Annotated in this window: 105 protein-coding genes (2 of these 105 cut by a window edge); 51 read left to right on the forward strand and 54 right to left on the reverse strand. The window is 59.5% G+C overall.

Annotation, left to right across the window (positions count from 1 at the left end; genetic code table 11):
* From ACO08A_RS22500 to ACO08A_RS22510, 3 genes are all read left to right on the forward strand, one after another.
* Positions 1-153, forward strand: the 3' end of a protein-coding gene (locus ACO08A_RS22500; RefSeq protein WP_421983595.1) for a phytochelatin synthase family protein. 564 nt of this gene lie to the left of the window's left edge; only the last 153 of its 717 coding nucleotides appear in the window; its start codon lies off the left edge, out of view; its stop codon occupies positions 151-153.
* A gap of 319 nt (positions 154-472) precedes the next feature.
* Entirely contained in the window at positions 473-808 is a 336-nt protein-coding gene (locus ACO08A_RS22505; RefSeq protein WP_422038165.1) for an STAS domain-containing protein, read from the forward strand.
* A gap of 29 nt (positions 809-837) precedes the next feature.
* The gene (locus ACO08A_RS22510) at positions 838-2,469 is read left to right on the forward strand and encodes a Na/Pi cotransporter family protein (RefSeq protein ID WP_422038166.1); all 1,632 of its coding nucleotides are present in this window, start codon (positions 838-840) and stop codon (positions 2,467-2,469) included.
* A 69-nt stretch (positions 2,470-2,538) separates the two neighbouring features.
* Here the strand turns inward: ACO08A_RS22510 and ACO08A_RS22515 are convergent, their stop codons facing one another.
* From ACO08A_RS22515 to ACO08A_RS22525, 3 genes are all read right to left on the reverse strand, one after another.
* Positions 2,539-3,528, reverse strand: a complete 990-nt coding sequence (locus ACO08A_RS22515) for an ABC transporter substrate binding protein (protein WP_422038167.1) — start codon at positions 3,526-3,528, stop codon at positions 2,539-2,541.
* Positions 3,529-4,115: 587 nt separating this feature from the next.
* Entirely contained in the window at positions 4,116-5,345 is a 1,230-nt protein-coding gene (locus ACO08A_RS22520) for an MFS transporter (protein ID WP_422038168.1), read from the reverse strand.
* A 138-nt stretch (positions 5,346-5,483) separates the two neighbouring features.
* Entirely contained in the window at positions 5,484-6,350 is an 867-nt protein-coding gene (locus ACO08A_RS22525) for an SDR family oxidoreductase (protein WP_422038169.1), read from the reverse strand.
* Between the two features lie 113 nt (positions 6,351-6,463).
* On the opposite strand from ACO08A_RS22525, the gene ACO08A_RS22530 reads away from it, so the two are divergent.
* Positions 6,464-6,934, forward strand: a complete 471-nt coding sequence (locus tag ACO08A_RS22530) for a winged helix-turn-helix transcriptional regulator (RefSeq protein ID WP_422038170.1) — start codon at positions 6,464-6,466, stop codon at positions 6,932-6,934.
* Here the strand turns inward: ACO08A_RS22530 and ACO08A_RS22535 are convergent.
* Positions 6,904-7,782, reverse strand: coding sequence for a hypothetical protein (locus ACO08A_RS22535; protein ID WP_422038171.1), 879 nt, complete (start codon positions 7,780-7,782; stop codon positions 6,904-6,906). The genes ACO08A_RS22530 and ACO08A_RS22535 overlap by 31 nt on opposite strands.
* A 9-nt stretch (positions 7,783-7,791) precedes the next feature.
* The gene (locus ACO08A_RS22540; RefSeq protein WP_422038172.1) at positions 7,792-8,610 is read right to left on the reverse strand and encodes a helix-turn-helix domain-containing protein; all 819 of its coding nucleotides are present in this window, start codon (positions 8,608-8,610) and stop codon (positions 7,792-7,794) included.
* A 97-nt stretch (positions 8,611-8,707) separates the two neighbouring features.
* Here ACO08A_RS22540 and ACO08A_RS22545 point away from each other — a divergent pair, with 97 nt between their 5' ends.
* Entirely contained in the window at positions 8,708-9,094 is a 387-nt protein-coding gene (locus ACO08A_RS22545) for an MAPEG family protein (RefSeq protein ID WP_422038173.1), read from the forward strand.
* A gap of 61 nt (positions 9,095-9,155) precedes the next feature.
* Here ACO08A_RS22545 and msrB read toward each other — a convergent pair whose 3' ends face one another.
* Together msrB and ACO08A_RS22555 are read right to left on the reverse strand one after the other, a co-directional pair.
* Positions 9,156-9,614 carry a peptide-methionine (R)-S-oxide reductase MsrB gene (msrB, locus tag ACO08A_RS22550; RefSeq protein WP_421983586.1) on the reverse strand — a complete coding sequence of 153 codons (459 nt, stop codon included), beginning with the start codon at positions 9,612-9,614 and terminating at the stop codon, positions 9,156-9,158.
* Between the two features lie 81 nt (positions 9,615-9,695).
* Positions 9,696-10,673 (reverse strand): GGDEF domain-containing protein, encoded by a 978-nt coding sequence (locus tag ACO08A_RS22555; protein ID WP_422038174.1) that lies wholly within the window; start codon positions 10,671-10,673, stop codon positions 9,696-9,698.
* Positions 10,674-11,100: 427 nt separating this feature from the next.
* On the opposite strand from ACO08A_RS22555, the gene ACO08A_RS22560 reads away from it, so the two are divergent.
* From ACO08A_RS22560 to ACO08A_RS22595, 8 genes are all read left to right on the forward strand, one after another.
* Entirely contained in the window at positions 11,101-13,497 is a 2,397-nt protein-coding gene (locus tag ACO08A_RS22560; protein ID WP_422038175.1) for a putative monovalent cation/H+ antiporter subunit A, read from the forward strand.
* Positions 13,497-13,916 carry a Na(+)/H(+) antiporter subunit B gene (locus ACO08A_RS22565; RefSeq protein WP_306145290.1) on the forward strand — a complete coding sequence of 140 codons (420 nt, stop codon included), beginning with the start codon at positions 13,497-13,499 and terminating at the stop codon, positions 13,914-13,916. Before ACO08A_RS22560 ends, ACO08A_RS22565 begins: the two co-directional genes overlap by 1 nt.
* Entirely contained in the window at positions 13,916-14,293 is a 378-nt protein-coding gene (locus ACO08A_RS22570; protein WP_319382643.1) for a Na+/H+ antiporter subunit C, read from the forward strand. The genes ACO08A_RS22565 and ACO08A_RS22570 overlap by 1 nt, the downstream gene beginning before the upstream one ends.
* A 5-nt stretch (positions 14,294-14,298) precedes the next feature.
* Positions 14,299-15,906, forward strand: coding sequence for a Na+/H+ antiporter subunit D (locus tag ACO08A_RS22575; RefSeq protein ID WP_422038176.1), 1,608 nt, complete (start codon positions 14,299-14,301; stop codon positions 15,904-15,906).
* Positions 15,903-16,379: a Na+/H+ antiporter subunit E gene (locus ACO08A_RS22580; RefSeq protein ID WP_422038177.1), complete on the forward strand. Its 477-nt coding sequence runs from the start codon at positions 15,903-15,905 to the stop codon at positions 16,377-16,379. The genes ACO08A_RS22575 and ACO08A_RS22580 overlap by 4 nt, the downstream gene beginning before the upstream one ends.
* Positions 16,376-16,732, forward strand: coding sequence for a cation:proton antiporter (locus tag ACO08A_RS22585; protein WP_319382641.1), 357 nt, complete (start codon positions 16,376-16,378; stop codon positions 16,730-16,732). Before ACO08A_RS22580 ends, ACO08A_RS22585 begins: the two co-directional genes overlap by 4 nt.
* The gene (gene mnhG, locus ACO08A_RS22590; protein WP_422038178.1) at positions 16,729-17,073 is read left to right on the forward strand and encodes a monovalent cation/H(+) antiporter subunit G; all 345 of its coding nucleotides are present in this window, start codon (positions 16,729-16,731) and stop codon (positions 17,071-17,073) included. The genes ACO08A_RS22585 and mnhG overlap by 4 nt, the downstream gene beginning before the upstream one ends.
* A 319-nt stretch (positions 17,074-17,392) precedes the next feature.
* Positions 17,393-17,809 carry a MucR family transcriptional regulator gene (locus tag ACO08A_RS22595; RefSeq protein WP_306145296.1) on the forward strand — a complete coding sequence of 139 codons (417 nt, stop codon included), beginning with the start codon at positions 17,393-17,395 and terminating at the stop codon, positions 17,807-17,809.
* Positions 17,810-17,879: 70 nt separating this feature from the next.
* Here ACO08A_RS22595 and ACO08A_RS22600 read toward each other — a convergent pair whose 3' ends face one another.
* Both ACO08A_RS22600 and ACO08A_RS22605 read right to left on the reverse strand, forming a co-directional pair.
* The gene (locus ACO08A_RS22600; RefSeq protein ID WP_421983581.1) at positions 17,880-18,311 is read right to left on the reverse strand and encodes a SufE family protein; all 432 of its coding nucleotides are present in this window, start codon (positions 18,309-18,311) and stop codon (positions 17,880-17,882) included.
* Positions 18,312-18,580: 269 nt separating this feature from the next.
* Entirely contained in the window at positions 18,581-19,033 is a 453-nt protein-coding gene (locus ACO08A_RS22605) for a DUF5330 domain-containing protein (RefSeq protein WP_422038179.1), read from the reverse strand.
* 420 nt (positions 19,034-19,453) lie between these two features.
* Here ACO08A_RS22605 and ACO08A_RS22610 point away from each other — a divergent pair, with 420 nt between their 5' ends.
* From ACO08A_RS22610 to ACO08A_RS22620, 3 genes are all read left to right on the forward strand, one after another.
* A complete protein-coding gene (locus ACO08A_RS22610) occupies positions 19,454-21,097 on the forward strand; it encodes a hypothetical protein (protein ID WP_422038180.1) in 1,644 nt (547 codons plus the stop codon).
* A 59-nt stretch (positions 21,098-21,156) separates the two neighbouring features.
* A complete protein-coding gene (locus tag ACO08A_RS22615; RefSeq protein ID WP_422038181.1) occupies positions 21,157-21,855 on the forward strand; it encodes a peptidoglycan-binding domain-containing protein in 699 nt (232 codons plus the stop codon).
* 83 nt (positions 21,856-21,938) lie between these two features.
* Positions 21,939-22,319 (forward strand): DUF1491 family protein, encoded by a 381-nt coding sequence (locus ACO08A_RS22620; protein WP_422038182.1) that lies wholly within the window; start codon positions 21,939-21,941, stop codon positions 22,317-22,319.
* Positions 22,320-22,350: 31 nt separating this feature from the next.
* Here the strand turns inward: ACO08A_RS22620 and ACO08A_RS22625 are convergent, their stop codons facing one another.
* Positions 22,351-23,196 carry a DUF2336 domain-containing protein gene (locus ACO08A_RS22625; RefSeq protein ID WP_422038183.1) on the reverse strand — a complete coding sequence of 282 codons (846 nt, stop codon included), beginning with the start codon at positions 23,194-23,196 and terminating at the stop codon, positions 22,351-22,353.
* 27 nt (positions 23,197-23,223) lie between these two features.
* Between ACO08A_RS22625 and ACO08A_RS22630 the strand changes: the two genes are divergently transcribed.
* The 3 genes from ACO08A_RS22630 (at position 23,224) to ACO08A_RS22640 (ending at position 26,578) form a co-directional block, all read left to right on the forward strand.
* Positions 23,224-23,574: a hypothetical protein gene (locus ACO08A_RS22630; protein ID WP_422038184.1), complete on the forward strand. Its 351-nt coding sequence runs from the start codon at positions 23,224-23,226 to the stop codon at positions 23,572-23,574.
* Positions 23,575-23,979: 405 nt separating this feature from the next.
* On the forward strand, positions 23,980-24,843 hold the full coding sequence (locus tag ACO08A_RS22635) for a hypothetical protein (RefSeq protein WP_422038185.1): 864 nt from the start codon (positions 23,980-23,982) through the stop codon (positions 24,841-24,843).
* A gap of 163 nt (positions 24,844-25,006) precedes the next feature.
* Positions 25,007-26,578 carry a tetratricopeptide repeat-containing sulfotransferase family protein gene (locus ACO08A_RS22640; RefSeq protein WP_422038186.1) on the forward strand — a complete coding sequence of 524 codons (1,572 nt, stop codon included), beginning with the start codon at positions 25,007-25,009 and terminating at the stop codon, positions 26,576-26,578.
* A gap of 17 nt (positions 26,579-26,595) precedes the next feature.
* On the opposite strand, the gene ACO08A_RS22645 is transcribed toward ACO08A_RS22640, so the two are convergent.
* Genes ACO08A_RS22645 through ACO08A_RS22655 form a run of 3 tightly spaced genes read right to left on the reverse strand, consistent with a single transcriptional unit; the run spans position 26,596 to position 30,049 of the window.
* Positions 26,596-27,162, reverse strand: a complete 567-nt coding sequence (locus ACO08A_RS22645; protein WP_422038187.1) for a DUF1254 domain-containing protein — start codon at positions 27,160-27,162, stop codon at positions 26,596-26,598.
* Positions 27,159-27,848, reverse strand: a complete 690-nt coding sequence (locus ACO08A_RS22650; protein ID WP_422038188.1) for a DUF1214 domain-containing protein — start codon at positions 27,846-27,848, stop codon at positions 27,159-27,161. The genes ACO08A_RS22645 and ACO08A_RS22650 overlap by 4 nt, the downstream gene beginning before the upstream one ends.
* The gene (locus tag ACO08A_RS22655; protein ID WP_422038189.1) at positions 27,845-30,049 is read right to left on the reverse strand and encodes a transglycosylase domain-containing protein; all 2,205 of its coding nucleotides are present in this window, start codon (positions 30,047-30,049) and stop codon (positions 27,845-27,847) included. Before ACO08A_RS22655 ends, ACO08A_RS22650 begins: the two co-directional genes overlap by 4 nt.
* A 214-nt stretch (positions 30,050-30,263) precedes the next feature.
* On the opposite strand from ACO08A_RS22655, the gene ACO08A_RS22660 reads away from it, so the two are divergent.
* On the forward strand, positions 30,264-30,761 hold the full coding sequence (locus ACO08A_RS22660) for a YcgN family cysteine cluster protein (RefSeq protein WP_422038190.1): 498 nt from the start codon (positions 30,264-30,266) through the stop codon (positions 30,759-30,761).
* 9 nt (positions 30,762-30,770) lie between these two features.
* On the opposite strand, the gene ACO08A_RS22665 is transcribed toward ACO08A_RS22660, so the two are convergent.
* The gene (locus ACO08A_RS22665; RefSeq protein ID WP_422038191.1) at positions 30,771-31,388 is read right to left on the reverse strand and encodes a TetR/AcrR family transcriptional regulator; all 618 of its coding nucleotides are present in this window, start codon (positions 31,386-31,388) and stop codon (positions 30,771-30,773) included.
* Between the two features lie 113 nt (positions 31,389-31,501).
* On the opposite strand from ACO08A_RS22665, the gene ACO08A_RS22670 reads away from it, so the two are divergent.
* Positions 31,502-32,083 carry an NAD(P)H-dependent oxidoreductase gene (locus tag ACO08A_RS22670; protein ID WP_422038192.1) on the forward strand — a complete coding sequence of 194 codons (582 nt, stop codon included), beginning with the start codon at positions 31,502-31,504 and terminating at the stop codon, positions 32,081-32,083.
* A gap of 20 nt (positions 32,084-32,103) precedes the next feature.
* On the opposite strand, the gene ACO08A_RS22675 is transcribed toward ACO08A_RS22670, so the two are convergent.
* The 4 genes from ACO08A_RS22675 to ACO08A_RS22690 form a co-directional block, all read right to left on the reverse strand.
* Complete coding sequence (locus tag ACO08A_RS22675; RefSeq protein ID WP_422038193.1) at positions 32,104-33,567, reverse strand: transglycosylase SLT domain-containing protein; 1,464 nt, start codon at positions 33,565-33,567, stop codon at positions 32,104-32,106.
* Positions 33,568-33,666: 99 nt separating this feature from the next.
* Positions 33,667-34,182, reverse strand: a complete 516-nt coding sequence (locus ACO08A_RS22680; protein ID WP_422038194.1) for a DUF3833 family protein — start codon at positions 34,180-34,182, stop codon at positions 33,667-33,669.
* A 63-nt stretch (positions 34,183-34,245) separates the two neighbouring features.
* Positions 34,246-35,250: a P1 family peptidase gene (locus ACO08A_RS22685; protein ID WP_422038195.1), complete on the reverse strand. Its 1,005-nt coding sequence runs from the start codon at positions 35,248-35,250 to the stop codon at positions 34,246-34,248.
* Positions 35,251-35,565: 315 nt separating this feature from the next.
* Positions 35,566-36,084, reverse strand: coding sequence for a flavin reductase (locus ACO08A_RS22690; protein WP_422038196.1), 519 nt, complete (start codon positions 36,082-36,084; stop codon positions 35,566-35,568).
* 214 nt (positions 36,085-36,298) lie between these two features.
* Here ACO08A_RS22690 and ACO08A_RS22695 point away from each other — a divergent pair, with 214 nt between their 5' ends.
* Complete coding sequence (locus tag ACO08A_RS22695) at positions 36,299-37,402, forward strand: branched-chain amino acid ABC transporter substrate-binding protein (RefSeq protein WP_422038197.1); 1,104 nt, start codon at positions 36,299-36,301, stop codon at positions 37,400-37,402.
* 85 nt (positions 37,403-37,487) lie between these two features.
* On the opposite strand, the gene ACO08A_RS22700 is transcribed toward ACO08A_RS22695, so the two are convergent.
* Positions 37,488-38,102, reverse strand: coding sequence for a YceI family protein (locus ACO08A_RS22700; protein WP_422038198.1), 615 nt, complete (start codon positions 38,100-38,102; stop codon positions 37,488-37,490).
* Positions 38,103-38,425: 323 nt separating this feature from the next.
* Here ACO08A_RS22700 and ACO08A_RS22705 point away from each other — a divergent pair, with 323 nt between their 5' ends.
* The 3 genes from ACO08A_RS22705 (at position 38,426) to ACO08A_RS22715 (ending at position 40,442) form a co-directional block, all read left to right on the forward strand.
* Positions 38,426-38,947, forward strand: a complete 522-nt coding sequence (locus tag ACO08A_RS22705; RefSeq protein WP_422038199.1) for a L,D-transpeptidase — start codon at positions 38,426-38,428, stop codon at positions 38,945-38,947.
* A 540-nt stretch (positions 38,948-39,487) separates the two neighbouring features.
* The gene (locus ACO08A_RS22710; protein WP_422038200.1) at positions 39,488-40,105 is read left to right on the forward strand and encodes a sulfite oxidase heme-binding subunit YedZ; all 618 of its coding nucleotides are present in this window, start codon (positions 39,488-39,490) and stop codon (positions 40,103-40,105) included.
* Between the two features lie 31 nt (positions 40,106-40,136).
* A complete protein-coding gene (locus ACO08A_RS22715) occupies positions 40,137-40,442 on the forward strand; it encodes a PepSY domain-containing protein (RefSeq protein ID WP_422038201.1) in 306 nt (101 codons plus the stop codon).
* A gap of 34 nt (positions 40,443-40,476) precedes the next feature.
* Here the strand turns inward: ACO08A_RS22715 and ACO08A_RS22720 are convergent, their stop codons facing one another.
* Together ACO08A_RS22720 and ACO08A_RS22725 are read right to left on the reverse strand one after the other, a co-directional pair.
* Positions 40,477-41,682, reverse strand: coding sequence for a vWA domain-containing protein (locus tag ACO08A_RS22720; RefSeq protein WP_422038202.1), 1,206 nt, complete (start codon positions 41,680-41,682; stop codon positions 40,477-40,479).
* A gap of 11 nt (positions 41,683-41,693) precedes the next feature.
* Positions 41,694-42,632, reverse strand: a complete 939-nt coding sequence (locus tag ACO08A_RS22725) for an AAA family ATPase (protein ID WP_422038203.1) — start codon at positions 42,630-42,632, stop codon at positions 41,694-41,696.
* A gap of 548 nt (positions 42,633-43,180) precedes the next feature.
* On the opposite strand from ACO08A_RS22725, the gene ACO08A_RS22730 reads away from it, so the two are divergent.
* Positions 43,181-43,528, forward strand: a complete 348-nt coding sequence (locus tag ACO08A_RS22730) for a c-type cytochrome (RefSeq protein ID WP_422038204.1) — start codon at positions 43,181-43,183, stop codon at positions 43,526-43,528.
* Positions 43,529-43,676: 148 nt separating this feature from the next.
* Complete coding sequence (locus ACO08A_RS22735) at positions 43,677-43,949, forward strand: usg protein (protein ID WP_422038205.1); 273 nt, start codon at positions 43,677-43,679, stop codon at positions 43,947-43,949.
* Between the two features lie 12 nt (positions 43,950-43,961).
* Here the strand turns inward: ACO08A_RS22735 and ACO08A_RS22740 are convergent, their stop codons facing one another.
* Both ACO08A_RS22740 and ACO08A_RS22745 read right to left on the reverse strand, forming a co-directional pair.
* Entirely contained in the window at positions 43,962-44,762 is an 801-nt protein-coding gene (locus ACO08A_RS22740; RefSeq protein WP_422038206.1) for a tRNA1(Val) (adenine(37)-N6)-methyltransferase, read from the reverse strand.
* 1 nt (position 44,763) lies between these two features.
* Complete coding sequence (locus ACO08A_RS22745; RefSeq protein ID WP_422041795.1) at positions 44,764-45,000, reverse strand: DUF2007 domain-containing protein; 237 nt, start codon at positions 44,998-45,000, stop codon at positions 44,764-44,766.
* 175 nt (positions 45,001-45,175) lie between these two features.
* On the opposite strand from ACO08A_RS22745, the gene ACO08A_RS22750 reads away from it, so the two are divergent.
* A complete protein-coding gene (locus ACO08A_RS22750; RefSeq protein WP_422038207.1) occupies positions 45,176-46,195 on the forward strand; it encodes a polyprenyl synthetase family protein in 1,020 nt (339 codons plus the stop codon).
* Between the two features lie 71 nt (positions 46,196-46,266).
* On the opposite strand, the gene ACO08A_RS22755 is transcribed toward ACO08A_RS22750, so the two are convergent.
* Together ACO08A_RS22755 and ACO08A_RS22760 are read right to left on the reverse strand one after the other, a co-directional pair.
* Positions 46,267-47,148 carry a 4-(cytidine 5'-diphospho)-2-C-methyl-D-erythritol kinase gene (locus tag ACO08A_RS22755; RefSeq protein ID WP_422038208.1) on the reverse strand — a complete coding sequence of 294 codons (882 nt, stop codon included), beginning with the start codon at positions 47,146-47,148 and terminating at the stop codon, positions 46,267-46,269.
* Positions 47,149-47,159: 11 nt separating this feature from the next.
* Positions 47,160-48,944: a tetratricopeptide repeat protein gene (locus ACO08A_RS22760; RefSeq protein ID WP_422038209.1), complete on the reverse strand. Its 1,785-nt coding sequence runs from the start codon at positions 48,942-48,944 to the stop codon at positions 47,160-47,162.
* Positions 48,945-49,222: 278 nt separating this feature from the next.
* Here ACO08A_RS22760 and ppdK point away from each other — a divergent pair, with 278 nt between their 5' ends.
* Entirely contained in the window at positions 49,223-51,895 is a 2,673-nt protein-coding gene (gene ppdK / locus ACO08A_RS22765) for a pyruvate, phosphate dikinase (protein ID WP_422038210.1), read from the forward strand.
* 45 nt (positions 51,896-51,940) lie between these two features.
* Positions 51,941-52,882 carry an ArgK/MeaB family GTPase gene (locus ACO08A_RS22770; protein WP_422038211.1) on the forward strand — a complete coding sequence of 314 codons (942 nt, stop codon included), beginning with the start codon at positions 51,941-51,943 and terminating at the stop codon, positions 52,880-52,882.
* 37 nt (positions 52,883-52,919) lie between these two features.
* On the opposite strand, the gene ACO08A_RS22775 is transcribed toward ACO08A_RS22770, so the two are convergent.
* From ACO08A_RS22775 to map, 3 genes are all read right to left on the reverse strand, one after another.
* Positions 52,920-55,184 carry a bifunctional diguanylate cyclase/phosphodiesterase gene (locus ACO08A_RS22775; RefSeq protein ID WP_422038212.1) on the reverse strand — a complete coding sequence of 755 codons (2,265 nt, stop codon included), beginning with the start codon at positions 55,182-55,184 and terminating at the stop codon, positions 52,920-52,922.
* Positions 55,185-55,552: 368 nt separating this feature from the next.
* A complete protein-coding gene (radC, locus tag ACO08A_RS22780) occupies positions 55,553-56,254 on the reverse strand; it encodes a RadC family protein (protein ID WP_422038213.1) in 702 nt (233 codons plus the stop codon).
* 180 nt (positions 56,255-56,434) lie between these two features.
* Positions 56,435-57,265, reverse strand: a complete 831-nt coding sequence (map, locus tag ACO08A_RS22785) for a type I methionyl aminopeptidase (RefSeq protein WP_319382603.1) — start codon at positions 57,263-57,265, stop codon at positions 56,435-56,437.
* 932 nt (positions 57,266-58,197) lie between these two features.
* On the opposite strand from map, the gene ACO08A_RS22790 reads away from it, so the two are divergent.
* The 3 genes from ACO08A_RS22790 to ACO08A_RS22800 all read left to right on the forward strand — a co-directional run bounded on the left by ACO08A_RS22790 (position 58,198) and on the right by ACO08A_RS22800 (position 72,102).
* Positions 58,198-58,767, forward strand: coding sequence for a hypothetical protein (locus ACO08A_RS22790; RefSeq protein ID WP_422038215.1), 570 nt, complete (start codon positions 58,198-58,200; stop codon positions 58,765-58,767).
* 2,303 nt (positions 58,768-61,070) lie between these two features.
* Entirely contained in the window at positions 61,071-61,865 is a 795-nt protein-coding gene (locus ACO08A_RS22795; RefSeq protein ID WP_422038216.1) for an ABC transporter ATP-binding protein, read from the forward strand.
* A 790-nt stretch (positions 61,866-62,655) separates the two neighbouring features.
* Positions 62,656-72,102 carry a DUF5801 repeats-in-toxin domain-containing protein gene (locus ACO08A_RS22800; protein ID WP_422038217.1) on the forward strand — a complete coding sequence of 3,149 codons (9,447 nt, stop codon included), beginning with the start codon at positions 62,656-62,658 and terminating at the stop codon, positions 72,100-72,102.
* Positions 72,103-72,199: 97 nt separating this feature from the next.
* Here ACO08A_RS22800 and ACO08A_RS22805 read toward each other — a convergent pair whose 3' ends face one another.
* The 5 genes from ACO08A_RS22805 to ACO08A_RS22825 all read right to left on the reverse strand — a co-directional run bounded on the left by ACO08A_RS22805 (position 72,200) and on the right by ACO08A_RS22825 (position 79,102).
* Entirely contained in the window at positions 72,200-72,943 is a 744-nt protein-coding gene (locus ACO08A_RS22805) for a hypothetical protein (protein WP_422038218.1), read from the reverse strand.
* A gap of 152 nt (positions 72,944-73,095) precedes the next feature.
* Positions 73,096-74,043 carry a transglutaminase-like cysteine peptidase gene (locus ACO08A_RS22810; protein WP_422038219.1) on the reverse strand — a complete coding sequence of 316 codons (948 nt, stop codon included), beginning with the start codon at positions 74,041-74,043 and terminating at the stop codon, positions 73,096-73,098.
* Between the two features lie 29 nt (positions 74,044-74,072).
* A complete protein-coding gene (locus tag ACO08A_RS22815) occupies positions 74,073-75,386 on the reverse strand; it encodes an HlyD family type I secretion periplasmic adaptor subunit (RefSeq protein ID WP_422038220.1) in 1,314 nt (437 codons plus the stop codon).
* On the reverse strand, positions 75,383-77,587 hold the full coding sequence (locus tag ACO08A_RS22820) for a type I secretion system permease/ATPase (protein ID WP_422038221.1): 2,205 nt from the start codon (positions 77,585-77,587) through the stop codon (positions 75,383-75,385). The genes ACO08A_RS22815 and ACO08A_RS22820 overlap by 4 nt, the downstream gene beginning before the upstream one ends.
* Before the next feature lie 174 nt (positions 77,588-77,761).
* Complete coding sequence (locus ACO08A_RS22825; protein ID WP_422038222.1) at positions 77,762-79,102, reverse strand: TolC family outer membrane protein; 1,341 nt, start codon at positions 79,100-79,102, stop codon at positions 77,762-77,764.
* Positions 79,103-79,756: 654 nt separating this feature from the next.
* Here ACO08A_RS22825 and ACO08A_RS22830 point away from each other — a divergent pair.
* Both ACO08A_RS22830 and sfsA read left to right on the forward strand, forming a co-directional pair.
* Positions 79,757-81,181 carry a TrkH family potassium uptake protein gene (locus ACO08A_RS22830; protein ID WP_422041796.1) on the forward strand — a complete coding sequence of 475 codons (1,425 nt, stop codon included), beginning with the start codon at positions 79,757-79,759 and terminating at the stop codon, positions 81,179-81,181.
* 41 nt (positions 81,182-81,222) lie between these two features.
* The gene (gene sfsA, locus ACO08A_RS22835) at positions 81,223-81,927 is read left to right on the forward strand and encodes a DNA/RNA nuclease SfsA (RefSeq protein ID WP_422038223.1); all 705 of its coding nucleotides are present in this window, start codon (positions 81,223-81,225) and stop codon (positions 81,925-81,927) included.
* Between the two features lie 58 nt (positions 81,928-81,985).
* Here the strand turns inward: sfsA and gpt are convergent, their stop codons facing one another.
* The 4 genes from gpt to ACO08A_RS22855 form a co-directional block, all read right to left on the reverse strand.
* Positions 81,986-82,495, reverse strand: coding sequence for a xanthine phosphoribosyltransferase (gene gpt / locus ACO08A_RS22840; protein WP_422038224.1), 510 nt, complete (start codon positions 82,493-82,495; stop codon positions 81,986-81,988).
* 15 nt (positions 82,496-82,510) lie between these two features.
* Entirely contained in the window at positions 82,511-83,257 is a 747-nt protein-coding gene (locus tag ACO08A_RS22845; protein WP_422038226.1) for a competence/damage-inducible protein A, read from the reverse strand.
* Between the two features lie 73 nt (positions 83,258-83,330).
* Positions 83,331-84,533, reverse strand: coding sequence for an FAD-dependent monooxygenase (locus tag ACO08A_RS22850; RefSeq protein WP_422038227.1), 1,203 nt, complete (start codon positions 84,531-84,533; stop codon positions 83,331-83,333).
* Between the two features lie 14 nt (positions 84,534-84,547).
* Positions 84,548-84,793, reverse strand: coding sequence for a zinc-finger domain-containing protein (locus tag ACO08A_RS22855; RefSeq protein WP_422038228.1), 246 nt, complete (start codon positions 84,791-84,793; stop codon positions 84,548-84,550).
* Between the two features lie 216 nt (positions 84,794-85,009).
* Between ACO08A_RS22855 and ACO08A_RS22860 the strand changes: the two genes are divergently transcribed.
* Complete coding sequence (locus tag ACO08A_RS22860) at positions 85,010-85,765, forward strand: alpha/beta fold hydrolase (RefSeq protein ID WP_422038229.1); 756 nt, start codon at positions 85,010-85,012, stop codon at positions 85,763-85,765.
* 52 nt (positions 85,766-85,817) lie between these two features.
* The gene (locus ACO08A_RS22865) at positions 85,818-86,702 is read left to right on the forward strand and encodes an alpha/beta fold hydrolase (RefSeq protein WP_422038230.1); all 885 of its coding nucleotides are present in this window, start codon (positions 85,818-85,820) and stop codon (positions 86,700-86,702) included.
* 110 nt (positions 86,703-86,812) lie between these two features.
* On the opposite strand, the gene ACO08A_RS22870 is transcribed toward ACO08A_RS22865, so the two are convergent.
* On the reverse strand, positions 86,813-87,610 hold the full coding sequence (locus ACO08A_RS22870; RefSeq protein WP_422038231.1) for an enoyl-CoA hydratase-related protein: 798 nt from the start codon (positions 87,608-87,610) through the stop codon (positions 86,813-86,815).
* A 168-nt stretch (positions 87,611-87,778) separates the two neighbouring features.
* Between ACO08A_RS22870 and cysE the strand changes: the two genes are divergently transcribed.
* Positions 87,779-88,600: a serine O-acetyltransferase gene (gene cysE / locus ACO08A_RS22875; protein ID WP_421983525.1), complete on the forward strand. Its 822-nt coding sequence runs from the start codon at positions 87,779-87,781 to the stop codon at positions 88,598-88,600.
* 118 nt (positions 88,601-88,718) lie between these two features.
* On the forward strand, positions 88,719-88,934 hold the full coding sequence (locus ACO08A_RS22880; RefSeq protein ID WP_319382584.1) for a DUF3126 family protein: 216 nt from the start codon (positions 88,719-88,721) through the stop codon (positions 88,932-88,934).
* Between the two features lie 72 nt (positions 88,935-89,006).
* Here the strand turns inward: ACO08A_RS22880 and ACO08A_RS22885 are convergent, their stop codons facing one another.
* The gene (locus ACO08A_RS22885; RefSeq protein WP_422038232.1) at positions 89,007-89,720 is read right to left on the reverse strand and encodes a hypothetical protein; all 714 of its coding nucleotides are present in this window, start codon (positions 89,718-89,720) and stop codon (positions 89,007-89,009) included.
* 213 nt (positions 89,721-89,933) lie between these two features.
* Between ACO08A_RS22885 and ACO08A_RS22890 the strand changes: the two genes are divergently transcribed.
* Positions 89,934-90,260, forward strand: a complete 327-nt coding sequence (locus ACO08A_RS22890; protein ID WP_319382582.1) for a DUF6949 family protein — start codon at positions 89,934-89,936, stop codon at positions 90,258-90,260.
* Positions 90,261-90,264: 4 nt separating this feature from the next.
* Positions 90,265-90,792, forward strand: a complete 528-nt coding sequence (locus ACO08A_RS22895) for a gamma carbonic anhydrase family protein (RefSeq protein WP_422038233.1) — start codon at positions 90,265-90,267, stop codon at positions 90,790-90,792.
* Between the two features lie 148 nt (positions 90,793-90,940).
* Here ACO08A_RS22895 and ACO08A_RS22900 read toward each other — a convergent pair whose 3' ends face one another.
* Positions 90,941-91,555, reverse strand: a complete 615-nt coding sequence (locus ACO08A_RS22900; protein WP_422038234.1) for a transglutaminase-like cysteine peptidase — start codon at positions 91,553-91,555, stop codon at positions 90,941-90,943.
* 549 nt (positions 91,556-92,104) lie between these two features.
* On the opposite strand from ACO08A_RS22900, the gene ACO08A_RS22905 reads away from it, so the two are divergent.
* Positions 92,105-92,290 (forward strand): hypothetical protein, encoded by a 186-nt coding sequence (locus tag ACO08A_RS22905; protein WP_422038235.1) that lies wholly within the window; start codon positions 92,105-92,107, stop codon positions 92,288-92,290.
* A 160-nt stretch (positions 92,291-92,450) separates the two neighbouring features.
* Here ACO08A_RS22905 and ACO08A_RS22910 read toward each other — a convergent pair whose 3' ends face one another.
* A complete protein-coding gene (locus tag ACO08A_RS22910; protein WP_306146225.1) occupies positions 92,451-93,080 on the reverse strand; it encodes a PilZ domain-containing protein in 630 nt (209 codons plus the stop codon).
* Positions 93,081-93,415: 335 nt separating this feature from the next.
* A complete protein-coding gene (locus ACO08A_RS22915; protein WP_421983518.1) occupies positions 93,416-94,048 on the reverse strand; it encodes a PAS domain-containing protein in 633 nt (210 codons plus the stop codon).
* Between the two features lie 547 nt (positions 94,049-94,595).
* Between ACO08A_RS22915 and ACO08A_RS22920 the strand changes: the two genes are divergently transcribed.
* Together ACO08A_RS22920 and ACO08A_RS22925 are read left to right on the forward strand one after the other, a co-directional pair.
* Entirely contained in the window at positions 94,596-95,381 is a 786-nt protein-coding gene (locus ACO08A_RS22920) for a rhomboid family intramembrane serine protease (protein ID WP_422038236.1), read from the forward strand.
* Between the two features lie 111 nt (positions 95,382-95,492).
* The gene (locus ACO08A_RS22925) at positions 95,493-95,924 is read left to right on the forward strand and encodes a CBS domain-containing protein (RefSeq protein WP_422038237.1); all 432 of its coding nucleotides are present in this window, start codon (positions 95,493-95,495) and stop codon (positions 95,922-95,924) included.
* Between the two features lie 201 nt (positions 95,925-96,125).
* Here the strand turns inward: ACO08A_RS22925 and ACO08A_RS22930 are convergent, their stop codons facing one another.
* The 10 genes from ACO08A_RS22930 to folE all read right to left on the reverse strand — a co-directional run bounded on the left by ACO08A_RS22930 (position 96,126) and on the right by folE (position 104,228).
* Positions 96,126-96,392, reverse strand: a complete 267-nt coding sequence (locus tag ACO08A_RS22930) for a hypothetical protein (RefSeq protein WP_422038238.1) — start codon at positions 96,390-96,392, stop codon at positions 96,126-96,128.
* A gap of 62 nt (positions 96,393-96,454) precedes the next feature.
* A complete protein-coding gene (locus ACO08A_RS22935; protein WP_422038239.1) occupies positions 96,455-97,168 on the reverse strand; it encodes a NapC/NirT family cytochrome c in 714 nt (237 codons plus the stop codon).
* 30 nt (positions 97,169-97,198) lie between these two features.
* Positions 97,199-97,651 (reverse strand): nitrate reductase cytochrome c-type subunit, encoded by a 453-nt coding sequence (locus ACO08A_RS22940; protein ID WP_421983513.1) that lies wholly within the window; start codon positions 97,649-97,651, stop codon positions 97,199-97,201.
* 5 nt (positions 97,652-97,656) lie between these two features.
* A complete protein-coding gene (gene napH / locus ACO08A_RS22945; protein ID WP_422038240.1) occupies positions 97,657-98,580 on the reverse strand; it encodes a quinol dehydrogenase ferredoxin subunit NapH in 924 nt (307 codons plus the stop codon).
* On the reverse strand, positions 98,577-99,389 hold the full coding sequence (gene napG, locus ACO08A_RS22950; protein WP_421983511.1) for a ferredoxin-type protein NapG: 813 nt from the start codon (positions 99,387-99,389) through the stop codon (positions 98,577-98,579). Before napG ends, napH begins: the two co-directional genes overlap by 4 nt.
* A 26-nt stretch (positions 99,390-99,415) precedes the next feature.
* Entirely contained in the window at positions 99,416-101,908 is a 2,493-nt protein-coding gene (napA, locus tag ACO08A_RS22955) for a nitrate reductase catalytic subunit NapA (protein WP_422038241.1), read from the reverse strand.
* Positions 101,895-102,197: a chaperone NapD gene (locus ACO08A_RS22960; protein WP_422038242.1), complete on the reverse strand. Its 303-nt coding sequence runs from the start codon at positions 102,195-102,197 to the stop codon at positions 101,895-101,897. Before ACO08A_RS22960 ends, napA begins: the two co-directional genes overlap by 14 nt.
* Positions 102,194-102,715 (reverse strand): ferredoxin-type protein NapF, encoded by a 522-nt coding sequence (napF, locus tag ACO08A_RS22965; RefSeq protein ID WP_422038243.1) that lies wholly within the window; start codon positions 102,713-102,715, stop codon positions 102,194-102,196. The genes ACO08A_RS22960 and napF overlap by 4 nt, the downstream gene beginning before the upstream one ends.
* Positions 102,716-103,084: 369 nt before the next feature.
* Positions 103,085-103,546, reverse strand: coding sequence for a phosphoribosyl-AMP cyclohydrolase (gene hisI, locus ACO08A_RS22970; RefSeq protein WP_422038244.1), 462 nt, complete (start codon positions 103,544-103,546; stop codon positions 103,085-103,087).
* 49 nt (positions 103,547-103,595) lie between these two features.
* Positions 103,596-104,228 carry a GTP cyclohydrolase I FolE gene (gene folE / locus ACO08A_RS22975; protein WP_319382565.1) on the reverse strand — a complete coding sequence of 211 codons (633 nt, stop codon included), beginning with the start codon at positions 104,226-104,228 and terminating at the stop codon, positions 103,596-103,598.
* A gap of 288 nt (positions 104,229-104,516) precedes the next feature.
* Between folE and ACO08A_RS22980 the strand changes: the two genes are divergently transcribed.
* The 4 genes from ACO08A_RS22980 (at position 104,517) to ACO08A_RS22995 (ending at position 107,230) form a co-directional block, all read left to right on the forward strand.
* Positions 104,517-104,969, forward strand: coding sequence for an iron-sulfur cluster assembly scaffold protein (locus tag ACO08A_RS22980; protein ID WP_422038245.1), 453 nt, complete (start codon positions 104,517-104,519; stop codon positions 104,967-104,969).
* A gap of 29 nt (positions 104,970-104,998) precedes the next feature.
* The gene (yidD, locus tag ACO08A_RS22985) at positions 104,999-105,358 is read left to right on the forward strand and encodes a membrane protein insertion efficiency factor YidD (protein ID WP_422038246.1); all 360 of its coding nucleotides are present in this window, start codon (positions 104,999-105,001) and stop codon (positions 105,356-105,358) included.
* A gap of 97 nt (positions 105,359-105,455) precedes the next feature.
* Complete coding sequence (locus tag ACO08A_RS22990; RefSeq protein WP_422038247.1) at positions 105,456-105,950, forward strand: hypothetical protein; 495 nt, start codon at positions 105,456-105,458, stop codon at positions 105,948-105,950.
* Positions 105,951-105,967: 17 nt separating this feature from the next.
* The gene (locus ACO08A_RS22995; protein WP_422038248.1) at positions 105,968-107,230 is read left to right on the forward strand and encodes a B12-binding domain-containing radical SAM protein; all 1,263 of its coding nucleotides are present in this window, start codon (positions 105,968-105,970) and stop codon (positions 107,228-107,230) included.
* Here the strand turns inward: ACO08A_RS22995 and ACO08A_RS23000 are convergent.
* Complete coding sequence (locus tag ACO08A_RS23000; RefSeq protein ID WP_422038249.1) at positions 107,196-108,125, reverse strand: DMT family transporter; 930 nt, start codon at positions 108,123-108,125, stop codon at positions 107,196-107,198. The two genes, ACO08A_RS22995 and ACO08A_RS23000, sit on opposite strands and share 35 nt — an antisense overlap.
* 130 nt (positions 108,126-108,255) lie before the next feature.
* On the opposite strand from ACO08A_RS23000, the gene ACO08A_RS23005 reads away from it, so the two are divergent.
* The 3 genes from ACO08A_RS23005 (at position 108,256) to ACO08A_RS23015 (ending at position 111,818) form a co-directional block, all read left to right on the forward strand.
* The gene (locus ACO08A_RS23005) at positions 108,256-108,702 is read left to right on the forward strand and encodes an Lrp/AsnC family transcriptional regulator (RefSeq protein WP_422038250.1); all 447 of its coding nucleotides are present in this window, start codon (positions 108,256-108,258) and stop codon (positions 108,700-108,702) included.
* A 152-nt stretch (positions 108,703-108,854) separates the two neighbouring features.
* Positions 108,855-110,825: a threonine--tRNA ligase gene (thrS, locus tag ACO08A_RS23010; protein ID WP_422038251.1), complete on the forward strand. Its 1,971-nt coding sequence runs from the start codon at positions 108,855-108,857 to the stop codon at positions 110,823-110,825.
* Between the two features lie 144 nt (positions 110,826-110,969).
* Complete coding sequence (locus tag ACO08A_RS23015; protein ID WP_421983502.1) at positions 110,970-111,818, forward strand: lysophospholipid acyltransferase family protein; 849 nt, start codon at positions 110,970-110,972, stop codon at positions 111,816-111,818.
* Between the two features lie 60 nt (positions 111,819-111,878).
* Here the strand turns inward: ACO08A_RS23015 and ACO08A_RS23020 are convergent, their stop codons facing one another.
* Positions 111,879-112,814, reverse strand: partial view of a hypothetical protein gene (locus ACO08A_RS23020; RefSeq protein WP_422038252.1) — the 3' portion only. Its footprint extends 93 nt past the window's final position; only the last 936 of its 1,029 coding nucleotides appear in the window; the start codon falls outside the window, past its right edge; its stop codon occupies positions 111,879-111,881.

The following is a 112,814-nucleotide window of genomic DNA, read 5'->3' on the forward strand; positions in this document are numbered from 1 at the left end:
GACGAAGACACCGACCGCTTCCTCATTCTTGACGTTTCCCGCTACAAGTACCCTCCCGTCTGGGTCGAGGCAGCGATCCTGTTCGACGCAATGAATACGGTCGATAGCGACAATGCCGGCAAGACGCGCGGCTATGTCAGCGTTGGCCGCTGAACGAGGTCACCGGGGAAGCGGCAACGGCAAACGGGAAAGCCTGCGCGCCCGTGCGCGCGCAGGGCACATGGTGCCGCCGAAGGCATGAGCCTTGGCAATAATGAGGGGGGTGACAATTCCACGAAGAGATCTTACCTTAGGGTAGCTTGGTTTAACGATTTCGAGGCCAGGCGGCTTTTGAGAATGAAATTGTTTGCGTAAGTTTTAAAAAACCAGATCGCTGGCGAAGCCTGTTTTGAGAGCTCCGTGCAGCGCTTCTTATAAAAAACAGTACCGACTCTCCTGGTTCAATATTAGAATTTTCCGGAGACATATTGCCGTGATTATTGAGATTTACAGGGAAAATACCCTTTGCATCATACGTCCTGCGGGACGGATTGATCTTGCGACAGTGGACGAGTTCGAAAGCTCCTTGCGGGACCAGATCGAAACGGCCCCAGCCAAGTTGCTCATTGACATGGGAAAGGTGACCTATCTGGCGGGAGCCGGGCTGGGTGTTCTCCTGGCAACGGCCATGACCCTGAAAGGGCACGCCAGTCAGATGGGCGTCTTCGGTGTGTCCGGACGTGTTGGCGAGTTGTTCGAGGTGTCCGGTTTCGGGTCGGTTCTGGACGTTCATCCCGACGAGTCGAGCGCGCGGGGAGAGGTCCACTGATTGCAAGTCACGTACAGACAGCCGCGACGATGTTTGCGGGGCTGGGTCTGTTTTTCTTCGCGATGCACTTTCTGTGCGTCAACCTGAAACGTCTTGCCGACCAGAAATTGAAACGGCGCATCGCCAGGCTGACAGCAACGGCACCCGCGGGGCTGTCGGTCGGGATGCTGATGATTGTCCTGACCCAAAGCGGGACGGCCGCCGTGTTTCTTCTGGTCGGCCTGGTTCGGGCGGGCATGATGACACTCCGGCAGGTCCAGCCGGTCATTCTCGGCCTCAATGTCGGTGCCGGGCTCATCGTCCTGTTCCTGACCCTGGACATCCGTGTCGCCGTGTCGCTTCTGATCGGTGTCTCCGGCATTCTCTATGCGTTCGGTGCACGGCACAGGGAACATGTCGCGGGAGCTGCCATCGGTGTCGGACTGCTGTTCCTGGGTTTCCAGATCATGCGCGATGCCGCCACGCAGATCGAAACGCAGGCCTGGTTCTTGCACTTTGTCGAAGTGACGGCGGGAGCGCCGCTCATGGCGTTTCTCGCCGGCATGGTCCTGACCATTTTCGCCCAGTCATCGATTGCCGTCACAGCGGTGATGATCGTCTTCCTGCAGTCCGGCCTGTTCGAATTGCAGGACGGGATCATGTTCGTGTTCGGTGCCAATATCGGCAGTTCGGTGCTGATGCTGCTGCTGTCGGTCAACCTTTCCGGCGTGCAGCGGCAGGTCGCCCTCTACAAGCTCGGTTTCAACGCGATTTCGGCCATGATCCTTTTGCCGGTGATGTACGTGGAAGCCGTGACCGGGTGGCCGCTGATTGTTGCGCTGGTCTCTCATTTGAGCACCGACGCGGGCACACAGGTCGCGCTGGCCTATGTCTTGTTCAATGCATTGCCCGTGCCCATTCTCCTCATGATGCTGGGGCCGACGGCGGATCTTCTCCAAAAAGTCAGTCCCGAGACCCGGGCGGAAAGCGGCGCCAAGCCGAAACACTTGCTGCAACCCTGTCAGGAGCCTCCATCTGTCGCTCAGAGGCTGGCCGAACTGGAGATTGTCCAGCTCCTGCGGCAGTGTTCCGAGGCGTTTTCAGCCATGCGGTCGAACCGCGGCCTGAAGGACCTTCACGCCAACCTGGAAGCGGCCGCTGCCCTTCACCGGGTTATCGAGGAAGCGCTCAAGGACATTGCATCGGACCGGTCCCTGTCGCCTTCTGAACACGGGCGGGTCGATCTGCTGGTGCGTATTCTCTATCTGACGCAAGGCATGCGGGATGCGCTCGACGGTCTCGGCGCCGAAGTCATTTGTCTGCGCAAGACACGCCCGGACCTGTGGTTTGCGGATTCCGCCGTCGAAGGCCTCGACGCCATCCTGGGCGTGCTGATATCGGTCGCCCGGGATCGAAACCGCGACACCCTTGAGGTTCTGAGTCGGCTGACATCGGCAAAGGGCAACGGCATCAATGCGATCAAGGTCGCCTATCTGGGGGAAGACCACCTCCTTACGGACGAGGACCGGGGGAGGCTCCTGAATACCATGAACCTTTGCGAACGCCTGATCTGGCTCTTCGGAGAGGTCGGCCGGACGTATGGAAGACTGGGGCACAGCCAGGTTGAAGTTCTGCCTTCCGTTTTCGAAAGGCAGTCCAATTCGGCGCGGATTCTTGCCTAGGCACCCGTGGGCAAGTGTCGGAAGGTGCCCGTGCATGCTACCGGACCTGTCGGGGATCGGGTCGCGAACCTATTTGTAAACGACCGCGTTCCGGGAGTTTTCCAGCTTGAGCTTTGAGGCCGCCTTGTTGCCGCTATTGATGTAGAGCGTTGCCTCCGCAGCGCTGATCTCGTCGATCGGCAGATTGTGCGGCGGGACCTTCTCAAGCAGGATCTTTGCTGCCATTTCGGCAGCGGTCCTGCCGCGTTCCTCGTATTCGCTGCCGAAAACGAGCGTTATGCCGTCTCCGACATAGGCGCTCGAGGATCCCATGCTGACGAGGTCCTCCGGTATGATCTGCGGCAGGGCCTCGGAATGGGCGACAAACGAGGACGAAGAGGTCACGTATATGGCATCGACGTCTTCAAGTTCGGGCTTCAGCGCGGCGATCTGAATGTCCTTTTCCTTCGCGTCCGGGGCGAAGCGCAGCCGCTTGATGGAAATCCCGCGTTTTTCCGCAGCGCTTGAAAGCCGGTCTGCCTCTGCGACCGCATTGCTCTCCCTCGGATCGAAGAGGACGGCGATCGTCCTGACCGGATAAACGCCGGAGAGCAGTTGAAGATTGACCTCCGGCGACAACGAGTGCTTTGCTCCGGTCATTCCCCGGGGTGGCCGGTCCAGCGCCGGTGCGAGGCCGACACCGACCGGGTCGGTGACAATGTTGAAGACGCGCGGAACGTTGTCGACGTGGAAATTCTGAACGGTCATCGTCACGGTCGTTCCGAAGGTGTAGATCAAATCCATCGACTTGATATCGTCCAGCCGGTCCCTGAGGAAACCTGCCAGCCTGGTCTGATCGCGGCCCGCGTCGAAATGTTCGATATCTGCATCGACACCAAGCTTTTCGAGATGAGCGATGAAACTGTGTTCTGCCGGTGTCAGGCCGCGCCATGTGAGCATCAGGATGGATCTGGTCTGATCCGATGCCATCAGGGAGGAGGGGGCAAGGATCAGGAGCGCGAGCAGGACAAGGCGTGTTATCAAGACGGCGGCTCTGTCGGCGATGTTGTTGTCGTTCATCTTTGCGATGGGATATTCCCGTTCATGATAAGCACCAGAGCGCCGGCATCAATGCCCATTTATCTTTTCTTTGACAGCATAAACTCGGAAACGATTGCAACTTAATTCTGCGCGGTGCGTCTACCGGCCGAAAACCTCACAATTGCGTTGCCAGGATAATCGGTGTCGGGGGCTCGCGACGCAGAAGTGTCGACGTTGCCGCGTCTGCGCCCGCCCGCGAACCGCGGCACTGACGCCTCGGCAGACTATCGGGGAGTGTTGCGGTAAACGAAGACGGCGGCCCGGACGCACAAGCGGGCGAGCATGCCCGCAGACGACGCGAGCGTCATCTGAACCGCAGCTCCGCGGGCGAGGCCCGTACCCCAATTGACGTCCTGAATTGTTGCCAGCGCAAAAAAACAGAAAGCCGTTACGACCGCGTACACCATGAGAGACCATCTTGTTGGCAGAAAAAATATGGTCAGTGCAACGATCACATGCGCGGTTTGAAAATACATATGCGGGCTCCGGATCCGGTTGAATGCCGGGATCAAACCGAATGCGCGTGCAGACCATTCCCAGGTGCTTTGCAGAAAAGGCGCAATCGCTCAGGAAACGGCGACGCGCGGCCTGCCGCGGAACAGGATGAACACCATGATCGCCATGTTGAGGAAGTTCCAGGCGATGCCGTTCATGAACGCGGCCTGATAGGAGCCTGTCAGGTCGTAGATCAGTCCGGACAGCCATCCGCCGAGCGCCATGCCGAGAATTGTCGACATCATCACCAGACCGACACGGCGGCCGGCCTCGCGCGCAGGAAGATATTCGCGCACGATTACCGCGTAGCTCGGCACGATGCCGCCCTGTGACAGCCCGAAGATCAGGGAGACCAGATAGAGCGATGCGAGGCCATTGAACGGTATATAGAGAAACAGCGCCGCGCATTGCAGGACGGAACCGATCAGGAGTGTCCTGATGCCGCCGATCCTGTCCGCCAGAACACCCGATATCAGCCTGCTGACGACGCCCATGCCCGTCATGAGGGCGATCATGTCGGCACCGGGGGCGATCCCGTAACCGAGATCGACGCAATAAGCGACGATATGCACCTGGGGCATGGACATGGCCACGCAGCAGCTCAGGCCGGCAATGACCAGAAGCGCCTGAAGGGCCGTCGGGGACAGGCCGGTCGATTGGCTGCCGAAAGCCAATGCGGACGGGCCGGCCGCCAGGGCCGATTCCGGCGGTTTCCGCCGCAGGATCAGGGCGAGCGGCACCATCGTGACCAGACAGATGATGCCGATGACCAGATAGGTTTCGCGCCAGTCCGAGGTTTGCAGGTTCCATTGTATGAAGGATGGCCAGAGAACGCCGGCCAGGTAGTTGCCGGAGGCGGCGCAGGCGACCGCGAGCCCGCGGCGTTTCAGAAACCAGTGCGAGATATCGGCGACAAGCGGTCCGAAGGTTGCCGCCGTGCCCAGGCCGATCAAAACGCCTTGTGCCAGCGTGAACAGCAGGACGTTCGGGCTGATGGCCGCGAGCGAGAACCCGGCGGCCAGAAAAATCGCCGAGGCGATCACGGGCGGAACGATCCCGTAGCGATCGACAAAGCGCCCGAGAATGTAGTTGCCGATGGCGAACCCGGCCATCGTGGCCGTGTAGGGCAGGGAGGCACCGGCCCGGTCAACGCCGAAATCCGCCTGCACATCCGGCAGCACGATGACAACGACCCACATCCCGGCACCGCCGATGGTGCTGAGCAGGATCGAAATTGCAAGGCGGAACCACGCGTATGGGCCATCCTGCACATAGGGATCGGCTGTATCCGGACTGGACATATCGGACTTTCAAGAAGTGTCTTCGATCCTGCCTAGCAGGTTCGCCGAACCCGGGCCAACAAATATCCTTGAAGTGATTGAGAAGCATCTTGAATGGATGCCGGAGGCCAAATGCCTCCGGCGGACGCACGCGCGTGATCAGGAGCCCGGTTTCGAAGCGCTGAGAATTTCGGTGACGTAGTCCGGCAGGGTCCGGGTCGGGCGAGCGATGATCTCCCGCAGCGCGGACGAGCTGTTGTAGAGTTCGCCTTGTGCCGTTCTGGCGCTTGCGTCAGCGATGGCCCTGGCGAACCCGTCGGGCAGACCCGCCCCTCTCAAGATGCCGGCATAGTCTTCTTCTGGCAGGTTTTGAAACGGAATCCGGCGGCCGGTCTGCCTTGAGATCTCGTTTGCCAGATCCTGCAGCGTGATGGCCTCGTCGCCCGCAAGTTCCACGGCGCGGGTTGAAAGATCGTCTCCGGCGATCGTGCGTGCTGCGGCTTCCGCATAATCATCGCGTCCGGCGATGGATGTCTTTCCGTCTGCGCTCGATCCGACAACAGCTCCGTGCTCCAGTGCGGCGGCGATCGTCCCCGCGAAGTTCTCAAGGTACCAGCCGTTGCGCAGGCAGACATGGGCAATGCCGCTTTTTTCAAGCAGCCTTTCCGTTTCGACATGCTCAGCGCCCAGGATGAGCTGCGTCCCGGGAACGTTGAGAAGGCTCGTGTAGGTAATGAATTTCACACATGCGGATTTCGCGGCCTCGATGACGGCAGCGTGTTGCGGCACGCGCCGGCCGAGTTCAGAGCCGGAAATGAGCAGGAGCCGGTCGACGCCCTCCAGGGCTTCCGGCAAGCTTGCCGGATCATCGTAGTCGAAGCGGACCACGCTCACCTGCGCAGTGGCAAGATCCTGCACCTTCTCCGGCGTGCGCACCAGGGCGCGGATCGGCTCGTTCCCAAGATCCTTCAAAAACCGCAGAACACTTCTGCCGAGCTGACCATTTGCACCTGTGACTGCAATCATCTCAAAATTCCTCGATCTGGATTGACGACATTTGTCGGATGCAGCCGATGTAGACTCTGTACTTACTTTTTGTTAGTACGCACCAAAAGGTTAGTTTTGAGAAACTTTGAAAAATGGCCGAAAACAGTCGATCAGATGCCGGGGGAGAAACCTCCGAAACACCGCCCGGACACGCGTCAGGGGTTGCTCTGTCCGAAATGATGCGGCGCGGGGAGCTGTTCAACCAGAACTGCCCGTCCCGGGAGATCCTCAAACACCTGACCAGCCGCTGGGGTGTACTGGTTCTGATTGCGTTGCTGGAGCGTGACCAGAGGTTTTCCGAGCTACGCCGCACCGTGGGTGGTGTCAGCGAGAAGATGCTGGCGCAGACCTTGCAGACGCTCGAAGCCGACGGGTTCGTCGACCGGTTTTCGCGCCCGGTCGTTCCGCCGCACGTGGATTACAGTCTGACGCCCATCGGCCGGGAAGTCGCCCTGCAGGTGCGGCAGATCGCGGACTGGATCGAGGTCAATATCGGGCGGATCCTGTCATCCAGGGCCGACAAATCGTCCGGTCAGGGCGACGGGCACACCCGGCCGGTCTGACCGTTGCGCAATGCCATTTCCACGCAGCGGCCATTGGACCGCTTCCTTGACTTGATCTCTGAGGGAAACTGTACCCGGTGAAGTTCCCCGGCGCGTCCGTTCTCGATGCCGACAACCCTCAGGGTCCGGCGGTCGTTCGAGGGAACCGCGATGTCGGGACGTCCGTCCGCGTTGAAATCGATGTCTGCAGACAGGTCCTGCTCGCGCGCGCCGATCCTGTGATTGGAAAAACCGGGGAGGGATGCAATGGGGACAAGGGCAGCACCGCGCCATTCCACGAAATAAAGCGTTCCCCCGATATGTGGCGTCTCGACATAGGCAATCTGCGGCTTGCCGCGCCCTGCATAATCCGCGATCCCGGCAATGTTGAGCCACCGGTTGGTTCTGCCGATCGGGTCCGTCGCCGCCAGTTCGACAAGCTTGCCGTCGCGCAGCCCGTAGATGGCGACGCTGCCACCGGCATTTGCGAACGAGCGGATGGTGATCACCTCGAAGCGCCCGTCGCCGTCCAGATCAGTGATCCTCGGCGTCCGGTCTTCGAAGACTTCGCTCTCCGGCAGGTGTAAGTCGAACATACGTCCGTCGCGCGTGGCAACGTGCAGCGAGCCGGCCTCGATATCGTCGCCCAGGATCGCGTGCCTGTAGCGGCGCGTCGGAGTGCCGTACCAGGCGGCAACCGCATCCTCTGTCCCGGCCCGGTAGATGGCATAGCTGCCGTCCGGCAGACCTCCGGCGGGGCGCTTTTCCGTACCGCTCCAGACATCATCGGCCACGTCAGACGCGCCTGCAGGCTGACCCAGCAGGAACAGGCAGGCGATGATGCAGGAGACTTGGGAAAGGGTTTTCAAGAAACGCTCCTATTCGGCGGCATCCAGGTTGCGCGGTGGTTTGGCCGCGGACAGAAGGCATTTTTCCGTCGCACTGTCCATCGGAACCATGAGTTCGATCGTCATGCCTTCGACCACGGCATCCTGGACCGAGGCGAGCTGTCCGAGCATGGAGGTCAGGCGAAGCCTGCTTCCGTCCGGACCGAGCACCTCGACCGGCACGAAAACCGGCACGTCCTCCCGGAAGGTCTCGTCCAGTCCGTCAAGCAAGCCGCTTGCATGGGCTTGCTGTAGCAAATCGGCGAGTTCGGGATCGTCTGCAGCTTCCCTGTAAAGACGCGCGGCGAATATGGGCGCCGCTTCCGTCCAGTTCAGCACGCGTTCGCGAAAGTCCGGCGACAGGAAAATGCGGAACATGTTCGGCGGTTCGTTCTGGTCGCCGATCACGCCGGCCAGAAACAGCTTGCCGGGCAGGTTGTGCCGAAGAATGGTCCAGCGCTTGTCGAGAACGAAGGCGGGGAAGGGCCAGTTTGCCAGGAGGCGGGTCTCAATGAGATCGAGTGCGTCCTGAACGTCCGCGGATTCCTCGGCCCTGCACTTGTAGGGGCTGGCAAAACCGGCCGTGTCATAAAGCACATGCGCCCGCGTCACCGGGAGACCAAGTTCCCGTTCAATTCGCTGGATCATGTAACGGCTTGGCTGTGCCCGGCCGGTTTCAAGAAAGGAAATGTGGCGCTGGGTCGAGCCGATGCGGCCGGCCAGATCCGACTGGCTCATTCCACGCTCGCTGCGAATGGATTTCAGGGAAGTGCCGAAGGCAGAGCCGTGCGCGTTCATGTTCGGGTCCATGGACAGTGTCTATTCCCTGCGGGGGAATTGCTGATGCTGCCGGAAAAACTAGGCTCCGGGCGACGTTCAATCAACACACGAACGCTGGAGCAACCTGATGATCACGTGGATACTTGCCGTTCTGGCCCTCTATTTCATCCAGATTTATGCAACCGCGCTTTTCCACCTGCCTTCGGTCAGCCTGTTGAAGCTTGCCGGCGGGCGCGATGAACTGCCGGACAAGGGCAGGCTGGGGCTGCGTGCCGACAAGGCGCTGGTGAACATGAAAGAAAATCTGCCGTTTTTTCTCGTTCCCGCAGTGCTTGCCTACGTCGTGCCGACCACCGACATGGCAATGGCCGTCCTTGGCGCGCAACTGTTCTTCTGGGGCCGCCTGGTCTACCTCCCGGCCTATGTGACCGGCATTCCGGGCCCGCGCTCAATCGCCTACATGATCGCGCTGGTGGGCAACATCATCACTGTTGCGGCGTTGTTCGGCATGTGATCGAGCCCCAGCGCAAGCGGCTGATATCGGGCCGGATACCCGGTCCCGGTCAGGGGCCGCTTCAGTCGCCGTTTTCCGCCTTTGCAGGTCTTCCGCCACCATGAACGAAGTTCATAGCGTGACCATTCAGGCAGTATCTGAGGCCGGTCGGATGGGGTCCGTCCGGGAAGACATGTCCCAGATGTGCATCGCACTGATTGCACCGTATTTCGGTGCGCACCATTCCATGCGACTTGTCTTCAAGTTCCCGGATCGCCTCGGGGTGCACGGATTCGAAGAAACTCGGCCAGCCACAGCCGGCGTCGAACTTGGTATCCGACATGAAGAGCGGCGCATCGCAGCAGATGCAGTCGTACCGCCCGACCAGCTTGTTGTCCCAGTAGGGACCGGAAAACGGACGTTCGGTGCCCGACTGGCGCGTGACATAGAATTGCTCTGCCGTCAGCTGGTTCATCCATTCAGCGGTCGTTTTCCTCACCTTGGGCGCTTTTTCTTCCGTTCTGGTGATGTCGTCGCTCATAATGAACTTCCCGATTTTCCTTCGTTTCGCGTTTAGATAGGAGGCTGTGCCAAAAGCTCAAGAAACATGAGTTTCCCGAAATCAACGGGTCAGCGTCTTGACGAGTGTCTTGACCCTGTTGCCGCCCTCCTGCCTTGCCTCGAATACACAATTTTCAGCCGCCGACAAAATGAACTCATGGCTTTCGGAAATGCCGTTCTGTTCCGCGACGGTGCAGACCGCTCCCACGGACGCGGTCATGACGCCGCCGGCGGCAGCATTGACCGGGTTCGGGATTGCCAGGTCCTCGATCGCGACCTGGATATAGGCGCTGATCGTTTCCGCTCCCATCCCATGGGTTCGGGGGAGCAGAAGCGAAAACTCGCTTGTCGCGGTGCGGGCGGCAATATCGGCCGGCCTGCGCGCGGTTTCCCTGAGCGTTCGCGCCACCTTGACAAGGCAGTCGTCCGCGGCCTGCGTTCCGGCGTCTTCTACGAAGGCGTCGAAACGGTCCAACGTCACCCTTATCAGGCTGGTGTGCGTCTTTTCCCGAAGTGCAAGCGCCCACTCGCGCCTGAGCGTGTCTTCAAACGCGTTTCGATTGTAGAGCCCCGTCAGCGGATCGCTCTGGGAGGCGGCCTCAAGCAAGCCCTCCAGCTCCCGACGTCTCGCGACATCCTTGAAAAAGATGACAAATGCGGCCGCTGCGCCCCCGGCGTCTTCCAGGATGTGGGTTGCGACGTCCGCCCAAACCGCGGACCCGGTCGCAGAACGCAGCTGCATTTCCGCTTCGGGCAACTGTCCGAAGGGGTCACCGTTGCCCGACAATATCCGGTGAAGGGCGCTGGCATCCCGGGTGGCCGTCTCGACATGCACAAGGTCGCCAACGTGGCCAGACAGCAGATCCACGGGCCAGCCGAAAAGTTCTTCCGTGGCAGGCGAGGCAAACAGGACAGACCCGTCCAGGGACACCACGAGAACGGCGTCGCTGCCGAGTTTCAAGATCTTTTCAAAATCCAGGGTTTGCGCGTGCTGCTGTTCAGTCCCGAGAGAATTCTTGTTTTTTGGTTCCAACGCCATAACTGCCTCGCTCAGCAACGGGTCGACAATCAGCCGCCCTTGGCCTTGCTCGCCTAAAAGGGAACGTTATTTGGTCTTTGAAATCAAGTGGCGACGCCGACTTCCTCCCTTTAGGTAAATCTGCGGTGGGGCCGTCGGAGACCGGAGAACGCGGGAATGCAACCCAGGATAAAGTCTTCTTCTCTGCTTGACGTGGATGAAACCCTTGTCCGCTCCCGGAAATGGGCGAAAATCACAACCGAGGTCGTGCTGCGCGCGAACAAATCGACAAGAGGGCAGAAAAATCGTGTCGGAAATGCTTGAAGACGCACAATCGTGAACCTAAGACATGTCATAAGTCTTCCGGCCCGCTATGATTTAGCGACAGGGTGTTGATTCGAACCGATCAACACAGGCCGTTTTATTGAAAACGTGACGAAAGATCAGCATGACGCCTGCAGTGATCGACGATACTACTTTGTACGCCGTACTCGCACCTTTTGCCGCTGCGGTCGTTGCGCCTTTCCTGACCCGCTGGCTCAAGCACAATGCCGCATGGCCGCTTGCGCTTGTTCCGGCGCTCATCTTCCTGCATTTCGTCGGGTTCATCGGTCCCGTCTCGCAAGGGGAGACATTCGTTGCCGCAAAGGCTTGGGCGCCAAGCTACGGCGTCAATTTCTCGGTCTATGTCGATGGTCTTTCAACGCTGTTCGGTCTGCTGATTTCCGGTATCGGCACCTTCATCATTCTCTATGCCGGGGGCTACCTCAAGGGACACCCGCAACAGGGAAGGTTCTTTTCGTTCCTGTTCCTGTTCATGGGCGCGATGCTCGGACTGGTTCTCGGCAACAACCTGATTTCGCTCTTCATTTTCTGGGAACTCACGTCGATCACGTCGTTCCTTCTGATCGGCTTCGACCATTTGCGGGCGGCGTCCAGGCGGGCGGCGATCCAGGCCCTGGTGGTCACGGGCGGCGGCGGGCTGGCGCTGCTGGCAGGCTTCATCCTGATCATTTCGGCAACGGGCGAGATCGAGATGTCGGAACTGCTGGCGTCTCAGGACATCATCAAGGATTCCGGGCTTTACCTGCCGATTTTCCTGCTGGTGCTGGGCGGTGCGTTCACGAAGTCAGCACAGTTCCCGTTCCATTTCTGGCTTCCGAACGCGATGGAGGCACCTACACCGGTTTCCGCCTATCTGCACTCCGCAACGATGGTGAAGGCGGGCGTCTATCTGCTGATGCGCATGCATCCGCTTCTGGGCGACACGGTGCTCTGGACCACGGTTCTGCCGCTGTTCGGTGGCATTACGCTGCTTGTCGGCACGATTCTCGCCGTGCGCCAGACGGACCTGAAGCTGATGCTGGCCTATACCACGGTCGCCTCGCTCGGGCTCCTGGTGATGCTGACCGGTACGAGCTACGAAAAAGCGCTGGAAGGCGCCGTTCTCTATCTGCTCGCGCATTCCCTTTTCAAGGGGGCACTGTTCATGGTCGCCGGGACCATCGACCATGAGGCCGGCACACGAGACGTGACCAAGCTGGGCGGTTTGCGAACCTTGATGCCGATCACTTTCGCAGCAGCTTGTCTCGCTTCGCTTTCCATGGCCGGTCTGCCGCCCTTCATCGGGTTTATCGCCAAGGAAATTCTCTATTACGGCACGTCCGACATTTCTGCACTCGGGCAGCTCGGTATCATTGTCACGCTCGTTGCCGTTGTCGGCAACGCGCTGATGCTGGTCATCGCCGCTGCGGTTGCGATCAAACCGTTCCTGGGCGCCGAGGTGAAGACGCCGAAACACGCGCATGAAGGGCCTGTCCTGCTCATCGCCGGGCCTGTCGTTCTGTCCGTGACCGGTGTCATTCTGGCGCTGGTTGCGCACACGACCGGCGTGCTGTTCATCGGACCGACCCTGTCGTCGCTTCTTGGCGAGTTCACGCAGATCGACCTGCACCTGATCCCGACGAAGATCAACGCGCCCGTCATCCTGTCCTTCATCACGGTTGGCCTTGGGGTCCTGCTGTTCACCCAGCTCGACAGGATGCGCAGCATGATCGCGTCCGCGCTGGAAGCGATCGGCTGGGGGCCGGACAAGGGGTTCGACCAGGCGGTCAGCGGCATCGTCTCGATGGCAACCGCCGTCACCCGGCTGCTGCAAACTGGAAAGATGCAAACCTACATGCTACTGACGTTCGTCTTCACGGCGCTCGCCGTGTTGCTGCCGGGTTATCTGACAGGCAGCTTTCCGGCGCTGCCCAAGCTTCCGGAATACCGGTTCTATGAGTGGGGCATCCTGCTGATCGCCGTGCTCGGACTGATCGCGGTTCTGATCGCGAAAACGCGCCTGACGGCGATCGTTTCACTGGGCGTCCAGGGATTTGCGGTTGCGCTCATCTTCATGATGTTCGGCGCGCCGGACCTGTCCTTCACCCAGTTCATGGTGGAAACGCTGTCGGTGGTCATTCTCGCGCTGGTGATGACACGTCTCAATCTGTCACCGCGCGATCACCGGTCTCTGGCGTCAAGCGTCGTTACCGGCGTGGTGGCCGTGGCCGTCGGTCTCGGTCTCATGCTTACGCTGCTTGCGATCACGCAGCAGCCGTTCGACAGCCGGCTGTCGGAGTTCTTTACCGAATTCAGCCGCTCCATCGCACATGGACGGAACATCGTGAACGTGATCCTCGTCGATTTCCGCGGCTTTGATACGCTTGGTGAAATCGCGGTCGTGGTCCTGGCGGGCCTGTGCGTGCTGGCGCTGATCCGCATCAAGACTCGGACGCCCGAGGACACGGCGGACAAGACATCCGCGGCTCCGGCCGAAAATCAAACTGCGGAGGTGCGCTGATGCGGACGGTCATCTTCCGGACAATCGCGCCATACCTGGCCGCCCTGATGGTCCTGTTTTCGATCTTCGTGCTGTTGCGCGGGCACAATGAACCCGGCGGCGGCTTCATCGGCGGCCTGATTGCGGCGTCCGCCCTCGCGATCTTCGGGATCGCCTGTGGCGTGGCATCGGTTCGGCGCGCCATCGTGTTTCACCCGATGAGCATTTCGGGCTTCGGACTGTTCATCGGTGCGCTTGCGGGTGTCCTGTCCTTCTTCAAGAACCAGGCTTTCATGACCAGCCAGTGGCTGATCTTCGACCTTTTCGACGTTGAAATCGCCCTCTCGACACCGCTTGTCTTCGATATCGGCGTTTACCTGGTTGTCGTCGGCGCGATCGGTTCGATTGCCCTTGCGCTGGAAGAAAGGGAGGCCGACTGATGGAGACCGGTGTTGCCATTCTGATCGGACTGTTTTTCACCGTTGCCGTCTACCTGATGCTGTCGAAGCATCTGGTCAGGATCCTGCTCGGGATCGCGATCCTCGGGAACTCGGTCAACATGCTGATCTTCACGAACGGCCGTCTGACGCGGGAAATCCCGCCGCTCATTCCCTCTCACCTTTACACCCCGGAGACCGCGACCGCGAACCCGCTGCCACAGGCGCTGGTGCTGACGGCAATCGTGATCTCCTTCTCGTTTTTCGCGTTCCTGCTCGTCCTGGCCTTCCGGGCCTATCAGGAACTGGGAACCGACGAAGTGAACAAGATGCGCGTCGCCGAACCTGACAACGACCCAACTCCGCCACAAGGGTACTAAGCTTTATGGCCGGTTCTTCTGTTCCCGTCGACTATTCCGACGCAATGATCGTCACGCCGATTGCTGCGGGTGACTGGCTGATCGTCGCGCCATCGCTGATCACGATGGTCGGCGGTGCCCTGTGCCTGATGCTCCGCAAGAATACCGAGCTTCAGCCGAAGCTCGGGGTCGCATTGCTCGGTCTCCTGGTTCTTGCGAGCCTGGGGCTTCTTATCCGCGTGCTCGACCATGGGGTGATCACCATGGTCATGGGCAACTGGCTGCCGCCGTTCGGTATTGCGGTCACGGCCGATCCGCTCGGAGCGACCCTGACCTTCATCGGTTCGGTCGTAGCATTCTGTGCCGGCATATTCGGGATGAAGACCGTCAGCAGTTCCGGCCGCCGCTATGGTTTCTATCCGTTTCTGCTGCTGCTCATGACCGGTGTCTGCGGATCGTTTCTCACCGCCGACGTCTTCAACCTCTATGTATGGTTCGAGGTTCTGCTGATCTCGTCCTACGGATTGCTCATCCTCGGAAACGATCGCATTCAGCTTGACGGCGCTGTGAAATACGGCGTGCTCAATCTTGTCGGCACGAACCTGTTCCTGATCGCCACGGGCCTTCTCTACGGCATATTCGGCACGCTCAACATGGCGGATATCGCGGTAAAGGTCGACAGTCTCGACAACCCGGCATCGGGCACGCTTGCGACGGTCGCAGCCCTCTATTTTCTGGCCTTTGCCATGAAAGCGGCCGCCTTTCCAGTCAATTTCTGGCTGCCTGCCTCGTACCACACGCCAAATATCGTCGTGTCGGCGGTGTTTGCGGGACTGCTCACCAAGGTCGGGGTCTACGCCCTGATCCGGATCTTCGTGCTTATCTTGCCCGCCTCGCTCGACTACATGGCGGACGTCATCGGCATTGTCGCGATTGCGACCCTGATCACAGGTGCGCTCGGCGCCCTGGCGCAAAGCGAGATCCGGCGTCTTCTGGGGTACCTTGTCATCGCCGGCATCGGCTCCATGCTGGCGGGTCTCGCCGTCGCTTCGAGCGACACGCAGGCGACGCTCGCGATCTCGGGCGCGATCTTCTATGCGGTCCACTCAATCATCGTCATGACGGCGCTCTACATGGCCGCCGGGATCATGGGCATGATGGGCGGTTCGTTCAATCTCCGGCAGCTCGGAGGCCTCTACCACAAGAGTGTCGCCTTTGCCGGCGTGTTCCTGGTCCTGGCCTTCGCCGTCTCCGGTCTGCCGCCGTTTTCCGGGTTCTGGCCGAAGGTGATGCTTGTCGATGCCGCTTTCCAGAGCGACAGGTTCTGGCTGGGCGCCGCAATCCTCGTGAGCGGCTTCCTGACGACGCTCGCCATGGGACGTGTCTGGATCTATGCCTTCTGGCGGGGTGGGCCGGAAGGCACCGCCGATGGGCAGAGCGTGGCGGTCGCCGGGTCGCCGGATGAGCAGCAGCTCGGCAGCGGTGCGGTCTGGTTGCCACTGGGTGTTCTTACCGCACTTGTGGTCTATTTTGGATTGCAGCCCGAGTGGATGATCGAGCTGGCGACGCAGGGTGCGAGCAGCGTTGTCGATCCGTTCGGCTACATCCGGTCAGTTCTTGGAGAGCAGGGATGACGAGCCTTTTTCTCACGAATATCCTCATGGCCCTTGCCTGGGGGGCCGTCACGGGCAGTTTTTCGGAGATAAACCTGGCCTTCGGGTTTGTGCTGGGCTCCGGCGCGCTTTACCTGATCCGCGAGCAGGTCGGCACATCCGCCTACTTCCGCAGGATCGGGAAGGCGGTCGGTCTCGCGGCGACATTCGTCTACGAACTTGTCCTGTCGGCATGGCGGGTGGCGATGATCGTGTTGCGGCCGAAAATCGAATTGCAGCCGGGCATCATCGCGTTGCCGCTCACCGTCGACACGGACTTTGAAATCACGATGCTCGCCAACCTCATCACGCTGACTCCGGGCACGCTGTCCGTCGATGTTTCAGAGGATCGCAAGACACTTTTCATCCACTGCATCGACGTTCCGGACCCGCAGGCGACGATTGACGACATCAAGGACGGATTTGAACGCAAGATCATGGAGGCGTTCCGATGACCCCGTTTGAGCTCTTTGCATCCCAGTTCCTTGACGTTGCGGTCAAGATCTCGCTCGGGATCCTGACGATCTCCTTCATCGTGATCGTTTACCGAACGGTCAAGGGGCCCGGATTGCCGGACCGGGTGGTGGCACTGGACATGCTCGTTGCCGTGGGGATCGGCTTCATTGCAGCCATCGGCGTGTCGACGGGCATCTACCTCTACATCGATATTGCCATCACGCTGGGGCTCGTCGGGTTTCTCGCGACTGTCGCGTTTGCCCGGTTCATTCTCAACAGGGGCCTTGCCGGCGACGAAACGATCATGGACGAGGTGGAGGAAAGCATCAAACGCAGGGAGGCAGGACAGTGAGCGCCATCGTTGAGATTGTTTGTGGTCTGATGCTCATAACCGGTGCTTGTTTTGCCTTTGTGGCCTCTCTCGGTCTGGTGAGGCTCAAGGATGTGTACATGCGCACGCATGCTGCGTCCAAGGCGGGCACGCTCGGGTCAGGGCTCATGCTGCTCGCGCTTGCCGTCGAAGCGGGCGACCTTTCCGTCGTTACGCGCGCTATCGCGGGAGTTGTGTTTTTCCTGCTGACAGCCCCAATTTCGGCTCATTTGCTGGCAAAAGCTGCTTATGCGGCAGGCTATCGCCCCTGTGCCGACACCAAAATCGATGCCTTGGCGGAAACTGTTCGTCCAAAGGATTAATTTTGCGCGGACAACTGTCCTGCGAACACAAAGGAATGTCGTAAGGGAATACTATTGCTCACTTGTCGACTTTGGTGTTTTGGCAATAGACGGTATTTATAGAATTCGACTTTTATTGCCGTGATTTGTTTTTTATTTGATTTTCGGGGTTGTGCCAGATCGAGCGCGGCTATATAAGGCTGTGACCAACACCTGCTAAGTAGAATCGCTTTAGATTAGATATTCCGCAAGTAACGTCATTTTTTAAGCGTTTTCGGAACAAATTACTTGCAGGTCTATACCGATGGAAAATTCGAGTTTGGAAGAGAACGGGTGAAAAATGACTGATAATCCGGTGGATGCTAATCTGATTGATCTTACGGCTGACATCGTCTCCGCTTACGTGAGCAACAATACGGTTGCTTCGACCGATTTGCCGAGCCTGATCAACGAAGTTCACAGCGCACTGCAGAAAACAGCGTCCGCTTCCAGTGAACCGGAGCCGGAGCCGCTGAAGCCGGCTGTTCCCGTCAAGAAGTCCGTCATGCCGGACTACATCATCTGCCTCGAAGACGGCAAGAAGTTCAAGTCGCTGAAGCGTCACCTGCGCACACACTACAACATGACCCCGGAAGAATACCGTGACAAGTGGGACCTGGGTGCCGACTATCCGATGGTTGCGCCGAACTATGCGGCGGCACGGTCGGAACTGGCGAAAAAAATGGGCCTCGGCCAGCAGCGCAAGCGTTCCAAGTAACGTTTGCGATCCGCGCCTGGCCAAGCCAGATGTTTTGAGAGCTGCCTTCGGGCAGCTCTTTTTTTTTTTGCTATGCGGCTGCGAGCGCGTTCTGGGCATCCGACCGGATACGCCCGACCATGGATCTCAGGCCGTTTGAGCGTTGCGGTGTGAGGTGCTCCTGCAATCCCAGCTGCGCAAAAATGCCCTCGACGTCCGTGTCGAGGATTTCCTGTGCAGTCTTGTTGCCGAACAGGGACGTCACAATGGCGACCAGGCCCTGGACGATCAGGGCGTCGCTGTCCCCCCTGAAAGTCAGCACGGGTTCTCCACCCGCGCCGTCGCTTACATTCGTGATCAGCCAGACCTGCGACACGCAGCCGCGCACCTTGTTGGCATCGGTCCGTTCCGCCTCGCTCAGCGGCGGCAGCTCCTTGCCCAGATCAATCAGATATTTGTAACGGTCTTCCCAGTCGTCCAGAAAATCGAACGTTTCAAGGATTTCAGCGATGTCGGTGGCCATGGCACTCGTCTTTGCAGGTCTGTTGCGCCTTCATATAGCTTGCGCGACGGAAAGTGCAAATAGCGGACGAAGTGACCTTGTGCAGGGGGGGAAGACACACGGGCGGGAAAAGAAAAATACGCCGCAGATGGAATGGGCAGCTATCCATCTGCGGCGCAGCGGTACGAGCCGCTGAAGTTTAGCCGTCGTTGCTGCGTTTCGCAGCAGCGCTCAAGCGGGGCGCAAAGGGCCGTTGAACCGGACGACACCTCCGGACAACGGCAATGCACTCAGGTATCGCGACCTGAGACGGGTTTGGGCCGCGGAATTGGCCCGGTGACAGGCCCTGTTCGGGAGCCTGGATTTCTGGAAGGAATGATCGCGGAGTGCCCGTTGCCGGCCGTGCCAGACAGCGTGACGGCGGCAGGAGAGGTGGAGCCCGTCACGAGACCGTCCTCGATTGCCTGGCCCTGCTCATCCTTTTCGAAATACTGGTAGACGATCAGCGCGCCATCGCGTGCACGGCTTCCGATCGCGGTCAACGCGTTGCCGCCGGTTTCGCAGGCTTGCGGATTTCGATTGCAGAAACCGCCAATGTCCGAGACCGTCGCCTGCGCTGCAAGAAACGCGGAAACCGGGTCGACTTCGACGGTCTTTTCGGGTGTGCTGGTCTGGTTCGATCCGAGCGGAATCAGCACCAGCACCAAGGTGAGCCAGAAGGCCGTCCTCAGAAGAAACAACATTTTGCTACCCATGTCAGTTCGAGTTCAGACGCCGATGCGTTGCCGGCGCTTTTGTTATGGTCGAACCGTAGCAGGGACAGAAGAATGTCAGGTTGAATGAGCCGGGGCAATTTTCGTAAAATAAAACATGCATTTAAGGCAAGTTTTCTGAGAAATTGATTCAAATTTTACCGATCGGGCTCCATGTCCTTGATCAGTGTCGCTTTTTTGCTTTTTTTCGAGCGTTCGCAGTTATCCTTTATCGTTCATTAAGTGCTGCAGCCGACAATGGCCACCAGGAAGGCGAAAGCGGAAGTTTTCGTGGGATTCGTGTGGTAGTATCGAGTGCGTAACCCTCTGAAAAACATAATCAAAATTTGGGATCTGTGGTCCGCGCGTGTCGATGCGATGATTCATCCTGCGGCTGCAGCCGACAGTTTTTTGGCACCGCTCCACCGTTCCCTGCTCATGAGCTGCCTGCTGAGCGGCACGGTCGCATTGTTCATCCTGCCGTTGCACCTGGCGCTGGCAGGACCTCCACACGTTGCAACGCTTCTTGTGCTCGCCTGGATGCTGTGCCAGTGGCCGATCGCACACTATCTGTCCCGTACAGGCGCCATGAACACCACGATCGCTCTCTCATCCGGTCTGTTTGCCAGCTTTGTGGCCGCGGTGTGCCTGATGACGGGTGGCGAAAGCTCTTTTGCCCTTCTCTGGCTTCTGATCCCGCCGGTGGAGGCGGCCTTCGCCACAAACCGGAAGGTCACCCTCGGTGTGTCGCTCTACTGCTGCGCACTGTTTGCCGCCGTTACCCTGTTGTCGGCGAGCGTTTCGCAGAATGTCACCTTGCCGCCGGAAGCAGGCGTGTTGGCTTCCCTTGCCGCCTTCCTCTACACCGGAATGCTGGCATCCCGGATTTCGCTCGACAGGCACCGCGCCAGCTCAGAGCTTCTGAAATCCGACACCAGATTGGAACGGGTCTCAAATTCTGTCTGCGAGGTCCTGCTCGAGCTCGACAAGACCGGCAGGCTCTCGGTGCTGGGAGGACCGGTCCGCCGGATGTTCGGTCTCGAGGCGTCGGTCTCGGACGAGGACTGGATTTTCCGGCGCATGAACGTCGCAGATCGCCCGCACTACCTGACAAGTCTGGCGGATGTCAGGGAAAGCGGAGCGGAAGCCCGGCTGGATGTGCGCCTGCGTCTCGGTTCCGGCAAACCCGGAGACCGCGGGTACGCCGAATTTGCCTTGTTCAGACTGCGTCTGCGGTCCGCCCGCGCGGATGAGGCCGCTATGGCCGGTGGATCCGTTGTCCTGGCGTTGCAGGAAATCGAAAGCCGGAGCGCCGAACACGCACCGAAGCAGGGGGCGCTTCCGCCCGCCGGCAGCGCCTGCTGGACCCTGATCGAGGAGGCCGGGTCTTCCGCACGCGATCAGGTTACCGAAATCGTCGATCTCGCCTCGCTTGTCGAAAGCGAAGGCAAGTCGCTGTCGCAGGGCAGCCTGCATCAGACCGTCCGGCGCATAAGGTCAGCAGGTGATCGGAGCGCACGCTCCCTGAACGCACTGCTGGATCTGGTGCCTGCCGTGGAGGGGCGTTTGCCGGACGCGTACTGCAAGGTTGATGTGGCCGACTGCCTGACCCACAGCAGCAATCTCATCGGCCCGCTTGCAGATCGCCTGAAGGTCTCGCTGGACCTGGCAGAGACCGCAGATCTTCCGGCCGTCTTCGTGGAAAAAAAGAAGTTCCGGCAGTCTTTGCATCTCATCCTTTCCGAAGTCGTGGAAACAGCCGGGGCCGGCGCGCTCGTCCACGCGGAGGCGGTCACCGGACCGACTTGCATTGAACTGGTGATCACGGCCTGCAATCGTCAATCCAGCCTCAACTGGACTGCAGAGAATTCCATGACGGTGTTCGAAAACGCGGCGAGATTGCTGGAGGAAGCCGGCGCGGACCTGAGTCTGCGGTCGTCGCTCGGAGCCGGTGATCGCGTTGTCATCGTCATCCCGGTCAGAGCCGAGAAAGGCAGGCCGGGGCAAGCCGGAAGCGCAGCTGAACAGTCAGCGCCCTGGGCTGAATCGGCGTAGGCGGCACGATGGCAAGAGCAAGAAAACAGAACAATCCTCCAAAGCCTCAGGAAACCCTGATGGCAAAGGCCGGTCACATTGCGCTCGACAATCCGGTCGCCGCCGGTGGCGCAGTCGTCATGGGGCTGACGTCCTGCCTGATCATCGCCAACGCGATCGGACTGCAGCCGGGCCGACACCCGGCGCCGCTCTTCAGCACGAGAGAGCGCGCGGAAGAGCCCGTCCTGCCGGAATCGAATGGCCGCAGAAACGATCTGCAGGTTCAGGAGATCTCCACGCTGGTGCTCGACCTGCAGATCTCGCTTCGCAGGATCGGTCTTTACGAAGGGCCTCTGGACGGGCTGAGCGGCCCGGCGACCGAGCGGGCCATTCGTGCGTTTGAACGCCGGGCAGGGCAAGCGGAAACCGGCAAGGCAAACGAAGCTCTCCTGGCCCTCATCCTGTTGCACGGCGACGCGCCTCAAAGTTCGTTTGTCCCGGTGCCGCGCCCGAAACCGGGGGCAAATACGGCCCCTCCGAGCAACGTCGAGCCGTCCGGAATTGCCGAAGTGGAGACCGATCCGCATCTCCAAAAAATCCAAAAGGCGCTTTCGGATCTGGGTTATGGCCCGCTCAAGGCTGACGGCGTCATGGGAGCCAACACGACGGCTGCCATCAAGCGCTTCGAATTGGACCGCGGTCTGCCGTTGACCGGCGAACCCGGTTCAGAGACCATCGAGCGGCTCGAGATGGTCAGCGGCCTCAGCCTGTCCGGATAATTGAAGCTATCACCGATCTGGCGTAAACCGGGGCCGCATCCGGCACTGGCCGGCAACATCAACGTGGAGACCGGTTTCCTGCCATGAGGGTCACGTCTGAGTTCTTCGTGAGTGCGCTGGTCCGCAGGCTGTTCGCGGAAGGCGGTTTTGCGGCCGTTTCCAGGCGCGGAGCGGAAGAGGCCGGCGCGGTCTTTGTCAGCGTCGACAGGCTTGATCAGACATTCGATCTCTACGGGCCCGCACCCCAGGCCTTTTTCAGCGAGCAACCGCAGGGGCGTCTTTTCGAGCGGATTCTGTCAGGCGTTGCCGCTGAGGCAGTTTCCGAGCGATTGCATCGTGAATCCCGGATGGATCCGGACTACTGGCTCGTCGAGATCGAGGCGCGTGACGGGGCCGTTGACCTACCCCTGGCCGCCGAAGAAGACAATCAGCCTCCTCCAGGCGCCGGCCTCTTCAAGTTCTAGGGTCCTGACCCTAGGCCGCCAGACGCTGCGACTAGGACGCGGATTTCTTTCTGACATCGACGCCGCGTTTTGCGAACGTCTTCTTGTGGGCCGGTTTCCTGCCGGCCGCTTCCTGGTACTGCGAGGAGTGGCGCAGAGACGGTTTCTGATCGCCCTGATCGTGCAGCAGCCACTGACCGACAAGCGCCTCCGCAGCCCCGTGGCTCAAGGTCCGGTGCATGCGCAATAAACCCCGCATGTCATGAAGGGGCGTGTCTTCCCCCAACATCCTTATCAGGATCGTCGTCGTCTGAAACTCGGGCAGGCCCAGGGCCTTCAAGGCAATCGTCAGTCCCTCTGCCTGATCCTGCTGCAGCAGCAGATCGCAGCTGGACTTCGACAATCCCAGGCCCTGGCTGAGTAGGGTTGCGAAGCGGCGCTTGTTCTGAAGAAGCGCTTCGTTGACGAGTGCCTCCTGAATGCGGAGACGGTTCACTTCTGGACGTTGCGGCATGGTTCCACCCGGTGTTTGCGCCTGTTTGACGAGGCTGGTCATTTCAGCGGCGGCGATCGCCTGCTTTTTCAACGGAGCTGGCAGATGAAGGAACTGGCCCATCAGGCCATTGGGACTGAGCGCGTCCTGTCCGGCCAGTTCGAGCCCGAGTGCGGCGATGATCTCGCTTCTCCGGCACAGCTTGGCCTTGTGGGTCGCGCTCAGGGTTATGTCTTCGCGCTCAAGCAGAATGCGGATCGCGCTGGCTTCGGCGTGATCGCACAGGGCCGAAATCACCGATTCGCGAAGCGAGGGACGTGACGCCACAGCCGTTCGCAGGGTTTCGGGGCCGTTTTCCGCAGCCGAGACCAGAAGATCCACAGGAAGGCGCGGACTGTAACGCATCGCCGGTGCAGCCGTGGCAGGGTCAACGTGCCCAGCCAGCAGCTCCTGCAAGTCATCGGGTATCTCGGGATGACCGGCCAGCAGCGAGGAGATCTGGCGGCTGTCGTCAACGTTTGCGCCTGGCAGGAGATTGCGTGCGAGTTCGAGAAAAATCCGTTTTTCTTCAACGTCATGCTTCTGCCGACCGACAAATATCTCGGTCGCCGAAAGCAGGATATTCCGGTTTCCCGGGCGCGCAGAACCGTTGTCACGGGGAGACTTCGATTGAGATTGCTGAAGTTTTTTGCGTTGGCTCTGTCGCATAACACCCGACTACAAATACGAAAGACCGTTCGACCGTCTGAAGCTGTTTCCTTCAAATTGCACCAAAAGCGTTAGCATGCTGTTAACCCTGACGGCTTCCTAATGATTCCCGCACCAAGTAATGCGTCGCCCGTTTGACCGTTTTCGATCGGTAATACACCGCCGAGAAGACCGGAACTGAAGGAGGAGACGATGGGCACTTTGCTGGATTTTTCATCCGCACACCGGCCCACTGCGCGTGTGGGCCATCGTTCCAGAGAGGGGCAAACCGCGAGCCGGGAGGCATTTGGAGAGGTTATCCTCTTTCCAGGTGTGCGCTATGAGCGCCACGACCTTGATCTTGCCGCACGAATCGCGACCATCGGAAGAGCAGCTGGACCTGCTGGGTCTGACAAGGACTGACGGTCCAAGCCATTCCAGCCGCATCGAGGCGGAACAAAGCCTCAAATCGCAAAGACAAGCGGTCTGGAGACATGCCCGATGGGCAATGGCAATGCAGCAGATGTAGCGTCCGGCTGGCGTAAAGGGCACGATGCCACCGCCCGGCTGTTCCGGCTCGCCCCGATCCTGCTCGCCGTTCTTGCCGTGCTCACGGGATGCGCGCGTCCGACAGGAGACTTCGACAGGGCGAGGCCGTCCGTCATTCACGATGACCTGATGCCTGCTGTCGGAGAGAACGCGGCCCGCCTGCGGGGCGATCCCGTTTCCAAGTTCAACTACACCAATGATGAAAAACTTCTGCGCGACCGCGGCTGGACGCTGATCAGGCCTCCCTGGACAAAGGACTGGATCGGCGGAACGATGGTCGAGCTTTCGCGCACCCGTGTCTTGCCGGAAACGGAGGGCCGGGTGCCGCCGGATCTCTACCTTATCTACCTGCGCTCGGACAAGTTCCGCTCCTCGGATGCGCGCTACGACAAGATTGCCGCCGATGCGACCGGTGATGCAGAACTGGTGATGCCTTTCTGCGAGGTCGCGCTTCGCGTTCAGAAAGCCGACGACGAGCGCCTCAGGGTGTTGCGCAATCAGAAAGTGACGACGCAGGAAACCTATGACGGCGCCAAGGCGCGGGTCTGGGAGAACCGGGTCATGATCAAGTGGGTCGGGCAGGCGCTCCGGTACCGCATCATCGCCTACAAGAAGGCGCTGAAGGGCCTTGAGATCGAAACGCCCAGCAGAGACAGGGTGTGGAAAGTCAACAACGCCATCCGGGAGCTTGAAGGTCAGGTGCGGCTGGCGGAGGCGAGTTGCGAAGCGAACAACCGCTATGGTCAGGAGAAACCGGCCAAGAAATCGCGGATCTACACCGGCTGGAGCACCGAACGAGCGCCCGTGAAGAAATAGCGCTTTCACTACAATGTCGGCTGTTCCGGATTTAGATTGCCAATCGGATTGAACTTTCGACCTCCCGGCATTATTGCAATGGCAAGGATCCGGCGTGTCGGGAGGTTTCGCAAAACCTTGCCAAGCCGCCGGTCAATCGTTCCTCACCGCTCCGGGAGCTGGCATGAATCAGAGACTTAATCAGCTTGTTCAAGAAGCGCTTGCGCATCAGCACGCGGGCCGTATTCCCATTGCCCTGAACATGTTTGAAGAAGTGCTGCGCCTAGACCCGAAAAATCCGCAGGCGAACTTTTCGCTCGGGATCGCCGATTATCAGGAGGGCAGGATCGGACTGGCGATCGAGCGCTTTCAGATCGCCGCGAAGAAGGCCGGAAAGCATCCCCAGGTGCATCAGTTGCTTGGCCTTGCGCTGTTGAACGCAGGCGATCTCGACGGTGCGCTGGCGTCGCTCAAGAAGGCGGTGTCGCTTGCACCGAAGGACGCCGGTTTCCTGGCGCAACTCGGCGACATCTACCGGGCGAAGCGCCAGGCGGTCCTTTCAAGGCAGTCCTATCAGCGCGCCTTGAAACTGGATCCTGAAAACGGATACGCGCTCGTGGGCATGGGCCAGCTTGAGATCACTGTCGGCAATATCGACGAGGCGATCGGCTGGTTCGAAAAAGCCATTGCATGCAAGAAGGAAGTGCCGACCGCGGCGCAGTGCCTCAGCCTTGCCAAGTCGTTCAAGGAAAGACCTGCGCTGCTCGACGACATCGAGGCGCTCGCAAATGACGGTGTGCCGAGACCGGGCCCCGAGCAGGCGAACCTGCATTGGGCGGCCGGCAAGATCTACGCGGATATCGGCGATACCGCCCACAGCATCGAACACTACCAGAAAGCGCGCAACAGCCACTATCCGCCCTTTGACGGTGCTGCCTATGAAGAGCGCATCGCGTTCATGAAGACCGTGTTCGACGCAGCGTATTTCGCCGAACGTCAGGATGTCGCCGACAGGTCCGAAAAGCCAGTCTTCATTTTCGGACTGCCGCGTTCGGGAACAACGCTCGTGGAGCAGATCATCGGTTGCCATTCACGTGCGGCCAGCGGGGGCGAAATCCAGTTCTTCCGGCATCTACAGGAAGAGATGGGGCTTAAGGGAACGCCGAGTGCGACGCTCGAAAACCGCCTCAAGGCCATGGAACCGAAAGAGTTCAAGCGCATCGCGCGCAAGTATCTCGGCATTCTGGATGGCGTTGACCGGCGGGCCGCCCGTGTCACCGACAAGATGCCCCACAATTACGAGATGCTGTGGCTGATGAGCCTCATCTTTCCGCAGGCGACTTTCATCCACTGTCACAGGGCGCCCGCCGACACCTGCATTTCCCTTCTGACGCATCCGCTTTCGCCTGCCCACAATTATGCGGTCACGCAGGAGAGTGTCGGCCGGTATTTCCGGACATATGCATCGCTTATGGAGCATTGGGAAAAGGTCGTGCCTTCGCAGATCCATACGCTGACCTACGAGACGCTGGTTGAAGACCAGCGGGCGGAGAGCGAAGTCCTGCTTGCCCATGCGGGCCTGGACTGGGAGGAGGGATGTCTTGAGTTCTACAAGAGCGAAACCCCTGTGACCACCTTCTCCAACACACAGGTGCGGCGGCCGATCTTCACGTCCTCACTGGGGCGCTGGCGGGGCAAGGAAACCCATTACAGGGAACTGTTCGACGCGCTCGGACCGTATGCGCCGCAATCCTGAGTGCCGTTCTGGCCGGGTCAGCTTTCGCCGATCACGCCGCAGGTTGCCGCCTCAAGGGCGCGATCGATGCTGTCTGCCCTCGATTGATGGGGAACATAGGCTCTCAGCAGCGCGAAGCCGCCGATCTCGTCCGTTTCAATGACAATCAGGTCTTCGAGGTTTTCGGGCGGGTTTTCCCGGAGGATCGAGAGCTGCGAGGGTGTTATCACAAGCATGGACAGCCGGTCGGCCCCGGCGGTGCGGTTGTTCAGGCTGTAAAGGGCTTCACCCGCTGCGTTGAACAGGCCGATGGACCAGAAGGTTGTCGGAATGCCCGCATCGAACAGGATCGGGCCATCAGCCAGCTGGAACCGGCAGGCGGCATGTTTCATGGCGGGGTCGAGGTCGGGAAGGGCCTCTTCCTGGGGCCTGACGTCCGGAAGCAGGTTGAACTGGCGGTCCGGTCCGTGGGTGGCAATGTTGTCATAGGCGCTGTGCTGCACGTTCAACGGGATGCCGAACACCACAAGAATGTGGATCACGACCGCGAGAAACAGGATCGCGATCGCACCCAGGGTGGTCGAAAAGCGGCGCGACAGGGTCATGGGCAGGCGAGCCTTTCGATGACCGGCAACGAGATGCCGTCAAGCGCCGCGCCCGTTGTCACCGGGGCATCGTAGAGGCGCAGCACCAGGCGAAGCCCGTCGCTGGCCTTAGCGCCCCGGGCGAGGGGCAGCCAGTTGCCCGAGTGCGGCTTGCCCGCAGCGCTGATCGTGAACGTGCCGTCCGGATTGCGCAGAAGGTTCTGGCTGTCGACCTGCACGCGGCCCGGCAGCGTCGTCGTCAACCGGCCGTCGCCGTCGGTTGCAGTGAGCGTCCATAGCCTGGCGGCAGGCGTCTGCCCCGAGATACGGTAGACGCAGGTGGGATCCAGCAGGTTTCCCGCGTCGTCCTCGCGTGCAACCAGCGCAAGACCCTCACCCGAGGCGAGCGGCACGACCGCGCCGCGGGTGTAGATTGCAACCGAGTAGGGATCCGCCTCGGCCGTTCCGGCCTTGGGATAGGCGCGCCAGGCCCCGATGGAGACGGCGTTGAGGGGCTGTTCCCGTTCGATCATGACGTAGGCGGAGCCGATCCCGAGCAGGGTGCCGATCACCACGATCGTCGTCAGGAACAGCAATGTGCGGATCGGACGGCTTCGGTGCGGCCGGATCGCGAGCGGCAATTCCTGTACGCTGAAGTCGGTCTCCGAGTAACCGGCTCCGTCGGAACTGGAAGAGGATACCGTCATTGCGCTGCCGCGAAATCGGTCGGTGCGTTTTCGCCACCCGTTTCGTTTTTCGCGCTGTCCTTCTCGATGAGGCTCTGCAGGTTGCGGCCGATGCGCAGCAGCAGGCCCTGTGTCCGGCGCTTGAGAACGCGCGGCTGCGAAAACACGGTTGTCGCCTCGGCGACCTTTTTTGTGGACGGTGCCGACAGGCGCGGCAGGGATTCAGGGTCCACGCCGGGCATCCTGGCGAGTTCGATGCCGTCATGGGCATAGTTCATGTACAGCTGCCAGGTCATGGCGGGCAGGCTGCCGCCGGTGACGCGCCGGGTGGACGTGAAATCATCGTTGCCGACCCAGACCGCGGTGGAGAAGTTTCCGGTATATCCGACAAACCAGGCGTCCCGGTAGGCGTTTGTCGTGCCCGTCTTTCCGGCCGCGACCACCCCGTCGATGCGCGCGCGGCGTGCGGTGCCGGCTTCAACCACATTGACCAGGATGTCATTCATCATGTGGACCTGTTCTTCCGGCAACACTCTCAAGGGGTCAGCCGCGGCTTCATCGCGTTCCCTGCGGTATAGAAGGTCGCCGTCGCTGTTCCTGACTTCCAGGATCGCATAGGCCGGGGCCGCGTAACCGCCATTGGCAAAGGTCGCATAGGAAGACGCCATGTCGATCGCGGTGACCTCCGATGAGCCGATCGGAAGCGAGATCGAGTTTTCGAGTTCGTGCGTCAGTCCCATCGCGTAGGCGGTTTCTATGATTTTCTCGCGTCCGAAATCGAGAGACAGCCGCACCGGTATCGTGTTGATCGACTTGGTCAGGGCGGTCTTGAGCGTGACCGGGCCGCGATAGCTGCGCGTGTAGTTCTTGGGCGACCAGTTGCCGATGGAAACCGGGCGGTCGGGTACGATGCTCTTGGATGTGTATCCGTTCATGAAGGCGGTCATGTAGACGAACGGCTTGAAGGAGGAACCGGGCTGGCGCAATGCGTTGACGGCTCGGTTGAACTGGCTTTCGCCATAGGACCGGCCGCCGACCATGGCCACGACGGCCCCGTCCGGTATCATCGAAACGAGGGCCGCTTCGCTGGCATCGCGCAGCTTGCCGTTTTCGCGAAGCACGGTTTCAACGGCAAGGTCGGCTTGCCTCTGAAGGGCGGGATCAAGCGTCGTGCGCACGGTCACGATGCGGTCGCGGGCAAGCGCCGGGTTGCGGCGCGCCAGTTTCTTGACCTCTTCGAGCGCCCAGTCCAGGAAATATTCCGGCAACTGGTCCTGTGAGCGGTCGACCGCGATTGCAGGATTGCGCCGCGCGCCGATCACCTGGCCCTCGGTCAGCAGTTCGGCCTGGACCATGTTGGTCAGGACCTCGTTGGCGCGGGCGCGGGCCGCCGGCAGGTTGATATGCGGGGCAAATTTCGTCGGAGCCTTGTAAAGCCCCGCAAGCATTGCGCTTTCCGCCAGTGTCAGCTCACGAACGTTCTTGTTGAAATAGAACTCCGCCGCTGCCGTCACCCCGAAAACACCGCCGCCCATATAGGCCCGGTCGAGATAGAGTTTCAGAATTTCCTGCTTGCTCAGATTGGCTTCCAGCCAGAGCGCAAGATAGGCCTCCTTGATCTTGCGGCTGAGGCTGCGCTCGTTGGTCAGGAACAGGTTTTTCGCAAGCTGCTGGGTCAGCGACGAACCGCCCTGGACAACGCCGCCGGCGCGCGCGTTTTCAACCATCGCCCGGAATGTGCCGACGGCATCAATGCCGAAGTGGAAGAAAAAGCGGCGGTCCTCGGTGGCCAGGGTCGCCTTGATGAGGGAATCTGGTATTTCCTCCAGAGGAACGCTGTCGTTCAGCACGATGCCTCTTCGCCCGATTTCCTTGCCGAATCTGTCCTGAAACGTGACCGCGAATTCGTCCGTCGTTTTCCAGTCGGCGTAGCGGGTGGCCTCGAAGGCTGGCTGGGCGAAGGCCAGCACCACGAAAAAACCGATCAGGCCGAACGTCAGGCCGTCGGACGACAACTCCGAAAGCCCGCGCCAGATGCCCTTTGCCCGGAAGCGGCGCAAAAACGCGTCATAGCCCTCGAAGAACCGCCGGATGGCTGATCCGCTTTTCCAAAGGGCAGTGTCGACGAATGCATCTAGGGACAGGAAAAACCGCTTGATGCGGTGTTTCTTGCCTGGTGCATTGTCGACGGGATGAGCGTTTGTTTCGGGCTTTTCCGTCACGCGGTCAGATTCTCCTGATTATGTGCGCGCTTCCAAACTATCTCTTTTTTACGCAACTGGAAACATACAGCCCGTGCCCAAGTGGATTGCTCCCAGCTTATTGATCCCTCGACGTGAAACGGCAGATTGAATTATGCCGCTCCGCACGGACGTTGCAGCATCGCGGATTGCGTGATACGCGCTCAAGTCATCGGTGCGAGAGGTAGGCGAGAGCATGGGTTCCATATCAGGCCAGACCCAGAACAAAACTGCTTTCTGGAAGACAAAGTCGCTTGAGGAGATGTCGCCCGGGGAATGGGAAGCGCTCTGCGACGGCTGTGCCCGCTGCTGTCTCAACAAGCTCGAGGATTGGGACAGCGGCGAGATCGTCTGGACCAACGTCGCCTGCACGCTGCTCGATGGCGAAAGCTGCCGCTGCAAGGACTATGACAACAGGGCCGCGACCGTGCCGGACTGCATTCAACTGACGCCCGAAGAGGTGAAGACGCTGACCTGGTTGCCGCCGACCTGTGCCTACAGGCTCGTTGCCGAGGGTGCGGATCTCTACTGGTGGCACCCGCTCGTTTCCGGGGACAGCGAGACCGTGCACGAGGCCGGTATCTCGGTCCGGGGGCGGACCGTTCCCGAAGACGGCATGGAGCTTGAACAGTATGAAAACCACGTCGTGAGCTGGCCCGGAGAGCATCCCGGAGAACATCAGGGAGAGACCTGACCGGCGCGGTCAGGCCTGAAGCAGATAGGCCTCGACATGGCGGCGGAGCCTTGCTTCGAGAACCGCCTTGTCCGTGATCTGGTGGCTTTTGAACAGGATCGCGCCGTGGATCATGAAAGCGATCAGCCCATCCACCAGTTCCGAGGGGAGCCTGTCCTTGCGCAGGGCCGGCTGAAGACTGTCCGATCCCTGCCATAATTCCAGGAACGTCGCGAGTTCGGCATCCAGTGCGTCGAGCGTTTCCACGAATTCCGCGGCGCAGTTTGCCTTGGTCACTCCGATATTGTCGAGAAACAGTCTGAGGATCGTCGGACTGTCGGTGATCACCGCGATCAAGGCCATGATGCGCTGCATGAGCGCTTCGACCGGGTCCGGTGGCAGAGCGCCGGGTACCGGGCCTTCTGATGCGCCGGCGCGCAGCGCGTCAAGCCGTTCCAGAAGCACGTGAGACAGGAGACCGTCCATGTCGCCGAAGTGGGAAAAAACGGTTCCCTTGGCGACACCAGCCTCGTTTGCAACGGCTTCCGCAGTCAAGCCCTCCAGCCCGTTCCTTCTGCTCAGGTCCCTGGCTGCCTGCAGCACCCTGGCTCTTGTTGCGATGCTGCGCTGTTGCGGCTTACGTGTCATGCGTCCCCGTTAAATTGACCGTGGTCAAATAATTCTTGATTCCCGAGCATAGTGATGTCAAAAGATGACCGTGGTCAATTTTTGTGACCCTTTCTGAACAGGCGGGTGAAAACATGACGAGAATATTGATACTTGACGGCAACCCGGCGAAAGGGTCGTTCTGCGGCGCTCTGGCCCGTGAATATGCCCGGGAAGCGGCAGGCAGGGGCCATGAGGTGCGCACGCGCCACCTGAGCGACATGTCATTCGATCCGGATTATGGCACGTCGGACTTCGACAAGGGGCCGAAACTGGAGCCGGATCTCCTGGACTTCTGGGATGATGTCACCTGGTGCGAGCACATCGTGATCGTGCATCCCTTATGGTGGGGCGGCCATCCGGCGAAGTTGAAGGGCCTGTTCGACCGTGTGCTTCTTTCCGGCAAGGCCTTCAGATACGTGGAAGGAAAGGCGTTGCCGGAAAAACTGCTGACCGGCCGGACGGCACAGGTTCTGGTGACCGCCGACACGCCCGGCTGGATCTTTCGGTGGATCTACGGCTCGGGGATCCGCAAACAGACGGAAAAGCAGATTCTCTCATTCTGTGGCTTCAAGCCAAAGGGCTACCACGTCTTTTCGCCGCTTCACGGATCGAAGGAAGCGGACCGGAACAAGATGCTATCGCGTGCGGCCGGGCTTGGAAAAAAGGCGGCCTGAACGGTCGCCTATGCAGTGTCCTAGTCAGCGGTGGTGCCGGTCTGCTCGTGTTTCCTCGCGTTGTGAAAGACGACGTAATACTGATAGATGTTGCCGACATATTCGATGGGCTGACGGCCGATCTGGGCGGCGACGATCCACTCAACATTGCCGAACCACTTGTCCGGATCATAGCCTTCCTTTTTTGCCTTTTCGCGCAGTTTTTCGAAGCGGCTCGGACCGGCATTGTAGGCGGCAAGCGCGAAGAAGGTCTGGTCGGCCTGTTCGCCCTTCAGGTCGGCGAAATACCGGTCGGCGATATAGCGCAGATACTTGACGCCCGCATGAACATTCTTGTCGGTGTCCGCGGCAATGCCGGTGATGCTGATGGGCTTGCCCTCGGCCGTCGACGGCTTGATCTGCATGAGACCGACGGCACCCGCGCTGCTGTGCGCCTTGGGATTGAACTTCGATTCCTGGAAACTCTGTGCCGCGATCAGGAGCCAGTCGAAGTCGTATTCCTCTCCGTATTTTTCGAAAAGATCGGTGAATTTATCCAGGTCGGCCTGATAGCTCTCGTCGCGCATGTCGCGCAGGTAATCGGCTTCCTGCAGGTATTTCTTGAAGATGATGTTGCCGAGCAGCGTGCCCTTCTTGACGGTTGCGGCAAATCCGTTGATTTCCTCAAGGAGTTTGGGCGCCGTCTTGCGGACGGCAATCGCGATTTCTCCGTCCGTGCGCACCGCCGCGTCCGGATGGATCTTGAGGCCTTTCAGGATCTCAAGCCAGAGCTCTGCCTTGTGCTGATCCACGATGGTCATCGGTATGGTCCCGGCAGCGACCATCTCCAGGATGTCTTCGTCTTCAAGACGCTCATCGGCACGCTCGATACGGATCGTTTTCGTGCCGTCGCGGGCAAATTTCCGGTTCAGGTCTTCAAGGCTCTGATAGTAGGAGGCCGAATTGCGGACATAGATGGTTTGACCGGCAAGGTCCGCCGTCGAGGTCAGGCCGCTCACGGTATCCAGCGTGACGGGGACCTCGTGGACGTCCTTCAGGAGCGGAACCGAGAAGTCTGCAAGCTTCTGCCGTTCCTCGGTGATCGTCAGGTTGCCGATCGCGATGTCGCCCCTGTTGTCCGCAAGATCCGTGAACAGCCGCTCACGCGGCGTCGGCATCAGCACGATTTCGAAGTCCTGGACCTTCTTGCCGTAGGCCTTGTCCAGATGCTTCTCGAATTCGGTCATGAGGTCGACGGAGACGCCGCGCTGCACGCCCTTGTCGATGAAAAACCCGGTCTTTGAAAACGGAATGAGGACGCGCATGTAGCCGCGCTCGAGAATGGCGTCGAAGTCGCCGTCAAAGGGTTCGCTGAGCGTTTCCTCAAGTGTGTCCGCAAGTTGCCTGTCGCTTGCCGTCGAAGCCGAACCGGACAGAAGGAGAACGGCGATGAACGTTGAAAACGCGAAAATAAAAGACTGAAAACAGGTTCTCGCAATGGCCACTGAAACATCCCCCCAACGTCATCCAAATAGCCTTTGGAGGAGTTAAGCCAATCAATTGCCCGCGATCAAGCGGTCCGGCGCGTTTCGGATGACCTCAGGTCACTTCGTGAACGTGAGATCCACGGTTCCGATCGTGAACCCGGCCTTCTTCACCTTTGCGGTGTTGCGCACGGTGCGGCGGTCCACCTGGGTGAGCGTATCGTCGAAGGAAAGCAAAAGCGGACCGTTTTCGGTCTCAAGTTCGGCGATATAGGCAAACCGGATCGCGCCGCTGGCATCGGTCGTGACGTTGGTGGGGGCGATCACGTCCGCGCGCTGGCCAACGTAGCGGCCCTCGGCGACCTTCTGGAAGAACCATGTCTTGGTGTCCTTTTCACCGTCCTCGTAGACGAAGTCCTCCCGAAGCCGTAGCGTGAATGTGCGGGGGTTCCAGGTTCCCGTGAGATAGACCGTGAAGGGCCGGTAGACACCGGCGATCTTGCTTTCGAAGACACCCTTTCCGACGGTCTTGCCGCGAAAGAAATCTTCAAGAACGAGGGTCTTCGCGGTGGCTGGAACTGCCGTGAAAGCAAGAAGGAAAAAGGCAATCAGCAGGTGAGTGTGGAACCTGGGCATGGGGCGTGACCTTTGGGCTTGTGACGTGCCCAGACTACGGCTGTGGCCCTGCTTCAGATTTGTCTAGGTGCCAAATTTGTCTTGCCACGTGGGTACGGGGTCTCCGGGAGCGGGCGAGGCGCTATAGATCCCTCTGGCGATGGCGCGGGCAAGACAGGAGGCGGCCCCTGCCCCAAGCCGGACCATGTCCTCCAGGCCGCTCTCCAGTTTGCGCTGTCCGGTCGACAGGGCAAAGACAAGATCGCCGTCCAGGGGTGTGTGCGCAGGCCAGAGCGCCCTTGCAAGACCGTCATGCGCCATGACGGCCAGCCGCTTGGCTTCGCCCTTTGTCAGGACCGCATCGGTTGCAACAGCGGCAATCGTGGTGTTGGCTCCGGCCTTGAGCGCGTCGAGCTTGGTTCGTACCTCGACGGCATCAAGCGGGAAGGGGTTAGCGATGCCACGTCCGCCGAATTCGTCGCCGATTTCGAAGGGTGACGCCCAGAAGTGTGGGCCTTCCCCGATCGTAGCGCGCCCGAGCGCGTTGACGGCGACGATTGCGCCGACGGTCACGCCGTTGTCGAGCACCTGGGAGGCCGACCCCAGACCGCCCTTCAAGTTTGCGGTGGTCGCGCCAGTGCCGGCGCCAACCGAACCGAGCGCAAAATCAAGGGAAACGGCATCAAGCGCCGAGCGGCCGAGATCTCGGTAGGGGGCCGCTTGCCCCCAGCTCTTGTCGCCGCCGTTGAGGAGATCAAACAGGATGGCCGTCGGAACGATCGGAACCCGGACCGGCCCGACTTCGAAACCATAACCGAGTTCCGCCAGCCGTCCCTGAACACCCGCGCCGGCATCGAGGCCGAAGGCGGATCCGCCCGCCAGAACGACGGCGTCGATCTTCTCGACCGTCTGTTCCGGTTCAAGCAGCGCGATTTCCCGTGTCCCGGGTGCGCCGCCGTGAATAGCCACGGACGCGACAGCCGGCTCGTCGGGAAGCAGCACCGTCGCCCCCGACTTGAGATCCATGTCGGATGAATTGCCGATCTTGAGACCGGGAACGTCGGTGATGAGATTGCGGGGGCCAAACATGCGGGGAAATTCCAACCTGAGACTAGGGTACGGTCCCATAAATGAGGCCGAAATGGTTTGAGGCGGCTTGCTTCTCCTCAAGGAGCGGAAGCGCAGGAGATGTGGTTCATTTTCAAGCCTTCCGCGACGCCGGGGAGGCGCAATCCGGTCAAATCCGAAGGACATGGAAATGGCTTCACCCCGTGGCGTCAGCGTGCTTGACCGGGCAGGAAGCCCGCTCCGCACACCCTTCCTAACGGGATCTCGCTATTTCGCATGCCATTTCAGCCTCATTTGTGGGTCCGTACCCCAAGGGCCAGTTTGATCCCGCAGCGCTCAGGTGTCGAGGCTTTTGTAGCCCCTGCGGACATAAATGAGCGACTTGCCCGGGTCGGTCATGCGCAGGTCAACGACGGTTCCGACGATGATCGAGTGCGTGCCCATCTCCGAAACGGAGTAGATCTCGCAATCGACACTCAGGCGCGCACTGTCGAGGGCCGGACAGCCGGTCGCCAGTCTCGTCCAATCGGCCTTGGCGAAGCGATCCGGCATTTCCAGATTGTCGCGGCCGGCAAAGCTGTCGGATATGCCCTCATGGTCGTCGCTCAGGGTGTTCAGGCAGAAACACCTGTTCTGGAGCACCGCGCTGTGCACACGGGTCTGGCGGTTCAGGCAGATCAGGATACTCGGGGGATCGTCGCTGACGGAGCAGGCGGCCGAGACCGTCGCCCCTTGTTGTCCTGCCGGACCGTCGGTGGTGACCACGTGAACGGCTGCCGCGATACGGCTCATGGCCTCGCGGAAGCTTTGCGTGTCGAGCGGCAGCCGGCCTTGCTCTGAAACGGGAATCATCATGTCTTCTTGCTCCTGGGCCGGCCTCGGCGGAATCGGGTAGGATCTCGGTTTCGGCGCGGAGTTTAGACCCCGGACCATGGTATGCCTAGGCAAAATAGGGCGAAACGCGGTCCCGCAAAGACAAGGCCTGAAATTCGATCCCATTCTCCGGATTGAGATTTTTTGCCTTCGGCGATAGGGATGAATGGTAGTTTCCCACATGCTGGAGAACCGGATGACACAGCAGCGATTGATATTCACAGCGGCTCTTCTTGCTGCCGGGCTGGCGGCCGCTCCGGCCAGCGCCGAGATATCGATCGCCGTCGCAGGACCGATGGACGGGCAGTTCCGTGACCTCGGTGCGCAGATGCGGGCGGGCGCGGAACAGGCGGTGGCCGATCTCAACGCGGCCGGGGGCGTCAATGGCGAGCGTCTCGTGCTCGAGGTGGCCGATGACAACTGCGACGCGGACAAGGCCGTCGCCGTGGCCAACCAGCTGATCGGAAAGGACGTGGTTTTCGTTGCCGGACATTTCTGTTTCAACGCCTCGATCCCGGCGAGCGAGGTCTACGCAGGGGCCGGCATCGTCCAGATCTCTCCGGGAACGACCTTGCCGAAATTCACCGATGACCGCGCCGGAGAGGGTGTATTCCGCCTGGCGCCCAGGGACGATCAGCAAGCCGAGGTCGCCGGGCAGTTTCTGGCCGACACTTATGCAAACGACCGCATCGCCCTGCTTCATGACAAGACCGCGTATGGAAAAGGCCTGACCGACGCGGTCAAGGCGGTGATGAACGATCTGGGCAAATCCGAGGAACTCTCGCTCGGGTTCGATGCGGGCGAGGATGACTACCGGTACATCGTCTCGCAGCTCGGCCTTGAAAATGTCGGCGTGGTGTTCCTGGGTGGCTATCATCCGGAGGCGGGGCTGATCAAGCTCGAGATGGACCGGCAGGGCCTTGATGCCGTGCTGGTGGCGGGGGATGCGCTGATGACCGATGAGTTCATGGCCGTGGCGGGCGAGGCGGGCAACGGCACGATGCTGACCTATCCGATCGACCCGCGCGACATAGAACAGAGCACCGAGCTGGTCAGCGCGCTCGAAGAAGCGGGGAAGTCCGCAGACCGCTATTCCCTGGCCACCTATGCCGCGATCCAGGCCTGGGCGCAGGCGGCAAATTTGGCCGGCGGCACGGAACTCCAGGCGGTTGCGGATGCGCTTTCAACCCAGACCTTCGAAACCGTGCTCGGAGCGGTCGAATTCGATGAGAAGGGGGATGGCAACCGGCCGGAATACGTTATCTACGAATGGCGCGAGGGGGCGCCGAAACTGCGTTGAGGCCGGCGCAAGACGTCCGGAGAAGATGAGCGAAGGGGACGCAATCCGGCCGGATGTGCGTCCCCTTTCGTTTCGGGCCGGGCTGTCAGGTCCGGCGGCCCGTTCCGCTGATCTTGATGTTGACCTTGTCGGCATAGATCGGCAGACCGGCTTCCATGCCATAGAAGCTGCGGAAAAATCCGCCGGAGACCGTGAAGCCCACGCGCCCGTTGCCCTTGTTGCCGGTGATCTGAACGTCGAGCTTGGTGCGCTTGGTCTTGCCGCGCAGCGAAAGAACGCCCTCGACTTCCGCCGTGTATTTGCCCGTGATCCGGATGCGCGTGCTCTGGAACTTGGCAACGGGGTACTTGGCGACATCGAACATGGCGGAGCTTTTCAGGAAACCGGTCACCTTGTCATTGTTGGTTTTCACGCTCGAAAGGTCGATCGTCACGTTGACCTTGCTTTTTTCGGGGCGGTTCTGATCGAGAACCATCTTGCCCGACACCTTGCTGAATTCGCCCTGGACCGGGCGGCCACCCAGCACGCGCACGGAAAACCCGGTGTCGATGTTTGCGGGCGACAGCGTGTAGGTGCCGGAAATCGAGCCGGCGGCTGCGGGAAGCGACCAGCCGGCCAGCAGAGCGAAAGACACAACGATCGATTTCAGCATTCGAAAGCTGTTCGGGGTGCGGTCACGCCGGAAACGAATGGGGTGCATTGGACTGTTCCTTCCTTGAATCTCGGATCTCGTCTGGTTTCGCGAATTGAGACGGGGTTGGCGCGAAGCCTGTCTCCCGTTGCCTCTGTTCGCTCCAAATGTCGTCTTCCAGGCGGTTCTTCATAGTGACGGCTGTCACACCCAACGCATCGGACGCCCACATTCTACGTCTTGCATCCGGCCCGGTTTCCTCGATGCCGCGAGTTTGACCATGCCGTGATGCGCAGATCCGGGAATTAACCTTCAGTTAAGAAAGTAGAGGCGCACAGCTTCTTTCAAGGTGGCGTGCACGGTATTTTCCCTTTCAAAACCAGGGAAAAGTCATGCGTCAACAGTCCTGTCCGCGAGTCGCGAGCCTGCTCATTGCTCTCCTCTTCCTGTGCAGTTTTCAATTGCCTGCGGCCGCTGCCGAGCTGGTCGGATTTTCCGATCACAGGTTCCGGCCCGGCACGATCGTGATCAAGAATTCCGAAAAGCGGCTCTATCTGGTTTTGCGCGGCAAGAGGGCCATCCGCTACAAGGTCGCGGTCGGCAAACCACGCAAGGCCTGGACAGGCCGGGCGCAGATCACGGCGAAATATGTCCGGCCGGACTGGTCGCCTTCGCCGGAAGTGCGCAGGGACTTTCCGCATCTGCCCGATGTCATACGGGGAGGCGCGCCGAACAATCCCATGGGCGCAGCTGCCATGACGCTCTCCAACGGCAACTACGCCATCCACGGCACCAACAGACCCGGTTCGATCGGACGCGCCGTGTCCTATGGCTGCATCCGCATGGCCAACATCGACATCGAGGACCTGTTTCAAAGGGTCGGTGTCAGGACGCCCGTCATCGCATTGCCCTAGGGTACGGACCCGTAAATGAAGTCAATTTGGATTGGATCGTTTTGACCAACTGCGAGGAGCGAAAGCGCAGGAAATGTGGTTCATTTTCAAGCCTTTCGCGACGCGGCAGATGGCCAAAGCGACCAAATCCGAAGGACGGCAAAATGGCTTTACCTCGCAGCGTCACCGCGCTTGACCGGGCATAAAGCCCGCTCTGCACACGCTTCCTCGCGAGGTTTTTCCATTTCTGCCGCCAAATCGGCTTCATTTACGGGTCCGTACCCTAGCGCGGGGCGGCAAGCTCTGCCAGGCGGTCGCAGGGACAGCGTGCCGCATTTAGTTTCGAAAATTTGAAACTATATTTGCCGACGGGTTGTCAAAACCCGATATCCGGGCCCTGCCGGTTCCAAGTGCCCCAACGCTGACCCGGCAGGGTTCCGGAGGAACCAGCGACGCCCGTTACATCTTGCGACAATTCCGGTCCCACCCGGGGACATCTGTGCGACATCTGCCGTGTAGTCTCTCTAGATCAAGGGTTGATCGGATGAACGGGTGGTGCGGGTGTCGATTTTCAGGGACATATTGAATTCAAGGGTATTCATCTGGGCACTGCTGGCGCTGCCGTCGATCCCGATGACGCTTGCGCTTCTCAATGGCACGGTGTCCGAGGACGGGCGTCCGGCGACCGAATTCCTGCTTCATCCGACCGGTGAATTCGCGGCGCGCTTCATGATCATCTCGATGATCATTTCGCCCTTCCGGCTGATGTTTCCCAAGAACGCGTTCTGGTACTGGATGTTACGCAGACGGCGCTATTTCGGGGTCGCGGCTTTCCTGTACGCGGCGCTGCACACTGTCCTTTACCTTGTCGACATGGGCTCCTGGCAGTCCATCCTGGGCGAATTCTGGGCGCTCGGCATCTGGACCGGCTGGCTGGCCTTCTTCGTCTTTGTTCCCATGGCAGCCACGTCGAATGACGCGTCGGTCAAACGGCTCGGCCGTTACTGGAAGCCCCTGCAGCGGTTCGGATACCTGGCCGCCGTGGCAACGCTCGTGCACTGGATGTTCGTGCACAACGAGTTCGGTCCAGCCCTGGTCCACTTTGTGCCGCTCGCGCTGCTCGAGGCCTACCGGGTCTACCGGTTCTACAATCCCGCGGCCAAACCGGCTGCCGCCTGATCGGAAACCCTGAGTTAGAGAGGACGAAACGATGAACTTCACGCTTCACACGGCTACGTCGCTGCTGACGTGCTTTTTAACCTTTCCGGTCTGCGCAACGGGCATGTTCGAATGCGAAGCGACCGAAAAATCGGCATGGCTGTCCGAACAACAGGTTACCGAAAGACTGGTCAGCGAAGGCTGGCAGGTGCGCCGGATGAAGGAAGACGGCGGCTGCTGGGAAGTGTACGGCACGACGCCCGAAGGACAGCGGGTCGAGGTCTACGTGCACCCGGTTTCGGGGGAGGTCCTGCTCATCAATCAGCGCGGCACCATCCTCTATCGCAAGGAAAGCTAGTCCAAGGCCAAAACAGTCGGTTGACGGTCCTGACTTAGAGCCACTTCCGGGGATCCTTCGATCCGTCTTTCCGCCGGTCTCCGGACAAGGCGTCGGCCAGATCCGCGACCGCGTCGAGGGAATGGGCGGCACGGAATTCATCGACATGGGGCAGCATGGCCCGGATGCCTTTCGCCTTCGCCTCGAACCCGTCAAAGCGCAGCAACGGGTTGAGCCAGACCAGATGCCGGCAGGACCGATGCAGGCGATCCATTTCGCGGGCCAGATCCTCATCGGTGTCTCGTTCCAGGCCGTCCGTGATCAGCAGAACAGTCGGTTTGCCCGACAGGACCCGGCGCGACCAGTGCTTGTTGAAGTCGTGAAGTGCCGAGGCGATCCGGGTTCCGCCGGACCAGTCCGCGACCCCGGCCGAGCAGGCTTCAAGCGCCTCGTCCGGGTCCTTCATGCGCAGTTGCCGGGTGACATTGGTCAGTCTGGTACCGAACAGGAACGTGTGCACGTCCCGCCGCTCGGCGGTCATCCCGTGGAGAAAATGCAGGAGCAGGCGCGAGTACTGGCTCATCGAGCCGGAAATATCGCACAGCGCCACCAAGGGCGGCCGCTTCTCTGCGGGCTTTCTGAATTTCAGGTCGATGATCTCACCGCCGGCGCGCATGGAGGCGCGCAAGGTCTTGCGCGGGTCGACGCGGCCGCGCGGTGCTGCCGTCAGGCGCCGCAACCTGATCTTGTCCATCGGCATGGCCATGGCCCGCAGCACCTTCTTGGCCGCAGCGACCTCCTCCGCTGTCATCTGGGCAAAGTCCTTCGTCTGCAGCAACTCCTTGCCGGAGACGGTGAATTTCGCGTCAACCTCGATCTCGGGCACGGTCTCTTCCGCAACCCGTTCCTTGGCGGCCTGGAAGGCCTGGGAAACGCGGGTCTGACCGGCTTTCGGTTTTTCCGGGGCGCCGCGCGGCGGAGCGACGGGCGAGAGGATCGACAGCATCTTCTCGATCAGGCCGCGGCTCTGCCAATAGATCCGGAAGGCCTCGTCGAACAGAACCTTGTGTTCGCGTCTGCGCACGAAAACCGAATGAAGTGTCCAGTAGAGATCCTCCCGGTTTTCGATCCCGGAGACCTCGACGGCATTGACGGCATCCACGACCGACGCCGGCCCGACCGGAACGCCCGCCTTGCGCAGCGTTCTGGCAAAATAGACGATGTTGTCGGTTATCCGGGAGCGGATTTCGGTTGCTGGCATCTGTCCGGCGCTCAAACGGCCGGCATCGACTGGACCTGCGGGACGTCCTTTCGGATCTCGTCGATCATGTGACGGACCTTGGAGCCGCGCACCCTCTCGATATCATCCTGGTATTTCAGAAGAACGCCCAGCGTGTCGGAGGCAAGATCGGGATCGAGCGCGATTTCGTTGAGTTCCGACAAGGCCGTTGCCCAGTCCAGGGTCTCGGCGACGCCCGGCTGCTTGAAGAGATCCTCGTCGGCACGGAGTTTCTGAACGAATGCGACAACCTCGTGGGCCAGCCGTTCGGCCGCACCCGGCACCTTTCTGCGCACGATTTCCAGTTCCCGTTCGGCATCCGGATAGTCGACCCAATGATAAAGGCAGCGCCGCTTCAGGGCGTCATGGATCTCGCGCGTGCGGTTCGTCGTGATGATCACGATGGGAGGTTCCTCGGCGCGCACCGTGCCGAGCTCCGGTATCGTGACCTGGCTGTCTGCAAGCACCTCCAGAAGAAACGCTTCGAAAGCTTCGTCGGCCCGGTCCAGTTCGTCGATCAGAAAGACCGGGGCGCCATTGATCGAGGGTTCGAGGGCCTGCAGGACCGGACGCTTGATCAGGAACCGTTCGTCGAAGATCGATCTGGACAGGTCGGCATGTTCCGTGTCGCCCGAGGCTTCGGCAACGCGGATTTCGACCATCTGGGCCTGGTAGTTCCACTCGTAGACGGCCGAGGCGATGTCGAGGCCCTCATAGCATTGCAGGCGGATCAGGTCGCGGCCGAGCGTGGTGGAGAGGACCTTGGCTATTTCAGTCTTGCCGACACCGGCTTCTCCCTCGAGAAACAGGGGACGCTTCATCTTGAGCGCCAGGTGGAGGACGGTCGCCAGCGATCTGTCCGCGACATAACCCGCCTGATCCATGAGATGAAGCGTATCGTCGATGGAAGCGGGAAGGGGCGTCGGGCTCATGGCGTCTCCTGGGCGTTTGGTTTTCCGGCATCATATAGGTCGGACAGCACCAAGGTCAGCCCGGACCAAAGTACGGCAAGGCTTGGAGACCCGGCTCTGACCGGTATGTTCCGGCCACCCAAAGGACCTAACACGTGATGTCTGGCGGTCATACCCTCCACATTGCGGCTTGTGAGCATCCGTTGCTGTCTCGTCTGGAAGGTACTGCCGAACTTGCGTCATTGAGAAACCGCATGATTTCGTGCGGCACTAAATCGGGATCTGGCCTGTTTCCCGATTTGTCATCCCGGTTTGCCGCAGGCGCGGCAAGGCCGGGACCCAGTGCCCGTTGTGCTCAGAGACTGAAAAACGACTGAAAGTCAGATGGTTACTGGGTTCAGGCCTTCCGTTTCGCGTCAACCGGAATGACAAGTTCATTGGTCGGATTAAGCTCTAGATCAATTCCGAGCTCAACCGGACAGCAGTGGGCGGCATCAGGGGATGACCTAATGTGCAGAACCCCTCGAAGCATCTATGTTTCCTGTGTTTGATTCGAGGGAGGAAATGTCGTGGCAGGCAGCAGGCTGTTTCTCGCAAGTGTCTTGATCCTGATGGCAGGGCAGGCATTGCAGGCATCCGACGGGGCGTATCCGTCCGATCCGGTGAGCCTTGCGACCGGGGAGGAACTTGCGCAGATCCATTGCGCCACCTGTCATGCGGTCGGCAAGGAGGATGTCAGTGCGCAGCCGGGCGCGCCGGCATTCCGGGACCTGTCCAAACTCTATCCGCTGGAAAGCCTTGAAGAGCCGCTTGCGGAAGGGATCGTGACCGGCCATGAAAACATGCCGGAAGTGGCCTTCGAAGCGGACGACATCGACGCTTTCCTCGGGTATCTGACACTTATCCAGAGCCAGTGAACCAAGAATGAAACCAACAGGGAGAATTGTTAGCAGTTGTTGTTGAATGCTGCTAAAGTGCTGTTTATAAACAGCAATTAACAAAAAGTCGGGTTTGGTTAACCGCTGTTCCGTGACACTCTTTCTTGGCAACAAAGAAAGGATTGGCATGACAACCAGCTCAGACTTTGAAAAGCGCTTCCTGGGATACGGCCTGCTGACCGCCGAGATCCTGTACCGGCTTCCCGATCATCCGAAATTCCTGCAGAGCTTTCTTTGGCAGACGGAGGACCTGGCGCCGCAATTTCCCGAACTGACAAAATTTCTGGACTTCTGGGAACGGGAGATCGAAGGGCGGATCCATTCCGTGCGGGTCGCCCATCAGAACCTCATAGATCCGGTCGACTTCCGCTTCGCCGATGGCGAAATCCTGATGCACTGACAGCGCTCGCGCTCAACGTGCCGTCAGGCCCAGACCATGTCCGTCGCGCATGACGCGTCGGGACTGGCTGGTGAAATCCGAGCCGCTGCCCTCGTGCAGGACAAACCCCGGAAGGAGCCTGAGTGGGGCCCTGCTTGCGCGGACCGAGCGCACGAGAACGCGCGTCGCAGGGGCATCGGGACGCGGCCGAAGCGGGATCACATCGGTCGCGCCGAAACGGCCCTTCAGAACCGTCAGCAGTTCCTGCAGACCGTCCGCGCGGAAGATGACGGTCAGGCTGCCGCCCTCGCGCACGATGTCGGTCGCCGTTTTCGCCCAGGGTTCCAGACCCCTTTCATCGAGCATGTGAGCATCCGCCCGCGCCGCGTTGGGCGATGCGCGGAATTTTTCCGCTTCATAGTACGGCGGGTTCATGATGGCGTGGTCGGCCATGGACGGCACGAGACCGGAGGCATGGCGAACGCTGCCCTTGGCGGTGATATCGGCAGGAAGCAGGCGGATGCGATCGGAAAAACGCGTGTTTTCAGGATCGGTGAGGGCCCGTTCGGCCAGGGTCAAGACGGTTTCGTCTATCTCGACCAGCGTTACGGTTATGCCGGGAAGACGTGCGGCGGCACAAAAGCCCGCCGTGCCGACGCCGGCGCCGAGATCCACCACATGCCCTTCAGTATTCTCGGGCAGCGCAGCGGCGAGATAGACCGCGTCCAGGCCTGCGCGGTGACGGCCGCGCCTCGGTTGATAGACATGCACCTGGCCGCCCAGAAAGGCGTCGCGCGTAATGGTTTCGGGATCTGCTTCATTTGGGGAAACCATGTCAGTTCGCGTCTTTGACAGGCCGCAATTCGTGTTCGAGGCCCGCATCTCGGACAAGGCTGCGCGCTTTGTGGATCTGGTCGCTGTCAACGAGGATGCGCCGCGGGATCATTGCCAGTGATCCTTCCATGATGCTCATATTGCCATCTGCGACAAAATGCTTGATTCCGGCTTCCTCCAGGATCGATTCCAGGAATGAAATGAGGACCGGATCATTCGTTCTGAGAAGTTCTTCCATATGTTTTCCGGGTTTAGCGGCCTTCGAATGCGGGATTGCCTTAAAAACCCCTGCGGACTGGTTTACAGCAAAATCATGTGTTTGTGGCATTTCAACAGTTTGTCAACGTGCTGGCGTCTTGCCCCGGAGCCCTTAGCGCCATATTGTCCGCTCAAATATTCGAGGAGTGCCATAAGTGGCCGTTGTCGCAACAACATATTCTGACAGCCAGTCGCGCCGTCCCAGCATACAACCGCTCGTCGATCTCGTATCGCCGGGCATGGCGGACGTGAACGAACTGATCCTGTCCAAGGCCGGCTCCAATGTGGAATTGATCCCGGAGATCGCCAAGCACCTGATTTCGTCCGGCGGCAAACGCCTGCGGCCTATGCTGACGCTCGCATTCGCGGACATGTGCGGCTACCAGGGCAGCGGTCACGTCGTGCTGGCCGCGAGTGTCGAGTTCATGCATACGGCGACGCTTCTGCATGATGATGTCGTTGACGAGAGCGACATGCGCCGGGGCAAGCTGGCCGCCCGCAAACTCTGGGGCAATCAGGCCAGCGTTCTGGTCGGTGACTACCTTCTCGGCCAGGCCTTCAAGATGATGGTCGACGTCGGCTCGCTCGAAGCGCTCCGGATCCTTTCATCCGCCTCCGCGATCATTGCCGAAGGGGAGGTGCTGCAGCTGGGTGCGGCAAAGAACATCGGCACGACGGAAGCGGACTATCTGCGTGTCATCGAGGCCAAGACGGCTGCGCTTTTCGCTGCAGCGGCCGAGGTGGGCCCGGTGATCGCGGACCAGACCGACGCCACGAAACTGGCGGCCCGAACCTACGGCCTCGAACTCGGTTATGCCTTCCAGCTCGTCGATGACGCGCTCGACTATGGCGGGTCATCAGCTGATCTTGGCAAGGATGTCGGCGACGACTTCCGGGAAGGCAAGATCACGTTGCCTGTCGTCCTGGCGGTGGCGCGCGGGAGTGATGAAGACAGACTGTTCTGGAAGCGCTGCCTCGAAGGCGAAGGTGTTGAAGACGGCGATCTGGAGCAGGCAATCGAACTTCTGAAGAAGTACGATGCCCTTGCCGAGACCGTCAGCCGTGCGCGCGACTATGGCGACAAGGCCCTGAAAGCACTCGAAACGCTGCCGCAAGGTTCCTACAACGACGCTTTGGCCGACACCGTGGCGTTCTGTATTTCAAGGGTCAGCTGAGCTGTCCGGTTGTCTTGGCGGCGCGTTCGCAGGTCGCGCGCGCCCAACCCTTCCGGGTCAAACAAGCCTGATCAGGCCAGCCGTCCCGAAGCAATCCACCAATCGGGACGTTGCTTGCGAAGCGAGCGCTCAAGCTCCATTTCCCGGCCGGCTTCGCACAGGCCGAAGACGGTGGCGCCTGAACCGGACATTCTCGTAAACGCAATGTCATCCTCGGCGGTGAGGGCTTGAAGAATGTCACCGATTTCCGGACAGACAGCGATCGCGGGCTGTTGCAGATCGTTGCGGCACAGCGTCAGAAAATCAGTAAGGTCCGACAGGGTTTCGAAGCTGCCTGGAAAGCTGGGAAGGGCCGGGTTGTTGCGGTTCTGCAAGGTTTTGAACACCTCCGGTGTCGACACGCCAAGCCTGGGATTGACAAGAACCATACCACATGTCGGCATCTGCGGGGCGGCGGTCACCTCGCCGCCAATTCCGCGCATCAGCTGTGGCTGAACCGACAGACAGACCGGAACGTCTGCCCCCAGCTGCAGGGCGATGCTCTTTAACCGATCATCGTCGAGATAAGTCCCCGTATGGTCTTCCAGAAGTCTGAGAGCGGTTGCCGCGTCGCTGGATCCGCCACCGATGCCGGACGCCACAGGAAGCCGTTTGCTGAGCGTGATCTTGAGGTTCAGCGGGTCGAGACCGGCTGCATCCGCGAAAAGACGGGCCGCCTTGACGACGAGGTTTTCGTCCGCAGGACCCTGCAGATCATGGGCAAACGGGCCCTCGACGACAAGCTCAAGCGTTTCGGATGCTTCCACTGACAGCCGATCGCCGATCTGCGGAAAAACGACCAGCGATTCAAGCAAGTGGTAGCCGTCTGCCCGCTTTCCGGTGATGTGCAGCGCCAGGTTGACCTTGGCGCGTGCCAGTTCGGCCGCCGGTGCAGCACTTCTCAACGCGGTCATCCTGGATCTGCTTACCCGCCGTTGTTGTCGCTCTTTGCCTTGGCGGCATCCGTCACGGACGGTTCCTGCAATCCATTGGCAATCTTGTCGAGAATTTTCGGCAGGTCCTTTTCGGTCGGACCAAGGTCGCGCGCATGGTTCCACTGGAAACGCGCTTCGTTGCGCCGGCCGACCATCCAGTAGGCATCGCCGAGATGGTCGTTGATGACGGGGTCTGCCGGGCGCAGTTCGATTGCCCTTTCGAGCTCCTTGACCGCTTCCTCGAAGCGGCCGAGGCGGAAATAGACCCAGCCGAGACTGTCGACGATGTAGCCGTCGGTAGGTCGCAATTCCACCGCCGTCTTGATCATTTCAAGCGCTTCATCCAGCTTGAGACCCTGGTCGACAAGCGAATAACCAAGGTAGTTGAGCACCAGGGGCTGGTTTTCGTTGAGCTCCAGCGCCTTGCGGAAATCGGCTTCGGCCATGTCCCACTTGCCGAGACGTTCACGCGTGATGCCGCGGAAATACATCAGCAGCCAGTGTTGGGGTTCCAACTCGGCAATCGTGTCGATCCCCTGGGAGTAGATGGTTTCGGCTTCGTCGTAGATCTCGTGCGCGCGAAGGATGTTTCCAAGTGCGATCACGGCTTCCAGGTCTGACGGATCCTTCGCGATCAATGCTTCCAGGTGGCTGCGCGCTTCATCGACCTTGTCAAGCGCGTTGAAATTCAGCCCGACCTGGATTTCGGCTTCGCGCTTCAGAACGCTGTCGTCGGGAACGCGCATAAAGGCGTCGATTGCGCGCGCCGGCTGTTGCATGCGTTCAAAGACGCTGCCGAGCGCGATGGCCGCAAATTCCGCGGTCGGGTCCATGTGTAGGGCAAGCTGCAGGTAGGACGTGGACAGCTCCTCGCCGCCGTCGCGGCCGATGACGGCACCCAGTCCATAGAGAATTTCGGCCATGCCCTGCGCCGGGTCGGAGACCATCGGCGGGACGACATCGCCGCTTTGAAGGAACGCCCTGGTCTGCGCGATCTTGGGATGACCGCGGAATTGCTGGTCGTACTGATCGAGCGCTGCAATGGCGTCCTGCTGACGGCCGTTTGCTGCGAGTATGCGCGCATAGGCGTCGACTACCCGGATTGCGGCCTGATCGAGGGCATAGGCGCCTTCGATCGTTTCCAGTGCATCCTGATTCCGGCCGGCGGCGAATTGCAGGTGGGCCTTGTGCGTCGCCTTGAAGACTTCGAACCAGTCCGGGCCGCGCAGGTTGTCGATCAAATCGATCGCCTCGTCGACCTTGCCGTTGCCGTAGAGCGACCAGGCGCGGGAAATGCCGATGGACAGCTGGGCGAGGGGGCCGTTTCGTCCCTTGGCGAGCGACTGATCGGCCTCGTCGTAGTTTCCGTCTACGATTTGCTGTCCGCCGAGCGCGAGCTGGGCCAGGAAGTTCTGCAATCCGGCGTTTTCAAGCTCTCCGGCATAGTGGACGGCCTCGTCCACGTCGCCATTGGCCAGCTTCAGCAGGAACGTCCGCTCCAGAAGCATGGTATTGGTCGGATCGGCTGCGAGTGTTTCTTCATAGAACGCCGCAGCATGACCATAGTCTTTCTGAAAACCGGCCAGGCGGCCGGACAGGTAACTTCCGGATAGCGTCAGCGGCAAATTCGAGGGTGTGCCGAAGACCTGGGCCTTGGAGTCCGTGTCCGCAAAAGCTGAGAACGGTGCGAATGCCATCGTGCTCGCCAGCGCAAGAACCTTCAGGCGCGAACGCTTGCGGTGAATCCGGGAAACGGCGCCGGCCAAATCAGTCATATGTCCTCGCATGCTGGGTCGATGGGCAATCATTTTCTCGCTTATCGCTGTTGAGAATGGCGTCTTTAAGGCCCAGCGGCAAGGCGTGTGCGAAACTTTCTGAGGGTTTAAATCCATTTGATTTTGCTCTGCGTTGGAAATTGCTGTTGTTCTGTCGAAACAAAGCGGCTTTCCGCCAAAAAAGGACTTGAAGACAATCCTTTGCCGTAGCAGGTATGTGCGGCGCAACAATGAGCTGGGGGCGTCGCGTCTCCAGTGCCAGGCGAGGAGAGTTTCAAATGGCCAAGTGGGTCTACAGTTTCGGCAATGGTGAAGCGGAAGGTGCGGCTGAGATGCGCAATCTGCTCGGTGGAAAAGGCGCCAACCTTGCGGAAATGAGCAGCCTCGGCCTGCCGGTTCCACCCGGCTTCACGATCACGACTGAAGTCTGCACCTGGTATTACGAGCACGAAAAAGCCTATCCGGACGAGCTCAAACCGCAGGTCGCTGAGGCGCTGGAGAAGGTCGGTGCCGCCACAGGCAGGTCCTTCGGCGATGCGGAGCGGCCCTTGCTCGTGTCGGTGCGCTCGGGTGCACGGGTTTCCATGCCCGGCATGATGGACACGGTCCTGAACCTCGGGCTCAACGACGAGACCGTGGAGGCCATCGCACGCGAAGCAGGCGACCGCCGCTTTGCCTATGACAGCTACAGGCGCTTCATTCAGATGTACTCGGACGTCGTTCTCGGCCTCGATCATCACGAGTTCGAGGAAATCCTCGAGGATTACAAGGAGCGGAACGAGCTTGCGCTCGACACGGATATCGATGCCGATGCCTGGCTCGGCATTATCGAGAAGTTCAAGGCGCTCGTCGAAGAAGAGCTTGAGCGGCCCTTTCCGCAGGACCCGCAGGAGCAGCTCTGGGGCGCAATCGGCGCCGTTTTCAGTTCCTGGATGGTTCCGCGCGCGGTCACCTACAGGCGGCTGCATGACATTCCCGGCAGCTGGGGCACGGCCGTCAACGTCCAGGCGATGGTGTTCGGCAACATGGGGGAAAGCTCGGCGACCGGCGTTGCGTTCACCCGCAACCCGTCGACAGGTGAAAACCTTCTTTACGGCGAGTTTCTCGTCAATGCACAGGGCGAGGACGTCGTTGCCGGTATCCGGACGCCCCAGGACATCACGGAGCGTGCCCGGAAGGATGCCGGGTCTTCCAGTCCCTCGCTCGAAGCCCTGATGCCGGAGGCATTCGCTGAGTTCCAGACCTACTGCGCAAAACTGGAAGCGCATTACAAGGACATGCAGGATCTGGAGTTCACCATCGAGAAGGGCAAGCTGTGGATGCTGCAGACGCGCGCGGGCAAGCGTACGGCGAAGGCCGCGCTCAGGATCGCCGTCGATCTGGTGGAAGAAGGTCTGATCACGCAGGAAGAGGCAATCGGTCGGGTCGAGCCCGGTGCGCTGGACCAGCTTCTCCATCCCACGATCGATCCGGGTGCGGAGCGCGATATCGTGACCACAGGCCTGCCGGCATCGCCAGGCGCGGCCTCGGGCGCGATCGTGTTCACGTCCGATGAAGCTGAAAAGGCCAAGGCGGAAGGCCGCAAGACAATTCTCGTGCGCGTTGAAACCAGCCCGGAAGACATTCACGGCATGCACGCCGCAGAAGGCATCCTGACCAGCCGCGGCGGCATGACAAGCCACGCGGCAGTGGTTGCGCGCGGCATGGGCAAACCCTGCGTCGCCGGTGCGGGCATGTTGCGCATCGACTATCGCAACGGGGTGATCAACGCCGCGGGACGGATGCTGAAGGAAGGCGACATCATCACGATCGACGGGGCGACCGGACAGGTTCTCGCCGGTGAGGTGAAGATGCTGCAACCGACGCTTTCGGGCGACTTCGGCACGCTGATGGGCTGGGCAGACAACGTCCGGCGGATGACCGTCAGGACAAACGCCGAAACACCGCAGGACGCCAAGGTCGCGCGCGAGTTCGGGGCGGAAGGAATCGGCCTGTGCCGCACGGAGCACATGTTCTTTGAAGGCGAGCGCATCATCGCCGTGCGCGAAATGATCCTGGCCGACACGGAGGCAGGCAGACGGGCGGCGCTGGCCAAACTCCTGCCCATGCAGCGGCAGGACTTCACGGATCTTTTTGAAATCATGCACGGGCTGCCGGTCACCATCCGGCTGCTCGATCCGCCCCTGCACGAATTCCTGCCGAAATCCGAGGAGGAACTCGGCGAGGTCGCCAAGGCGATGGGCGCAGATCCGGAGCGGTTGCGCGACAGGGCCCTGGTTCTGGAAGAGTTCAATCCGATGCTCGGGCATCGCGGCTGCCGGCTGCTGGTGTCCTATCCCGAGATTGCGGAAATGCAGGCAAGGGCCATCTTCGAAGCCGCCGTGGCAGCAGCCAGGACAACGGGTGCACCCGTCGTGCCCGAAATCATGGTCCCGCTTGTCGGCCTGAAGGGCGAACTGGACCTTGTCCGGAAAAGCATCGAGGCGATGGCCAGCGCCGTTACCGAGGAGACCGGCACGGAGCTGACCTATCAGATCGGCACGATGGTCGAACTCCCGCGTGCCGCGCTGAAGGCGGCAGAAATTGCCGAATCCGCTGAGTTCTTCTCGTTCGGCACGAACGATCTCACGCAGACGACATTCGGCATCTCCCGAGACGATGCGGCCTCGTTCCTGGGGACCTATCAGAGCCGCGGCATCCTGGAACAGGACCCGTTCGTGTCGCTGGATCCGGAAGGTGTGGGCGAACTCATCAAGATCGGTGTCGAACGCGGCCGGTCGACCCGGCCCGCCATCAAGCTCGGGATTTGCGGGGAACATGGCGGCGACCCGTCATCGATCTCGTTCTGCGAGAGCGTCGGGCTGGATTATGTTTCGTGCTCGCCGTTCCGAGTCCCGATCGCGCGCCTGGCGGCGGCGCAGTCGGCGCTCAAGCACAAACAGTCCGGCTGAGATGGCGCTGGGCCGAGGCGCGGGCGTGGCCGGTTTGGAGGCGCAGTGACGGGTTATCCTTCTCCTGGAGACCTTCGTGCGGGTAACAAACGCCTGCTCGCCCAGGTGCTGACGCGCCTGGAGACGGAGGCGCATGACAGGGAAACGGCCGCCTTCCTGGACAATTTGTGCCTGGATCCAAAGGGCGCCGTGCTCGGTCTGACGGGCCCGCCGGGCGTTGGAAAGTCCAGTCTGACCGATGCCTTGATCAAGGCCTATAGGGCCGAGGGCAAGCGCGTCGCCGTGCTGGCGATCGATCCGTCATCCTCGGTGACCGGCGGAGCCCTGCTTGGCGACCGGACCCGTCTGAAGACCGATCCGCTGGATGACGGCGTCTTTGTGCGGTCCATGGCCGCGCGCGACCGGCTCGGCGGGCTTTCCGATCAGGCGGTCGCGGCAATCACGGTGTTCAGGGCAGTCGTCGACCGGGTGATCGTCGAAACGGTCGGCATCGGTCAGTCCGAGGGGGATCTGAAACATGCCGTCGACACCGTTCTCTTGTGCATCCAGCCCGGTTCCGGCGACAGTCTTCAATTCATGAAGGCCGGGATCATGGAACTGCCGGATCTGGTGGCCGTGACGAAGGCGGATCTCGGCGCGCTTGCGCGCAGGGCGTCGTCGGATGTCACCGGTGCGCTTTCGCTCAGCCGCATGGAAGGGCAGGGATGGAAGGTGCCCGTGACCGAGGTGTCCTCTCATACCGGTGCGGGAATCGCGGAGCTGATTGCCGGCGCCGACGCGCACCGCGTTTTTCTGGAAGAAACAGGATTGCTCTCACGCCGCAGGCGGCAGCATGTGGCCTGGTTCACGGATATGGTGCGCACCGAATTCGGGCGCGCAGGACTGGCAATGCTCTCCGGTGAGGACTGGAACGCCCGTGCCGGCGACACGCCTTTCGGGAGCTTCCTCACCTTCGCCGGCGAGATCTCCGATCGGCTTCAGCCGTGAGATGAAAGGTGTGCGGTGCCGGCCGGCGGTCTTCCCGCTAAGCCGGAAACTGGACGCTCCCGGCAAGCTGCTCATTGTTTTCATTATGAAAATCGTGCAGGAACTGGCTCAGCGCGACGCTCGTCAGAGGGCGTGAGATGAAGTAACCCTGCATGCGGTGGCAGTCGTGAACCTGCAGGAAGCGGATCTGGTCGATCGTTTCGATGCCTTCCGCGACGATGGTCATGCCAAGGGCCTTGCCGAGCTGGATGATCGAGACAATGATCGCTTCCGCTTCCGGGTTTCCGTTCATGTCGGAAACGAAGTCCCGGTCGATCTTCAGCGTGTCGAACGGGAACCGGCGCAGGTAGCTCAGGCTGGAATATCCCGATCCGAAGTCGTCCAGGGCAACCTTGATGCCGAGACTTTTGAGCCGCCTGAGCGCCTTCAATACCGAGTCGTCCCGGCCGGCGAACACACTCTCGGTGACCTCGATCTCGAGCCTTTGCGGCGGCAGGTCGTTGGCGGCGAGAATGGCCATCACCTTCTCGACAAAGCGGGGATGCCTGAACTGGTTCGGTGACACGTTGACCGAAACGACGACGCCCGGCCAATCGTGTGCGCGCGCGCAAGCCTTGTTGAGCACCCAGATCCCGAGATCGTCGATCAGGCCCGTTTCCTCTGCAACGGGAATGAACTGGGACGGCGGAACGACGGTGCCGTCTTCCTTGGTCCAGCGTGCGAGGGCTTCCACCGAAACGATCTTCTTTGCGTCCGTGTCGGACTGAGGCTGGTAGGCGAGATCCAGCTGATCGTTTCTGAGGGCCAGCCTGAGTTCCCGCGACATTTCATCCTTCGACTGGACATGCTGCTCCATGGTCGGTTCGAAGAACGAACGGCGGTTGCGGCCGTTTGCCTTGGCGTCGTAGAGCGCGATGTCGGCCTTGCGGAGCAACTCGTCCGGGTTCTTGCCGTCGCGCGGCGCGATCGCCGCCCCCATCGAGAGACTTGCGAAGATCTCGCGCCGACCGATCTTGACCGGCCTGGCGATCTCGTCCTGCACCTGGTCCAGAATGTATTCCAGCCATTCGTCGTTTTCGCAGTCGCTGAGGACCATTGCAAACTCGTCGCCGCTGATGCGCGCCACGATGCCGTTGCTCGGGAGCACCTGTTTCAGCCGGCTGGCGACGCCGACGATCACCTTGTCACCTGCAGAGTGTCCGAGCGTGTCGTTGATATCCTTGAAGTGATCAAGGTCGATATAAACCACGGCGGTGTTGGTGCCGTTCTGCTCACCCTCTTCGAGTATCCTGGTCAGGAGAGACTGGAAACTGGACCTGTTGGGCAATCCCGAAAGGGCGTCGTGGCGGGCGGCATGCACGGCCTTGGCTTCGCTTCTCGCAAGCCGCTTCGTCATCTGGCGCGTGAACATCGTGACCGCAATGACCACGGCGGCGATCAGAAAGGCTGCGACCGCAAGGAAAGGATTGATGCGCTGGAGCATCTGGGTTCCGGGCCGGCTCGCCTGCCAGGCGATGACACCGATATTCTTGCCCCGCGGCGATTGAAGATCGTAGGTACCGACACCGTAGCGGTCGTTCTGATCCTGCGCCAGCACGAAGCCCTGCAGGCGCGACATGTCGGAAATGTTGTTCAGCTTCTGGCCGCGCAGGGGAATCAGGCTGACGAGAACGGCGGGCGCTGCGCGGTCGCTGAAAACCGTCTGGATCTGCGGCACGACGGCGGCTGCCGTGAAAAGATGGGGTTCCCCCAGCAGCGGAACGATGCCCGTCTCCGCAATGGAGTGGTGGGTGGTCTCTCCCCGGGGCATGAAGCGATAGAGCCCGGACGGGGTCGGCTGGAACGAGGTGATGTAGCGCGCGCGCGCCTTGGCGATTGCGGGGGCCATGTCGTCAATCAGGCCGGGCGTCATCCAATCGGTGTCATTGTTCTGCGAAAAGACGGACGCAACGTTGAAATCACTGTCGAAGAGGACCGACTTGGTAAAGCCGTGATTGCCGGCCAGCCAGTTCATCATGTTGTCTCGGATCCAGCGCTCGTTCTCGGACGGGTCCTTGACCGCGCGGAAAGCCTCGTCCCAGATCACGACACCGGTCTGCTGCTTGGCGATATAGTTTTGCGTGAGCTGGAGGGCGCCTCCGACGAGCTTGTGCTGGGATTCTTCGGCAGATTCATCGGAAAGCCGCGCAGACCAGTTCATCAGGCCGAAAATGCCGGCAACGGAAGTCATCACGACGATCAGCATTGGAAAGATGATCGCACTTGCGATTTGACCACCTGAGTTTTTGATTGATCTGTTCATGCATAGGCCCAGTTGATGTGGGCCAAGTATTGACGAACCGGGTTAAGGAAAGTTCCCAAGATACTAGTAAAATAACGGTAAAATTCTACGAAAGTTTGCAAGAGTGATTTTCGCGCCTTGTGAGCGCTGGTTGCAGTCATCGTAATCCGGTTCGCGGCGGAATGGAACTTTTGAACCGATATCAAGCCAACAGACTTGCCATGCCGGCTGAAGCGCAGCGCAAGGCCGGAAACCAGGAGGCGCTGGTATCTCCGTTATCCTTCGATCTCCGGCCGCGCGGGAGACCGGATCCCGGTCTTGCCATTTACACGGCAAACCGGGACGACAAAACCGGGAGAGTACCGCGTCCAACCGGGCGCCGAGGGGACTCAGATCAGCTGAAGTTCCCGAAGACTGACGTTTTTTCGCAGCCCGATGATCACATGATCATGAATTTCGATGCCGAGCGGCGCCGCGATCTCGATGATCGTCTTCGTCATCTGGATGTCCGCGCGCGACGGCGTGGGATCGCCCGAAGGGTGATTGTGGACCAGGATGAGGGCGGTCGCGGCGTGCTCAAGCGCCCTGCGGATCACCTCTCGCGGGTAAACGGGCGTGTGATCCACCGTCCCGGTCTGTTGCACCTCGTCGGCGATCAGGCCGTTCTTGCGGTCGAGGAACAGAATGCGGAACTCCTCCACGGTGTTCAGTTCCATCGAGGCACGCAGATAATCGAGAACCCGAGGCCAGGAATCGAGCAGGCGGCGTTCCTGAAGTTCGGCTCTGTGATACCGGGCGATTGCGGCGTGTACGGCCTTCAGCGCGTCGATGCTGACGTCCGACAGGCCCGGTATCTCGCACAAGCGTGCGCGTGGTGCGGCGAGGGCCGCGGAAAAAGAACCGAAGCGCTGCAAAAGGGCCTTGGCGACGGGTTTGGTATCCCGGCGCGGCAGGGCGGAGAAAAGCAGAAATTCCAGAAGCTCGTAGTCGGCGAGACTGTCTTCGCCGGACTTGCGGAACCGCTCCCGGAGCCTCTGGCGGTGTCCCTTCGTTGCCTGCGTCTTGTCGGCCGGTTCAGGATTTGCCGCCACGTTGTCTCTCCGCCACGTCGTCTCTTTTCTGGAGTGTGGCGAACTGAAAACACGCCTCATGATTGCATTATCTGCCAGAGGGCATTTCAAATGCAACCGCAAAACCAGAGACACGGACAGGTGATCCGGAAAGGCCGAATGCCCATTTGGCGGCCAGCCCGGTCAGGGCAGGGGAGTACCCTAGTCTTCCTGAAGCCCGGGCTTGTGAATGCCGTTTGGCGAGGTGGTGAAGATCTGGCAGCCATCCGCGGTGATGCCGACAGAGTGTTCGAACTGGGCCGACAGCGACCGGTCGCGTGTCACGGCGGTCCATCCGTCGCCCAGAACCTTGACGTGGGGACGGCCCAGATTGACCATCGGTTCGATGGTGAAGATCATGCCGGGCTTCAGTTCCACGCCTTCGCCGGGGCGTCCGTAATGCAGGATGTTGGGCGTGTCATGGAACAGCAGTCCCAGCCCGTGTCCGCAGAAATCGCGCACGACGGAGCAGCGCTGGGCTTCCACGTAAGTCTGGATCGCCGCGCCGATATCGCCGGTCGTATTGCCGGGTTTCGCTGCCTCGATGCCGCGCATGAGGGATTCGTACGTTACATCGATCAGCCGTTCCGACGCCCGCTTGACCGGTCCGACCGGATACATGCGGCTGGAATCCCCGTGCCAGCCGTCAAGGATGAAGGTGACGTCGATGTTGACGATGTCGCCTTCGCGCAGCGCCTTGTTGTTCGGAATGCCGTGACAGACGACGTGATTGATGGACGTGCAGCAGGACTTCGTATACCCGCGGTAATTCAGCGTTGCCGGCAGGGCGTCGTGATCCATGCCGTACTGATAGACGAAATCGTCGATTTCCTGCGTGGTCGTTCCGGGTTTGACGAGCGCTGCCAGTTCATCCAGGCAGGCGGCCGTCAACTGACCGGCCCGCATCATGCCTGCAAAGTCGTCCGGGCCGTAGAGGCGGACCTGACCTGTATTCTTGAGCGGGGCTTCCGCGGCGTCGATATAGCTGACCATTGCGCAACGTGTCTCTAGAGTTGGGGGACCGGTCCGGGACGTTCCACGCGAAGCGGCCACCACTTGCCTCGATATCCGACATGTCACATACCGCCCTACGGCCCGAATTTCCAGTCATTGTCGACCTTAATTCGGCGCGATCCGAAAACTCCCCGGCCTTTTCCCGAAAAGCGGAGACGCAAGCTTGCGAAATGCCATCAGGCCGGATAGGTGAGGGACACAAGCGGGCGTGGTGGAACTGGTAGACACAAGGGACTTAAAATATTTAGGGTCCTTTGTTGCCTGATTCATAAAATTTCCAGGTGTCAACTTTTAGGAATTTGGTTCTTCGATCTTAATCGAATTTCTCAATACCTGACAGATCAACGCAAAAATTACTGACTTGCACAAAACATTACGTTTTTGTGCAACTTTGCACTATTTGGCGGCTGTTTCTGTGGGTGTTTTACTCGCTCTTACTTCCGTTTTCAGCTTGGGAATTCTGACAGAATATGCAGGTCGTGTTGGCTTGAACAACCATTGAAAGTGTGTAAGAAGCTGAAAAATATGCGGACGTGGTGGAATCGGTAGACACAAGAGACTTAAGCGCAAATTGAGTGCCCGAACGGAAACGTTTGGAGTAGAACTGCTCAAATTCGGGGAAACCTTCGCGGCGAAGCCGCTGGCAATCCCGAGCCAAGCCTCATGAAGGGGAAGGTGTAGAGACTATACGGGCAGCACCTAAAGCCGTAAGGCAACGGTGAAGAGATAGTCCAGACCACAAACGCTACGCGCGGCGGCGAAAGCCGTAGTTGGTAAGAAAATCTCTCGATCATTGATCGTGCGGGTTCAAGTCCCGCCGTCCGCACCATAACTCTATCGAACCAGAAGATTGCCAATATCATCGCTCTAGATAGCAACGCGAGTCTCTCTCCCATTTGGTATACTGACAAATGAAGTTTGAATTGATGCTCACGGGGCGGATACCATCGTCCAACAAAAAGTTAAACTTAGACCTAGCGAAACGAATTCGTCGTCAAGTTGATGACCAAATGAAAACACTATGGGAAGCAAACCCATTGAGTGGCTTCCAAAAATGGAGAGCAAACAAGGAATACAATGAAAACACTTGGGAAGGAGCTGCAGTCTTTGACAAGAAAGATAGGAAATTTGTCGCTCTAATAAATGATCGCCTGTTGTTGGCTGCTCGCATCTCGTTTCACTTCTACGACCCAGAAGGAGGATTGGATATCAAATCGCACATCGTAGATGTCGACAATAGGTTGAAGGTTCTTCTTGATCTCCTGCGTGTGCCGGACGATTTGAAGCAAGTTCCAGAAGATATCGATACGAACTATTGTTTATTGTCTGACGACAAACTTGTCTGGGGTGTTTCGGTTGAAAGACATCGACTACTTGCCCCAATAAACTCAGAGAACCATTTCACTCGATTGGTAGTCGAGGTTGTTCCTGCGAAGATGGCAATGGGCAACATTAGTTTGTTTGGTGTAGAAGCTCATTAGAATTTGAACATCAGTGCACAAGAGGATTCTTCTGCTCGACGCGGATCTGTAGAGCCATTGTGCGACTTTCTGTGCAACATTTCGCAGATAAGGTGGATGAAGCTACGCTACGCAACAGAATTATGCTTACCTAACAGATGTTTATAGGATGTAGAAGCAGCAAAGAAACTAAAATCAAGGACTTAAATCCCTCGGCCCTAGGCTGTACGGGTTCGAGTCCCGTCGCCCGCACCAAAGTTCTAAAACATCATTGAATGACTGTGTCTAGGTCTTCTGAAAGAGTGAATTTCATTAAACTTCCTCAATATGCTGGTGCAAAATGCTAGTGACCATCGTATTCGTTGTTTTTGTGGTATTAATTATATACCTTTTTTCTAAATTCAATTTTCAAAGTAGTGATACTGCAAAAGACTATTTCGGAAAAACATTGAGAATTGCTGCATACGGTGGTTTTGTTTTATTCTTAATGTTCGCATTGATGGCAATAACTCTTTTTTACTACACGGGTTCCTGGATAGGGCAGTAGGCGATTGAGTTGTGACCTCGGAGTTTGGCGGGCTCTGGAAATTTGATTACATGGTACAAAGAACTAGTTTCGTAGGCGGATCGGCTGGCTCTTCTTGTGCAATTTTCTGTGCGGGTGTGTGCGAGATTGGTTTGAAGTGGCGAGGATAACATCTAAAAAATTTATAATATTCAGCTACTTATGAGAACTCTGTTTGTTGTTCAACTTGATACATTGGACTTAAAATCCCTCGGCCCTAGGCTGTACGGGTTCGAGTCCCGTCGCCCGCACCAAAGTTAAACAACGTCAATGAGTTTGTCGCTTAGATGCTCTGAGATTTAGCGTTGGGCTACACCTGCGTTTCTCATCACCTGTTTAACTGATGCGCGCAAGAAACAGCCAAATCAGCTGCGGGTTGTTGATAGAAACCTTTGAGCTCTCCATTGCTTCCTAAACAGTTTCATGAACGTTCAACAGTCCTTCGCCAAGCCTCCGTAAAAAAACGTAGAAGACGGTTGCAACGCAAACCATGAGTGCATAGGCGGCCAGTGATCCTGTGTTCAAAATCAAGGCAAGTTTTGCCCCTCCAATTGCGCCACCGACTGCGCTGATCAATGCGAAAAAGAAACGCCCAAATGCCGATGGCAGGCTTTCGGGGCTTTTCCAAATCCCAATCAATCCAAGCAATTTATGCAGTTTCTCAATCCTTCTTCACGTCGTCATTTTCATCGAAGTGTCCCATCAGATAGAAACGAAGCACGAACGCCGCTGCAGGAACACAGGAAATGAGAGCGTAGGGTATCAGGACCAAAAACTCTGAAATCTGATGTCCGTTAGCAAACCACAGAAATGCGGTACCAGAGCCCCAAATGACAAAAAACCAAAATTTTGACGCATTCAAAAAGTCCCAAGACTTCGATTTGTCGCGTGGTTTTTTCACCTGTCGCCAGCTCTTGGTTCCGTCGCACTAGCACGCCCAGTGAACCACTCACTGTTTTCGAGCTCGGCGAGCCTCCTGCGAGCTGATGCGCCAGTCCCAAGCATTAAGCCAGTAGCCGTGAAGTACCATTCGGGACCGCGAACAAACGTCGGCAAGGTGATCAATAGCCCGAGAGCGCCGACAACTATCGCCGTCGCCACGTAATCATTGTTGAAAAGCACAATGCTCAAAAGCGAGAAAACGAAACCCGGGAGCGCCCACCAAAGGTTAAGTGTCTGAAGGATAAGTAAGGCAAGGAGCGGCCATTCAATCGAGCATCTGAGAGCCCACACTTCGTGGCGCAAGAAGAGGCTTTTCAGCCATCGATAAACCAGCTTCGTCAACCCCGGTCTTTGCTCCTTGAAAGTTCAACCAGTTCTTGCGGCTTCCCAGTTTACGTTTCCGAAGCACGCTTGTTCAACCGATTGTTGAATGCGTCTGATGCTTCGAAAAAGCCTCCCAGCGGTTGTCTTGATCATCCAAGAAACAAAATCAGTCGCACAGGTATACGCGATTTAGAAGGTTTGTGCTCTTGTGCGCTGCCATCGCAGTTGTGCTCTTTTGCTTCATCGAAATCCATCAATCCCGCAAGGCAGTGCAGGGTGCCTGGACCAGTCCATCTTTCAAGTCCGTCCTAACGGTCAACACATGCGTTTTTGCTTGTCTCTCGAACCAGCCGGGTGTTTTTGTGCGCGCTTCTGTGCAAGTCTGTGCGGGTTCAGCGAGCGAGTGCCGCGTGAACGTCGAAAAAATCATTAATTACAGAGGTTTATGTGATGCTTGATGGTTTCAGCCCCTGGCCATGGTGAAACGCAAAAGATGACACCTGTTCGCAATGACGGAGCGCCGATCGTTTCCCTGAGCGGGCTTGCAAAGACATTTGCAAACGGAACGCGTGCGCTCGATGGCCTCGACCTTGAGATCAGGCGCGGTGAGTTCCTGTCCCTGCTCGGGCCGTCGGGTTGTGGCAAATCCACCTTGTTGCGCGTTCTGGCCGGCCTTGAACAACCCAGCGGGGGAACGGTCACCTGGGACGGCGCAGCGGGCGGGCAGAGCGCGCATGATCTCGGCTTCGTGTTTCAGGAGCCGACGCTGCTGCCGTGGGCGACGGTCCGCGGCAATGTCCACTTTCCCCTGCGCACGAAGAATGTGCCCGTTGGAATCGCAAAGGACCGCATTGACGGGGTGCTGGAACGCGTCGGTCTTGAGCGGTTTGCCGACAGCTATCCGCATGAGCTGTCCGGCGGTATGAAGATGCGTGTCTCGATCGCACGGGCTCTCGTCACGGAACCGAAAGTTCTCCTGATGGACGAGCCCTTTGCGGCACTTGACGAGATCACGCGTTTCAAGCTGAACGCCGACCTCCTGCGCGTCTGGCAAGCGTCTGAACTGACTGTTGTCTTTGTCACGCACTCCGTCTTTGAATCGGTCTTTCTTTCGGAACGGATTGCGGTCATGCGCGGGTCTCCGGGGCGCCTGTCAGACGAGATTTCGATCGACCCGGCGCTGATCCGCGACGAACGCTTCAGAACGTCGTCAGACTATGCGGGGCTTTGCCGGCAGGTGTCGGACGCCCTGCATGCGACCATGGCCGGTGAAGGCGCTGGCGTGTGACACGAGGTCCGGAACGGGGGCAGATCGCCACTTTTCTGCCACAAGCCCGCGGTTGCCGATGTCATCGGACCTTTCCGATTTCCACAATCTTCGCTGCAATGCATACGTTCGTGGACGGTCAATCCAGCGCGAAAAAGAGAAAAACAGCGGAGATTTTTCAGGTCAGGAAGTTGAAACTTCCTGTCTGAAACATGTCCATCGCGTCTTTTTCGAATACCCGCATCATTGACTGTCTTAAACAATGTATAAATCGCTGTTCTGACTTCGATTTGCCGATTTTTTATGTAGAATTCAAACCAAGTGAAAACTAATTGGCGGCGTGACTTCATACCTTCCGGCGTGAATGCTTTGCGTTTTGGCTGTTCAACGATCTTTAGTTGGGGCGACCGGTTGCTCGAAGGATCATTCCGAGCCCAAATACTAAAAAGGGTCCTCCGGTCTGCGAAGCGGAAACGATTTTGATGGTGCTTTCGTGTAAAGTTCATCATGCTTCGGAAACATTACTCTTTCATGCGCGTTCACAAATAAAAAACACTAAAAATCCGTATTGAAATATCTTCTTATTAATAAATAAGACTTGAAAAATTCCTCTATTATTAAAATTTTACACAAAATATAATTGAATTTTACTCGATTTTGGGCTTCCGAAATCCATTAATAGCTCAATTGCGGCCGGATGCATTTACCTTTTCTAAAGTTTAACGATTCCTTGCTTTAAATTTATATTAAAAATCGGTAAAAGTCAGACTGCTGATTTTAGAAAACTAATCACAAGTGCAGAGTGTTGGCGATGAACGAATTTGTCCGGATTGCGCAGGCGGGCCCATCAACCGGAGCGCAGGATGAACCTTCGGCTTTGGGAGATACCGGAACACTGACGGTCGCGCGTCCAGCGGCGCAGCAAAGCATCGTCATGCTCAGGGAAACCGGGCAGCTTGTCGATTTCCGGCAAATTCTCAACGACAACATCTCGTTCATCCGCATCGACGGCGCCCTGCAGATGGTGTTCGCCGATGGCGGCATGGTCATCATCCAGGATTTTTTTGCCGGGGACGCCGGTGCTGACGCCCTGATCATCGGAGATGGCCAGTTTCTGTCGATCGACGGCTTCGTTTCGCTTGCCAATCTGCAAGTCGCCGACGAGATCCAGACGGCTGCCGGTCCAACGAGCAACCTTGCGACCGCACTCGGAAGCCCGCAAGGCTCCGGGCAGACCTTCGAAGCGACGACCATTGGCGACCTTGGCGACGGCTTGGGATTTGCCAGCCTGCTTCAAGGCGAAGACCCGCAGCCCCGTGCGTTCGTCACCGATGATTTCTTTGACAGCGAAGTTCAGTCCTCGCCGTCCATCGGATCACCCGTCGACAGCACGCTGGATGAGGAGAACCTCGAGGAAGGCACGGACCCTGACAATCCTGTCCGTGTGACTGCGAGCCTGGATGTCCTGTTCGGCGAGAATCCGGGCAACAACCTGAGGCTCGAATTCGAGAGCGTTCCAGGCGGACTGACGTCCGACGGCGTGCCCCTGGTCTCGAACATCTCGACAAATTCCGATGGCGGCCAGACGCTGACGGTGCGCAAGGACGGCACCGGGGAAATCGTATTCACGGTCACGCTTGAAGTGGTCGGCAGCGGCAGCACGGCCAGCGGCCAGTACACGTTCGAGATCTTCGGCAACCTCGATCATGTTCAAGCCGGTCAGGGCGAGAGCATTCCGCTCGTCTTCGGCTTCCGCGCGTTCGATTCCGACGGTGATTTCGACAGCGACACATTTACCGTCAACGTCATCGACGACACACCCCTTCCGGGCGAAAGCGAAACGCAGCAGCTTGGAGAGGACAGTCTTCCGGACGGGTCCGATCCCACTCCTTCCGGGCTTGTCGCTAGCGGTGCGCTCAACATCGAGTGGGGGGCCGACAACGCGGATTTCTCCGCAGACGGCGCCGTGCAGGATGTCCCGGGCGGGACAGGGAACCGATCCGTTGTTTTTGCGCCGGTCGCCGACCAGCCTGCGTCAACGCTGGCGGCCAGTTCGGATGGCGTCGCACTCGAATACGAGTTGTCTGAAAACGATACGGTGCTGACAGCGTACAAGGGCGCGGGCCGTCTGGAAGCCGACAAGGTCTTCGTGGTGTCGCTCTCCGACGATGACACCGGCAGTTACGAATTCGAACTGCTCGGCAACATAGATCACGGCGCGCCGCTTTCGGAAACCGACAGCGTCTACGATCTCGACTTCGCGTATGTGGCACAAGATGGCGATGGCGACGCGGCGACCGGAAGCTTCGGTGTCGCGATCCTCGACGATGAAGCGGTAGCCGGAGATGTCGATGTGCAGTCCGTTTCCGAGAACAATCTGGAGAACGGGACGGATCCGGACGCGGACGAACTCACGAAGTCAGGTGACCTGAATATCGTCTGGGGCGCGGACAACGCGGACAGTGCGACCGACACCGATACCCAGGATGTACCCGGCGGTACGGGCAACCGCTCTGTCGTCTTTGCCGCGATCGGGGACCAGCCGACCCAGGCTACGACGTCGGGAGGTGTGCCGCTTCAGTATGTGCTGTCGGAAGGAAACACCGTTCTGACGGCCCTGGATGGCAATGGCGAAAAGGTTTTCGAAGTTTCGCTGTCCGACGACGCTTCCGGTTCCTACACTTTCACGCTTCTCGGGAGCATCGATCACGACATTCCGGGGTCCGGCGAACGGTCAGAGACGTGGAATCTCGATTTCAAGTTTTTCGCAGTTGACGGAGATCAGGACGCCACACCGGGTGAGTTCCGGGTTGCGGTGATTGACGACGTACCGCTCGCCGGCGATGCCGAACAGCGGACGATCCAGGAAAATGACCTGGCCAACGGCACCGACCCTGATCCGGACGCACTCGAGAAGAGCGGCGATCTCAATCTTGCGTGGGGGGCGGACGACGCAGATACCGCGGACACCGGCGGTGTCCAGGACACGCCCGCCGCAGGCACCCGGTCCGTCGTCTTTGCCGCGATTGATGACCAGCCGACGCAGGCAACGACCTCGGACGGTGTCGCCCTTGAATACGTGCTGAGCGCGGATAGCACCATCCTGACCGCCTACAAGGGCGCAGGGCGAACGGAGGCTGACAAGGTCTTCATCGTCTCGCTGTCCGACGATGAAACAGGTTCCTACACATTCGAGCTCCTGGGCAATGTGGACCACAACCCGCCCGGTTCCAACGGACAGATGGTGTCCTGGAACCTGGATTTCGCCTTTGTCGCCAGCGACAGCGACGGTGATACGGAGACGGGCGAGTTTCGTGTGACGGTTGTCGACGACGAACCGGTCATCGGTGAACCTGAGTTGGGCGTGGTCGAGGAAGAGGAACTCCCCGGCGGACTGGACGATCCCTATCCGTTCTTTCTTGACGGCGCGGCCAACCAGGAAGGTACGCCGCTTACCGACCGGTTTAGCGGCTCGCTGAACATCATGTGGGGCGCCGACGACAATGATGTTGTCGATACGACGTCCGGTGATCTGCCCCTTCAGGATGATATTTCTACAGCCGATCAACGGTCGGTCGTTTTTACCGATGCAGCTGACGGTCTTGTCGCCGACCCGAGCGCAATCCTCACCGTTCAGGACGAGACCGGAGCAAACATCGATCCGGCCGCGCTGACATCCCGCGGAGATGCGCTGAGTTACGTCCTGTCGGAAAACGGTACGCATCTGACCGCCTTTGCCAATTACGGCGGGGCGGAGGAGCGCAGCGTGTTCCGCGTCGCGCTCTCCGACGACGAGAGCGGTTCCTACACGCTCATTATAGATGATGTCCTGGATCATCCCATCCAGGACACGACGCCGTTCGATGAGGATTTTCTGTCGCTCAGCTTCGGTTTCATCGCGCGCGATGCCGACGGAGACGGCACATCGGGCACATTCGACGTTCTCGTGCTGGATGACGGACCGCTGTTCCGGACCGATGACGTGTTCAAGATCGAAGGTCTCGAGCCGAGCATCTTTACCGAAACAGCTGATTTGCGCATTCCCGAAGACGGAACCAGCGGCACGATCTTTTCCACCATCGAGGTACCGGACGGGGGAACGATCCAGGATATCAACGTCTCCATCGAGATGCAGCACGACTTCAGTGGCGACCTCGAGGTCTACCTGATCGCGCCTGATGGCACGCAAATTCAGCTTATCCAGGTGGACGGGGATCGCGCAGGAGCAGTCAACGGAATCGTCTCCTTCGATGACGAAGCGTCCGAGCGTATAGATACCCTGGATAATAACATTGTCGGCACCTGGCTCCCCGCCGACCCGAATCTCAACCTCGATTTTCTTGAGGGACGCGATCAGGCGGGGCTCTGGATTCTCGAGGTTTCCGATCGCCTTGAGGGTGATACCGGCCAACTTGTTTCGTGGACGCTGGAAATCCAGAGTGGTGTTTCCGCCTCTGTCGACGAGGATGACCTTTCCATCGCGCGCGGAGACAATGTCGACGGCAATGGCGACGTGGCCGCAGGCGACAACGAGGTTATCACAAATGCGTCCCTCGATAATGACACCGACCCGACGACCGTGTTCGGCAATCTCGGTGTGCTCTGGGGTGCGGACAACGAGAACGACATCGAAAACGGCGGCGCGAGTGCCGGAACAGGTGACCGTGCGGTTGCATTTGTCGAAGGCGACGGCGGCACGATCGATCGGTTGCTGGACATGGGCCTGACCTCCAACGGCGAGGCGCTCACCTACAGCTTGAACGCGACCGGCGACGTTCTTACCGCCAGCGCCGGTGGCAGGGTCATCTTCACCGTAGAGCTTTTTGACGTGGATACAGGGTCATTCAAGTTCGATCTGCAGGATGCCCTGGATCACGGTCTTGGCGAAAATGAAAACGACCTCATCCTTAACTTCCTTTTTGTCGCGACCGACAGTGATGGCGACACGGGCACGTCCTCGTTTTCCGTTGCAGTGGATGACGACCTGCCGACGATCAGCGACGCTGCGGAAAACCTGACCGTCAGTGAAGGCACGGCAGGGCCAACGTCCGGGAATCTCGGGCTTTCGTGGGGGGCCGATGTTGCGGACGCCGCGGCCGACGGGGCAACGCAGGACATGCCCGGTGGTGCCGGCAACCGGTCCGTGGTGTTTGCGCCGATTGCGGAGCAGCCGACACAGGCAACGACATCGGACGGTGTCGCACTGGAATATGTCCTGTCCGCGAACGACACGGTCCTGACCGCCTACAAGGGCGCGGGACGGCTGGAGAGCGACAAGGTGTTCGAAGTCTCCCTTTCGGATGACGGAACGGGTGCCTACACGTTCGAACTTCTGGGCGCGATCGATCATCTGGGCAGCCAGTCGGAAACCTGGGATCTGAACTTTGCCTATGTGGCCAGCGACAGCGATGGTGACAATGTCGATGGCGATTTCAACGTCACGATTACGGACAGTGAACCGGTCATCGGAACGGCCGAAGAAGTTGCTGTCTTCGAGGAGAACCTGGCCGCCGGTACAGACCCGGATGCGGGGTCTCTGGCGAAGTCCGGTGACCTTGGCATCACATGGGGTGCCGACGATGCGGATGCAGCGGCCGACGGGGCAACTCAGGACACGCCCGGCGGTACCGGCAACCGGTCCGTGGTGTTCGCACCGATTGCGGAGCAGCCGACACAGGCGACGACCTCAGACGGGATTGCTCTGGAATATGTCCTGTCCGCGAATGACACAGTCCTGACCGCGTACAAGGGCGCGGGACGGCTGGAGAGCGACAAGGTTTTCGAAGTCTCACTTTCGGATGACGGCACTGGTGCCTACACATTCGAACTTCTGGGCACAATCGATCATCTGGACGGCCAGTCGGATAGCTGGGACCTGGACTTCACCTTTGTGGCCAGCGACAGCGATGGCGACACGGTTGAAGGCGATATCCTGGTGACCGTCGGGGATGATGAACCTGTCGCTGGAACGGCCGAAGAAGTTGCACTGTTTGAAGAGAACCTTTCAGGCGGTATGGACCCGGATGCGGGATCTCTGGTGAAGTCAGGTGACCTTGGTATCGCGTGGGGCGCCGACGCCGCGGACGCAGCGGCCGACGGGGCAACGCAGGATACGCCCGGCGGTGCCGGCAACCGGTCCGTGGTATTCGCGCCGGTTGCGGATCAGCCGACACAGGCAACGACCTCCGACGGGGTTGCACTGGAATATGTCCTGTCCGCGAACGACACGGTCCTGACCGCGTACAAGGGAGCAGGACGCCTGGAGAGCGACAAGGTGTTCGACGTCTCCCTTTCGGATGATGGAACGGGCGCTTACACATTCGAGCTACTGGGCACGATCGATCATGTTGGCAGCCAGGGGGAAACCTGGGAGCTGGATTTTGCCTATGTGGCCAGCGACAGCGACGGCGACATGGTCGAAGGCGATATCCTGGTGACCGTCGGTGATGATGTTCCCGACGCTGAAATCCGTGTCGAGGACTATGTCAGGATTGACGAGACCTATGGTCTGCACAGCGACAACGTATTCGATCCAGGTACGGGAACGTACGATCCGGATGTCGTTGCCCTGTTTGTAGGTGTGGGGTCACCTGGGACCGACAGCGACTTGCCGGGACCGATCTACGCCAGCTACGGCGTTGTCGGTTTCGATGTTGAAGGAGGTGCTGACGGTGTTGCGGAAACCAGCCTGGCGCTGCGCATTGATGATGCCGCATCAGGACTGACGACCACAGACGGCAAGGCAATCACGCTGTTGCTGGAAGACGGCCTCATCGTCGGGCGCATCGACGGTAACGGCGACGCTGCCTTTGCGATTGCGATCGATGACGAAGGAAACGTCAGCATCGTTCAGTATCTGTCGCTTCACCATCCGGATATCACCACTTCGGATGAACATATAACTCTGAGTGGAAAAATCTCGGCCGTGCTGACCGTGACCGATGGTGACGGGGACATTGTCACCAGAGACGTTTCGATCGGCGATGACGTGACTTTCGACGATGACGGACCTTCCGCATTCCGGCGTGGATCGGGCTTGACCGGAAGTGAAGCCGACTTCGTGTCGGGTCCGGTGGCCGGTCAGCTTCAGTTCGACGGTGGCGCCGACGGAGCGACCGTGACCGGTATCTCCTTCGTCGCGAACGGTGACTATGTGCAGAGGATCGACCCGGATGCATCGGGTGCGGCCCGACGCGGAGATCTCACTGCCCAAGGCGTGCCCTTGACTTGGTCGACGTCGACGGACGCCAACGGTGTGATCACCGCAGTGGCCGTTTTGGAAGGGACAACAATCGAAGCCTTTGAAATTGTTGTCAATCCGGATGGAAGCTACACCTACGAGCAATTCGTCGGCTTTGATCATCCCGATGCGAACGAGATCGACCGCGCCGACCAGCTCATCTTCCGCATGCGGTTCACCGTAACGGACGGAGACGGCGATACCGACACCAATACGGCCGTCATCAGGGTCAGAGATACAGGCCCGGAAATTGGCGAAACCCAGGACAGCATTCTGGAAGAGGGTGGCCTTTCGGTTCTGAGCGATGTTGATCTCGCGATCGAGTGGGGCGCTGACGACGCAAACGGTCAGGGCGGTGTTCCTGGTGAGCGGTCGGTCGACTTTGCCGAAGCGGACGCTGCCGCAAACGTGTCCATATCGGACGCGTCAGGCACGGTCAGTGAGCTGTATTCGAACGGCGAACTAGTAAAGTTTGCTTTCATCAACGATGTCCTCGTGGGGTACACGGGATCGGCCGTTCCGGGCACGGCTGGCGACAGCAGTGTCGTCTTCGTCGTCGTTCTTTCAAACGAGGGAAGCGGAAGCTACGACTTTGTGCTCCTTCGGCCTCTGGATCATGCTGCTCCTGTTGGTGCCGATCAGTTCCTTGATCTGAGCTTTGCGTTCACTGCCACGGACTCGGATGTTGATACCAGCGGTGACGGAAACTTCACGATCCGTATCGACGCGGCTGGCAGCGCCACGCCACCCGACTACTCGGCCTTGACCTCCAGTGTTTTCGTCAATCTCAGCGATGAGGCACAAACTTATCTTGGCCAGACCGTTTTGGCCGAAACGGCCACTGACCGGGACGGGGTCGACCCGAAGGTTGTCGGCATCGACGGCACGGGAGCAGAAGACGATGCAACCGGTGGAGCGGGCAACGATGTTCTCATCGGCAACGCCAACGACAATGCGTTGACCGGAAACGCCGGAAATGATGACCTTTTCGGTGGAAACGGGAATGACAGTTTGTCCGGGGGGCGTGGGATCAACCTGCTCGATGGTGGAGAAGGTTCCGATACCGCAGATTACTCCGATCATCCCGAAGCAATCTATGCCAGGCTTGATCTTGGCTGGGTGACAGACAATTCCAACCGGTTGCTGGGTTGGTCAAATCTGTTGAATGGCATCGCCAACGACACCGTAGATCATGACGAACTTGTCAGTATCGAAAACGTCGATGGCACAGCCTTCAACGACTTTATCTTCGGTAACGGTCAATCCAACATTCTCTCTGGCGGGCTGGGTGATGATTTCATCGTGGGCCTCGGCGGTGGTGACGTACTGTTGGGTGGCGCCGGTCAGGATAGCCTCTTCGCTGTCGCGGGCGACGGTAACAAACTTGCCGGTGGCGCGGACCAGGATCAGTTGTTTGGTGGGTTCGGCGCCGACGAGTTCGTATTCGCCGCAGGAGAAGGAAGCAACACTCTCTCAGGTGCTGATCAGGTCTCGTTCTTCACCGACGGAGACGACAAGATAGTCATTACGGGTGGATTGACGTTTGCTGACCTGACGATCAGCGACGATGCATCCGGAAACGCAACGATATATGACAATGTCAACAATCAATACATTGCCGTTCTAAATGGCGTTTCATCGTCCAGTCTCGATGCGTCGGATTTCATTTTCGGATCTGATCCGATCGTGCTTGACCTTGACGGAGACGGGGTGGAACTGCTTTCCGTCGAGAACGGCGTCGCGTTCGACCACAACGCCGACGGCGTTGCTGAAAACTCGGGTTGGGTTGGCGCCGATGACGGGCTCCTCGTGATGGATGTTGACAGCTCCGGCGCTATTGAGAATGGCTCGGAGGTCTTCTCCGAGGTTTTCAATGGCGGGACCTACGCAAATTCGCTTGAGGCGCTGGCCTCGCTTGACGACAATCGTGACAACATCATTGACGATCGTGATGGCAGCTTCGGTGACATCAAGGTCTGGCAGGATGCGAATTCGGACGGTGTGTCGCAGGACGGCGAGCTGAGGTCTCTGGCCGAACTCGGTATCGAGGCAATCGGTCTGGAAGCCGTCGAGACTTACCGGGATGTCGATGGAAACACCGTTTACGCAGACGGAAACTTCACGAAGTCGGACGGTGGTACGGGCACTTATGCAGGCGTGTCCTTCACCGTTGAGGGTGACGATCAGGCGGATGCGGACGATACCACCCGCCAGTCCACCGCTATCGCGGCAAGCGTCGGGCTTGTCCTTTATGCAGCATCCACGCAGGAGGTTGCAGCTGGGCTTTCCGAAGTCAGGATCGTTGCCGCACCCGAAAGCGCTGCAATCTCGGTCGCAGAGGATTTTACCGTTACGGTTATCCCGGCGAGCGGATTTGAAGGGACGGGTTCGGTCGAGTTCGAGCTCGTGTTCGCGGACGGATCCCTCGTTACTCGGGACGTTGCGTTCGAGGTCCAGGCTGACACAAGCACCGTGTCCCAGACGCAGACCCCAGCCGAAAGCTCCGGCCCGGTAACCGCTCCGGACAACCAGGCGGACATCAATTCAACTGATCCGGATTCAGGCATTTCCGAGCTTGCAGCCCTTGTGACCGGTTCCGTCATCAGGGGTGATGACGGCGACAACGTTCTGGTCGGCACGGCAGGCGATGACATCCTGATCGGAGGTTTGGGAACTGACATACTGACGGGAGGAGAGGGCGCGGATACGTTTGTTCTCACGTCTCTCGCTGATGCGGACATCATCACCGATTATGACTTCGGCCAGGGTGATGCGATCGATCTCGGAGACCTTCTCGATGGCGCCTTCGGTCCTGGAGACAATGCGAACGACTACGTGCGTGTGCAGAAGCAGGCCGACGGTGACGTGACAGTGTCTGTTGATCTTGACGGACAGGGAGCCGGCCACGACTGGCAGGACGCTGCCACGCTGCAGGGGCACGCTTCCATGGGTGAGAGCATCCGGGTTGTTCTGGATACCGAGGGTACAGAGGCCCAGATTCCCGTCACTGTGGCGTGATGGACCGGAAAGGATCGTACTGAGAGGGCGTGGACGCTGCGCCCTGTCAGTCATCATCCCTGGGAAATCTCGTCTCCCGCGCAGGCCTGAATGCGCGTTACCGGTTACCTGCACTGCTGCGCAAATGCAGGCAGCCCGCAAACCCGACAAAAACAATCGCGATGGCCGCGGCCAGCGACAACAATCGGGTCGTCGCCGGTATGCCGATGGGCGAGGCGCCGTTGGCGCTAGAGTCAGCTGAATTCGAAACGCTGGCGGTCGTGCGAGCTGAAGCCGCGTTTCGTTGCGTCAGCATCGTCATGTCGCCGTTTGCGACAACCCCGGCCAGTTTGCCCGCGACATCTGTCGGCGTGTTGATATCCGGAATGTCCGCTTCGACCATGAGTCCCGGATTTTCGCCTGCGTCTCGCGTGAAGTTGGTGGCCGAGAGCAATTCCCTGCCGCTCTGGTCAAACAGGGAAATCCGCGCAAGACCAGTCTCGGTCGCTGCTGCGCTCAAGACGGTTTTCAGATACGCGGCAAGTTCCTTCGCCTCTTCACCATCCGGCCAACGGTCCGAGACATCGACGAATTCGGAGATCAGCGGAAGCGTTGCAAGTTCTTCAAGGCGCAGACGCGGAGCGGTGAGGTGCGCATCCCGGAGGGCTTCGACAAGGTGGCCGCGCTCGTCTTCGGCTTTCACGCGTTCCGTGCGAAGGACCGTTTCCTGATGCTCGGCGAGGAAGTGGCCTCCGCCAACGACGCTGATTGCGAACAGGCAACTTACGGCGGCAAGAACCAATGCCCGGGCATTGCCTGAGGTCTTTTCCCGAATCGCGGTGCTGTCGGCTCGATCACGCATCTTGCGCGTATAGCACACACCCGTTTTTATGGAAGACGCAAGGGTACGGACTCATAAATGAAGTCAATTTGGTTTGGATCGTTTTGACCAACTGCGAGGAGCGAAAGCGCAGGAAATGTGGTTCATTTTCGAGCCTGTTCGCGGATCTGTCCTCAGCGCGTTGCTGACTGCAACCGGGCTGCAAGACTGACAGGTGTGCCGGGCCGTCCTGTGTGTGTCCATTCACCGGCCGCATTGACTGAGTAAAGCGGCTTGTAGTGTGGCAGATCCCGCTCAAACCGGACGCGCGAAAAACGGTTGTCCAGAATAAGCCACTGCTCCTTGTGGCGAACGGTGAGCACCGCGTGGAACTGCCGCAGAGCTGCGTCGCGCAAGACCACGATCCGCATGTCATCGTCGCTGATGCCCAGATCACGGAGGAGGGCATATTTCAGGATTGCGAAATCCTCGCAGTCACCTGCGCGGTGTGTCAGCGCTTCTGCAGGGCTCGCCCAATATTCACCCGTCTCATAGAGCGCGCTGTCTTCCCGGTACGCCAGCAAGCGATTGACGAGTTCGTTCACTTTCGGGATCTGCAGCCCTCTGCGCTTCGTCCCAGCCTGCTTCAGGATCTCGGTATATTCCGGATGGGTCAGATGAGCGTTTTGCGCCGATGCGGACTGCGGTGCAAAATCAGCGAGGGCCTTTTGCCAGCGCCGCGTGATTGGCGACAGTTCGATCGACTTTCCCAACGATCCAAAGAGCAGCGTCGGCTTCAGGGCCTTCGGAGCAGCTTCGGCAGGGGCAACCGCGATTGTGCGGCTGCGGTCCGAGGGCTTGGGCTGGGGAATGCTGACTTCATCGGCGGCGTTCGCGCTTGCAGCCGATATTTCGAGAGAAGCGGCGGCATGCACTGGTACCGGCGTGCCATCGACCGAAGCCAGTTGCATCATCTTGTCCGGATGAACGCTTGTCTGAGTTCCGGCGCCGGGGGTGTTGTCCGCGACCGCAGTGCCGGTCATCAGCCGGATCAGAAGAACGGAAAAACACACGAGCCATGCCGTGTGAACGCCGCATTGTTTTGCCGCCCTAACCGCCGCAGCGGCTGCTCGGTAGTCCATCTGCCGATCGCCTCGTTCTTGTCGAGACGTCAGCGCTCCCTCAAGGCTTCATCCCGAACTTTCTTGATCGGCTTCAAGATGTAGTCCAGGACCGTTTTCTCGCCGGTTAATATATCGATCGACGCAACCATTCCTGGTATTATTGGTAAAGGTTCGGTATCTGAACCCAGATAGTTTTTATCTGTTCTTATCATGACGCGGAAGAACCGATTACCTTCTTCATCTTCCGTGGTATCGGCGCTGATACGCTCCAGGTTTCCCTCAAGACCACCGTAAACGGAGAAGTCGTAAGCCGTGATCTTGACCTGTGCCTTTTGGCCGGGATGCAGAAAAGCGACGTCCTTGGGCCGGATTCTGGCTTCGATGAGAAGCGTGTCCTCCAGCGGAACGATCTCGACCAGATCGGCTGCAGGCTGAACCACTGCGCCGATCGTTGTGATATTCAACTTGTTTATGATGCCCTTGACGGGGGAGACCAGTTCGGTCCTGCGCACCTTGTCAGCCGCCCCCCTGAGGCTTTCCTCTATGATGGCGAGTTCGCCCCTGCTTTCCGCCAATTGCTGACTGGCTTCGGACACGAACTCCGCGACGGCGCTGCCGGAGCGCTCGCGCGCTTCCTCCATGGCGGCAAGGGCCCTTTGCACCGAGGCCTTGGTTATGGCGAGTTCGCCTTCGCTTTCGGTCAGCTGGCGCTGCAACTGCAGGAATTCGATTTCGGGCAGAACCCTGCGCTCGTAGAGGCTCTGCTTGATCTCGACTTCGCGCTTCATGATCTCGATCACGGATTCGAGCTTGTCCTGTTTTGCAAGCAGTTCCTGATATTCCTGCTCGCGTTGGGATGCCTGGTTCTTCAGGACCCGGAGTTCATTCTCCAGGCGTGCCTTCTTGTCCAGGTATACGTTCTCTTCTTCCGCGATCAGGCGAGGGGCCTCCGCCGCAAGTTCCTGCGGAAATGCGAGCGGCTTTTCATCTGCCTCCGAATCGAGGCGTGCTACCCTGGCCATCAGGGCCCACCGGCGCTGACGGATTTCCCCGAGCTGCGAGGAAACGGTCGTATCGTCGATCTCTATGAGCGGTTGGCCTTCTTCGACCACGTCTCCTTCGCGCACAAAGATCTTCTCGACAATGCCCGGTTCAGGCGCCTGGACGACCTGTATTTGCCGCGATGGTACGACACGCCCATCTCCGCGTGTGACCTCTTCCAGGGTTGCGAAATAGGCCCAGGCGAGGGCGACAACGAACAGGAGGAGCGCGATCCGGATGACGTTTGTTGTGTAACGTGGCGGCTTCGTCTGAATGACGTCGCGGATGTCGTTCGCGTAGTTCCAATCGCCGGCACTCATGAGCCATCCCCTTGAGTGTTCTGCTGATTGGCCGCGTTGACCGCACCGAGTTCCTGGAGCTTCCTGAGGATCTCCGTTCGCGGCCCGTCGAGGGCAAGCTTGCCGTAGTCGAGCGTGATCAACCGGTCTGTCAGTTCGACGAGACTCATGCGGTGGGTGCTGATGATGACGGTGGTGTCGGGGGTATTGTAGTCCATCAACCTGGAGATCAGCCGGCGTTCCGAAGCAAGATCGAGGTGACTGGAGGGCTCATCGAGAAACAGCACCCGCGGCTTTCTGAGCAGGATCCTGGCGAGTGCAACGGCCTGCTTCTGCCCGCCGGAAAGGAACCGTCCGCCTTCGCCGACCTGCAGGTCGTATCCGAGCGGGTTCTGGGCGACGAACTCCTCGACGCCGGCGATCCGTGCAGCTTCGACCAGAGCATCGTCGTCCGCGAAAGGGTCGCCCGCGCTGATGTTCTCCCGCACGGTTCCGCTGAACAGAACGTTGTCCTGCGAAAGAAAGCCGACATTGGATCTCAGGTCTGCCGGATCGAATTGCCGCGTGTCCGTGCCGTCAATCAGTACGGTGCCATTCGAGGGATAGTACAGTCCCGACAACAGGCGCCCGATCGTGCTTTTTCCTGAACCGACACGTCCGATCAGGCCGACTGTCTCTCCCGGCGCGATCTTGAACGAGATGTTCTTGAGGCTGTCATCCTCAGCGCTGGGATACCGGAAATTGACACCCTTGAATTCAACGGAGCCGGACGCGATGCGCTTGTTGATATAGGTGCGTCCCGGTTTGCGCTCGGTTTCGGTTTCCATGACCTCATTGAGGATCTTGTAGGAATGAAGGGTCTGGCGCAGCCGGGTCAACGTGTTGGCGACATTGGCAAGCGGTGCCAGGACCCGGCCCGAAAGCATCATTGCCGCGATCAGGGCTCCCATCGTGATATCGCCGCTCTGGATCAGGTAGACACCCCAGACAATGATCACGATGGAGACCGAGGCCTGGACAAGACCGGTTCCCGATTGCGCGATCAGTGCCCAGAAACGCCCTTTCATGATCGCCGCGCTGCTGGCGGCGACGGAGCGTTCCCACTTCGTCTGCATGCGGCCCTCGGCATTCAGCGCCCTGACCGTGTCCAGGTTGGCGATGCTTTCCACGAGGATGGAATGTCGGATCGCACTTTCGCGGTGCGATTGCTCGATTGCGCCGGACAAGGGCGCCTGCACGAACAGGCTGATCGCCAGCACGATGGGAACCGCGATGAGCGGGACCACCGCGATCGGTCCGACCAGAAGAAACAGCACGGCGACAAAAATGCCGATGAAGAAGATGTCGATGATGGAGATCAGCGACGATGACGTGATGAATTCGCGAACGTTTTCGAATTCGCGGATGTGATTGGCGAACTGGCCGGAACTGGCCGGACGTTTTTCGAAATCGATGGCAAGCGCATGCGCGAAGATCCTGCTCGCGAGCGCGTTGTCGGCCTGTTTTCCGGCAACGTTGATGATCTGGCCACGGGCGATCTTCAATATGAAGTCGAAGACCAGGGTCAGGATGACCCCGATCGCGAGCGCCCAAAGCGTCGGGATCGCAAAGTTCGGGACGACGCGGTCATAGACATTCATCGTGAAAAGCGGGGAGGCGAGCGCCAGCAAGTTGATCAGGAGTGCCGCGAGCGCGACATGGGTGTAGTCGCGCCAGTAAGCAGAAACGGTGCTCCAGAACCAGTGCCCCTCCGACCCCAGAGCCCGCTCGCTCTTGCCGGACTTGTCGACGGCGGGCTGAAAGAATATCGCATAGCCGCTGTATTTCTGATTGAAATCGGCAAGCTCGACCCGCTGTTTTTCCGGCGCCTGTGAAGGATCGATCAGTTCGACCTTGCCCGTTTCCCGGTCGATACCGGACAGCACGCGCAGGTCCGAGTTGTTCAAAGTGACGATGCAGGGAAGTGCCGCAAGCGGGATGGTGTCGAGTGCGATCTTGTCAGGCAGCACTTTCAGACCGCAATTTGCGGCCGCGCGCCCGAGCAAGCCGACTGAAAGGCGATCTCCACTGCGGGGGAGACCGTTCCAGATCACCGCGTCCGAAACGACATAACCGTGTACCCGGGCGATGTACTTGAGGCACCCGGCCAGCGGATCTGTCGACGCCTGAGAAGCCGGAAGCGCGTCCGTCTCTTTCGTCTCTTCGGTAGTTTTGTTGAGCATCTCTGCTTTGAACCGAGCTCTGTTTTACCGCCGAGGTATTGCCGATCGTCCGGGTTCTGACGCCCGGTTCTCCCGAAGTGGGCAGGTGTTCGATGGCAAGACGCACGCCGCGGTCGTCGAACGTAAACTATTGTGCTGCCGGAGGCCCGGCAAATCCAATATGAGTTCGAAACGTTAGAATTTACGTAATGGTTCAAGATTGAGTGGATTTCGGGGCAAGATGGTTGCTGCTTCCCGTTGCCCGTCCGCCGCTTCGGGCGGAGGCGTAACGCTCAGGTAGGCGAGCAGATCGCCCGATGTCGCTCTCAGCTGGTACGTGGAGAATGCATAGACCGCGCGAACGGAAATCAGTTCGATCTCGCTGTTGAAAAGCGCGTTTTCCGCGTTCAGCACATCAAGCAGCGTTCGCTGACCGATGTCATATTCCTGACGGTAACCTTCCACGACCTGCCGGTTCGCGGCCAGCTGTTCACGCAGGGCCTCGATCCGGTCGGTGGTGGTGCTGACCGCCGCAAAAGATCGCTGGATGCCTTCCTTCAACTCGCGGCGGATCCGATCGACCCGGATCTGCGCTTCGGTAAGACGTTCGCTGTATTCCTGGCTCAGCGCCGTGTCCCGCCCGCCGTTGTAAAGGTTCCAGGAGAAGATCACCTTGCCGGAATACTCGTTGTTGCGCCCTTCAATGCCGCCGACATCGTCTCCAACCGTCGCCTGACCCTGCAACGCGACCTCGGGAAAGAAGTTTCCCTTGCTGGCCTCGTATTCGAACTTCGCCGCATCGGCGTCGGCAACGGCAGCCCGAACCGTTGGATGGGTTTGAACCGCAGAATCGACAAGCTGATTGATGCTCCCGTTTGGAAGCCTTGCCGGCGTCGCCGGTGCCAGTGACGAGGGTTTCCTGCCCACGACGCGTTCGTACTTTGCAATTGTGTCGAGGAGCGACTGCTGGACTTCCGAAACGATCACTTCTGCCGCGGCAACCCGCTCCCGCGCCTGTGCCAGATCCGCCGCCCCGGTCTCGCCGCCCTCGAAGCGCAGGCGCACGTCGGAGAAAATGCGTTTGTGCTTTTCCACGTTCAGTCTTGCCTTCGCAAGGATCGCGGTGCTGCGCAGTACGTCGATGTAGGATTCCACTGCGTCGAGCGCGATCGCCTCGGAGCGCTCCATGACACGCAGCGCTGCGCCATCTACGCGGGCGCTCTGGCGATAGACCTCGTTCACCGAGGCAAACCCGTCGAACAGCAGCTGCTGCACGGTCACCGTGAACTCTTTCGAGAAGCGCCATTGGTCGTTTTCGTCCTCACTGAACGAGTTGGGCCGGTCAAGCCGTTCAGGTCCAAGTTCCGCGGACAGATCAAGTGTGGGGAGGAAGGCGCCCTGTGAACGGCGATATTCGTTGTCGCGCGCGCGCCTGTTGGCAGCCGACTCGAGGACGTCGGGATTGGTCGAGACAGCTTCCTGTACAACCTGCCTCAGGTCTGCGGCAACTGAGGCTTCGACCAGACAAACGCTCAACAGAAGTGCCGGTAAGATACGCATAGACGACAGTGCCACATTTTTGTTCTTTGTTCGGCGCACACTATTATACCTTCCAACGCATGCCCATGCTTTTGTTGTGCCCGCCGACGGGTAATTGATGCCGGTGTTGCTAACGCGCAACGAATTCCGTGTAAAGGTCACATTTTAGGACGATTTTTAAAATTTTATTTACCATGATTTCGTGATCGGAATGCAGCCGAGGGGTGTAGCCCCAGTTGAATTGCCGGAATTTGTCCACTTTTATTCATGCGCGCGCTCACCGCGGGTTTCAGCCAAGTAAAATCACGAATAGTTCTTAACCAAGGGGCATCGTTTTTTTTACCCATGTCAGTGCTCGTCTGTGCCGTCCTTCCGAACACGGAGTCACCGCTTGCGAAATGGTGGTTTTGCCGGCAGATTGCGACCTGCGCCGGCACGTGTCCTTCCCCGAGCTTCCACGAAGCGCAAGGGCGACCGGCGGACGTCCCGGACCGTGTGTGGAGAAGAGATGAGCAGGGGACGGCTGACGTATATCGTTGGAAATCGGGCGGAAAAGCGTTAGGACGGTGAGTTGGAGCCCTTCAGGGCGCATTCGGCGGTTGATGAAACGGTTTTCGGGACGAGTTCTGCTTGATTTCTTTCAGACCAGTTTTGAACGTTCTCGGGTTCTTGTATGTCGGCCTTGCGACCGCCATGCTCATTCCGGCAATCGTTGATGTTGCCCAGAAAAATGCAGACTGGCAGGCATTCGTTTTTTCCGCATTGCTGACCGGCCTGTTCGGAATGCTGCTTTCGCTCGCGGTCGGAGGCTCGCTTCGCGAAGGTCTCGACACGCGCCAGACCTTCATCCTCACAACCCTTTCCTGGGCGACGTTGCCGGCCTTCGGTGCCCTGCCGTTTCTCTGGCTTGGCATCGGCTATGCCGACGCGGTGTTCGAAGCGGTCTCGGGATTCACGACAACGGGTTCGACCGTGCTGACCGGTCTGGACAGCCTGCCGCCGGGACTTCTTGTCTGGCGCTCCATGCTTCAATGGATGGGCGGGGTGGGGATTATCGTCATGGCGATCGTTCTGCTGCCCTTTCTGCGGATTGGCGGGATGCAGCTGTTTCAGAGCGAAAGCTCGGACCGCTCGGAAAAGATCGTCAGCCGGTCGGTGGAGCTGATACGACTGATCGGGCTCGCCTACCTGTTTCTGACCGTTCTGTGCATCGCGGCCTACCTGGCGACGGGCATGGAACTGTTCGATGCGTTCAATCACGCGCTGACGACGATCGCGACGGGCGGCTACTCGACCCACGACGAATCCTTCGGATATTTCAAGAACCCGGCCTCGGGCTGGGTCGCCGTGGTGTTCATGATCATCGGGGCCATGCCGTTCGTCCTGCTCATCCAGGCGCTGCGCGGGCACCCCCTGCAGCTCTGGCGCGACCCGCAGGTGCGCGCGCTGCTGGGCTTTCTCGCGCTGGTCTCACTGACGCTGACAGTCTATCTCGGCATCAACATGCGTTTTCCGTTCGAGGAGGCGCTGCTTCGGGCCACCTTCAACGTGGTGTCGATCGTGACAGGGACCGGCTATGCGCTGGGTGATTTTTCTCAATGGGGTGCACCGGTCGTCGGCATCGCCTTTCTTCTGATGTTCGTGGGCGGCTGCACCGGTTCGACGACCGGCGGCATCAAGATTTTCCGGTTCCTGGTGTTCTTCGGCACGGTGCGTGCGCATCTGCGCCGGATGGTCCGGCCGCACAGGATCATGTCCGAAGAATACGCCGGCACCCGGCTGACGCCCGAATTGTCGTTTTCGGTTCTTGCGTTCCTGGTCGTCTACATGGGGTCGGTCGGGATCATCACCGTGGCGCTGTCGTTTTTCGATCTCGATCTGGTTACGGCAATTTCGGCGGCGGCTACCTCTGTCGGCAATGTCGGGCCGGGGCTCGGGCCGGTGATCGGACCGGCAGGTCATTTCGCACCGCTGCCCGATGGAGCCAAATGGCTGCTATCCTTCGCGATGCTTGTTGGCCGTCTGGAACTGTTCACGGTATTGGTGCTGCTGGATCCGGACTTCTGGTCCAAGTAAGTGCGGCACAACGTTTCCTATCAATGGTTGGGACACCTCAAATGGAATTTGCGGAACCTCTGGTCGGCGGCCGTCTGGTCAAGCGCTACAAGCGGTTTCTTGCCGACGTTGTCCTCGATGCCGACGGTCGCGAGATTACGGCACACTGCGCCAATCCGGGCTCGATGCTCGGTCTGAAAGAACCGGGCTCGCGGGTCTGGCTGTCCCCGTCCAACAATCCGAAGCGAAAGCTGAAATATTCCTGGGAAATTATCGAAGCCGACGGAGCACTTGTCGGCATCAACACCGCACATCCGAACAAGCTTGTGGAAGAGGCCATAGAAGCGGGGCGTATCACGGAGCTCTCCGGCTACGCCTCCATGAGGCGCGAGGTCAAATACGGCAAGAACTCGCGTATCGATATCCTTCTTGAAGGCCCCGACGGCGGCAGGACTTATGTCGAGGTGAAAAACGTGCACCTGATGCGTCAGCCGGGCCTGGCCGAATTTCCCGACAGCGTGACGGCGCGCGGCGCGAAGCATCTGGGTGAGCTCGCAGATATGGCGGGCGAGGGCCACAGGGCCGCGATGGTGTTTCTGGTGCAGCGGCCGGACTGCGAACGCCTGAGCCTTGCCGAAGACATCGACCCGGCCTATGCGGCCGCGTTCCGCTCAGCGCGCGGCGCGGGCGTCGAGGTCTACGCCATCGGATGCGACGTCCGGCTGGACGGCATAGACGCGGTCAGGCCGGTGGAGATCGCCATCTGAAAAGGGAACCCTGCCAAGCCTGGCATTGCCGCCGACGAACAGCAGCGGCGCGCGTTCGTCAGCCCGCCGTGTCCTTCGAAAGCGGCGGCTGGAACTGCCAGCCCATGTCCCAGGGGAAATAGATCCAGGTATCCTGCGAGACTTCCGTGATGAAGGTGTCCACCATCGGCACGCCGACCGGTTTCGCGTAGACGGTCGCGTAATGCGCCTTGGGCAGCATTTCGCGCACGACCTTGAGGGTCTTGCCGGTGTCGACGAGATCGTCGATCACGAGGACGCCGCTGCCTTCACCGTCTTCAAGGTCAACGACTTTCGGGTCGATCGGCTTGATGACCTTGAGCTGCCCCTGGTTGTCATAGTCGTGGTAGGAGGCGATGCAGACCGTCTCGATCGTGCGAATGCCGAGTTCGCGGGCAACGATACCGGCGGGCACGAGGCCGCCGCGCGTGATGCAGACGATCGCTTTCCATTCGCCCTCGCTCGACAGCCGCCAGGCAAGCGCGCGGGAATCGCGATGGAACATGTCCCAGGATACCGGGAATGCCTTGTTTTGAGTGGAGTTCTCCATGTTCGATCTCGCTTGCTAGGAGTCCAGGATCTCGGCAACGGCCCGTGCAACATCGCTTTCTGCTGCATTCAACACGGCTTCGTCGCGAGAACGGATGACAATCTGTGTGGTGAATTTTCCATCCGAGGCGTTCGGATAGGACCCGATCAGGGTCTGCGGATGGGCTTCCTGGATCGCAGCGAGCCTGTCGGCGATCCGGCTTTCGGGCATGTCGGCAGCGACGGTTTTCGATAGCATCTTCTTGCCGGTTTTCAGCGTTGGCGCGATCGCGTCCATCATTGCCTGCATGATGGAGGGGACACCGGCCATGACGTGCACGTTTTCGATCCGGAAGCCCGGGGCCTTGGAAACCTTGTTCTCGATCAGGTCGGCCCCCTCGGGAATGCGGGCCATGCGCTGGCGAGCCGGTGTGAACTGACCCGGCTGGTAATGCTTCTCCATGATGGCGACCGCGCGGGGATCAAGGTTCAGCGGAACATTGAAGGCCGCAGCCACACTTTCCGCCGTGATGTCGTCATGGGTCGGTCCGATGCCGCCGGAGGTGAAGACGTAATCGTATCTTGCACGAAGCGCATTGACCGCGGAGACGATCTCCTGCTGTTCGTCGGGCACGACGCGCACTTCTTTCAGATCGATGCCGAGCGAAGTCATGTAGTCGGCCACGAAACCAATGTTCTTGTCTTTCGTGCGGCCGGAGAGAATTTCGTCTCCGATGACCAGAAACGCGGCGGTTACGACATCGTCTGCCTTCTGACCGGTCATCGTTGCACTCCCTCAGTCTTGAATGGGATTTCGCTTTATCCCAGCTTTGTGCCGGGCTCAAGCCAAAGACGTCTTATTGATCAGGTGTCCAGCCATAAATGTGGTCGAAACGCTCGGCAAGTTTTCTGGGCTTTGTGAGGCGGAGGACGGAATCCCGCGCGAAGGCCATGGGGCCGGAGAAGTGAAATGTGCGCGCGTTTCCGAATGAAATTCCCTGTATCCTGGCTGCCCTGGGTTTGCGTTCCCGCTCGAACGCCCTGAGGGCCGCCGGAATGTTCTCCACGTCCCTTGGAAGGTGCTTCGCAAGGATCGCAGCGTCTTCAATCGCCATTGCCGCTCCCTGGGCCATGAAGGGCAACATGGCGTGCGCTGCGTCACCCATCAGGACGAGGTTGCCATGCGACCACGGGCCGGACGCATCCACGCTGCACAAGGCCCATTTGAGCCATTGCTTCGGGGTGTTGAGGAGGTTCCGCGTTTCGGCAGGCCAGTCCTTGAAGACACGCACAACGGCTTCCTTGTCGGCCTCTGCCGACCAGGTCTCGTCTCCCCAGTCTTCCTTGGCCAGCACCACGATATTCAGCTCGCGCCCGCCGCGAATGGGGTAATGCACGAGATGACAGTCCCGGTGGAGCCACAGCCCGGTGTCCCTGGCGAACTTCGGGTCGACCTGATCGATCGGCACCGTGGCGCGATAGGCGACCTGACCGCTGAAACGGGCGTTCTTGTGGCCGGGGACATGCTGTCTTGTCTTCGACCAGACACCGTCCGCGCCGATCAGCGCCTTGCAGGTCAGGTTTTCGGTCCTGTCGCCCTCCCGGAAAACGCAGGAGAGTTGATCGTAAGGCGTCGCGGTGAGGTCCTTCACGTCGCTCGAAAGACGGATGGTGATCCCCGGTGTCGACTGTGCCTTTTCCAGGAGGACCCGTTGTAGATCCGCCCGGTGGATGACCCAGAAGGGGTTCTTGTGCCGCTGCCTGATGAAGTCGCCGAGTTCGACGCGCGCGATCTGCCTGCCGGACCGGCCGGACCAGATGCGGAGGTTGCCCGGGGCATGGGCGTAGGGCTCCAAGTCGTCCAGCAGGCCGAATTGTGCGAGCACTGAACAGGCATTCGGTGACAGTTGCAGCCCGGCGCCGACTTCCGATATCTCGCTGGCGCGTTCAAGCAGAACGACTTCGTGCCCCTGCTGCTGCAGGGCGAGGGCCGCGCACAGCCCGCCGATGCCACCACCTGCGACAACGATCGGATCGGCGCCTTGGTCAGTGTCGGTCATGAGCCGCGGTTCTCTCAGGCGGCTTCCGGTGTCCAGTTGCAGTCGTTCGGAGACGATTCCTCAGCCTCAAGCGTCGCGTCGAACTTGTAGAGCGTGGAGCAATAGGGGCAAACGATTTCGTTTTCCGCGCCCATGTCCAGGAACACGTGAGGATGATCGAACGGAGGTTTCGCGCCAATGCACATGAATTTGCGTGTGCCGATCGCGATCGAATCGTGTCCGCTTGTGTTCTGAAAATGCGGGACAACCTGATCCGCCATTGTCACATTCCTCTTGGTCATGGTGGGACACCGTCCCCGATAGCAAATTTCGCGGACCATATCCATTCGTAATCTGAAAAGGTAGGGCTCGCGCGATGCGGTCCACTGCCGCATCAGAGGATTCTCAGGAGCCGCCATTTTCTTCTTTGCCAAGGCGGTTTTATCGCCTTACTGTAAAAACCAGCCATGTTTTCCGTTTACGTAAAGGTTAGCTATATGCCGTATGTCGATCTGGATGGTGTCGGGATTTCCTATCTCGACGAAGGGGCGGGGGATCCGATCCTGCTCATTCACGGGTTCGCATCGAACAAGACGGTCAACTGGCAGTATCCGGGATGGGTGGACCTTCTGGTCAAGGACGGCAGGCGCGTCATCGCGATCGACAACCGGGGGCACGGGGAGAGTGAAAAACTCTACGACCCGGCGGACTACGGCGCACCGCTGATGGCCGAAGACGCAAAGAACCTGCTCGACCACCTGGACGTCGAACAGGCGGACATCATGGGATATTCCATGGGCGCCCGAATCTCGGCTTTTCTGACGCTCAATCATCCCGACAAGGTCCGCAGGGCGATCTTCAGCGGGCTCGGCTACGGCATGGTGACCGGGGTCGGGGATCCCGAGCCGATCGCCTCGGCGCTGGAGACCGAGCGGATACAGGATATCTCGGACCGCACGGGCAGGGCCTTCAGAGCCTTTGCCGATCAGACCGGGTCCGACAGGCTGGCGCTGGCAGCCTGCATGCGGTCGTCACGGCAGAAGATCAGCGAGGACGACGTTTCGCAGATCACGCGGCCCGTGCTCGTTGCCGTCGGAACGAAGGACGACATTGCCGGATCGCCGCACAAGCTTGCGGAACTGATCCCGCACGCGGAGGTCCTGGAAATACCGGGGCGAGATCACATGGTGGCGGTTGGAGACAAGGTCCACAAGCAGGGCGTTCTGGCGTTCCTGAACAACGTGGAGGCCTGAGGGGGCTCAAGGCTTGCAGCGACCGGACGAAAATGGTGCTTGAGGGGGATTGATGGGACCGAAGCGCGTGGAATTTCAGGGGGCGGAAAAGAATATAATTGTTGCCGACCGGTACGGCGTGGGTGACCAGCCTGTCGTGATGCTTCACGGTGGCGGTCAGACCCGGCACTCCTGGGACGCTGCGGCGGTGAGGATCGCCGAACTCGGACATCCGGTCTATGTGCTGGACCAGCGCGGCCACGGCGAGAGCGACTGGGTCGCGTCCGAAAACTATCTCTTTTCCGATTTCGCCCTCGATCTTGTCGCGGTGACACGTCAGGTCGTTGCGCTCCACAAGGCCAGGCCGGTGGTTGTCGGCGCGTCGCTCGGCGGTTTTGCCGGAATGCTGGCCGAGGGACAGGAAAACCCGGGCGGGCTGTCGGCACTTGTTCTTGTCGACATCACGCCGCGCGTCGATCTCGGCGGCGTCAGCAAGATCATCGGTTTCATGGGAGACCGTGTCGAAGAAGGGTTCGCGGATGTGGAGGAGGCGGCTGAAGCCATCTCACGCTATCTGCCCAACAGGACCCGGCCGAAGGACCTTTCCGGCCTGTCGAAGAACCTGCGCCTGCATGGTGACGGGCGCTATCGCTGGCACTGGGACCCGGCTTTCCTGAAATCGCGCCAGAACAGGGATCACAGCGTGGCCGAGGAGGTCCAGGCGAAAATGGTGGCGGCAGCCGGCAACCTGTCCCTGCCGGTGCTTCTCGTTCGCGGCCGGAACTCGGAACTTGTCTCGATGGATCATGTGAACGAGTTCCTGGAGCTTGTTCCTCACGCGCAGTTCACGGACATACAGGATGCGGGACATATGGTGGCCGGTGACCGGAACGACGTTTTCGCTTCGGCCGTCGAAGATTTTCTTGTTGACCTGAAATCGGGTGCGGAACAGGCGTGAAGGGAGAAAACTCATTCCTTCAGCATACTATGCCGGGTTCCTGAGAATCTGATTCATGATTTTTCAGCGCGCATGCGGCCCGGCAACCCGGACGCCGGGTGATAAGGCCATCAGCTGCCGGTGAACTCGGGGAGCCGCTTTTCCAGAAACGCGCGGCAGCCCTCCCGGTAGTCCGAACTTTCAATGCAGATCTGCGCGTTCTGACGATGAGTTTCCGGGTCACGGGCAGCTTTCGCACTCATTTCGTTAATTGCGTGTTTCGCCGCCCAGATCGAGAGTGGCGCGTTGGAGACGATCGTGTCGCACAGCGTACTGATACGTTCTCCAAGATCAGACGGGTCCACCGTTTCGTTGATCAGGCCCATCTGACGGGCGTCTCCCGCTGAAATGCGGTCGCCGGTGAACAAAAGGCGCTTTGCGTTGGAGGGAGAGACCGCCTCCAGAAGATCCGACAGGGCCTCGGGGGGATAGGCCAGGCCCAGTTTTGCCGCCGGAATTCCGAAATAGGCGGTCTGCGACGCGATCCGCAGATCGCAGGCGAGGGCCAGGCCCAGGCCGCCACCCAGGCATGGCCCCTCGATTGCCGCTATGACGGGGATCTGAAGAGATTTCAGGGCATTGAAGGCGGCCACGTTGATCTCGTCGTAGCGCAGTGCGCTGTCCTTCGTCGACCGGATTGCTTCAAATTCGGAGATGTCGGCGCCTGCGCAGAAGCTTTTGCCGCCTTCGCCCCGGACGACGCATACCCGGACATCCGCGACATTCGTCAATTCCCGAAGCACGGCCGGGATACGTGTCCAGGCAGCCAGCGAAAGTGCGTTCTTGCGCTCCGGCGCGTTCAGAACCAGTTCCGCGACCATGCCGTGAATGTTCAACACGGGATTGAGCGGTTCGGGGGCGCCGGGCATGTCTGGTCTCCAAGATGTGATCATCAGAAAGCTTCACCGTTGAAAATCTTAACGATTCGGCTTTGATAAAAAGGTTTCATATCTGATATCAGCAAGTTTCATTTTGGAATATCAGACGACAGTCCTATTTTAGTGTAGCGTTTGTGACGGCTTGAAGAGGAGACAGCCATGTCGGCACCGATTACCAAGTCCGGCCTGAAACACGTTCCGACCCATGATCCGGTCTGGCAGCAATTGCGCGATGAAGCCCAGCAGATGGTTGCCGCCGAACCGGCCCTGTCTTCCTTCGTCTATGAAACCGTCCTCAATCACGACAGCCTGGAAGAGGCCGTCCTGCATCGCCTGGGAGACAGGCTCGGACGCGATGTCGTGTCGGCATCGCTCATCCGGCAGACCTATCTTGAAGCGCTTGCCGACGAACCTGAACTTGCCAAGATTTTCCGTGTCGACATCGTCGCGGTGTTCGACCGGGACCCGGCGTGTTTCCGCTACCTGGAGCCCGTGCTCTATTTCAAGGGGTTCCACGGCCTGCAGACGCATCGCCTGGCCAACTGGCTCTGGCGCAAGGGGCGCAAGGATTTTGCGCTCTATCTGCAGAGCAGGGCTTCGGAAGTCTTCCAGATCGATATTCATCCGGCGGTTCCCGTGGGGCGGGGCATCTTTATCGATCACGGCACCGGTATTGTCGTCGGCGGCACGGCGGCAATCGGTGACGATGTCTCCATTCTCCAGGGCGTCACGCTCGGAGGTACGGGAAAGGAGGGCGGCGATCGTCATCCGAAGATCCGTCACGGTGTGTTGATCGGCGCCGGGGCAAAAGTCCTCGGGAACCTGGAAATCGGCCATTGTTCGCGCATCGCGGCCGGCTCCGTGGTGCTCGCGGATGTGCCCGAAAACACCACGGTCGCAGGCGTTCCTGCGCGGATCGTGGGCAAGGCGGGGTGCTCCGAGCCGGCGCGCAGCATGAACCAGTTGCTCGGCGACAGCTGAGCAATTGCCGTTGCGCAAAGGATGTGGGGGAAAGTTTGCACAAAGGGTTTGGCATTTAGGGCTGGTCTTATAGGGTCCGCGCGACTAAATAGCAGACGGCATTTACAAGGAGAGCGCCGTGAAACCCGATGAAATCCGCAAGATCGAAGCTTACCTGCGCATGAAGTTCGAATTGCCGAGCCTTCAGGTGCGGGCGAGACCGCGCAAGGATGATTCCGCAGAAGTCTATATCGGGGAAGAGTTCATCGGCGTCATCTTCCGCGATGATGAAGACGAAGACCTGAGCTGGAACTTCCAGATGGCGATCCTGGAAATCGACCTCGACGAAGTCTGACACCGATTTCAGGCTTGATTTAAGAGCGGGCGGCTTCCCAATCGGAGAGGCCGCCTTTTTCGTGTCCCGGCCTCAGTGCATCCGGAAACCGGCGACCTTCCTGACGATCGAGTTGTCGATCCTGCGCCAGTCATCGAGCAGGGACTGGCTGAAGCGGTACCTGAGTTCCAGGCCGGAAGACAGGACAACGGCTCTGTGGCACACAGCGCGCGCCTCCGGTCCTGCAGACCGGCAGCGGGCGATGAACCCGTTCCGGCGGGCCGGGTCGAACACGATCTGGTCGGTCTGCAAGGCGCCGCGTGGCGACAACCGCAGAACCTTGAGTCCGTCCGGTCCATCCAGTTCGCCGCCACGTGCCAGACGCCGGTAGAACGGGTCAAGACGGGCCCTCATGCTTTCCCGCTCGGGGTTGTGCTCCAGTTCCAGGGTCAAGGTTCGGTTCTTCGCGCCGGTCGTGTCCGATGGATCATAGCTCACAGCCGGTTTCAGCCCGGGCCACGTCATTGAAATCTTCAACGTCGAAAATTCCCGCACACCCTCTTGCACCTTGGTGCGATTTTCCGGAGTTGCGATGTAGGCGAAGGGAAGCTTGAACGTTTCCGGACCGACCGATAGCGTTGCAAAACCGGAGGGGATGCCGGCAAAGGCGGAGGCGTTCCAGTTTTCGGACCAGTAGACGGTCCGCTCGGCAATGTGCACGGCTCCGAGCAGGCACATGGCAACGATCAGCCTGCCGAAGCGGCGCGGATTGCTGTTGACGGGCTCCGGTAGCGAAACAGGGATCATCTGCCTGTCTCCCGATGGGCCGGTGCACTAGAGTGGGACAGACTGTCCCAATCCGGAACATCTGTCCCTGTCAAGTATGCCGTGAGATCGGCCTTTTGCGGCCACAATTGCAGGTTTTTGCCCATTTGCCCGTCCGGCACAGTCTTTGCTTTTGACCGTTTAGGTATTGTTAATCACTTTCCGGGTGGTTGAGTTAATAAGAGGTTAACGGGCGTGTACTTCGAACTTCTTCTCGTTGGATATATAGCGAGCGCCGGCTTTGTTGCTGCTGGTGTGCTCGGGAGCCTCTATCAGCTGATCACCAAGCAGCCGCCGAAGTTTTCCTTCTCCGGCGAAAACGTGTTTGCGTTTCTGGCCGAGGTTTTCATGTGCGTTTTTGCCGGACCCTTCATCATCATGCGCAACGCCATCCGGGGCCGCAGAATTGAGAAGCGGCCGCTCGGCTGGCTCGTGGCGTCCTCGACGATTGCCGGGATGTGGAGCATGTGCTCCGGCATCATGGTCATGAATGTCGCCCTCATCTTTGCCGGATACACCTGAGCCCATGCCTATTTTCACTCTCGACGGACGTGCTCCCGAATTCCCTGACAGCGGCGACTGCTGGGTCGCTCCCAACGCGACCCTCATCGGCGACATCCGGCTCGCTGACGAAGCGAGCGTCTGGTTCGGGGCGATCCTGCGCGGCGACAATGAACCGGTGACCGTCGGTGCCCGTTCAAACGTGCAGGACGGCTGTGTTTTTCACACCGACATGGGGTACCCGCTGACGATCGGAGCCGATTGCACGATCGGCCACAACGCGATCCTTCACGGCTGCACCATCAAGGACAACTCCCTGATCGGGATGGGAGCGACCGTCCTGAACGGTGCCGTCATCGGGTCTAACTGCATTGTCGGCGCGAATGCACTGATCGGCGAAGGCAAGGAAATCCCCGACAATTCGCTTGTCGTGGGGGTGCCGGGCAAGGTGGTGCGCGTGCTGCCTGCAGAGGCGGCTGAAAACATTCGCAAGTCTGCTGAAGGCTACGTGCGCAACTGGCGCCGTTACAAGGCCGGTCTCACCGAAACCTGAGCCAAGATCCACCAACGACCGGAATGCAAAAAAACGGGAACCGGCCTGCGGGGGCGGGCCGGTTCCCTGGACCCGGTCGTGGTAGGGATGGGGAGGGTGGGGACGCGACCGGATCGTCCTGACGGCCCGTGGGAGCCGATCCCTATCCTTATCTTGACACGCTGCTGACCGTGGTAACGCGCGTGTCTGAAATGCCGGTCCACCGGACAGGCGAGCTTGCGGATTGACGCTTGATGTAGCGGTAAGGCGTCGAGTACCAGGGCAGAACCGCCTCGATCTGGTTGTCGAGGATCATGTCGCCATGATCGGTGCGCACGGTCAGAACCGCGTGACCGGCGTTGTCGATATCCTTGGCGACAGTGATCAGCAGCGCGCTTTTCGGCCACCCGGCCTCGATGAGGACACGTTGCTTTTCAAGCACGTATTCTTCGCAATCGCCGTAGCCGTTCACGGGATATGACCAGTGTTCGACCTTGCCGAAGAGATCGTCGTCCGTTATAGGGCGTACGCGCCTGTTGACGTCGGCGTTGATTGCGATCAGCTGCTTCCAGCGGGCTTCGTCCAGCTTCACGACGACAGCCTTGTAGCTCTCGTTCGGGCAGGCCCAGCCGTTGTCCCGGCAAAACTGCTTGTGACCAATCGGCGCTTTCACCGGTGCGTTCATGTCCATGAAGCGGCCGGGGTCAGCATACGCGGCTGTTCCCGTTACTGTTCCCGCAAGAAAGACCGCCGCTGCGGCAAGTATATTTCGAAGTAATTTCATCGTAACGCCCTCCCCAAGGCTGACGCAACGATGACTCAATGATTTTTATCTCGCGAAAATCTGCGAAGTAAAACCTGAGTTATACTTTAATCTAATTTGAATTACCTTTTAGTCAAATGAGACTTTCATTTGAGATAAACTTGAATCGAGTTTTCCGAAAATTTTATCGATCCTCTGTATGTGTCTGAAATTCATAGAACTTCCGGAAATTTCTTCAAAAAAAGCCCGCTTTCTTTTGCCGCCTGGTCTTTCTGGTCGAGGTGCGAACCGGAGACAATCGGCCCTGAAATGCTGGAAAATAAATCTGACATTGGGGGCAAAAAAATGCGGATCGAAGCGATCAGGTGGAAGCCGCATGTGCTCCTGGCGAGCAGAAATCGCCATTTCCTGAGATACCGCGGCGACCTGAAGGACCCAGGATGACCGGGTTCAACGCGGTGCGGTGGGCTGACCCTTGAGTTCCCGTTTCGTCGGGATTTCAAAACCTGTCTTGCGATCGACAAATGAGAATGAGACAAGCAGGCCTGTTTCCGTTCCGGAGCGCGTGACATGGTCCTGACGCCAGATGAAAAGCGATTTCTGCGCATGCTCGCCGCAGGGCGCGCGTACCTTTTTGCAACCGACACCCTCAGGCTGGAGATGCTGCAGGAAGCGGGGCTGTTGAGACGGGTGGGGCAGAAGCCTCTCGACGTGGTCCTGACCGGAGACGGGCGCAAGATGGCAGAACGGCTTTGACGGGACGGCCGGCCGGCGGGAGCGATGTCCGGTCACCACGTGAAAGTGTCATTTGCGTGGAGGGCACGACCGCTGCCAAGGCGAAAACCAACAGGCTGACCTGCAACGAATCGCATGTCACGAAAGCCGTTGCGGCCTGTCGGCGGTGCGTACCGTTGTTTCAGTCGGGTGCGGAGATGTGGTGTTCCAGCAGTTCGCGACTCTGAACCGCTGCGAATTCGACGGCAATGCCACCCTCGATCCTGCGGACGACTCGCGCCTGCATCTTGCCGAGCGTGATCGGATCGCCCATTTCCGGCGTGCTGTCGGTGGCGATCGCGGCGCCGGACAGAGAAACGTCGATAATCCGGCACACATGCTCCGAACCATCCGGCAGAACCATTTTCGTCATCGGATTTTTCGGGACAAACCGATCATGGCGCCTGTCTTCGGGAAGGTTCAGTTCATCCCGGTTGGCAAGCCAGGTCAAGACGTTGGCAATCTTGTCGCGCTTGCGCGCGGTGTTTCTGAGTTCAACGGCGAACCCGCCGTCGATCACGCGCGAAATGCGCCCTTCAACACGGCTCAGGTGATCGAGGTAAGCAACGACCCGTTCTCCGACGCGGCCCTCGACCGGCGTGATCATGGCCATGCCTCCGGGAGACATGTCGATTATCTGGCAGGGATACTCCCGGCGGTCTTCCAGCATGAAGCGGCCGAGTATATCGACCTGAACACGCTGGTGCCGTCTTCGGTCCGTGACCTGAAGCGTTTTGCTTCCCTCTGGTGCTGCTGCCAATCCGGCGTCCATGCCCGTTCTATCCAAACAGTGTGTCTCGCCCCACCTTTGACCGAGACTCGAATCTCCAAACGTCTCTTCACCACTTTAGGCAGATGGGGTTAACGATGTGTAAGAATGTTCACATCTGAGGGCGTTTGATCGAGAAAAAATTTCTGACAATCCAATTCGGCACAGGATTGACGGAGACACGCCTGGATTGTGATGGCTGCACGCACCACCCGAACCGCCGTTTCTTACCTTGGGTCAGTTCGTGGCAAAAGAAAACCCGCCACTGGGCGGGTTTCCGGAGATCAGGCAATTAAGCTCAGAATTTCAAGGCTGCCTTAGGGTACGGACCCTAACGGTCAGGACTTTCCGCCACTGTATACGGTGAGGTGCCCGACCTTGCGTTCAGCGCCCTGTGGCAGCGGCGGAGCCGGCATGTTCATGCCCTCTGCCGTGAACCGCGGAAGGATCGGGTTCACTGCATTTGTCGAATCCATGAAGAAGGGCCGCTCATCCGGCCAGACGAGCCTGAGACTATTGATGGACTGGTTCAGTATCGGGTGCAGCCCGATCCAGTAGGGCTTGTCCATCGGTGTGCAACTGCCCAGGATCCGGATCCGGCCTTCGCCCGGGACATTCAGGGGCAGCAACAGCATTTCCATGTGCAGTTCCTGGTTTCTTTCGGTATGGCCGCTCACGCCAACGACAGCTGCCGCGGCATCCTCGGTGATCGCGGCGACGAGGCTTTCAAGGGCCTCCCTGTCTTTCGTGCTCCAGCCACGCAGGAAGTTGCGGCCTTTCAACTCGCGGCAATGCGCGGAACACAGGCGCGTGCCCGCAAGGCGGTAACGCACATCCTGAGCGCCCTTCGTCTCCAGGATGAAGGTATCGCCCAGAAGGGCCCTGATCTCACCCGGATCAACTTCGCTGCGGTTGGGTGCGGGGCGTGTACCGCGCAGGTTGTCCCAGTATGAATAAAGTGTCTGTGTCACGCCATGTTTCATCTTGCTTCGCCTTGTTACCTTCTGGCACCCCATGTTCCGTCTCAAGACAGCTTCTGTTTCAAAATGGGGCGTTTGACCTGTTTTGTTTTTGTTTGGCGAATACAGAGCAGGGGGCGTGCCAAGTGATTGGCCCTTATGGAAATTTCGTTCGGCCGGAGCGGTTAAGGTTAAATCCGGGTAACGCTTGTCCGATTGGCGGTGCGGTGGCACGTTTACGTTCTATTCATACTGGTGCCGACGGCACGACATGGGTTGGCAACGGACAAAGGTGCCGGTTTTTCACCACGGCGAGACAGCCTGTCCGGAAGCGGTCTGCAAAAGCCGCGACGCAAAACAATTTTCAATGGGACGCGTGGGGACGCGCCCGACGGCGGGAGCCGGCAAGACTGCCGGCTCCCGCCGACTTCGTCTTTTCATGGCGAAGCAGGCGGTCGATATTTCATTAAATTTACCGAAACTCGCCTTTGCGATGCTGGCGACCCCTTGTTTTGTCGAGGATCTCCCTTAGAAGGGAGAGTGAAGAGGCCGGTATTTTATGAACGTTTACAAATTCGACGACGAGCGCAACCGTCGTGAGCAAGCTGAACGGGAGCAATCCCGCAAGACACCCAGTGGGCCGCCTGCGCTCAATCTGCCGGACATCATCGTGTGGCTCAGCGGGATCCTGATTGCGATCCACCTCGTGCGCGTGTTGCTGTTGCCGGTTGCCTGGGACAACCTGGTCCTGACACTGTTTGCGTTCTGGCCGATCAAGTATGCGTTCTTCGCCAACCTGTCCATCATCGACATGGCGGCGAGTCTCTGGGCATTCGTCACCTATTCGCTTCTTCACGGCGGTGCGACCCACATCATCTTCAACCTGCTCTGGATGGCGATTTTCGGCAGTGCCGTTGCGCGCCGTTTCGGCACCGGGCGGTTTCTTCTGTTTTCCGCCCTGTGTTCCGTCGGCGGTGCCTTCGCGCATCTGGCAACCCATTGGGGCGAGCCGGTTCCGATGATCGGCGCATCCGCAGCCATTTCCGGTCAGATGGCGGCTGCGCTCCGGTTCATTTTCGAACTGGGCGGACCGCTCGGCGCGTTCCGGCGCTCCGACCCGCGTGCCTATTTCGTCCCGGCCCAGCCGTTGGCGGAGTGTCTCAAGAACCAGCAGGTACTGGTTTTCGTCGCAGTCTGGTTCGGGCTCAACATCTTTTTCGGCCTGATGAGCGGCCCCGTGGCCGGGGAACCGGCCAGCGTGGCGTGGCAGGCCCATATCGGTGGCTTCGTGGCAGGGTTGGCCCTGTTTCCCTTCCTTGACCCCGTGCCCAGGCGATCGGCCTGATCCGGCGGGCGAATTACCGCTGTGATATAGGTTTGCGAGACCTCATTTTTTTGCCATGATGCGGGTGATCCGACTGTTTCGGGTCGATTTTGTCATGGGAGGTGTTCAACAATGACCGTCGCCGCGATCCTGAGTGGGAAAGGCCACGAGACGATTACCGCAAATGCCGATACACCGCTGAGTGACATTTGCGAGACCCTGGCAAAGAACAAGATCGGCGCAGTGGTGGTGTGTTCCGGCGACAAGCGCATCGAAGGGATCGTCTCCGAGCGCGATGTCGTACGGGCGATCGGAACCCAGGGCACGTCGTCGCTTACGCTTCCGGTGTCCAGCGTCATGACCAAGGAAGTCGTGACGTGCTCCGAGGACAACAGCGTGAACGAGGTCATGGCGCGCATGACCCAGGGCCGCTTTCGTCACATGCCGGTTGTCAAGGACGGCAAGCTGGCCGGTGTCATCTCCATCGGGGACGTTGTGAAGCACAAGATTGCGCAGGTCGAACTCGAAGCCGAGCAAATGCGCAACTACATCTCGATGGCTTGAGCCAACGGCAAGTGAAACTGCGCTGGCCTGAAACAGGCCAGCCTTGCCTTTTCCTGGACCGTTTTACGGATGCCGGTGCGTTTCGCCAACGTGGTCATTGCTGGCGGCGCCGTTGTTTTTCCTAAATGACAACCTGGATGAGAGTCCGTAAACTGGAGCTCTGACCGATTTTTTTGATGGCGTCCCGCAAATGCGCTCCGGTCAGACGGTGGCTCCCTTGTGCCGGATAACGCAGCCGACGCTGGCGGCCAGCACGCCAACGATAATGGCGATGGAGAGATCGAACATATGGACCTCCGCCATGTTGAAGCCGGCAAAGATGATCGTTTCGGCGACGCCAACCGCGGCCCCCATGATCCCGGCCAGAATCCAGTTCCTGGTCATCATTCCGAGTGCCAGGCCAAGGATCCCGGGAAGGCTCAGAACGTTTCCGCCGATGGTTCCAAGTAGATCGAGAATTCCAAGCATGTGATTGCCTTTTTTCCTTGAAGGGGCAGCGTTGCACCCGGGACCTGCCGCCCCGGACGCCGTTAGTTCCGGTTTTCGGCCAGATCGGAAACGTAGGAGCGCATCGCGGCGACGCTTTCGCCAGGTGCAGCCGGGATGGCGTTGTTTGCCTGCAGTTCCTCGATCACTTCGCGGTAGTGATCCTGGTAGCCGGGCGCCAGATCGTGGGCGATGCCCTGGTGGCAGTCGATGCAGGTCATGTTGTTGTCGATCGCGCGCTGATGCTCGGAGGCGGCGCGCGTTTCCTGCACCGTGAAGTCCATGTACTTGAAGTTATGGCAATTCCGGCATTCCCGGCTGTCCGACAGTTTCATCTTGCGCCAGACCACCGCGGCCATTGCCGCCCTGTGTTCCTCGTATTTCTGCGGCGTGCTGATGGTGCCGACGACTTCGTGATAGACGTCCTTCACCGCCATGATCTTGGCCTTGAGCTTGTGCTGCCATTCATGAGGAACATGGCAGTCCGAGCAGATCGCCCTGACGCCCGAATGATTGCTGTAGTGAATGGTCGTGCGATATTCGGCGAGATTGGTTTCCATGCTGTGACAGCTGGTACAGAACTCCTCCGTGTTGGTGAGTTCCAATGTCCAGTGAAACCCGCCCCAGAACATGATGCCGCCCAGAAATCCGGCAATCAGGACGAAACCGGCGCTCAACACCTTGGTCGGTGTCCAGAACCAGTTCCAGGCTCGGAGGATCGGGTTGCCCGGCTTCTCGTTTTCGGAGTTTTCAGCCATGTTGAAGGCTCCTTGTCGCGACGGAACGCGTTAGCGGGTTTGAATGGGAGAAGAGGGCTCGAACCGGTTGTCGACCAGCGCGGGCACGTCCGCCTGCGGGACATGGCACTGGTTGCAGAAGTAACGTGTGCCGGCGATGTGATCGAGTTCGTTGCCGTCCCGGTCCAGGTAGTGTGTCATCGACAGGGTCGGTGCGCTGCGTTCACCGGCCTTGGTCCAGTCATGGCAGGACAGGCACTGGTTGGTGCGGATGTCGATCTGGTATTGAGCGATCGAATGCGGGATGAGGGGTGGCTGCTGGCGGTAGTTCCGCTGCATGCGCCCTTCCTTTCCTTCCCATTTGAAATCCGGGCCCAGCCTGTTCAACTCGTCGACGGGATCAGAGCGCATGGCCTTGACGTCCTGCTGCTGGGCAATGGCGAACCCGCCAATGCCCGTGATTAAGGCGAGAGCGGCGATGCCCGCGAGTACCGGCTTTTTCATCGAGATCACTCCTTGTGCATCAAGCTTGCAGCGCTTTGTTCAGCCGCGAATTGAGAAGGCGGTTCGGCAAGTCTTTGGTCGAACCGGTGGGTGAATTTGAAGACGTCCTGTGCGCAGACGTCGATGCAGGCGCCACAATTGGTGCAGTCACCTGCCAGAATGAGGGGGGATGTCTCCGGTGCTCCCTTCAGGGCTGGGGAAATCACCTGGTTTTCGGGGCAGACGGCATAACAGTCCATGCAATCATCGCAGGCGGCCCTGTTCGGCGCGCTTACGCGCAGCACCGCCATCTTGCCGATCAGGCCGTAGAAGGCGCCGACGGGGCAAAGGCGGCCGCACCAGCCCCGGCGTGCGACGAAAAGATCGAAGAGAAAGACGGCAGCGACCACCATCCAGGCAGCCGACAATCCGAAAACGAGCCCCCTGTGGACCATCGTGACGGGATTGGCGACCTCCCAGGCGATAGTCCCCGTGGCAAACGACACCAGCAGTGCTGCCGCCAGCAGCCAGTACCGGGTCGAGCGCCTGGGTTGCCAGCCCTTGGGCAGGTCAAGGCGCCGGTGCATCCAGTGGGCGGCATCCGTCACCGGATTGATCGGGCAGACCCAGGAACAATAGGTCCGTCCGCCGACAAGCGCATAAGCGGCCAAAACGATCAGCACGCCGGTCAAGGCGGTCGCCGTGAGCCAGTGCCCCGCCAACATGCTTTGCAGTGCCACCAGGGGATCGGTCAGCGGCAGGATGCCGAGCGTCAGCGAGCCGGCGAGGGTTCCCTTGGCAATCCAGATGCCGAACAGGGGACCTGTGAGAAAGAGCGCGAGGAAAAACAGCTGGCTTGCGCGGCGCAGGAGGAGATAGCGCCTCGCGCCGATCCGGCCCTTTGCTTCAAGGGCCTCGAAGCCGACAGGCAATTGCGTGTGCACGGTCATTGCCCGCCTCCCGGTAACTTGTAAGCCGGTTCGAACCCGCCGGGAGCTGCGAGGTTGTCGGTGCCCGGGCCGGGCAGGCGGTCGGGCAGGTCGATCAGCCCGTCAACGAGAGGCGCTCCGTTCCTTTCCTTCTCTTCCCAGCCGCGCCGGTAATGGTCCGCCGCTTCGCCGCGGGCCAGCCGCACCGGCAACACCCTGATGGCCGATTCCGGCAGCACGCAGCTCTTTTCGCAAAGACCACACCCCGTGCAGTGATCGGCATGCACTGTCGGGGCGAAAATGGCGTGATGGCCCGAGCGCTCGTCATGCGAGGGCACCAGGGTGATGGCCGCGTCGATCGCGGGACAGACCCGGTAGCAGACATCGCAGCGCAGACCGTGGAAATTCAGGCAATTCTCCTGATCAACCAGGACGGCCGTCCCCATGCGGGCATCGTCGATGTCATCGAGGCCGGGGTCCAGAGCTCCGGTCGGGCAGGCGGCGACGCACGGAATGTCGTCGCACATTTCACAGGGCACGGAACGCGCCGTGAAATAGGGTGTTCCCGTTGCCGGACCGTCTGCGCCGAGTTCGGCCAGCTTCAAGGTATCGAACGGGCAGTCGCGAACACACAGGCCGCACCTGATGCAGGCACTGAGAAAGTCGTTTTCGGCAAGTGCGCCCGGCGGACGCAGGGCGTCGGCCGGCAGCGCTTTCGCGTCACGTGCCACGTAGGCCAGGCCAAGACCGGCAACAGCGCAGCCGCCCGCCATCCGAGCGGTGTCGGTCAGAAAGCGGCGGCGGGACTGTGTGAGCTGTGGCTTGGCCATGGCAGGTTCCGGTCCGGTGAAGGCGCCTAGACGCGCTCCACCTTGCAGGCACATTTCTTGAAGTCGGTTTCCTTCGACAGCGGACAGGTTGCATCCAGCGTCAGCTTGTTGGTGAGCTGCCCCTCGTCGAACCACGGCATGAACACAAGCCCCTCCGGGACCTTGTTGCGCCCGCGGGTTGCCAGCTTGCTGCGAACTTCACCGCGGCGGGTGGAGATAAGGATCTCCTGGCCGTTGCGCAGTCCCCGTGCCTCGGCATCCGCAGGATGCATGAACACGACCGCGAGCGGGAAGGCGCGGTGCAGTTCGGGCACGCGGCGTGTCATCGAGCCAGAATGCCAGTGTTCGAGAACGCGTCCCGTGCAGAGCCAGAGGTCGAAGTTTTCATCCGGCACCTCAGGCGGATCCTCGTAAGGCGCGAAGATGATCTTCGCCTTGCCGTCCTTGTATCCGTAGAAGCGGACTTCCTCGCCTTCGGGGACATAGGGGTCATACCCTTCGCGGAACCGGTAGAGTGTTTCCTTGCCGTCGACGACCGGCCAGCGCAGGCCGCGGGCCTTGTGGTAGGTCTCGAACGGTGCGAGGTCGTGCGCATGGCCGCGGCCGAAGCCCGCATATTCCTCGAACAGGCCCTTTTGAACGTAGAAACCGAAATGTTCGGCATCATCGTTCGGGTGACCCTCCTGAAGTTCGCTCAGCGGGAACTTGTCGACCTGGCCATTGGCGAAGAGAACATCATACATGGTCTTGCCGCGATGCTCGGGCATCTTGGCCAGGAGTTCTTCCCCCCAGACTTCCTCGATCGTGAAGCGCTTGGAGAATTCCATCAACTGCCAGAGGTCGGACTTCGCCTCGCCTGGCGCCTGCACCTGCTGCCGCCAGAACTGGGTGCGGCGTTCGGCGTTGCCGTAGGCGCCTTCCTTCTCGACCCACATCGCCGTCGGCAGGATCAGGTCCGCGGAGACCGCCGTCACTGTCGGGTAGGGGTCCGAGACGGTGACGAAGTTTTCCGGGTTCCGGTAACCGGGATAGCCTTCCTCATTCAGATTGGGAGCAGCCTGCATGTTGTTGTTGCACTGGACCCAATAGGCGTTGAGTTCGCCGTCCTTGAGCTTGCGGTGCTGCAGCACGGCGTGGAAACCCGGCTTCGGCGGGATCGTGCCTTCCGGTATTTTCCAGGCGTCCTCGCAGATTTTCCGGTGCTCGTCGTTGTTGACGACCATATCGGCGGGCAGTCTGTGCGCAAAGGTGCCGACCTCGCGCGCCGTGCCGCAAGCCGAGGGCTGACCGGTCAGCGAGAACGGAGAATTGCCCGGCTCGGAAATCTTTCCGGTCAGAAGATGTACGTTGTAGCACAGCGAATTGACCCAGGACCCGCGCGTGTGCTGGTTGAACCCCATGGTCCAGAGGCTCATGATCTTGCGGGCCGGGTCCGCATACTGCTCTGCCAGGAATTCCAGCTGTTCAGCCGGCACCCCTGAAAGCTCGGACACCTTGTCCACGGTGTATTCGGCGACGGCAGCTGCGTATTCGTCGAAGCTGATTGCCTCCATTGCGCCGGAATCCGGGTTTGCCGCTGCCTCCTGGAGCGGGTTGTCCGGACGCAGGCCGTAGCCGATATCCGTCGCCGTCTTCGCGATATTGACGTGTTTCGACATGAAGTCTTCGTTGACGCGTCCGGTCGAGATGATGTGGTTGGCGATGTAGTTCAGGATCGCCAGGTCCGTCTGCGGCTTGAAGATGATGCCGTTGTCGGCGAGCTCGAACGAGCGATGCTCGAAGGTCGACAGGACATGCACCTGTGCACCGGGCTTTGTGAGACGCGTGTCCGTAAGGCGGGACCAGAGGATGGGATGCATTTCCGCCATGTTCGAGCCCCAGAGCACGAACGTGTCCGCATGTTCGAAATCGTCGTAGCAGCCCATGGGTTCGTCGATGCCGAAGCTTCGCATGAAACCGACAACGGCAGACGCCATGCAGTGGCGGGCGTTCGGATCGATGTTGTTGGAGCGGAAGCCGGCCTTCATGAGCTTGGCGGCGGCATAGCCTTCCCAGACGGTCCACTGGCCCGACCCGAACATGCCGACGCTGGTCGGTCCCTTCGCCTTGAGCGCTTCCTTCCATTTCTGCGCCATGACGTCGAACGCTTCGTCCCAGCTGACCGGCTCGAATTCGCCGTTCTTGTCGTAGGCACCGTTGGTCTTGCGTAGCAACGGCTGGGTCAGCCTGTCCTCGCCATACATGATCTTGGAGAGGAAATAGCCCTTGATGCAGTTGAGACCGCGGTTCACCGGGGCGTCCGGGTCTCCCTGTGTGGCGACGACACGGCCATCCTTGGTGCCGACGAGGACGGAGCAGCCCGTTCCGCAGAAGCGGCAGGCGGCCTTGTCCCAGGAAATCCCGGTGGTCTGGAACTGGGCTTCGGCCGGGCCGGTGCCGATTGAGATACCGGCAGCCGAAGCCGTTGCAGCGGCCGCGGTCGACTTCAGGAAAGTCCTGCGGGATTCAGAGATTGTCATGGGTCCGGTCTCCGGCTTGGCTAGAATTGGCGGGCGGTGACGCGGCTTCGGGTGCCGCGAGGTCTTCAAAATGGTGGTAGGTGAGGGTGACCGAGAGAACACCCGGGATCTGGTGCAGTTGCATGATCAGTTCGGAGGCCGTGTTCGCCGGCGTGTCCTCGACAACGACAACGAGGCGCCCGTCGTCGTCGGACGCATGGATCTCGACGCCGTCCATCGCCTCGATTTGCTCTCGAATTCCGGGCAGCGATTGAACAGCCGCATGTACGAGACAACCGCAGATATTCATGCCGGGTCCTCTTCCTTGTTTGGCTCGACTCTTGTGAAGGTCACCGCAGCAGCGGGACATTGGTATGCACAGGCGCCGCAGCCGGTGCATTGATGCTGGTCAAGCACGGGCTCCGATTTACCCCCGAGGGCAAGACGGAAACGGATGGCCCTTGGCTCGCAGGCGTCTTCGCACGCACGGCACGAAATGCCCTGCAGGGACAGGCAGGCACTGGTTATTCCGGCCTTCCAGGACCACTGGGGAACAATGTCCTTGGAGAACGCGCCGGACGGGCAGGCATCGGCGCATGCCTCGCAGAAGGTGCAGGCCCCGCGGGAAAAATCCAGAACGGGAAAGTTTCCGGCACCCGCGACAATGATCTGTTCGGGACAGGCATCGATACAGGCGCTGCAGCTCTTGCATTGTTCGGTGAGCAGCGCGGCATTGGTTCCGGGAGGGCGCAGGACATCCGGATCGGCGCGCCTGCCCAGTTTCAGAAAGGCGCGCCGGCTGACAGAAATGTCTGTTCCCTCGGTCATGCCATCAGTCCGGGGCTGGGGGCGGCCCGAACGTGCCGCGCCAATCCGCCAGAGCGTCAGGGCCCGGCAAAGCCATCAATCCTGCGAATATTACGACGGAGACACGGCGAGCAGCCGGAATGGGGACGTGCAGCCGCAGCTGTTCACACTCTTCTGCCATAGCCTCTCCCTAAGTATGGACAGAAACAAAGAGTTTTTTGTTCTTCTTGTCGTTCAGGAGAGCTTAGGACGCCGAACCTCGGCTCGGGTATAAGTTTAAATACGTATACGGTTATTATGTTATTTTCGAAACAATAATAACACTTTGAAATTTTGATATTAAAATTGTTCGCCTAGCTAAATTTCTAGTGTCCGGAAAGACGGCGAAACTCACGTCCGGTCTTTTCCGTAGACTTCCGCCGGGTCATAGACCCTTTCGGATTCGACCCGTTCGAGACGGACCGCCGCTTCCGAGGGAGACGCAACCTTCCGGAAGAAGCAGGAGCGGTAGCCGACATGGCATGTCGCACCGTTTCCGGCGACGCTGACCTTGAGCACCAGGGCGTCCTGGTCGCAGTCGGTCAGAATTTCGTGCACTTTTTGCACCTGGCCGGATGTTTCGCCCTTTTTCCAGAAACCCTGTCTCGACCGGCTCCAGTACCATGCCTCGCCGGTCTCGATGGTACGTTTCAGGGCTTCCTCGTTCATGTAGCCGACCATGAGGACTTCGCCCGATGCCGCATCGGTCACGACGGCGACGATCAGGCCGTCTCGGTCGTATTTCGGCATGAGCAGGTCGCCGCTCTCGACCGTTTCCTTGTCGCCGCGTTCGCTCAAACAGATATTGCACATGAAAACGAAACCCTTGCCTTGATCGAAGAAGCAAGGGCTTGTCAGGTCGTTAGCCCTTGCTGCGCACCATGGTCATGAACTTGGCCTGCTCGGCCGGATCGTCCTGGAAAACGCCGGTAAACTGAGTGGTGATCGTCGAGACCCCCGGTTTCTGGACGCCGCGCATCGTCATGCACTGATGCTCTGCCTCGAGCATGACCGCAAGTCCGCGTGGTGCCAGGGTGTCGTCAATGACGGAAGCGATCTGCGCCGTCAAGTTTTCCTGCGTCTGCAGCCGCTTGGCATAGATGTCGACGACACGTGCGAGTTTTGACAGACCGACGACACCTTCGGCCGGATAATAGGCGATATGGGCCTCTCCGATGAAAGGCAGCATGTGATGTTCGCAATGGGAATGGAACGGGATTCCGCGCACCAGAACGATGTCCTGGTAACCGCCGACATCCTCGAACGTTCTTTCCAGATGCTCGGCGGGGTCTTCGAAATAGCCGCCGTAGAGCTGGCTGATCGCCTTCACGACGCGCTTCGGCGTGTCAAGCAGACCTTCGCGGTCCGGGTCGTCGCCGGTCCACGCCAGGATGGTCCGCACAGCGGCTTCGGCTTCTTCTCGGCTTGGCCTGAGCAATTGTTCAGGCGACTTTCTTTCAAATCTCTTTTCAACCGGCTTGAGGACTGCGTCCATCGGGATCCTCGCAAATTTACCCTTGTCACTCGTCATACGGCGCCCGTTCTTGCACAGATCATGAAGTCCTCGCCTGATAGCCGGGGACGTTTATCATACTCCACACAAAATGCGAACGCTCAGTTTCTGAGCGGGTTTAGCCGGCGTCGAGCGCGCTTGCGACGCTCTTCCCTGCCAACTGCGACCACTCTGCCCCTTGCGATATTTGCCGTGGCGTCTGATCTATATATAAGAAAGCAAAGCGCCATCAATGTGTCGCGCATCACAGGCTTTCACGAAGAGGCGAGAATGCTTGACGACATCTACAACGCAAAGATCCTTGAATTTGCAGGAAACATCCCGCGAATCGGACGTCTTGAGCAACCTGACGCAACGGCAAAGGCGCATTCCAAGCTTTGCGGGTCCACGGTGCTCGTTGACGTTTGTGTGAAGGATGGTGTGGTCACCGACTTCGCGCATGACGTCAAGGCGTGCGCGCTCGGGCAGGCATCGGCCTCGATCATGGCCCAAAATGTCGTCGGCGCTTCCGCACAGGAGTTGCGCGACGTCCAGAAAACGATGCGTGCGATGCTCAAGGAAGGCGGCGAACCGCCGGCCGGGCGCTTTGAAGATCTCAAGTTCCTGGAACCGGTGCGCGAGTACAAGGCGCGCCATGCGTCCACATTGCTTACGTTTGATGCCGTCGTCGATGCACTGGACCAGATCGACGCCAAGGCGAAAGAGGACGGGGCAGCGGCCTGATGCCCAATCCCTGAATTGGCGATCGCCCCATGTGCCCGAAACCCGACCGTGAGCCCGAACAGGAGAAAACTCTGTCGCCTGCCGGCCGCGCGGCAATTGGTCTCATCTGGATCTACCGGCATTCCCTGTCGCTGATCATGGGGCGCGGCTGCCGGTATGCACCGACGTGTTCCGAATACACCGAAGATGCAATCCGGCGATACGGTTTCTGGACCGGAGGATGGATCGGTCTTTCGCGCATCCTCAGATGCAATCCCTGGGGGGCGTCCGGATTCGATCCGGTGCCGGACGATCTGCCCCGCAACGCGCATTGGTTCACACCCTGGCGCTACGGCCGCTGGACCGGACGGCATATCGCGAGCGAGTTCCGTCTAGACGGGGAAGACTAGCGTTTGCGCCGTTTTGTTGTCCATAAGACCATTGACCTAACGTAATGCGAATGCAACGCTCCCTTGTCAGCTTCAGGGCAGATGAGGGGATGTGGACGTGCGCGACTTCCATTTCGTAATGATCAAGCCGACTCACTATGACGATGACGGCTATCCGATCCAGTGGCTGAGATCCGCCATTCCCTCCAACACGCTCGCCAGTCTCAACGGCCTTGCGGAGGCCGCGGTGGAGCGGAACGCGCTCGGCGAAGACGTGCGGGTTCATCTCCACACATATGACGAAACGAACAAGCGGGTCCGTCCGGAGAAAATAGCCCGCGATATCCGCCGCAGGGGCGGCAAGGCCCTGATCGCGCTGGTCGGTGTCCAGTCGAACCAGTTTCCCCGCGCAACCGACCTGGCGCGCAGATTCATGGCGGAAGGCCTCCAGACGGCCATCGGCGGGTTCCACGTCTCCGGGTGCATTTCCATGCTGGACGAAATGCCTCCGGAAATGGTCGAACTGCAGCCGAGGGCGTCTGCTATTTTGCCGGCGAGGCCGAGGACCGGCGGCTTGACCAGGTTTTCCGCGATGCCTGGGCCGATGATCTGAAGCCGCTCTACAATTTCATGGCGGATCTGCCGTCGCTCGAAGGCGAACCGACGCCGATCCTGCCGTCGAAGCATATCCAGTTCACGGCCGGGTCGCATTCCAGTTTCGATCTCGGGCGGGGCTGTCCGTTCCAGTGCTCCTTCTGCACGATCATCAATGTACAGGGCCGCAAGAGTCGGTTCAGGTCGGCAGACGACCTGGAGCAGATCATCCGGGACAATTACGCGCAGGGCATCGACCGGTTTTTCATCACCGACGACAACTTCGCCCGGAACCGGGAATGGGAACCTCTTTTCGACAGGCTCATTGTTCTGCGTGAGGAGGAGAATTTCGACATCAAGTTCATCATCCAGGTGGACACGCTGTGCCACCGGATCGAGAACTTCATCGAGAAGGCGACCCGGGCAGGGGTCAATCGCGTGTTCATCGGTCTGGAGAACATCAATCCGGACAATTTGCTCGCGGCGAAGAAACGCCAGAACAAGATCACCGAATACCGGGAGATGCTGCAGAAGTGGCGGGCGCACGGCGCAACCACCTACGCAGGTTACATCATCGGTTTTCCGGGAGACACGAAGGAGGCCGTGCTCCGGGATGTCGAGATCATCAAGAAAGAGCTTCCCCTCGATCTCCTGGAGTTCTTCTACCTCACCCCGTTGCCCGGTTCCGAAGACCACAAGGTTCTCTTGTCGAAGGGAACCTGGATGGACCCGGACCTGAACAAGTACGACCTCAATCACCGGGTGTCGCATCATCCGAAAATGACGGATGCCGAATGGGAGGAAGCCTATCAGGAGGCCTGGGCAAGCTATTATTCCGATGAGCATATAGAGACCGTTCTCAAACGCGCCGCCGCGCACAGGAAGGGGCGACCGGGCAACAAGCTGTTCCTGATGATGTGGTTCAAGCTCATGGTCCAGTGCGAAGGCGTTCATCCGCTGGAAGGCGGGTATTTCCGGCTGAAGTTCCGCAGGGACCGGCGCAGCGGTCTGCCGGTTGAGAGCGCGCTGGCCTTCTATCCGCGCTACCTATGGGAAATCGCCGCCAAGCACTGGGCCTATGTCTCGGCGACCTGGCGGGTCTACAGGATCTACCGGAAGGTCAAGGCATCGCCGGACCGGCGCGGCTATTCCGACATTGCGACCCGGGAGATCGAAAAGGATGGCGAGGAAAGCCTCGCCATGATCCAGGAGACACGCGGCGGCGTGGAGGCCGTGGCCAAGACCGCGCGCGATGCATCGATCGTCAAGGCGGCGAAGAAAAGAGCCGCTGCCTCATAGCGTGGTATCGGAGACGGCCCTTTTTGCCGAAGGGTTTCCAGCCGAATGTCATACCTGTGGCGGCAAGGATGATGGCCGCTGCTCCCAGGAACTGCGAAATGTGCAAGGTCTGCCCGAAAGCCGCGTAATCAACGACAATGGCGACGATCGGGTAGAGGAAGGAAAACGCGCCCTGCAGGTAGGTCGGGAGTTTTTGGACGGCTCCGTACATGAGGATATACATCAGGCCGGTGTGAACAGCGCCGAGCGTGATCAAGGCGCCCCAGGCAACGCCGCTGCCCGGCAAGGATTTCCAGCTGACAAACGGTGCGAACATCACGATACCGACACAGACCTGGATCAGCGCGATCAGCTGCGGCGGTGTCCCGGTCAGCTTTTTCGTCAGAAGGGCGGCGACCGCCCAGAAAAAAGCCGCGCCCAGAGCAAGGGCCATCCCGAAGGCATAGTCCATGTCTTCGGAGGCCGGGGTGGCAGGTTCCGCCTGAACGATGAGCACCACGCCGAAGAACGCGATTGCAAGCCAAGACAGCTTGGCCGCCGTGATGCGTTCTGACAAAAAGAGCGCGCCGAAACCGACGAGAATGAAAGGCTGCGTATTATAGACGGCGGTTGCAACGCCGATTGATGCCTTGCCATATGCGCTGAACAGCAAGGCCCAGTTCACGACAATGGCGATGCCGCCAACAGCGGCCACGGCGATCTGGCGCACGGTGATCAGCCGCCGAAACATCCCCTGTACGGCGCAAACCAGCGTCAGGGCCAAGGCACCAAAGGCGCATCTCCAGAAAACGACATCGACAGCCGGTTCTCCCGACAGAACGACAAAAAATCCGATCGTGCCGAGAATGGTCATGGCGGCGCTCATTTCGGCTGCTCCGCGAAGTGTCCTGTCCATGGCTTGCCCGCCTCCTGTTCCAAGCGGACAGAGGATGACAAGCGCCAGATCGCAGTTCCATTCGAAAAATCAGACCTTTTCCTGAAATTGCATTATTATCTAAAGTATCTGGACGACTTGGGGTTTGATTATGAAGTTGGATGCAGCCGACGCAAAAATCATAGAAGCGCTGATCCGGGACGGGCGCATGTCGCTCAAGGACCTGGCCGCACATGCCGGATTGTCCTCTCCCGGTGTCTCGGAGCGGATCCGGCGACTGCAGGAACGCGGTGTCATCCGCGGGTTTTCAGCGGAGATCGATCCGAAGGCTCTCGGCTACAGCCTGCAGGCCATCGTGCGCATTCGTCCGCTTCCGGGAAAGCTTCACATCGTGCGGCAGCTGATCCAGGAGATTCCGGAGTTTTGCGAGTGCGACAAGGTCACGGGCGACGACTGTTTCATTGCACGCCTAGCGGTGCCGTCGATCGAACAGCTTGACGACATTCTCGACGTCATCTCGGACAAGGCGGAAACAAGCACATCGATCGTCAAATCCCAGCCGATCCGGCGCCGTCCGCCACCGCTCTTGACGGATTAGACCCGTCGAGTTCACGCGCTTGGGTACCGGATGGGACGGCTTGGACGGCGGGAAAGGGTTGCCGTTTCCACGAGAATACCCTATCAGCAGGCCGTCTGAAAAAACCGAACAGCTTACCTGCATCGTCTGCAGGAGTGAGCAGGAGAAATGACATGATCCATCTGACCTTCCCCGACAATTCCGTGCGCGACTACGAAGCAGGCACCACAGGCCTTGCGGTCGCCGAGGGCATTTCCAAGTCGCTGGCCAAGAAAGCGGTCGCGATGACACTGGACGGCGAGTTGAGGGACCTCAGCGACGCCATTACGGCCAATCACAGCATCGAAATCGTCACGCGCGACGATCCGCGCGCGCTGGAACTGATCCGGCACGATGCGGCGCACGTCATGGCCGAAGCCGTGCAGGAACTGTGGCCGGGGACACAGGTCACGATCGGACCCGTCATCGAGAACGGCTTCTACTACGATTTCAAGCGGGTACACCCCGACAGCGGCGACGATTGGCCGTTCCATCCCGATGATCTGCCCGTCATCGAGAAGAAGATGCGCGAGATCATTTCGCGCGGTGCGCAGTTCACCAAGGAGATCTGGTCACGCGAGGAGGCCAAGACCTACTTCGCCGCGAAGGGCGAGCACTACAAGGTCGAGCTTGTCGACGCGATTCCGGAAGATCAGGAACTCAAGATCTACAAGCAGGGCCAGTGGCTGGATCTGTGCCGTGGTCCCCACATGGTTTCCACCCGCCAGATCGGGGACGCCTTCAAGCTCATGAAGGTGGCCGGTGCCTATTGGCGCGGCGATTCCAACAACGAAATGCTCAGCCGCATCTATGCGACCGCCTGGCACAACGAGAAGGAGCTGAAAGGCTACCTTCGCATGCTTGAGGAAGCCGAGAAGCGCGATCACCGGAAGCTCGGCCGGGAAATGGATCTTTTCCATTTTCAGGAAGAGGGCCCCGGTGTCGTTTTCTGGCACCCGAAAGGCTGGGACATGTTCCAGAGCCTCATCGCCTACAAGCGGCGCGTCCTGAAGGACGACTACAAGGAGGTGAATGCGCCGCAGGTGCTGCACACCTCCCTGTGGGAGACCTCCGGGCACTGGACCTGGTACAAGGAGAACATGTTCTCCGTGCAATGTGCCGATCCGGAGGCCGAGGACGATCGTGTCTTTGCGCTCAAGCCGATGAACTGTCCCGGACATGTTCAGATCTTCAAGCACGGTCTGAAGAGTTACCGAGATCTGCCTATGCGGCTTGCGGAATTCGGTGTCGTTCACCGCTATGAACCGTCAGGTGCGCTCCATGGTCTGATGCGCGTGCGCGGTTTTACGCAGGACGATGCGCATGTCTTCTGCACAGAGGAACAGCTCGAGGACGAGTGCCTGAAGATCAACGACCTGATCCTCTCGGTCTACAAGGATTTCGGATTTGACGAAGTCGTCGTCAAGCTGTCGACGCGCCCTGAAAAGCGCGTGGGAACCGATGAGATGTGGGACCACGCGGAAGCCGTGCTCTCGGATGTTTTGAAGAAGATCGAGCTTCAGTCGGAAGGCCGGGTCAAAACCGACATCCTGCCGGGCGAGGGGGCGTTCTACGGTCCCAAATTCGAGTACACGCTGCGAGACGCGATCGGCCGGGAATGGCAATGCGGAACGACCCAGGTTGATTTCGCCTTGCCGGAGCGGTTCGGCGCCTTTTACGTCGACAGCAACGGCGAGAAGAAGACGCCGGTGATGGTGCACCGCGCGATCTGCGGTTCCATGGAACGCTTCCTCGGTATTCTGATCGAGAACTATGCCGGACACTTTCCGCTGTGGTTTGCCCCGTTGCAGGTGGTGGTCGCGACCATCACCTCAGAGGCCGATGCCTACGGCCAGGAAGTGGCGGATCTGCTGAAAGCGAACGGCTTGAAGGTCGAGACCGACTTCCGGAACGAGAAGATCAACTACAAGGTCCGCGAGCACTCGCTGGCCAAGGTTCCGGTGATCATTGTCTGCGGCATGCGCGAGGCCGAGGAACGAACCGTCAACGTCCGCCGCCTCGGTTCGAAAGACCAGCGGTCGATGGGCCTTGAAGAGGCGGTCGAGGCGTTTGTCCAGGAGGCGACACCGCCGGACTTGAAATAAACTCCGGAGCACCAAAATACGGGGATAAGTTACAGCTTGCACATTGCCCTTACGCTAGGGCAATGTGCTGTCACAATCCTGAAACACCGGTTCTGGTACTAGGTTCCAACTTTGCCCGAACTTCCTATCGAGACGATGGCTGCCGTGGATTACGCAGAATTCAGCTACGCCAATCCTGATCACCCGCCCTTGAAGCGGTGGACGATACGGGCCATCGAGGGCATCTCGGGCCGCCGGAAACTTGTTGACCTTTATGATATCTGGAAACACCAGATGGTCGGGACTTCGGACTACATCTGGAGCGACCTTCTCGGTCTTATCAACCTGAATGTGGCCGTCGAGGACGGCGAATGGCCGCCGAAGGACCTGCCCGAAGGGCCTCTGGTCCTGATTGCCAATCATCCCTATGGCATCGGCGACGGCCTTGCGATCCTGGCGCTTGCCGAGCAGCTCGGCCGGCCGTTCAAGATCCTGATCAACAATGAACTGCTGAAGGTCCCTGAAGTTCGGCCGTTTTCGCTGCCAGTCGATTTCGAGGAAAACAAGCAGGCACTGAAGACCAACATGCAGACGCGCAAGGAGGCGCTCCGCCTTCTTCAGGAAGGCACGACAATCATCGTCTTTCCCGGCGGTGGGGTCGCGACGGCCGCCAAACCTTTCGGCCGCGCCGAAGAACTTCCCTGGAAGACGTTCACCGCGAAGATGATCCGCTCGTCCAAGGCAACGGTGCTGCCGCTGTATTTCGAAGGTCAGAATTCCTGGCTCTTCCATCTGGTGAGCAAATATTCGCTCACCCTGCGCCTGTCGCTTCTGGTGCGGGAATTCCGCCGCATACTCGGATCCGTCATCACGGCCCGGGCGGGGCAGGCGATCCCCTTTGAAACCCTTTCCGGTTTCAAGGATCAGAAGGAAATCATGGATTTTCTTCAGACGAAGGTCATGGAAATGGGACCTGCGGCCTCCGCCAAGGGACTGCTTGGCCGCCGCCGCTGAGGCGCTTGCCTGCAAGATACTGAATGTTGGGTCCGATGCGTGCCTGCATGAAAAGGGGCGTCAGTTGCTGTTCGACGTTTCCTGGGTTTCCAGTTCGCTGACCGCCGTCACGACTTCCACCTCCCGGTCCTGGCCGGGCGCTACTGCAAAATTGTGCAGATAGGTCTTGCCATTGTTTCTGGCCAGAGCCTCGTACTCGCCCTCCGCGAGGACAAAGTCGGGGAAGGCGCCGGTTGCTTCCACGACGACGTGACCGCCGGCGCTCAGCACGGACCAGGTCGTGTTTGCAATGGCTTCACCGCCACGCTCGTTGACGAGCTTCAGGGTTATGTCCGCTGCCTTGTGCAAAATGGTTGCTTCGGTCAGCTTGCCGGGAAGCACCTGAATGTCGGCGCGGATCACCGCGTTCACATCTCCGTACCGGCTGACCACATGATAGGTGTCGGCGTTGAGCCTGACGATCGAACCGGGCGTGATGTCGCCGACGATCTTGTTGCGCTCACCCCGTTCGTCGAACGTCATCCCGTAGACATCGAAGGTGACCTGGGTCTCGTCGATGCCGTCTCCGTCCTTCATGGCGGCGCCGAACTTGATGCCGCCGGCGTTCAACGTGAGCATTTTAGACTGAACGTCCTTGCCGATGACGACACGGTTGGTCGACTGGGCGTAACCATAGGCGGTATGGACCAGATAAGCACCCGGATCGAGCCTGAATTCCGCGTCGCCGCCCATGGATGTCGCGATCAGTTCCAGACGTCCGTTGGCGTTGGTCGCCTCCGAATAGATGCGCCAGATCAGGCCATCGTCCAGGGGCTTGCTGTCCCGGGTCAGTTTCGCCATCAGGTATAAAGCGCCCTGATCAAGACCATCGCTCAACCCGGTGGCCAGCGAGCGGGAAGGCGCGGTGTAGGGCATCTCGACATCGGAAAAAAGCGGTTCAGGTTCCCGGTCCAGCAGATTGATGATCTGGTCGCTGCCCGCAGCGGAGGGTGCGTT

The sequence above is a fragment of the Roseibium sp. genome (genome assembly GCF_965232425.1).
Taxonomy (GTDB): Bacteria; Pseudomonadota; Alphaproteobacteria; order Rhizobiales; family Stappiaceae; genus Roseibium.

What these genes read in the sequence shown, in the direction of transcription:
- ACO08A_RS22680 (WP_422038194.1), bottom strand. Translation starts at nt 34,182, where the DNA reads ATGCCCAGGTTCCACACTCACCTGCTGATTGCCTTTTTCCTTCTTGCT.
- ACO08A_RS22760 (WP_422038209.1), bottom strand. Translation starts at nt 48,944, where the DNA reads ATGACTGATTTGGCCGGCGCCGTTTCCCGGATTCACCGCAAGCGTTCG.
- ACO08A_RS22935 (WP_422038239.1), bottom strand. Translation starts at nt 97,168, where the DNA reads ATGGCTGAAAACTCCGAAAACGAGAAGCCGGGCAACCCGATCCTCCGA.
- ACO08A_RS22855 (WP_422038228.1), bottom strand. Translation starts at nt 84,793, where the DNA reads ATGGCGGATCAGGTTGTCCCGCATTTTCAGAACACAAGCGGACACGAT.
- ACO08A_RS22805 (WP_422038218.1), bottom strand. Translation starts at nt 72,943, where the DNA reads ATGCGTGATCGAGCCGACAGCACCGCGATTCGGGAAAAGACCTCAGGC.
- cysE (WP_421983525.1), top strand. Translation starts at nt 87,779, where the DNA reads ATGTCGGCACCGATTACCAAGTCCGGCCTGAAACACGTTCCGACCCAT.
- ppdK (WP_422038210.1), top strand. Translation starts at nt 49,223, where the DNA reads ATGGCCAAGTGGGTCTACAGTTTCGGCAATGGTGAAGCGGAAGGTGCG.
- map (WP_319382603.1), bottom strand. Translation starts at nt 57,265, where the DNA reads ATGGTCAGCTATATCGACGCCGCGGAAGCCCCGCTCAAGAATACAGGT.
- ACO08A_RS22665 (WP_422038191.1), bottom strand. Translation starts at nt 31,388, where the DNA reads ATGACACGTAAGCCGCAACAGCGCAGCATCGCAACAAGAGCCAGGGTG.
- ACO08A_RS23000 (WP_422038249.1), bottom strand. Translation starts at nt 108,125, where the DNA reads ATGGACAGGACACTTCGCGGAGCAGCCGAAATGAGCGCCGCCATGACC.
- ACO08A_RS22555 (WP_422038174.1), bottom strand. Translation starts at nt 10,673, where the DNA reads ATGGCGTTGGAACCAAAAAACAAGAATTCTCTCGGGACTGAACAGCAG.
- msrB (WP_421983586.1), bottom strand. Translation starts at nt 9,614, where the DNA reads ATGAGCGACGACATCACCAGAACGGAAGAAAAAGCGCCCAAGGTGAGG.
- ACO08A_RS22920 (WP_422038236.1), top strand. Translation starts at nt 94,596, where the DNA reads ATGAACGTTTACAAATTCGACGACGAGCGCAACCGTCGTGAGCAAGCT.
- ACO08A_RS22565 (WP_306145290.1), top strand. Translation starts at nt 13,497, where the DNA reads ATGCGGACGGTCATCTTCCGGACAATCGCGCCATACCTGGCCGCCCTG.
- ACO08A_RS22820 (WP_422038221.1), bottom strand. Translation starts at nt 77,587, where the DNA reads ATGCTCAACAAAACTACCGAAGAGACGAAAGAGACGGACGCGCTTCCG.
- ACO08A_RS22580 (WP_422038177.1), top strand. Translation starts at nt 15,903, where the DNA reads ATGACGAGCCTTTTTCTCACGAATATCCTCATGGCCCTTGCCTGGGGG.
- ACO08A_RS22815 (WP_422038220.1), bottom strand. Translation starts at nt 75,386, where the DNA reads ATGAGTGCCGGCGATTGGAACTACGCGAACGACATCCGCGACGTCATT.
- ACO08A_RS22575 (WP_422038176.1), top strand. Translation starts at nt 14,299, where the DNA reads ATGGCCGGTTCTTCTGTTCCCGTCGACTATTCCGACGCAATGATCGTC.
- ACO08A_RS22725 (WP_422038203.1), bottom strand. Translation starts at nt 42,632, where the DNA reads ATGAGCCCGACGCCCCTTCCCGCTTCCATCGACGATACGCTTCATCTC.
- ACO08A_RS22860 (WP_422038229.1), top strand. Translation starts at nt 85,010, where the DNA reads ATGCCGTATGTCGATCTGGATGGTGTCGGGATTTCCTATCTCGACGAA.
- ACO08A_RS22905 (WP_422038235.1), top strand. Translation starts at nt 92,105, where the DNA reads ATGGTCCTGACGCCAGATGAAAAGCGATTTCTGCGCATGCTCGCCGCA.
- folE (WP_319382565.1), bottom strand. Translation starts at nt 104,228, where the DNA reads ATGGACGCAGTCCTCAAGCCGGTTGAAAAGAGATTTGAAAGAAAGTCG.
- ACO08A_RS22530 (WP_422038170.1), top strand. Translation starts at nt 6,464, where the DNA reads ATGGCCGAAAACAGTCGATCAGATGCCGGGGGAGAAACCTCCGAAACA.
- ACO08A_RS22775 (WP_422038212.1), bottom strand. Translation starts at nt 55,184, where the DNA reads ATGAACAGATCAATCAAAAACTCAGGTGGTCAAATCGCAAGTGCGATC.
- napA (WP_422038241.1), bottom strand. Translation starts at nt 101,908, where the DNA reads ATGACAATCTCTGAATCCCGCAGGACTTTCCTGAAGTCGACCGCGGCC.
- napH (WP_422038240.1), bottom strand. Translation starts at nt 98,580, where the DNA reads ATGACCGTGCACACGCAATTGCCTGTCGGCTTCGAGGCCCTTGAAGCA.
- yidD (WP_422038246.1), top strand. Translation starts at nt 104,999, where the DNA reads ATGTGCCCGAAACCCGACCGTGAGCCCGAACAGGAGAAAACTCTGTCG.
- ACO08A_RS22800 (WP_422038217.1), top strand. Translation starts at nt 62,656, where the DNA reads ATGAACGAATTTGTCCGGATTGCGCAGGCGGGCCCATCAACCGGAGCG.
- ACO08A_RS22790 (WP_422038215.1), top strand. Translation starts at nt 58,198, where the DNA reads ATGAAGTTTGAATTGATGCTCACGGGGCGGATACCATCGTCCAACAAA.
- ACO08A_RS22620 (WP_422038182.1), top strand. Translation starts at nt 21,939, where the DNA reads ATGAGGGTCACGTCTGAGTTCTTCGTGAGTGCGCTGGTCCGCAGGCTG.
- ACO08A_RS22745 (WP_422041795.1), bottom strand. Translation starts at nt 45,000, where the DNA reads ATGGAAGAACTTCTCAGAACGAATGATCCGGTCCTCATTTCATTCCTG.
- ACO08A_RS22685 (WP_422038195.1), bottom strand. Translation starts at nt 35,250, where the DNA reads ATGTTTGGCCCCCGCAATCTCATCACCGACGTTCCCGGTCTCAAGATC.
- napF (WP_422038243.1), bottom strand. Translation starts at nt 102,715, where the DNA reads ATGACCGAGGGAACAGACATTTCTGTCAGCCGGCGCGCCTTTCTGAAA.
- ACO08A_RS22930 (WP_422038238.1), bottom strand. Translation starts at nt 96,392, where the DNA reads ATGCTTGGAATTCTCGATCTACTTGGAACCATCGGCGGAAACGTTCTG.
- thrS (WP_422038251.1), top strand. Translation starts at nt 108,855, where the DNA reads ATGATCCATCTGACCTTCCCCGACAATTCCGTGCGCGACTACGAAGCA.
- ACO08A_RS22705 (WP_422038199.1), top strand. Translation starts at nt 38,426, where the DNA reads ATGCGTCAACAGTCCTGTCCGCGAGTCGCGAGCCTGCTCATTGCTCTC.
- ACO08A_RS22810 (WP_422038219.1), bottom strand. Translation starts at nt 74,043, where the DNA reads ATGGACTACCGAGCAGCCGCTGCGGCGGTTAGGGCGGCAAAACAATGC.
- ACO08A_RS22925 (WP_422038237.1), top strand. Translation starts at nt 95,493, where the DNA reads ATGACCGTCGCCGCGATCCTGAGTGGGAAAGGCCACGAGACGATTACC.
- ACO08A_RS22885 (WP_422038232.1), bottom strand. Translation starts at nt 89,720, where the DNA reads ATGATCCCTGTTTCGCTACCGGAGCCCGTCAACAGCAATCCGCGCCGC.
- ACO08A_RS22615 (WP_422038181.1), top strand. Translation starts at nt 21,157, where the DNA reads ATGGCAAAGGCCGGTCACATTGCGCTCGACAATCCGGTCGCCGCCGGT.
- napG (WP_421983511.1), bottom strand. Translation starts at nt 99,389, where the DNA reads ATGGCCAAGCCACAGCTCACACAGTCCCGCCGCCGCTTTCTGACCGAC.
- ACO08A_RS22715 (WP_422038201.1), top strand. Translation starts at nt 40,137, where the DNA reads ATGAACTTCACGCTTCACACGGCTACGTCGCTGCTGACGTGCTTTTTA.
- ACO08A_RS22910 (WP_306146225.1), bottom strand. Translation starts at nt 93,080, where the DNA reads ATGGACGCCGGATTGGCAGCAGCACCAGAGGGAAGCAAAACGCTTCAG.
- ACO08A_RS22795 (WP_422038216.1), top strand. Translation starts at nt 61,071, where the DNA reads ATGACACCTGTTCGCAATGACGGAGCGCCGATCGTTTCCCTGAGCGGG.
- ACO08A_RS22605 (WP_422038179.1), bottom strand. Translation starts at nt 19,033, where the DNA reads ATGTTGTTTCTTCTGAGGACGGCCTTCTGGCTCACCTTGGTGCTGGTG.
- ACO08A_RS22870 (WP_422038231.1), bottom strand. Translation starts at nt 87,610, where the DNA reads ATGCCCGGCGCCCCCGAACCGCTCAATCCCGTGTTGAACATTCACGGC.
- ACO08A_RS22520 (WP_422038168.1), bottom strand. Translation starts at nt 5,345, where the DNA reads ATGTCCAGTCCGGATACAGCCGATCCCTATGTGCAGGATGGCCCATAC.
- ACO08A_RS22940 (WP_421983513.1), bottom strand. Translation starts at nt 97,651, where the DNA reads ATGAAAAAGCCGGTACTCGCGGGCATCGCCGCTCTCGCCTTAATCACG.
- ACO08A_RS22980 (WP_422038245.1), top strand. Translation starts at nt 104,517, where the DNA reads ATGCTTGACGACATCTACAACGCAAAGATCCTTGAATTTGCAGGAAAC.
- ACO08A_RS22740 (WP_422038206.1), bottom strand. Translation starts at nt 44,762, where the DNA reads ATGGTTTCCCCAAATGAAGCAGATCCCGAAACCATTACGCGCGACGCC.
- ACO08A_RS22585 (WP_319382641.1), top strand. Translation starts at nt 16,376, where the DNA reads ATGACCCCGTTTGAGCTCTTTGCATCCCAGTTCCTTGACGTTGCGGTC.
- ACO08A_RS22755 (WP_422038208.1), bottom strand. Translation starts at nt 47,148, where the DNA reads ATGACCGCGTTGAGAAGTGCTGCACCGGCGGCCGAACTGGCACGCGCC.
- ACO08A_RS22850 (WP_422038227.1), bottom strand. Translation starts at nt 84,533, where the DNA reads ATGACCGACACTGACCAAGGCGCCGATCCGATCGTTGTCGCAGGTGGT.
- hisI (WP_422038244.1), bottom strand. Translation starts at nt 103,546, where the DNA reads ATGTGCAATATCTGTTTGAGCGAACGCGGCGACAAGGAAACGGTCGAG.
- ACO08A_RS22510 (WP_422038166.1), top strand. Translation starts at nt 838, where the DNA reads ATGTTTGCGGGGCTGGGTCTGTTTTTCTTCGCGATGCACTTTCTGTGC.
- ACO08A_RS22570 (WP_319382643.1), top strand. Translation starts at nt 13,916, where the DNA reads ATGGAGACCGGTGTTGCCATTCTGATCGGACTGTTTTTCACCGTTGCC.
- ACO08A_RS22525 (WP_422038169.1), bottom strand. Translation starts at nt 6,350, where the DNA reads ATGATTGCAGTCACAGGTGCAAATGGTCAGCTCGGCAGAAGTGTTCTG.
- ACO08A_RS22845 (WP_422038226.1), bottom strand. Translation starts at nt 83,257, where the DNA reads ATGACCGGTCAGAAGGCAGACGATGTCGTAACCGCCGCGTTTCTGGTC.
- ACO08A_RS22900 (WP_422038234.1), bottom strand. Translation starts at nt 91,555, where the DNA reads ATGAAATTACTTCGAAATATACTTGCCGCAGCGGCGGTCTTTCTTGCG.
- ACO08A_RS22640 (WP_422038186.1), top strand. Translation starts at nt 25,007, where the DNA reads ATGAATCAGAGACTTAATCAGCTTGTTCAAGAAGCGCTTGCGCATCAG.
- ACO08A_RS22865 (WP_422038230.1), top strand. Translation starts at nt 85,818, where the DNA reads ATGGGACCGAAGCGCGTGGAATTTCAGGGGGCGGAAAAGAATATAATT.
- ACO08A_RS22695 (WP_422038197.1), top strand. Translation starts at nt 36,299, where the DNA reads ATGACACAGCAGCGATTGATATTCACAGCGGCTCTTCTTGCTGCCGGG.
- ACO08A_RS22635 (WP_422038185.1), top strand. Translation starts at nt 23,980, where the DNA reads ATGGGCAATGGCAATGCAGCAGATGTAGCGTCCGGCTGGCGTAAAGGG.
- ACO08A_RS22645 (WP_422038187.1), bottom strand. Translation starts at nt 27,162, where the DNA reads ATGACCCTGTCGCGCCGCTTTTCGACCACCCTGGGTGCGATCGCGATC.
- ACO08A_RS22720 (WP_422038202.1), bottom strand. Translation starts at nt 41,682, where the DNA reads ATGCCAGCAACCGAAATCCGCTCCCGGATAACCGACAACATCGTCTAT.
- ACO08A_RS22515 (WP_422038167.1), bottom strand. Translation starts at nt 3,528, where the DNA reads ATGAACGACAACAACATCGCCGACAGAGCCGCCGTCTTGATAACACGC.
- ACO08A_RS22660 (WP_422038190.1), top strand. Translation starts at nt 30,264, where the DNA reads ATGGGTTCCATATCAGGCCAGACCCAGAACAAAACTGCTTTCTGGAAG.
- ACO08A_RS22560 (WP_422038175.1), top strand. Translation starts at nt 11,101, where the DNA reads ATGACGCCTGCAGTGATCGACGATACTACTTTGTACGCCGTACTCGCA.
- ACO08A_RS22625 (WP_422038183.1), bottom strand. Translation starts at nt 23,196, where the DNA reads ATGCGTTACAGTCCGCGCCTTCCTGTGGATCTTCTGGTCTCGGCTGCG.
- ACO08A_RS22595 (WP_306145296.1), top strand. Translation starts at nt 17,393, where the DNA reads ATGACTGATAATCCGGTGGATGCTAATCTGATTGATCTTACGGCTGAC.
- ACO08A_RS22600 (WP_421983581.1), bottom strand. Translation starts at nt 18,311, where the DNA reads ATGGCCACCGACATCGCTGAAATCCTTGAAACGTTCGATTTTCTGGAC.
- ACO08A_RS22690 (WP_422038196.1), bottom strand. Translation starts at nt 36,084, where the DNA reads ATGATGATTCCCGTTTCAGAGCAAGGCCGGCTGCCGCTCGACACGCAA.
- ACO08A_RS22960 (WP_422038242.1), bottom strand. Translation starts at nt 102,197, where the DNA reads ATGAATATCTGCGGTTGTCTCGTACATGCGGCTGTTCAATCGCTGCCC.
- gpt (WP_422038224.1), bottom strand. Translation starts at nt 82,495, where the DNA reads ATGGAGAACTCCACTCAAAACAAGGCATTCCCGGTATCCTGGGACATG.
- ACO08A_RS23005 (WP_422038250.1), top strand. Translation starts at nt 108,256, where the DNA reads ATGAAGTTGGATGCAGCCGACGCAAAAATCATAGAAGCGCTGATCCGG.
- ACO08A_RS22995 (WP_422038248.1), top strand. Translation starts at nt 105,968, where the DNA reads ATGGCGGATCTGCCGTCGCTCGAAGGCGAACCGACGCCGATCCTGCCG.
- ACO08A_RS22545 (WP_422038173.1), top strand. Translation starts at nt 8,708, where the DNA reads ATGATCACGTGGATACTTGCCGTTCTGGCCCTCTATTTCATCCAGATT.
- ACO08A_RS22650 (WP_422038188.1), bottom strand. Translation starts at nt 27,848, where the DNA reads ATGACGGTATCCTCTTCCAGTTCCGACGGAGCCGGTTACTCGGAGACC.
- ACO08A_RS22735 (WP_422038205.1), top strand. Translation starts at nt 43,677, where the DNA reads ATGACAACCAGCTCAGACTTTGAAAAGCGCTTCCTGGGATACGGCCTG.
- ACO08A_RS22700 (WP_422038198.1), bottom strand. Translation starts at nt 38,102, where the DNA reads ATGCACCCCATTCGTTTCCGGCGTGACCGCACCCCGAACAGCTTTCGA.
- sfsA (WP_422038223.1), top strand. Translation starts at nt 81,223, where the DNA reads ATGGAATTTGCGGAACCTCTGGTCGGCGGCCGTCTGGTCAAGCGCTAC.
- ACO08A_RS22670 (WP_422038192.1), top strand. Translation starts at nt 31,502, where the DNA reads ATGACGAGAATATTGATACTTGACGGCAACCCGGCGAAAGGGTCGTTC.
- ACO08A_RS22540 (WP_422038172.1), bottom strand. Translation starts at nt 8,610, where the DNA reads ATGGACCCGAACATGAACGCGCACGGCTCTGCCTTCGGCACTTCCCTG.
- ACO08A_RS22895 (WP_422038233.1), top strand. Translation starts at nt 90,265, where the DNA reads ATGCCTATTTTCACTCTCGACGGACGTGCTCCCGAATTCCCTGACAGC.